The following is a 105,981-nucleotide window of genomic DNA, read 5'->3' on the forward strand; positions in this document are numbered from 1 at the left end:
TGTATTTTTCTGGACGAGGCGGTGAGCGGGGCGAAATTGGATCGTCCGGCGCTGGATCGGTTACGAGACCGAGAAGGTGAAGGCTGTTACCAGGTGGTGATCTGCCTGAGTCCAGATCGGTTGGCGAGGGTGTACATGTTGCAGGTGCTTCTGCTGGAAGAATCCCGGCAAGCCAGGATACAAATGTTGTTTGTGAACCAGCCTCCGGTAGGTGATAGCCCGCAGAGCCAACTGTTGTTCGGCATTCAAGGGTTGTTTGCCGAGTATGAACGGGCTGTGATTGCCGAACGGATGCGGCGAGGGCGTCTGCATTGCGCACGTCAGGGAGCAATGGTCAACGCAAAGACCCCATATGGGTATGATTACGTGCCCAAACAGGGAGGGAAGGCGGGCGTTGGAAATCAATGCCGAAGAAGCCAGGGTCGTGCGTCAAATTTACGCCTGGTATACCCAATCCGAGCCGATGACTATTCAAGAAATCACAGATCGCTTGAATCGAGACGGCCTCCAACAGCGTCGCAGGAAGTGCTGGCGCAGTAGCCTGATTGGAAACATCCTGCGACAAACCCAATATACCGGATTGGCTTACTACAATCGCACCGAAAAGGTGTATCATGAGGTGGGGCGATTGCGTAAAATTGGGCATGGCAAGCGTCTTTGCCCGGTGGTATGCTTCGCCCCACAGAAGAATGGATTGCCATTCCCGTCCCCAGCATTTTGGACAAGGATATCTGGCGCATGGCACAAGAACGACTGAAAACGAACCAGCGATTCTCAATGCGCAACAATCGCAACCACCGCTATCTCCTAGCGGCTTGTTGATTTGCGCCACTTGTGGCCATACACTCACCGCCCGCGCTGGGAATGGCTATTTTTCCTACAGGTGGCTATGGCGATGTTCACCGTGCCCCCGATACGCCTGAGCATACCTGCCGCATTGACGGCAACACCGTTGAAAACCCTGGTTTGGAACGCAGTGGTGGAGCTTTTGAAAAATCCCAAACTGATTTCCCAAGCGTGGGGCTGCGATGAAGCTGCCAACATCGAGCAAGGTGAGAAAGAGCGGTTGGAAAATCGCTTGCGATCGCTCGACCGTCAGCAAGAACGTCTGCTGGACTTGTACCAAGATGAGCAGATCGAAAAAGCCATCCTACCTGGTGCGCAAACAACGTCTGGATGAGGAGCAAAAAAACATTCAAACGCGCCTTCTGCAAATCGAGCAAGAGGCCAAGTCCGAACAAATCAAGCAGGAATTGATCGAAGATTTCCAGCAATATTGCCAGCGTATCCAGGAAAACCTTGCAAATCCCAGCCCGGATTTACAACAGGAAGTGATTCGGTTGTTAATTGATCACGTTGTTGTCGGAAAAAATGAAATCGTGATCAAGCACATCGTCCCGACCGATGATGATTGTCGTTTGAAACCACAACGTCTTTGCGTTAAAGCATTTTCAGGTTAGTTGCGGAATTTGGCAAGTACGTGTTACAATGGATTTGCCACCGTTACTCGCCCTACGCAGAACCAAGGTCACGCTGCGGTGACGCTGATCGCTTGGATCGGACAATGGGGTGGCATGTCACCGCAGGCGCCCTTGTTTCGCGACCACAAGGAGTCAGAGTCATGAACCTCTCTCGTTTCCATTGGTTGTCGGGCCGACCCTGGATGCGCATTGCCCTCGTTGCCATCCTGCTGGTCAGCGCCCTGGGTGTCTCCGGCATTGCACCGACGCGCTGGGTTGGTTCAACCCCGGCCGTCGCCTATGCTGAGAAAATTGATGCTGGTGTGTGGAAGGCCCTGGACACAACACCCGACGGCAAGGTGCCGGTCTTTGTCAAGCTCAGCGAACAGGCCAACCTGCAAGAGGCGGCCGCTATTGAGGACTGGACCGCACGCGGGTGGGCCGTCTACAACGCCCTGCGCGGCACGGCAAACCGCACGCAGCCCACCGTCTTGGGCCAACTCGCCGTGGCCGAAGCGGCGGGCCATGCGTCAGCGGTCAAGTCGTTCTGGATTGTCAACATGGTCTCCGTCCTCGCCGATGCGACGGCCCTCCGCACCCTGGCGGCCATGCCCGAAGTCGGCGCCATTCTCCTCAACGCAAAACTGGAAGCCCCGATCGTCATTCCTGACGAGACCGTTACCGCGCCGGACACGGTCGAGTGGGGCGTGGCCAAGATTCGCGCCCCCGACGTTTGGACGACCTACGGTGTAACCGGCGCCGGCGCGGTGGCCGCCAATGTGGACACCGGCGTGCAGTACGATCACCCGGTCCTGGTGAACCACTATCGCGGCAATCTGGGGGGTGGGGTGTTCAATCACAACTACAACTGGTATGACCCCACAGGCGTCAGCAGCACCTTCCCGGCCGACGATAATGGCCATGGCACGCACACCATGGGTACCATGATCGGCGACGATGGTGGCGTCAACCAGATCGGCGTGGCGCCTGGCGCCAAGTGGATCGCCGCCTACGGCTGCTGTCCCAGCAATGAAGCCCTGCTGGAAGCCCAGCAGTTTATGGTGGCTCCCACGGACCTGGCCGGCAATAACCCGGATCCGAGCAAGCGCCCCGACGTGCTCAACCAGTCGTGGGGCGGCCCCGGTGGCAGCGAGATTTTCGAGGACGTGATTGCCGCTCTGCGCGCGAGTGGGATTTTTCCGACATTCTCGGCCGGCAACAGTGGTTCGAGCGCAGCGGATGGTTGTGGCCGCCTGGGCTCGCCAGGCGACAACCCCTCTGCCTTCAATGTGGCCGCGACCACCACCACCGACACCATTGCCAGTTTCTCATCCCGTGGCCCCAACCCGTTCACCGGCCAGACTGGCCCCAACGTCTCTGCCCCTGGCAACGGTGTACGATCGAGTGTTCCAACGAACGCGTACGCCGTTTACAGTGGCACATCCATGGCCTCACCACACGTGGCTGGTGCGGTCGCCCTGCTGATTTCGCTCGAGCCCAAGCTGCGCGGGCGTGTGGCCGAGCTTGAGGAACTGCTGCGCAAGAGCGCGCTGCCGCTCACCAGCACACAGACCTGTGGCGGCGTGCCCGGCAGCCAGATCCCGAACAATGTCTTTGGCTGGGGCCGCATTGACGTCAAGGCGGCAGCCGACCTGGTGTACCAGGCGGGCTACCTGCAAGGCACAGTCACCTCTGGCGCGATGCCGCTGGCGGGCGCCACCGTGACCTACAGCATGATGGGTAAGACGCTGACGACCCAGACCGACAAGAACGGCTTCTACAAGGTCGTCGCCGGCGCCGGCACATGGGCGATGACGGCCAGTGCTTATGGCTACCAGCAAGGTACCGCTCCCGCGGTGGTGGTCGTGCAGAACGGCACCACCGTGCAGAACTTCAACCTGACGTCCTTGGGCAACTTCACCGTCAGCGGCAATGTCAACTACGTGATGGATGATGGTGTTGGGGGCGGCATTCCAGCCTTGATCCTGGTCAAGAACGAAGCCCTGGCGGCCCCGGTCTTTGCAGATGGCAGCGGCAACTACAGCCTGTTGGTGCCGCCCGGCACTTACACGATCGAAGCGCAGCATCCCGGCTATGTCACTGGATCACAGAGCGTGATCGTGGCCGGCAACACGACAGCCAACTTCACGTTGACGGCGCTCGCGAATTACACGTGCCTGGACAACCGCCAGCCTGGTGGTCCGCTCTATGAATGGATTGATGCGACCGATGGCACCGCGTACCCGTTGGATGATGATGCAAGCTCGGCCGCGATTACGCTGCCCTCGGCGTTCACCTACTTCGGCACGGCCTACACCACGTTCCGCATCAACTCGAACGGCTTCGTCTTCTTCGGCACGACCAACTACACCACGGCGCACATGGTTCTGCCCTTCGAGGGCCGGCCAAACACCGACGTGATGGCGTTGGGCGAAGACCTGAACCCCGCTCTCGGCACCCAAGGCACCATCTACGCCAAGGCGGTTGGCAACCTGTATGTCATCGAATACTACCAGGTGCAGCACTGGGCGAGTGGCTTCCCGGAGACCTTCGAGATTATCCTGGATCTCACCTCTGGCGCCATCACCTACCAGTACAACACCCTGAGCTGGCCCAATTTCACGACCGTGGGTCTGGAAGACTCCGCGGGGGCTGTTGGGCAGCTCTACTCGTATCGCAACTCGGCCAACCTGGCGGCCGGGCGCGCCGTGCGCTTCACCCCCGCAACCGGTACAGCCGTCAACTGGGGATGCGACCACGCGCTCTCCCTCACCATCGCTGATGACAAGGATCCGGTGAACGCAGGTGAGACGATCACCTACTACATCCACTGGAACAACATCGGCTTTGGCGCCGCGCCTGGCGCCACGCTGACCGCGACGGTGCCGCCGAACACGACGTTCCTTTCGGCCGATGGCGGCATCACGCCGGCGGGCGGCGTCCTGACCTGGAATTTGGGCGCTCTACGGCCCAAGTCCGAGGGTGGAGCCTGGTTCAAGGTGCAAGCCATCGTCGGGCCGACCGCTTCTACCACGGCCACACTGGCCGACACCAGCGGCCAGAGCCGTGCCGCGACCGATACCACCACCATTCGCCAGCCAACGGCTGTGCAGCTCGATACGTTGGCGACCGCGCCGGATGCCGTCCGCTGGGCGCCCCTGGCCGGTTTGCTGCTGTTAATGGCAGGCGCGGTGGCGCTGCGCCGTCGCACCGTTCGGTCGTAAGGTAACCCGTCCCCGAAAATAGTTGTTCTTTCGCTTGCAGAGAGACCGGGTTTTGCACAAAAACCCGGCCTCTTTGTGCCTTGCGCACGGTGCCCACCCTGGACGACTGGCAGCGCCTGCTCCTTGCCTCACCGCCACAGGACACCACCCACTAAGCCTGCGCCTGAAAGCTGCCAATGCCTACGGCGTTGGCAGCTTGTTGACGCCGTAAAACCCTATACTTCCCTATACCGATATTTCGTGCTTTCCTCGATCAGCTTGATCTCGGCCGCAGTCAGGTCGAACAGCGCGTAGACGCGGCGATTGAGGTCCGTCTCCAGCCGCACGATCTGCGCGGTCAGATGATCGTGCGCCGCGCACCGCTCAGCCAGCCATGCCTCCCACGCGTCGCGCTCCTTCAACGGGATGTCGCGGCGAAAAACCTTCTGCACCTCGCCGCGCAAACCCGGAAAGTCGAGCTGCCACCAGGCGGTGAGCTTCTGATTCAAAGGTGCGATGACCCCATCCTTGCCCAGCGTGCCCAAGTCTGTCAGAACGCGATGTCGCACCTGGCGGTGCAGAGCGTAGCGCGCCTGCGCCTGCGCCGTGATCTGCATGGCCAACTCGCCGATGGCATCGCAGTCGGTCGCGGGCGCGTCGGGGATGGGGAGACGAGAGACGAATTGGGCGGAAAGCGTGTAGCGCAACATGCCCTTTCGCTCAGGATTGGGGGCTGGGGGGCCGACCACACCCGTCGCAAGACCACGAGTCAGGACTGATTACGTTCTGATTACGCTGTGAAGAGGGAGTGATGGCGAAAAACGTAATCAGTGGGGATGACTGATTACGTTTGTTTTTGAGCCGGGCGCCGGGGTCAATTCTCGCTCCTGCGACCCGCACACCCCGCTCTCCGGCAAATTGTCATCTCGTCTCACCTGTGTTATACTTGCCCTCACGTCAAACAAGTTGAAATTTCTCGCCCCAGGCCCCGTTGTAACACTCTTGAGACACGCACAAAACCAATCAGTCAATCAGATGCCCAACTCAAGCACGGGCACCACCTCTTTGGTAACGCCATCGAGTCACGCCGCGCCTCATCTGGCCGCGCGCCGCCGCGCCCCACCCAGTATCCTGCTCACCGTCATTCTACTGGCGCTGGCAACCCTGGGCTGCTCCGCGGGCGGCGCCTTGTCACTCCTGCCACGCAGCGCGGCCACGGCCACCCCAACCGTCACCGCCTCCGCCGGCCCCACGCGTGTGCTGATTGCCACCTTTACGCCGACACCCTACGTGCCGCCCACCGTCACCCCAACCCCAACCGTGCCGACGGCGACGGTGACACCCACCGACACCGACACGCCCACCGCGACGCCGGAACCGCCCACGCCCACCCCAACCCCCGTTGCCCTGGCGCAGCCGCTGGCAGAGGACACCAACGCACGCAGCGGCCCCAGCGCCGATTACCCCATTGTAGGCAAGATCCAGCCAGGCGCCACCTATGACATCGTCGGGCGCAATGACGACCCCGACCCCAACCAACGCTGGTGGTACATCTGCTGCGTCAAGGGACGCCGCGCATGGGTCAAGGCCGATCTCGTGACCATCAACGGCGATGCCGCCGGCGCTCCAGTCAGGCAGGAAGGGCCTGCGCCCACCCCCACCTGGACCTGGACGCCCACCCTGACCCCAACCGTGACCTCGACACCGGTGCCGCTCTTCTACCGCGCCATCGGGCCGCAGTTTTACCTGACCAACAACACTTTCCTCAAAATCTGGGTCAAAGTCTTCTTCGCCAACGGCGACCCCATGCCCGGCTATCAACTAAAATTGTTCCGCCGCGAGGGCGTAGGTCAACCCATCGGCACGCCCACGCCGGTTTGGACCGCCACCTGGACGCCAACTCCAACCGGCGTCTGGACGCCCGCGCCCACCGCCACGCCCACCGGCACGCCCGATGTGTCCCAGTCGCCCTGGACGGACATCAGTTCCGCAGACCTGTCCAAAGACGCCTTCTCCTGGTCGCAACCGCCCGGCTTTGGCGACCGGCAGGCGTTCAATCTCGAATACACCCTGTTTGCGCCCGGCAACGGCACTTACATCGCCTACCTGGCCGACACCGGCGGCCATCCTGTTTCCGAGCAGATTCCGTTCACCACGGACGCGGCCAATCCTTACCGGGAGGTGTACATTGGCTTCCGCCACATCCGCTGAACACGGTACGCCGGCGCAGAATCGCCGCACCGCCAAGCACCCCGGTCGCCTTACCGCCGGACAGCGTCGCCTGGTCGGCGTCCTGACCCTGGCCCTCGTCGCGCTCTTGGGCACCATGGGCTGCTCGCTGACCAGCCTGATCCGGCTCTTTCCGCCGCTGACACCCTCGCCGACACCGATCGCCTTTCTCACCCCCGTCCTGCAGCCGACCTTCACGCCCACGGTCCTGCCGCTTACCGATACGCCGTTTCCGCCCACACCCACCATCACGCCGACGGCGACCGATACCCCCACGCCTGGCCCCACACCCACCGCCACTTCCACCGGTGAGCCAACCGCCACGGCCACGCCCGGCCCGATGATCCTGGTGCCGGTGGCTGAGCTGAACGTACGCACAGGTCCGGGCACCGACTACCCCCTGGCCGGAACCATTCGCCAGGGCGAAACTTACGACATCGTCGGTCGTTCGGCTGACTACGCCTGGTGGCGCATCTGCTGCCTGCCCGATGCCAGCCTCGCCTGGGTCACAGCCAGCCTGGTGCAGGTCAGCGGTGATGCCACCGATGTCGAAGTAGTCACAGTGGAACCACCGCCAGCGCCGACCTTTACGCCGGCGCCGCCAACCCTCACGCCGACCATCACCCCGACGGCCACCGAAGCCGTTGGCTTCGACGTCGAAGGCATCGAGGAATTCCCCAACTGGGGCAACAACTGGCTCAAGGTAGGTGCGCAAATCAAGGCCAACAACGGCGCGCCGCTCTGGGGCTACCGCCTGATGTTCGTCCTCGAGGGTCGAGGTCAATCATGGGTCAGCCCGCAGGTTTCTGACAGCAGTTGGGGCTATTCCGCGCCCAATCGGCTAACCCCCCTGCCCGACGCGCGCCTGGTCAACCTGCAGTTCGACACCAACGGCTTTGCCGAGCTGGGTGATAACGTCTGGCAGGTCTACGTGGTGGACGGCAGCGGCGCCCGTCGTGAGTCCAGCATCGTGCGTCTCTACACCAGCGCCAGTCAACCCAAGTGGTATCACATTCGCTTCAAGCGCCGTTTCTGAAGCGATTTGGCTGGCCGTACGGGAGGCTGCGGTTATGGGCCTGCCTGTGGCAGCGTACTGCTTGCGCGGCCTTGGCTCTCTTCTCCTCTCCACACAGTGGAGAGGAGAAGGGGCCGGGGGATGAGGCGAGGCCGCATTTTCATCGTTAACCGACGCGATATCTTGTTTTTCACGAGAGGAGCATACCAGTCATGCCATTACCGCGCTACCGCGTTCTCATCCCCCTGGCCTGTGCGCTGTTCTTGATCGTTGGCTGCACCGCACCCGGCGGCCAGTCGCCGCAAACGGTTTCCCCGCAGCGCACGCTGGTGCCGACCTTCACCCCGACTGCGGCCAAGCCCACGGCTACCCCCCTGCCCCCGGAACCGACAGCCGTTCCCGCGACACCTACACCCGCAGAACCGTCCACCGCCACGCCGCTGCCCGCCACACCAACACCGCTGCCCAAACCGCAGGCGGTCATCACCCTCAACAATCTCAACATTCGCAGCGGGCCGTCAACCAGCTATCCCAGCATCGCGCGCGGCGCCGCGAATCAGCGTCTGGAAATCACCGGGCGCAATGCCGACAGCAGTTGGTGGCAGATTTGCTGCGTCAACAGCAAGAACGGTTGGGTTTCCGCTCAATATGTGCGCGTCGAGGGCAGTACCGGCGCCGTCGAGGTGGTCAAAGACGTCGCGCCGCCCCCCACGTCGGCGCCGCAGCCCACCGCCCGGCCACGGCCCACCGCTCAGCCAACCACTCCACCGGCCGCGGCCACCATCTTCGTCCAGACTGGCCTGGAAATACGCGACGCGGATGACACCAACTTCGGCATCGTCACCTTCTGGGGTCGCCTGGGCAAAACCGGCGAAGCCACGCCCTACAGCGGCGGCTACAAGCTCCGGGTCAGCGCGCCCTCCGGCACGCAGGAGGTTCCGTTCGGCGCCACCTGGCAAAACGCCAACCCCGGTCAGCCCAGCGAATTCAAATACAACGCCAAACTCGAACTCCCGCGCACCGCGGGCGCATTCCGCGCCGTCGTCATAGATGGCAGCGGCAAGGAAGTCTCTGATGTGATCAGCGGCAACCTCAAAGACAGAACGCACGATGTTCTGGTCACATGGTGGAAACGCTGATTCACAGAACGGCATTGCCTACGGACGACGTTCGCCCTGCACCCCCGGGCAAACGTCGTTCGTTTTGGCGCCTGGCGAGCGAACAACTCTCACCGGCCGGTCGTGCTTTCATCCTCAGTGGTTTACTCTTGCTTGGCCTGGCCCTGCGCGTCCAGCGGCTCGATTTTCAGCCACTCTGGTGGGACGAAGGCTACAGCGTCTGGTTTGCCACCCACACGTTGGGCGACATGCTCGCCCTGACCGCACAGGACATCCACCCACCGCTCTATTACGCCCTCCTGCACGCCTGGATCGCCCTGCTCGGCCCGGCGCCGCACACGCTGCGCCTCTTTTCGGTCTACGTCAGTCTGCCGGCCATTGCCCTGATCCCCGTGGCCGCCCGGCGCCTGTTGCCCCGCCCGCGTTCGGCCACCGCGACCCCTGCCCTGGTCGCCGCGGTGCTGGTGGCGCTCAACCCGTTTCATCTCTACTACAGCCAGGAAATCCGCATGTACGGCCTGGTCAGCAGCCTGGCCCTGCTCTACTTGATCCTGGCCGCGCCCTGGCTTGGCCCAACCGCGCCGCGGCCGCGCACCCCCCGCGCATGTGTGGCCCTGACTCTGGCGACGGCCGCGCTGGCCTACACTCAGTATTACGCCATCCTGCTGCCCCTGGGCGCTTTCCTGGTCGTCCTTTTCAACCGGATCAAGCGCCGCGGGCAGAGCAGCGCGACGCCTGACCCCAGCCTGCGCAGCTTCATCGGTGCGCACCTGGCCGCCGCGTTGCTCTATCTCCCCTGGGTAATCTACGCCGCCCCCAAACTCACCACCTACGTCGCCTACAAAGTGACCCAGGACGCCGATACCCCGCTTTCACTGGCCGATTACGTTGCCCGTCATCTGACCGCATTCCTCATCGGCCATGCCGCGCCCGCCGGGCTGGATACACTCGCCCTGCTCGCCCTGCTCATCCTGCTCGCCCTGCTCATCCTGGCCGGGCTGAGCGCGCAACGTTCCCACGACAGCCCTCCGGGCCTCTCGCTGCTGGCCGTGGCACTGGCTTGCGGATTCCTGCTCAACCTGCGCTTCCCCTTCGCCCCCTTGCGCGGTGAACGTCTGCTCAGCGCGCTTGCGCCCGCCTTCTGGCTGTGGCTGGCTGCGGTCATCGCCCCAACAACCAACCCATCGCCGCCTGGCCGCAGCGCCCGCCTGCTCCGCACCGCGCTCAACCTCAGCCTGGTGTTAGTCACTGTGCTGGCGTTGATTCGCTTCTTCACCATCCCGCGCTACGCCAACGACGACTATCGCCCCCTGATCGCGGAAATGGCCGCGCGTGGCAGCGCCGCCGACATGGCCTTCTGTGTCTATCCCTGGCAAGTTGGCTATCTACGCAGCTATCTGCCCCACGGGCCGCAGGCGCTTCTCAGCCCTTCCGCAGCCTGGGACGATTCAATCAGCATTTCGCTACACGAGAGGCTCCGGCAGGGGCAACAGGTCTGGTTTCCCGCGCACCTCAGCCTGGGCGGCATCCTGGAAACGCAAATCGAGGCCAGCCTGATGCAGCAGGGTTTCCCGGTGCTGAATCGCTGGATCAGCCCAAGTACGCGCCTCACACTGTTCGTGCCGCCCGCAAGCGCAGGGCAAACCGCGCCCGGCGCACGCTTCGGCGCCTGGCTCACCCTGACCACCGCGCAGGTGAGCAGCCAGCCCGTGGCGGCCGGCGCCGGCGCGCTCCCCATCAGCCTGACTTGGCGCCTGTCCGAACATCCGCCCGCAGGCGGCGCCTGGCAGGTGCGCCTACGTTTGAGCGATCGCCAGGGTGTCACCTGGGCGCAGCGCGACAGCGCGCCGGCCAACGGTCAACGGGCCTTCGACCAATGGGAACTCGACCGACCGGCCGCAGATCGCCACGCGCTGTGGATTCCCGCGGGCACGCCGCCGGGCCGCTATGACCTGCGCGTCCAGGTGTACCAACAGCAAGAGGGTCAGGCCGACCGCCCGCTCGACATCCTGAATGCGCAAGGCCAGGCGCAGGGCGTTGAATGGCTGCTGGCCCAAGTGGAGGTTGCACGGCCACAGCCGCCTCTCGACCCGGCGCGCCTGACGATCGCGCAGCCACGCAACCGGCGATTGGGATCGGCACTGCGCTGGCTGGGCTTCGATCTGGCGGCCGGCCCCTGGCGACCGGGCGACGACCTGCCGGTCAGCCTGGCCTGGCAGGTGACCCAGGCGCCCGCGTATGACTGGCGGGCTTTTGTGCAAGTGCTGGACGCCCGCGGCGCCGTGGCGGCTGCCTGGGAAGGCCCCCCACTGCCTGATCTGCCAAGCCAGCAATGGCAAGCCGGCGACCTGCTGCGCACGCCGCTCATGGTGCGCCTGCCGGTCGCGCTGGCCGACGGTCGCTACCGACTGATCGCCGGCCTGTTCGACCCGGTCAGTGGTCTGCGTCTGATCCCGACCGGTCAACGTGACGACTACTTGACTGTAGCCACGGTGGAGATCAAGAACCGGCCCCATCAGATGCAGGCGCCGGCGCCGGCGATCGTGCAGGTGGCGCAGTTTGGCAAGCAGGCGCGCCTGCTGGGCTATGACCTGACGCCGACCGCGGCGCGGCGCGGTGATTCCGTCATCCTGACGCTATATTGGCAAGCCGGCGAGCCATGGGCGCGGCGTGCCAGTGTGTTCGTACACCTGTTGGCCGCGGACGGGCAGACGGTCACGCAGGCGGACAGCGAGCCGGGCGCAGGAAGTTTGCCGACGACCGGCTGGCTCAGCGGCGAGTATCTGACCGATCGTCATGTGCTGCGCTTGCCGGACTCGCTGCCGTCAGGCGCCTATGATGTGGAAATTGGCTTTTACTTCGATGACCACACGCGCCTGCCGCTGATGGGGCCTGATGGACTGGCGAGGGCTGAGCGGCTTGTGCTGAACACAACACTCGTGATAAAATGACAGCAAGCGCGTGCAACTTCGTGCGGCGCCGTGCGTAATGGTCATCGCGGCGCACTAGCGTGTATGAAACAAAGGAGTACGAAAATGACAGAGGAAAGCAAGACAACGGACAAGACCACGAGCGGCGGTGTGCCACCCAAGGGTGACCTTTTTGCCGAATTGAATCAGATGGGACAAAAGCTGGGCGCGGCCATGCAGACCGCCTGGGAAAGCCCGAAGCGCAAAGAACTGAGCGACGAAGTCCACGACGGGCTGATCGAGTTCGGTAAGCAGGTTGACGCAGCCGTCAAGACGGCCCGCGACAGCAAGCTGGGTGAAGAAGTACGCGAGACGGCCGAGAAGGTGGTGGATGAAGTCCGCCAGAGCAAGGTGCTCGACGAGATCCGCGACGGGATGCTGGTGGGTCTCAAGCAGATCAACGCACAGTTGGACAGGCTGATGGGGCGCATGACGTCGAAGCCGACCGACGCCCCGGCGGCCCGGGCCACGGAAACCGCAGCGGCTGAGACAGTCGAGGTGGTGGAGGCGCCGGCCACATGGCTGCAAGATGCCCTGGATGCCGAGGCGGCAGCCGGCGGCGCGCCGAAGAGCGATTGACCACCTGAGCAATCACCCATGTACAAGGAAAGCGGAACATCGAAGGATGCTCCGCTTTCGCGTTCAAGTCAATTTGCCAAATCTCCCGCAGTTCCTGTAGGTCCGGTCTCCTGGCCGGACGACGTTGGACGAGGGAAGCAAGCTCTGCCGCGGAGGCCGCTGTCACGCCGGAGACGTGACCTACGGCTTGGGCCTGTCACGCGACAGACGGCGTTGTCACGCCGGAGACGTGACCTCGCGCAGACGGCGTTGTCACGCCGGAGACGTGACCTACGGCTGCGCCCCAGCGGTCGTTGCGCCCAACCGGCAGTTGAACAAACTGTCATCAGTCTGGCGCTGCGTGTTCCTCGATTTTCATCTTCTTCTCAACCAGACGTGAGATAATTTGCCAAATGGCCCGCAGGTGTTAGACTTGCGAGCATTCGATACCCATTCGTACGTACCGAAAGGATTTCCATGACTCTGCGTTTTCCACGCCTGCTTCTGATCCTCACTATCCTGCTGATCGTTGTGCTGACCGGCGGCGCGTTGGCTCAATCCACATCGCCATCCCTGCGCCCGGCCGCGTTACCCCTGGCGCACACTGAGGCTCCACGAACACTAGACATCCTGGGGCAGATCGGCGGCCCCAGCTATGCGGTGGACGTCGTCGGCGCCTATGCCTATGTCGGCATCGGCCCGCGCCTGGTCATTCTCAACCTCAGCAACCCGGCCAACCCCACGATCGCGGGCCAGAGTGCAGTTCTACCGGACATCGTGCGCGCTGTGCAGGTGGTCAACGGCCTGGCTTATGTGGCGGACGATTACAATGGCGGCCTGCAGATCATCTCCGTCAGCAACCCAACCGCGCCGGTGATTGTCGGCTCTTACAACACGCCAGGCGCGGCCTATGGCGTGGCCGTGGTTGGGACGACGGTCTACGTGGCCGACGGCAGCGTGGCCAAGGCGCTGCGCATCATCGAGGTGAGCAATCCGGCGCAGCCCATCCTGCGCAGCAGTATCAGCCTGATCGGCGATCCACGCCAGGTTGCGGTGGCCGGTGATCTGGCCTATGTCGCGGCCGGTTACAGCGGCGGCCTGCAAATCATTGACGTTTCCAACCCACTGTCACCGACGCTGCGCAGCGTGCTCGATACGCCTGGCGCCGCGTCCAGGGTGCGCCTGGCCGGCGGCCTGGCCTACGTGGCCGACGGTGAACGCGGCCTGCAGATCGTCAACGTGGGCAACCCGGCCGCGCCAGTCATCCTCGGCAGTTACGACACCTACGGCGCGGCCACGGCGGTCAGTGTGGTGGGAACGCTGGCCTACATCGCTACCGGCCTGCCCAACGGCGGCGTGGAAATCGCCAATGTGGCGAACCCGGCCGCGGCGACGCGTCTCGGCGTCTATTATGGCAACAGCGCAGCCAATGATATGGCTCTGCTTGGCTCGATAGCCTACCTGGCGAACCAGGACGGCGGCCTGACCAGCGTCAACGTGGTCAGCGCCGCCAATCCAGCGGCCCTGGGCACGCTGCGTGCGCCCGGCGCGGCGGCGCGTGTGGCGGTATCCGGCAATCGTGCCTACATCGCCGCCAACAACGGCGGGCTGCATATCGTTGACATCAGCAACCCGGCCGCGCCCGCGCGCCTGGGCGGCCTGGACACGGTTGGCACTGCGCTCGGTGTGGCGGTCAGCGGCAGCTTGGTGTACGTGGCCGATGGCTACGCGGGCCTGCAGATCATCAACGCGGGCAATCCGGCCAACCCGCTGCTGCTCGGCACATATGATTCGATCGGTTACGCCAGCAGTGTGCAGGTGGTGGGCAACCTGGCCTATCTTGCTGATGGCTATAACGACGGCTTACTCATCATTGATGTCAGCAACCCGGCCAGCCCCGTGCGCCGTGGCAGCTACAATACCCCGGGCTACGCGGTGGACGTGGCCATCGCCGGCAGTCTGGCCTTCGTGGCTGAGGGCAGCACGGGCGTCTTGCAGATCATTGATGTCAGCAACCCGATCCTGCCCGCGCTGCGCAGTCAACTGGCCGGCTTTTTCAACGCCTACGCGGTGGCCGTGGAGGGCAGCATGGCGTATGTGGCGGAGGGAGGCAACCTGCGCATCGTAGATGTGAGTAACCCGGACAGCCCAGCCTTGCGGGGTTCATACAACACGCCCGGGTGGGCTGTCGGCGTCGCGGTGAGCAACAACCTGGCCTACGTTGCGGACGGCCGCGGGGGCGGCGTCCAGGTCATCAACGTCAGCGCGCCCAGCGCGCCGCAGTTCTACGATGGTCTCGCCATCCAGGCCGGTTATGCCACTGGCGTGGCCGTGGTGGGCGACCTGGTTTACCTGGCGGACCAGGAGGGCGGCCTGTATGTGCTGCGGCGCACGGATCCGCCGACCCCGACGCCGACGAACACGCCGACGATTACGCCGACCGCTACCCGCACGCCCACGCGCACCGTCACACCGACGCGGACGGTCACACCGACGCGGACGGTAACGCCGACTGCCACGGCCACCAGTTCACCCACGCCGAGCGCGACCCCTTCGCCGACCGCAACGGTGACGCCCACCGATTCGCCAACCGCAACGGTGACGCCCACCAGTACGCCATCTGTGCGGCTGCGCTATTTCCCCTATCTACCGTGGCGTGGGCGTTAGTCGCCAGCCTGGCCGGCACGCGCGCAACCGCATGCGCCGCTGACGTTCAACGCGGTGACCCACATGCCTGAAATGGCGTCAAAAGTAAATGAAACGTCGCACGTTCCCCCGCCAAATTATGTGATGAAGGAGAATCAATCGTATGGCAGTTCGTAGTGCACAAGCAACCTGGAATGGAACATTGAAGGAAGGCAACGGCACGATGAAGGTGGGCAGCGGCTTTTTCGAAGGGCCGTTCACCTTTGCTTCACGCTTCGAGGAAGGTAAGGGCACCAATCCCGAGGAATTGATCGGCGCGGCTCATGCGGGCTGCTATTCGATGTTCCTGTCGGCCCTGCTGACCAACGCGGGCTTCAAGCCGAACCGCATCAACACCACGGCCACAGTGTACCTGGGCGCCGGTCCGACAATCACGAAGATCGAATTGAACACCGAGGCCGATGTCCCCGGCCTGGACGAGGCCACCTTTGCGGAAAAAGCCGCCGCGGCCAAGCAGGGTTGCCCGGTGTCGAAGGCCCTGGCCAGCGTAGAGATCGAACTGACCGCCCGCTTGCTGGCGTAACCCGACCCGTTTGCAGCGGGTCGGACCCCTGACCAGGACGAGCCGGGGCTTACACAGAGACACCACGGCGCCAAGATGCTCACTCAGTCCTTTGCGGCTTTGTGTGAGAATTCATCGAAAGAGCCGGGTCGGCAGGAGTTTTTCCTGCTGGCCCGGCTCATTTTTCAGACAAATTATGACTGCATCCGGCGGCGGCTACGCCTGCTTGATGATCTCGGCTTCGATGTTGATGTTGACGTTGTCGCTGACGAGCCAACCGCCTGTCTCCAGCGCCACGTTCCAGGTCAGGCCCCACTCCTTGCGGCTGATCTTGGTGGTGGCCGTGAAGCCGGCGCTGGTAGCGCCCCAGGGACTTTTGGCGATGCCGTTGAAGTCCACATCCAGGGTGACCGGCCGCGTCAGGTCACGGATAGTCAGGTCGCCGGTGATGCGGCCGCGATCCGCGCTCAGCACTTCCATCTTGGCGCCCTTGAAGGTCAGCTTCGGAAAACCCGCCACATCCAGGAAATCGGGCGACTTGAGGTGACCGTCGCGCTGCGCATCACGGGTGTTGATGCTGGAAGCATCAATCTGCACGTCCAGGGCGGAATTCATCGGGTTCTTTTCATCGAACTCGACGACGCCGGTCACGTTTTCGAACGAACCATGCACGTTCGAGATCATCATGTGCCGCGCGGAGAAAACGACGCGCGTGTGTGAAGGGTCAATTGTCCAGGCCATAGTTCCAAGCTCCTTGTTGTCAGCTATGTTATTTAACATTGATTTACTCATGATTGAGTAATTTAATGTTAAACGATTTTGGCAACAAAAGGCGTGATTTTGATTACATTATGGGAATAATCTACGACATCGCCCCATCTTCGACGCGGGAGGGCGTCTGCTCACGCGTCGAAGCGGCAGCGGGGCGGCCGAGTTTGCGGCAGAGCGCGCCCAGGGTGCGTTGTTCGTCTGGGGTCAGGCTGCTCATTTCCTCGCAGATGGCCGCGGCGTGGAGTGGGAAAATGCGGCCAATGACTTCTTCGCCGGCCGGAGTGAGCGAAACGATGACCATGCGGCGGTCGTTGGCGTCACGCTCGCGGCGCACCAGGTCATTCTTCTCCAGGTTGTCAATCACCATCGTGATATTGCCGCTGCTCTTCAAGATCTTGCTGCCGATCGTGTTCTGGCACATCGGGCCGAGATGATGCAGCGCTTCCATGACCGCAAACTGGGTCGGCGTCAGCTCCGCGTGCGTGCCACGTGCATGTATCCGCGTCATGAAGGAGTCTGACGCGCGCTGCAGCTTGATGAACGTGTCGAGGGCCAATACCTGTCCCGGATCGCCTTCGAAATGCGTTGGCATACCATTTCACCTCAAATAATTTGATGTTGAAATAGTAGCACAAAAAATTGGCTTGTCAAGTGGCATTCTGGTGGATGAGTTCAAGTTGACGCACTGTCTCCCGAAAAGCATCCAGGATGTATTCCCACTCGAACCACGCATCGCCATCGCCCAGCTCGCCGTTGTTGAAACGGCGGTCCTACTCTATGTTCACCATTCCGATATCTGCGCCAGCAATCGGTATGGTTCCCGGCACATGCATGACTACCCTGTAGACCCCGGCCGGAAGGTCAGCCGGCAGGGTCAGGTCGAGCTGGCCGCGCACGATTTCGCCTGGCTGCCACTGTGATGAGGGATAGCCGGCGCTCGCCAACGGCCCCGCTTCGCTGACCACCTGGCTGCTGGCCGGGCCATCGAGGCTGACGGTCATCTGCTGGCCCTGCATGGGCGTAGCCACAGCTTGCCAGAAAAGATCGAGGTGCAGGATGTCGCCGCGGCGCAGCGGGGTTTCCGGCGCATGGCTGAATCCGCGCGGGTAGTGGTTGTAGCCGAGGAGGATGACATCGCCAAGCTGCCGGTCAACGACGGTTTGCATGGTGAAGGCTGCCCGCGGCCAGGGCGCATCCGGCCGGGTGACCTCGATGAGGCCCAGGTCAACAAAGTCAGCGTCTGAGGTGCGCAGGCGAACGCCGGTCGCGGCGTCGTACAGGCCGGCAATCAGGCGATAGCGACCGGGCGGCGTGCCAGGCGCAATCAACAGGCCGTGGCGGTCCTCGATCACCTCGCCGGGCTGCCAGGTGGAGGTTGGCCGGCTCTCCCCCGCGGGTTCGGCGTCACGCTGCGCCCACACCTGGTCCGCGCCGTCGAGGAGCTGCAGGAAGACCTTGTAGCGCTGCGCGGTAGCGGCCTTGACTTGCCAGCGCAGGGTGATTTCCAGCACCTCACCGGACGGCAGCGCGGGGACGCTCAGCGCCAGTCCGGCCAGATCGGCCAGGGGGGCAAAGGTCACGGCCAGCGGCTGCATGGGCGCTGTGGCCTGCGGCAGGCTGTAGATGACGAAGCGCACGTTGCCCTGCCAGGCGTCCTGCACCTTGTAGGCATTTTGATCGAGCCAGGTCTCGACGATGCGCTGCGGATCGCTTTCATCGGTGGCCCAAAAGAGGGCGTAGACGCGGCGCTTGCCAGCCAGGTCGCGTGCCAGCGTGGCGGTGGTCTCGGCGGCCAGCGGCGGGCGCTGCGCCGGCAGCGCCAGGACAGGGAGATCGCCCCGGTAGTAGTAGGAAAAAACGTCACGCTGGCCGGGCGCATCGAGCAGAATGGCGTCCTGGGGTGTCGCCAGCGCGTTGATGGTGCGCACCATGCCGCGATAATCATCGCGGGCAAAGGCAGAGTCGGTGTAATAGACGTTCAGCGCCAGGGCCGCGCCCGCGCTGACGCCAACCAGGCCCAGGGTGAGCCAGGCCAGCGCCAGCCAGGCGCTACGGGTGGGGGCGGCCCCGGTGACGCGGGGGGTGCTGCGCAGAAGAGCCAGCGGCAGGAGCAGGCCGCGGGCCAGCAACAGGGCCAGGGCGGGGCTGGCGATCAGTAAGAACTTGAGATAGGCCTCTTTGAACAGGCCGAACGCCAACATCAGGCCGAGGGGCGCCAGCAGCCAGAGGACCGGCACGACCCAGGCTGTCCAGGCGCCGGGGGGCGCGTCGGGAGCGGCGGCCATTGGCGGTGCGGCGACCGTGGGGCGCGGCGGGCGCCCCGACCGGCGCCGCGTGGCCGCAGATCCGGCTTTGCGCGCCGGCGCGGCCGCGGGTTGCACAGGCGGTTGCGCGGCGCGGGCGCGGGCATCCAAAACAACCGGCAGCAAGCCAAGCAGTAGGACGGCCAGCACCGGCCACAACCAGAGCGGGGCGATGGCGTCGGCGGTGGGGCCAAAGGCCAGCAGGCGCAGCGCGTTCAGGATCGCGCCGATGCCTTGCTGGCTGACGGCGGACGCGGGCCAGGCGCGCAGTCGTTCGATGGCAATGCCGGCCCAGGCCCAGAAGCCGAAGATGATGACCAGATGCAGGAAGAGCCAGCGCACGATGCGCAAGCGGCGAAACGGCCGCGCCCAGGTGCTGATGAGCCAGGCGCCATAGACCAGGTTGACCACGAGCAGCATGAGCGGAAACAGGTAATGGGTGTAGAGGCCCAGGATGGCCGTGACCGCGAAGATGAAGCCGGGCGTGGTGCCAATCAACGGCAGTTCGCGCCGGCCCGGCGACACTTCGATCATTTCTTGCTGTAAGAAAACGATAAAACTGGACACCAGCAGCGTTGCCCACAGGGTGAGCAGCGCGTACATGCGCGCTTCCTGGGCATAGTAAATATGAAACGGGGCTATCGCCAGCAGGAAGGCGGCCAGCAGACCGGCCACGCGGCCAAACAGGCGCCGGCCCAGGTCGTAGGTCAGACCGACTGTGGCCGCAGAGGCGAACACCGAGAGGCTGCGCAGTCCGTTCTCAGACAGGCCAAACAGCCTGACCCACAGATTGAGCAGCCAGTAGTAGAGCGGCGGGTGAATGTCGGCCGCGGCGGCCAGGCTGATGTCGCTCCAACTGCGCAGGGCCAGGCTGGCGCTGTTGCCTTCATCGGCCCACAGGCTCTGCGCATCCAGGCGCCAGAAACGCAGACCAACGGCCAGGGCCACGATGAGCCAGGGCATCCAGGGCGCCAGCCAGCGGTCGAGGCGGCGCAGCGAAAAGGGCGAAGATGAAAAAAGCGTCATGACGGTTGCGTCTCCGGCTATTCGATGATGAGGCCATCTATGGCAAAAGCGCCGGCCAGCAACACCTGGTGGGTTCCTGTCGGCACGCGGAAGGACAGCCGCGCCGGATCGGCTCTATCTGGCTGCAGGGCAATCGGCCGGCCGTCCACGCTGGCCTGCGGGTGGGCGGTCCCCCCAGGCGGCATGACCAGGGTGACGCGGCGGCCGTCCACGGTGAAGCGCAGGCTGGCGTCTGCCTCGATGCTGCGGCGGTATTGTCCAAGCACAGCGAGCTTATCGCTGATGGTTTGCCAGTTTCCTTCATACGTCAATGCCCAATGATCTTCCTGATGAAAGCCACGGCCGAGCTGCGGCGGTCGGGCGGTGTAGGTCGCCAACGCGTCATAGGCCGGCAGCGGGCGAAAATCGGGCGTGAGCAGGCGAAAGTAAGCCTCCGGTTTGCGCTCCTGTTCCCATTGGTCGCTGGCCCGCTTGAGGTACCAGACGTTGGCGACGCCCAGCCAGGGCCATTCGGCCTGCAGGCGCTGGTAGGCCAGGACGATGTTTTGCGCCTGCTCCCCCTCGCTGACCTGGCCGAAGCGCTTGTCCGGGATGTCGTCGGGCACGGCGTTCCAGTTCATCTCGCTGATCCAGATCGGCTTGGCCGCGTCGCCATTGCGTACCATCAGGTCGCGCACGAAGCGCGGGCGGCTGAAGTTGATGACGCGCGGGTGCATGCGGCGGTCCGTCGGGCCAGACCAGAGGCCGTAGCCCTGCATCGCCAGGATGTCGAAGTAGGGCGCGGCGCCGGCATCATACAGGCGCTGCAGATAGACCAAATCATTGAGGCCATAGGGCGGGGTCGGCGTCAGTTCGATGGTGGAGGCCAGCGCGCCCAAAATGATGACGACGTTGGGGTCGGCGGTACGGGCACGCGTCGCGCCCACTTTGAGCAACTCTGCGTACTCCTCCGGGTTGACCGGCCGCTCGCCCCACTCCGGGTAGATGTTCGGTTCGTTCCAGAGCTGGTAGAAGCGCACCCGGCCCTGGTAACGGCTGACGACGGTTGCTACGAAATCGCCGTAATCGGCGAAGTTGTCGGGGGGCGCGTAGGTGCCGGTCGCGTTGCCGCCGCGCCGCGTCCACGCGGGCGGGTTGCTGAGACGCACGATCAGTTCGAGATGGTATTTTTCGGCCAGGGTCACGATGTGGTCGTACTTGTCCCAGGCCGAATGATCAAATTTGTGATCCCAGAAATCGCCCTTGCCGCTGATCTCGATATCTTCCCAGGGAAATTCCTGGCGCAGCCAGTGAAAGCCCGCGTCGGCCGCCAGCTTGACGGCCAACTCGCGCTTTTCCGGCTCCACCTCCTGCTCCAGGAAGACGTTGACGCCAAACGGGTTGACGCCGGCAAATTGCACGGGCGTCAGATCGGCCGTCTGCACGGCGGGCCGCAGCAGGCCGGCGCTGACGTCGCCCAGGGCTTTGAGCTGGGGCAGGAGGTCTTTCTCCCCGCTGAGGTTGACGAGCCAGGCGCGTAACGGCTGGCGCCAGACAAAAAGCCCCGCCAGCAGCAGTGCCAGCAGGGCCAGGCCGGCGCAGAGCGCCCGGCGGCCAGTCAGGAAAGACAGGCCCGGCGCTCTGCGTTGGTGCGGTGAGTTGTTCAGTTCTGGACGAAGTCCACGTTCGCCTGCTGGCATTTACCATCCCCGGCGACGCCATCCGTCTTGACGGTGGCAATGACGGACGAGCGCCGGCCACCATCCACGGTCCAAACGGACCAGGTACCCTCGCGCGGTCCATCGAACTGAATGATGTGCGTGTAACCGCCCACCTTGCCGGCATCGGTGCCGGTCAGATATGACGCCACGGGTGGCCCGTCGGGCGCGTAGGAGAAGACCACGGTCACACCGTTCTTGCCCGCACCGCTCCTGTCCAGCACTTTGCCTTCGATGTAGGTGATACCGGAGTTGGGGAAGCAGCGTGTGTTGCCAACCCGATAGGCATAGGCCGGTGGGGCGGTTGGCTGCGGCGGCGGTATCGGGGTAGCGGTTGGCGCCGGCGCCCGCGTCGGTGCGGCCGGCGGTGGGGCAATGCCGCTCACAATGGGCACACTGCCCACGTTGCCTTCGACGCGCACCAGGTCGTTGATGATCCAGCCCTGCTTGCCGGAGACACAGCACACCTGCCACCAGGTGACGCCATCGTTCTTGCCGGTGATTTCAAGGCGGTTGCCGCGCAGGACGCGGCCAACCAGCGGGTAGCCGGTGCCAGGGCCGGTGCGCACGTTGGCCGATGGCGAGGTGACAACCGCGGCCGGCTTGGCCTCAGGGGTGTTGGTGGGCACGGCCGTGGGCGGTTCAGCAGATGTCGGCGTGGCGGTCGGTTCCGGCGTGGGCGTCTTGGTCGGCGCCAGGGCCGGGGTGGGGGTCCAGTCCGGGGTCGGCGTGAAAGTTGGCTGGGGCGTGCGCGTGGGAATGGGCGCCGGGGTGGGTGCGGCGCCGCAGCCGCTGAGCACAAAGAGAGCCAGGAGGGAGAGCCAGGCAATTTTCGACAAACGGTTCATCCAATTTACCTCATTGATGATTCTCATGTGATTTGCGGGGCGATTCTACCATCAGGCCGGAAAATCCCCAAGATGGCAGGACACGTGCAGATGCCCGATTCTACAGGGCATGAGCGACAACCTGATAGAACGATTGGCTCTGCGTTGCGGTTCCCTGGGCCATGTCTGCGAGCGCGACGCGGTGATCCAGGGCCGGTCTCAGCGCCTGCGGCGCGGGACGCGGGGCGCGGATGTGGCCGACGCCGGGCGCAGCGCCGGGCGCAGCGACGGGCGATAAGCAGGCGCCAGAATTTCGATCTCACGGCTGCGCCCCGGGTCGAAGACGCGGGCGTGAAAGCGCGTTTCCAGGGGCAGGTTGTCAATGGCAATCGTGAAAACGGTGGGATACCGGGTCACGTAGCGATAGTTGATCAGTTGAAAGAGCTTTTCGGTGGCCCAGGGAGTGACGCTGTGTGCGCCCAGGTCATCGAGCACGAGCAGATCGGCCTTCTTGATCTGTTCGAAGCGCTCATCCAGCGACACCGTGCTGGCCGGGTTGAACGCGGCGCGCAGGTAATCCAGTAAGTCGGGCACAAAAACGAACATGGGCGCGGCGCTGTAACGCTTGAGGCGCTCATACGCAATGGCCGCAGCCAGGTGAGTCTTGCCGCAGTGGTAGGTTCCGGTAAAGATCAACCAGCCTTCCTGGTTTTCGGCGAAGCGTTGAGCCACGGCCAGCGCCTCGGCCAGGCTGGCGCGCTGTTCGCCCATCAGTTCATGGTTGCGCAGATCGAAGTTGTCGAAGCGCTGATTTTCATGCAGAGCCAGGCTGTTGAGATCGAGCGAGTCGTAAGTCTTGTTGGTCTGGCGAAAATCGGGCGCCAGGATGTCTATCAACTCGCTGATTTCGGTATCAGCCAGCCGCGAATGCACGCGTTCGTCCAGGTCTTGCAGGCGCATGTTGGTGGTGATGACGGTAGGTAAACGGGCATTGTAGCGATGATTGATGATCTGGTACAGCTTTTCCTGCGCCCAGGGTGTGGTGCTGTGCGCGCCCAGGTCATCCAGGATCAGGAGCGGGGTGCTGCGCACCTCCTCGAAACGCTGATCGAAGGTGACGTCGGACTGCGGAGAGAACGCCGCGCGCAGGTAATCCAACAGGTCTGGGGCGACGACGAAGAGCACCGGTTGACCGCGCGCCAGGCGCACGTTGGCAATGGCCGCGGCCAGGTGGGTCTTACCGGTGCCATAGCTCCCGTGCAGAACCAGCCAGCCGACGGGTTTCTCGGCAAATGCGCGCGCGTGTTCGTAGGCATGGCGCAGGGTAGCCCGTTTTTCTTCGGACAACGACACGCCGTCCGGCAAGAAGCGCTCGAAGGTCAGGCGCTCCAGTTGGCCCAGGTTGCTGACCTGGCGCAGGTGTACGGCCCGTTCCCAGGCGGCGTTTTTCAGGGTGCAGATGCAGGGTTGCGCCTTGCCAAAATCAGGGTCGGAGATGGGCACATCACGCAGAACGAACCCGGTCCCGCGGCAAATTGGGCACACATCAGCGCCCGCGGCGGCGCTTTCGCCAGACTTAGCGGTCGTTGGGTGATCCTGCGCTACACGCGTCAGAATATCAGCCAGGCTTTTCACTCGTCACCTCATCACCTCTTGCGTGGTGCAGAAAGCGCCGCGCATCGGCAGTGTCTCATCCTCAGTAATCGAACGGATCGGACCGTTTTCCAAGTTTCTTGGCTTTTTTAGGGGCTTTGGCCGCAGCAGATTTGGGGCTTGGGGCCTTGCGCTCCGGCTTACGTTCCGGCATAGGCGCTTCACGGCCCTCGCTGGCCCAACGTTGCAAGATAGCCTGCACATAACGCCAGGTGCGTTTGTTACGCACGACCGCTTCACGAAACGCCGTTTCCAACCAGTCGAACGGATACTCGCGCTCCGCAAGACGCAGTTCATCGGCCAGCAAAGGCTGCAGCAGGCCAATGTTCTGTTCGTAGAGCACGAAGATGTTGGGACGTTCGGCGCGCAGGGCGCGGTCTCCCAGCAGCGGATCGTCGAACTCCGGCATGATGCCGTTGCGCACCTGATGTTGCAGGGTGCGCCCGGCCTCATCATGCACAAAATACCAGTCGGCGCGCTCGCCAGCGTGCTCAACCACCAGGTGCAGGAGGCTGCCGCGGGCCACTGCCCGTTCCAGCCCATCCAGGATAGCGGCGCTATCGGGCAGGCTGCTGCGCAAGCGTGTGTCGGTCAGCAGATCCTCCTGCGTGATGAAGCGCAGGCTGCTCGGCTTCTCGCTGGCGCGCCAGAGGCAGTGCAGCGTGACTTTGAGTTCAGCCAGGTGATCAATCAGCGGCAGCAGATCGGTGAAGGCGAACTGCGGCAGCGAGACCTGGGGCAAGTCGCCGGCCGGAAAGCCCGGAAAACCCTTCATGGCCGGCGCTCAGGCATGTTCATGGTGTAGGCCTCCGGATCCAGCGGTTCGCGCACCATTTCGAGGTCGCGGAACTGCGTCAATTCCTTGTGAAAGTAGAGCGACACCGTGCCCACTGGGCCGTTGCGATGCTTGGCCACCATGATGTCGGCTATGTTCTTGCGCTCGGTGTTCTCGTCGTACATATCCTCACGATGGACAAAGAGCACAATGTCGGCGTCCTGTTCGATGGAACCGCTCTCGCGCAGGTCGCTGAGGATCGGCTTCTTATCGGCGCGCTGCTCCACGGCGCGCGACAGTTGGGACAGGGCCAGCACCGGCACTTTCATCTCACGCGCCAATTCCTTGAGCGAGCGCGTGATGTAGGAGATTTCCTGCACGCGGTTTTCATTGCGCGTGGCCTGGCCGCGCATGAGCTGCAGGTAGTCAACGACGATGACGTCCAGCCCGTGTTCGGCGTGCAGGCGCCGGGCCTTGGTGCGCATTTCCAGCGCACTGACCGCCGGCGAGTCGTCAATGAACAGGTGGGTGTTAGCCAGGACGCCCGCGGCTTCCATCAGGATGGGCCATTCATTGTCGTGGACATCGCCCAGGCGCAGGCGCTGCTGGTCAATGCCGGTCTCTGAGGAGAGCAGACGCTGCACCAACTGTTCGGCCGACATCTCCAGGCTGAAAAGGCCACGCGCTGGCCGTAGCGCTTGGCCGCGTTGGCCGCCACGTTGAGAGCCAGGCTGGTCTTGCCGGCGCTGGGGCGCGCCGCCAGGATGATGAGATCAGACTTCTGCAGGCCGCCCAGAATTTTGTCCAGCAGCTTGAAGCCGGTCGGTACGCCGAGCACTTCGCCCCGATGGCGGGCCAGGTAGTCAATTCGATCCACCACGTCGCCCATGATCTGCTGCATGGGCACCAGGTCGTGGCGGATGCGGCGTTCAGAGACGTTGAAGACGATCTGCTCGGCCTCGTCCACCACCTCATCCACCTCGCGCGACTCGTCGTAGGCCAACTGGGCAATCTGCCCGGCCGCGGTGATGAGACGGCGCAGGACCGCTTTGCGCTCCACGATGTGCGCGTAGTGCTCGATGTGAATGGCTGTGGGGACGGCGTTGATGAGATCGGTGATGTACGCGTCCCCGCCCACCTCTTGCAGCTGATTGCGGCTGCCCAGTTCCTCGCACACGGTGACGAAGTCGGCTGGCTGGCGGCGTTCGTGCAGGTCCAGAATGGCCTGGTAGACCCAGCCATTCTTTTCGCTGTAGAAATCGTCGGCGCGCAGGAACGACGCCACCTTGATCACAGCGTCGGTGTCAATCAAGAGCGAGCCGAGGACAGCCTCTTCGGCTTCCCGGCTGGAAGGGATCAGTTTGTCCGGTGTGGTCATACCGTGATTGTCGTCCGTTAAAAGCAGACTTATCTGCGTTTTGTCTGAGACAGCAGCGGCGAGGCTATGGCCTCGCCGCGCTCAGTTTCGTTTGATGGGGTTCGTCGTTTGGACAGGCTCTTAATCGCCAAAGCTCTCCATGTCCAGACCTTCCACAAACTCGCGGAAGATGTCCAGGCCCTCTTCGTCTTTTGCGGTCTTGTCCTTCTTGCGTCGCGCCTCATCCGGTTCCGGCAGTTGCGTATCGGTCTCAGGCAAAATGGCCGCATGGTCCATCACCGCCTCGGCGATGAAGATGGGCACACGGGCGCGTACTGCCAGGGCAATCGCGTCGCTGGGGCGGGCATCTATCTCTACGATCTCGCCGGCTGCATCAACGACAATCGTGGCGAAGAAGGTTTCACTGTGCAGCTCATTGATCAGCACACGCAGCACCTGCGCCTCCAGCGTGGTAATGATGCGCATCAGCAGGTCGTGAGTCATCGGTCGGGCCACTTCGATGCCCTGCAGTTGGATCGTGATGGCGTCCGCTTCGAAAGGCCCGATCCAAATGGGCAGGTAGCGCTCGCCGTCAACTTCTTTCAAGACCACCACGCGGTGTTGTGACATCAGGCTGACCCGAACGCTATCAATCGTGACCTCGATCATGCGGTGCCTCCTCACAAGCAGTTGGACATGCAAGCTCTGACAATGCGCTACGGAGCGTGCCGGCGCCTACCACGCCAGAAAGATTATACCACAAGGCACAAGTCGTACCAAAGTGAGCAGTTGGAGATGTGCGGGCGGAATGGTATACTGCAAGCGGGCACGAATTGCGCCTGTTTCCGTAGGCGGAAAAGTGAAGTCTATTCCCGCTTGCAGTATATAATCGCCGCAGCTATTTGGGCAACAAACCGGCGCGGGTGCGACCGGCAAGGACAGGGATGAACCGGCAAAAAACAGACCCATTGCTTCAAGCGCAGATAGAAAAGATCGAAAAGATAGAAAAGATCGAAAAAATCGAAAAGACTGAGAGCGAGCAGGCCATTCCGCTCATCGTGCGGCTGGACGTCAGTCGCGGCCTGCAGCCCTCGTTGAGTCCCGGGCAAACTGTCGTTGCCGTTCGTTACCAGTATCGGCTCCTGCCGATGGTGGCACTGCTGGCCACGCCAGGACAAATCTACGCGCTGCGCGACGATCCGGCCATTGACCGCCTGTGGTACGACCTGCCTGTGCAGGTGTGCCTTGATTTTTCCGTGTCCTTGATCCAGGCGCCGCGCGTGTGGGGCATGGGCGTCACCGGGCGCGGTGTGCGCGTGGCTCTCCTCGATACCGGCATTGATGTCTCGCATCCTGACCTGCGCGGGCGCGTGGTCGGCTCGGCCGTCTTTGCCGGCGACAACCTGCTCGACCGTCAGGGACATGGCACCCATGTCGCCGGCATCATTGCTGGCAGCGGCAGCGCCAGCGCCAGGCGCTTTTCCGGTGTGGCGCCGGATGCCGCGCTCCTCGTGGCCCGCGTCCTGGACGATCGGGGCGCCGGCTGGTCGAGTGATGTGATGGCCGGCCTGGACTGGGCCGTGGTACAGGGGGCGCGTGTCGTCAATCTATCGCTGAGCAGCGAGCACTACGGCGATGGCAGCGACGCGCTGTCGCTCTTCTGCGACGCGGTCGTGCAGCAGGGTGTGGTGGTGTGTGTGGCGGCCGGCAATGACGGCCCGGCTCCACACAGCGTGGGCGCACCGGGCTGTGCGCGCCAGGTGCTCACCGTGGGCGCCAGCACCGATGCCGACGGCATCGCTGAATTCTCGGCGCATGGCCCCACAGCCGATGGGCGCATCAAGCCCGATGTACTCTTTCCCGGCACGCTGATTACCTCAACCCGCGCGCGTGGCACGCACATGGGTGCGAGTCAGGGCGACCTGTACACCGAAGCATCCGGCACCAGCATGGCCACGGCCCATGCCAGCGGCGTGGCGGCCCTGCTCCTGGAAGCCGATCCCAATGCAACTCCGGCGGAGGTCAAGGCGCATCTGCTGGCCGGCGCCAAAGATTTGGGGCGTCACGCGCAGACGCAGGGCGCGGGTCGCGGCGATGCCTATGCCGCCTACCGGGTCGGGCACACCGCCGGCGACTTCGCAGGCAGCGCCGCAAGCTCTGCACCCCGCTCGCAGACCGCGGCAGACGCGCCATTCCCGCTGACCCCGGCCGCGCCAATGCCACCTGACCCGCGACCGCGGCGCACGTTGTCGAGGGGGCTGTGGTGGGCCGGGCTGGCCCTGGCTGCCCTGACGCTGTGCCTCTGTTCGCTCTTGATCCTTTTGGGCGGGCTGGATAGCGCGCTGCGCGTCCTGGAGGCGCGGGCCGTCACACCGACGCCGGCTTTGAATGTCCTGCTGCGCCAGGATTTCACAAGCCCTGATCCGGCCTGGCCGACCAACGAGAATGAGCAGGAGCAGCGCGGTCTGGCCGAAGGGCGCTATTATCTGATCGCCCGGCAGCCGCAGAGCCTGCTGAGTCAGGCCATTCCGGGGCGTTATGACAATGTGGTGATCGAGGTGGAGGCCGGCCAAACGGATGGGCCAGCCGGAGGCGCCTACGGTTTGATCCTGCGCCAGCGTGACAGCAGCAATTTCTACTACGTGGGGCTGACCTCACAGGGGTCCTACAGTTTTGCCCGCCTGGTGAGTGGGCAGTGGCAGGAGATCATTCCGTGGACACCGGCCGAAGCCATTCTGAAGGTGGGCTATCTGAATCGTCTGCGGGTCGAGGCACGAGGCAAGCAGTTCAAAGTTACGGTCAACGGGCAAGTGCTGGCCACCGTCGAAGATGGCACGTTCGACACGGGGGCGGCGGCGCTCTTTGCCGCCAGTTTCGACCAGGGCGGCGTGCGGATTGATTTCGACAATCTCAGCGTCTGGGCCGCCGCGCCCAACTAAGGGCAGCCTCTCCTCAACCCCCGGCCCCTTCTCCTCTCCGCGCTGCGGAGAGGAGAAGGGGGGGAGAGGGCGGAACGGCGTTGGCGAAGGGGGAAGATGGCGGAACGGCGTTGGAGTTTTCACGTCGAAGCCTGGCGACTTTGCGGGCGAAACGCCCGCGCTCCCAGCCGTAGGTTTTCACGTCAACGTGATTTAGAAGGGTTCTTCGATCGCTGGCTCTTCCAGGGGCGGCGGGGGCGGCTCATCATGTCGGCGGGGTTCCAGTAGCTGCAAGCCGTTCATGTTGATCTTGGTGCGCGAGCGTTTCTCGCCTTTGTCATCAACCCACTGATCGTTACGCAACTCGCCTTCCACGTAGGCCAGGCTGCCCTTCTTCAGATATTGCTGGCAGATTTCGCCCAGGCGACCCCAGGCCTCCAGTTGAAACCACTCCGTGGCCTGTTTGCGCTCACCGTCCTGCCCCTTCCAGACACGGTCAACCGCCATCGAAAACGATACGACCTGCGCCCCGCTGGGGATGTAGCGCACTTCCGGATCACGACCCAGGCGCCCGATCAACTGCACGCGATTCAAGTTTGCCATATGAGTCCTCCCTGTTTTGTTCGACGTGACAGTGGCCAGCAGTGCTGTCAATCGCCAGCAGTGCTGTCAGCGGACAGTCCGCTTCGGAAGGCCTAACGAAAAGAGGAGGGCAAAAATCGCGCTCAGGCGCCGAACAAATCGTCCATATCCTGACTGAAGCTGGGCAGCGGGCTACGGTCGTCGCCGCGACGCTCATCGCTCGTCACGGCGCGGTAGAAAGCCTCGTCGTAGCGTCGCGTGCGCAGCACGATCGGCATGGGGACGGCGTGACCCACCATCAGAATCTGCTGCCTGGTGTCCAGGCTTTCCATCATGGCGCGCACGGCCGCGCGGTTGGCTACGCCGGTCAGGACCGCTTCGATATCACGTTCTTCGGTCAGTTTGCCGGTGACGCGCGTGCCCAGTTGCGAGAGCACCTCGCTGTCAATCCCGCTGGGGCGCTGATCCACCACCATCAAGGTGACGCGGAACTTGCGCAGTTCGCGCGCGATGGTGCCGAAGATGGTCTGGCGGGCCGCACGCGGGTTGAGGAACTTGTGCGCCTCTTCCAGGGTAATCATCAACGGTTTGGGAGCATCGGCCTCATTGCGCGATTCGACAAATTTCTCCATTTTCTGCACATACAGCTCGCGCACCCGGCGCGTCACAATGTTGGCGACCAGCATATGGTCGAGCGTGCGCGATTCGCTGCCAAAGTGCAGGATGACATGGATGCCCCGGTCGAGAAGGGCCACAATCTCATCAATGGCCTTGGTGTCGGCCTGCGGCACCACGAACGGACGGCGCTCCACCAGGTAGAGCTTGCGCTGCAGCGCGGCCAGGGCGCTGGAACTGGCGTTGGCGCCCTTCGCCCAATCTTCCATCTCCGCCGGTGTCATGCCGAGCAGGCGGGCAAGCCATGCGCCGTGAAAATCCCTTTCCAGGAGGGCAATCGTGGTCTCAGCCGTCTCGTTGAGGTCCAACTCCTCGCGCAGCAGAAGGATGTCATCGGCCTCGATCTGGTTGAGACCGATCTTGAAAATGGCATCCACCCGCCGGCCGGCGCGGCGGCCGGCCTGTTCGCTCAACGACCAGACCTGCACACGGGTGCCGAACAGGTCTTTGAGGCCCTTGACCATGACCTTGTCTTCGGAGGTGACGCCGAACGCATACTCATCGTGCATGTCAAAGATGAGGTTGACGCCCACCTTGCGCTGGACGATGCCGCACAGGAGCAGGCGCGCGAGGAACGACTTGCCCGTGCCTGACTGGCCGAAGACGCCGTTGGAGCGTTCCATCAGGCGCTCCAGGTCAAGGCTGATGGGCAAATCGGCGCCGACCAGCGGCGTGCCCATGGCGAAGAACTTGCCGCCCTCGCGGCCAAAGACCAGCTCGAAATCACCCTCGCTGGCGTGACGCAGGATGGCGAAATGCATGGGGATGGTGCGCACCGGCTCCGGCCGCGCCGTCTGGTCCACAAAGGCCAGAGGATCGGCCGACGGCTTCTTGATCATCAGCATCGGCTTGACCTGCACCACGGCGTAGGTACTGATGCCGGCCAGCGCGGCGCGGACGAAGGTGGACGCGGCGCCGGGCGGCACGCTCAGCAGGCCAGGATCGGTTACGCGCAGCTGCAAGTCGCTGATCGTGCTGAAGTAGAGATGATCCTCGCCCTCCACAATCACGAAGCTGCCAATGCTCAGCCCTTCGGTGGACACCCCGGCCTCCAGCCGCGCGGTCAGCGTCGCATTGAAGGCCCCGTCAGTGATAATCCCCAGTCGTTCGTGTTGAGTCATGGTAACCCCATTCCTCTTTCCTGCAGGAAGGCCAGCAGCCCACGGCAGCCGGCGACCACCAGCTTGTAGGTGTAATCGAAGTTGTTATCGTAATAGGGATCGGGGATATCACGAGGAAAGTTGGCCGGGGCAAACTCCATCAGCCGATGCGTCTTGCCATCCAGATCACCGCGCAGGTCCAGGCGCTGCAGATCATAAATGTTGTCCTGATCCATAGTGACAATGTAATCGGCGGCGCGCAGATCGGCCGGCGTCACCTGGCGAGCGCGGCCCTGGTGAGCAATGTCAGCCTGGCGTAGCACAGCCAGCGTGCCGCGGTGCGCCGGTTCACCCACATGCCATTGACTGGCGCCGGCAGACAGAATCTCGATCCTATCCTGCAGCCCGGCCTGCGTCACCAGGTGACGAAACACCGCTTCGGCCATCGGCGAGCGGCAGATATTACCCAGGCAGATGAAAAGAACTTGAATCATCAGACAATCCACGCGTCCAATCTTGCATCCCTTTACAAGGCTCAGGCGAGCTGAGCCACCCGATTCAGATTTATCGTGAAGCTGGTCAAATCCTGTCCGGCCAGAATTCGTCCAGCAAACACGATCTCTAATCCCAGAGGCACCCCATCTCTATCCACATCAACGAAAACGTACTTTCCAACGGTCAACGTGTCATCTACCTCACCGGCGCGCAGCCGGATATAGATCGCGTCTGCCTGCGGATCATAATCAATTTGCATTCCTCACCTCTCGTCCTCAGTCATCTGTATCCGAGGCTTTATCGTGAGAGATTGGTGTGAATCCATTCAACAAATGACTCAAATATGATCTCATCGGTCAAAACAAGATCAGCTTTGTCCCGTAAATGAAGATGTGGTACCAGTTTCCCTGCATACTGAGCACCAATTCTGCCGTACTTGAGACGGATGGCACGTGGATCAGGGCTGTTGTCGAACCCCGCTATTACCCAGTCCCCGAGCAGCACGTAGTAGCCATATTTCCGAACGCCATCGCTGAACATCTCAACTACTGAAATGCGATTGGGGCCATAATCCGCATGCAAGCGCAAGATGCTGCGCATGGGCGTGGTATCGGTGGAGTATTCGATATTCTCGAAGGTGGCGAAGGCTCGTGCAACTATGTTATTAAAATGGCTTGCAGCTTGCGCGTCCAATCTTGCATTCCTTGATGGCAGAATTCCCAGTCAGCCAGATCAATCTCCCAGGTCTTGGAAATCGTACTCTCGATCATCTTCACAAAGGCTTCATCTTGACCGACATGCTTGACAAAGGCCGGATAACGCATACCGTACTTCTCCTGATACACGGCATCTCTGCGCCTTAGGTCGGCTATTTTGGCTGTGACCTGCTCAATTGCATAACGCTGTAAGGCCAGGTTGACCGCATCTTCCAGGCTGCCAAAAGGCTTCAGGGCCTCGACGTACCTATCTCTAATCGCTACTGTCACCATGCTCGAACCTCGATTTCGGAAACAGCTAACCTTTCGTCTAAGGAATGAGAATTTTTTAACTGTCCAGTTCCGAGCAAATTCTGAGCATACAGACAGCACCAAAGTGACACTTATTTAATTCTCATTCCTAAGTCGAACGAATTGTAGCACAAGCGGCTGGGATGGTCAATGGCTTGATTCATGCGGAAACTGGCGACAAGATCAGTCGCAGTGGTAGGTGCGGGCATAGAGAGGCTTTTCTTATTCAGCATTCCGCCTTCCATTCATCCAGCCATGCCCTGACTGCGGCCGGTGTGCGCAGGTGAATCACGTGCAGATGGCGGTAGGCTGGCTGCAAGAAGAGCAGCGGATACTCACGCCGCCGGCGTTTGTAGGTGCGCAAGGCCCACAGGATGATCGAATCACGGCTGAGTTGGGCGGCCAATGTTTCGCGGTTGCCACTCCACAGTTTCTCACGGCAGAGGACGCGGCGCAGCGTGCGTCCCAGCAAGCGCCAGAGAATGATGCCGAGCGTGAAGTCCAGCCACACCACCGTGTCGGCACGCGCCCACACCAGATCGCGCACCGCGCTGTAGTTACCGTCCGCGGCCCAGGTCTCGGCTGCCACTGCCGCGGCCACCCGCGCCCGAAAGACATCCAGCGGAGCTTCCTGCCAGTTCGGCTCCCAATGCAAGGCGTCCAGCTCGATGTGCGCCACGCCCATGCGCTGCGCCAGGTCGCGCGCCAGGGTGGTCTTGCCTGAACCGGAGGTGCCTACGACGGAGATGCGCTGCATGGTGGGTGACTCCTGAGATCGGAGATCGGAGATCGGAGACCGGAGATCGGAGATCGGAGATCGGAGATCGGAGACCGGAGATCGGAGATCGGAGATCGGAGATCGGAGATCGGAGATCGGAGATCGGAGATCGGAGATCAGTAGACCTGGTGGGTGAGGACGCCGCCGTCAACGGTGAGGCTGGCGCCGGTGATCCAACGGGCCGCGGGCGAGGCGAGGAAAAGGCAGGCGTCGGCCACGTCCTCCGGCATGCCCAGACGGCCGAGCGGCGCCGCGGCCAGGTAGCGGTTGACGCCGTCCGGCCAGTCCTGTTCCAGGCCCTCGCGCCAGATCAGGCCCGGGGCCACCGCGTTGACGCGAATGCCGTGACGCCCCAGCTCCGCCGCGGCTGAACGGGTGAGCATGAAAACGCCGGCTTTGGCCGCGCTGTAGTGGCTGTGATGGGGCGCCGGGTTCTCCGCCTCGATGGAGGTGATGTTGACGATGGCGCCGCCGCTGCCCTGGGCGATCATCTGGCGGGCGACTGCCTGCGTACACAGGAAGGTGCTGCGCAGGTTGGCGGCGATGACCGCGTCCCATTCCGCGGCCGCCATCGTGAGCAGGCCGGCGAGAGGGTAAAGGCCCGCGTTGTTGATGAGCATATCCACGCGGCCAAAGTGCGCGACGGCCTGCGTCACCAGGCGAGTCACCTCGTCCGGTTGGGTCAGGTCGGCCGCCAGGGCCAGTGCCTCGCCGCCCAGGGCCTCGATGCGTTCGACTACCGCCTGGCTGCCGGCGCGGCTGGCATTGAAATGAACGATGACTTTGGCGCTGGCCTGGGAAAAACGGATCGCCAGGCCCTGTCCCAGGCCGCTGCCGCTGCCGGTGATGAGCGCCACCCGGCCGGTCAGGTCGAACAGTGCGGAAGGATGAGGAATGTCCATGCGATCTCCCTTGACTGGCCTGAAATCAGGCGGCCGTCAGTGCGGCGATGCGCGCGGCCTGCTCAGGATAATCGGCCAACAGCGCGGCGCGTGCGCCCAGTTCGAATTCATCCTGCTCATAGGCCGGGGTCATGGTGGTGCCCAGCAGCGCCAGGCGACCGCCCGGGCGCACCCGTGAACCTTGCCAGGCGCCGGCCGGCGCCACAAACTGCACGTGCTGGCCGGCCTCCAGATCATGCCCCAGGATGACCACCTGGCTGTCGCCGTCGGGATGCAGCAGCAGGAGCTCGACTGGATCGCCCAGGTAGAAATGATAGACCTCATCGGTCAGCAGGCGATGCAGGGCCGAGAAGTGGTCGTCATACAGCAGGAAGTAGATGACGCTTGCCAGCGCACGCGGCCCGCGATCGCGCGCCGGCGCGGCCTTCTGCACAGCAGCGTCTGAGGCGGTGAAGGTCCGTCGAAAGAATCCACCTTCGATGGGCAGAGGCTTCAGGTCGAGCAGTTCGATCAGTTGTTGGGCGGTCAGCATGTGGTGGGCGCTCTCACGGTTCGATGTCGTACAGCACGGTCAGGAGGCGGGCGGACTCGGCCTGCAGCAGTGTGGAGACCTCGCGCGCGGCGCGGGCCAGCCAGGGCAAGTCGTTCCCGCGCAGGGTGTACGTCTGGCGAATGTGCGCGGCCAGGAGCTGTTCGGTTGGCAGCTCGCCCTGCGCGGCCAGCAGCAATCGGAAGTAGGTCATCTGTTCGCTGAACGCGGTGAGCGTCGGCAGGTCGCAGGGCAGCACAGAGTAGTGCAGCGGCGGCGGCTGGCTGGGCAGATGACGGCGCAGCCGGCCCAGGGCGTCCCGATAGCCGACCAGGAGCGCGCTGAACTCGGTGCGCAGCGTCTTGGAGAGCTGCGGGTGCTGCTGGTAAATGGCGCTGTCGAACGTATCTTCAGTGCTGCGGCGCACGACCCGGCGCCCAGGGTCCAATCCGCCGGTGTTGCCAAAGCTGACCACGGCGTAGATGGGCTGGCCGGCTGTGGGCTGCACGTAGACCAGGCTGCCCAAGGGCGGCGGCTGGTGCAAGGTGTAGCTCTCGGCCACGAAGCTGCTGGTATTGGTGGCGATGATCTCGCCGCAACGATCCGTCATGCGCTCTCCATCGTTTTGCTGAACAGTTTCCTTTGTGTTCCTAGATGCTACGCTCGCGCTTGCTGCGGTCCTTCAGCGAGCGGGCAACATAAATCTGCTGCTGGGCCAGGGCGGCTTCCAGCAGTTGTTCGACCAATTGGCGGTCGCCCATGGCGATGACGGCCTGTTCGTGCGCCTCGACCAGGGCGGGGGGGAAGCCGCGCCCCCGGCGACACTGGTCCACCACCAGCGCATGAACCCGGTCGAGCAGGCCGGCATCGTCTGCCACCCACTGCGGGACTTCGACGCGGCCAATTTCGCCGCCCACGTTGACGTAGAAGAACAGAATCTGCTGGGCCGGGTGGGGATAGAACTTGCGCACGACCGGCTGGCGGCTCAGCCACAGGCCGGTGCGTTGACCGTCCTCCAGCATGGAATCGAGCAAGCGCCGATCTTCAAGCGGCACGATGGGGGCGCAGGCGTTCAGCCCGCTGTCGCGCAGGGTGACGCAGCGCGAGCAGACGACATGCTCGTCCGGGCACAGGCCGACGCGCAGCGCGTTGATGATCTCGTCGCTGCCCGGAAAGCTGATGTAGCTGGCAACCGGCACGCGGCGCTGGCGCAGCGTCTCCAGGGCGTCGAGATAGGGGCCTAAGAAGCGGGTGCGCACCTCCTCGCTCAGGCTGGGGCTGTCCAATCCCCAGACGATCAAGGTGCCATCGCGCAGCGCCAGCGCCTCCGGCTCGGAGATCGCCTCTGTGGCCTGCACCAGGGTTTCCATCTCAGAGACCGCCATCTTCACCGCGACCAGCGCGCCATCAATGGGCAGAGTCTGGTATTTGGGGGAGATGAAGACATCCTCGTCCTCGTAGAACAGCTTGCACTGGCTGCCCAGCTCCGCATCGGGCTGGCTGCCGTAGGTCAGAATGGCATAGCCGGAATTGATGACGTAGTAGCGCACGGGGCTGTGGCGGTCGGGGTAGATGGCCGAGCCGTCGGACGCGACCACGCAGAAGTTATCGCTGTGCGGGGGCAGGGGGTAGCGATTGGTCAGCGGCTCCAGGGGATAGCCCACCAGCCAGGCCGGGTGCGCCTGGGGATCGTCCAGCCGGCCGCGCAGATAGGCCGCGTCCCGGGTCAGGAACTGCTCACGCGCCGCGGCCAGGCGGTCGCTAGAGGCGTCCAGGCTCAGGTTTTGGGTCATCTGCTCTATTTGTGTACTCAGGCTCTCAAGGTCAAGCGGCATCGGTCTCATTCCGTGCAGAGCTGATGGGTGATGGGGAACCGTGGAAATTGTAGCGCATGGCCGCGGCTGGTGTCAAGTTAAACAGGCATGGCTTCGAAGGGATGACTTTGACAAGTTGAAGGGCTGCTGTGCCCCAGGACTGAAATGCTCCCCTGCGGCTTTGCCATCTTGATCGTTCGTTCGTATAATCCAGCAGGCGAATCTGCACAGCGCCTGGATCGAACGGGCTGCGAACGCCACTCAGAAGGAGAGACGAGGAGAGATTATGGAGCCAATTGATGTCATCGTCACAGCGGGATACTCGGAAGGGAAACCGGATTTGCTGGCCGAGTACACCGGCTCGCCGCGCAAGGCGCTGGCGCCGCTGGCGGGCAAGCCGATGGTATGGCACGTCGTACATGCCCTGCGCGCAGCCCCCTCCGTTCGCGATATCATCGTCATGGGCATTGCCCCTGAAGAAGGGGTGGACTTGGGCACGCCGGTGACGTTCGTTCGTAATCAACCGGGCTTGCTCGATAACGTCTATGCCGGTCTCGATACGGTGCTGCGTCAGCATCCCGATGCCATTATGACCCTCGTCGCATCGGGCGACATTCCCCTGCTGACGTCGGACATGGTCGAATGGTTTGTGGCGACCTGCCGGCAATCCGAACATGACGTCTATTACTCGGTTGTGCCCAAGGCGGTCATGGAAACCGCTTTTCCAACTTCTAAACGCAGTTACATTCGCTTCCGCGAGGGGCCTCACTGCGGCGGCGATCTGTTCATGGTGCGCTTGGCCGCAGCCCATCGCAGCGAGAGCCTGGTGCGCGCCGCGCTCGATCGGCGCAAGAGCGCCTGGCGGCAGGCGCTCCTGATGGGCGTCGGCACCCTGCTCAAACTGGCGGTGGGTCGCCTGAGCCTGCCCGACGCCGAACGAGTGGCAACCCGTATTTTCCAGGTCCGTGGCCGCGCGGTAGTGGCGCCCTACGCGGCCATCGGTATGGACGTGGACAAACCGTTCCAGTACGACATCGTGCGCCAGAGAATGGGCTAGAAAATGGACCGAAGACCAGGGAGACGCACAGCTCCGCCCCAGTCGGCGCCAATAGGGGGTCAGCAAGCAGTATCGTGAGCGAACAGCCGCCGCATCTTCCGCTCCCGTCCCAACAAACGGACCGCCGCACCTGGCGCAGCCGGATCGGAGCCTGGGATCGTGCGCGCAGTGCGCGCCTCGTGGTGACGCGTCACGGGGATGCGCGCTACGGCCTGGCCTGGCTGGGCGCACACCTGGGGGACGGCTACCTTTGGTTCACATTGGCCGCGCTGGGCCTGTGGCTGGGCGATGACCCTCTGCGCCGCGGTGTGCTGCTGTGGATCATCAGCATGGCGGTTGGCGGCAGCCTCACCACCTCCAGCAAGTTCATCCTGCGACGCCAGCGCCCACAGGAACAGCACGGCTTCTATTCGGTCAAATATGACCGTCACAGCTTCCCATCCGGCCACGCCACACGCATGGGCGCCGTCGCGACCTGGGGCGCCATCCTCTTTCCCGGTTACGCCTGGGTGTTCATCGGTGTGTCATTGTGGACCGCCTGGAGCCGCGTGGCCCTGAGTGTTCACTACCTGCTCGATGTCGTCATCGGTCTCACCATTGGCGTCGCGACGTCGCTACTCATCTTCGCGGTCACCGGTGGTCGCGTCTGATCGGGGTCAGGGCGCGGCCCTCCACCCTGATATGCGCCCTGGCTTACGGCCGCTGCTTGACCCCGATAAACGAGCGGTGGTAGAATGGGGATACACGGTACAGAGAATACGCCTGTTGGCGAAAACGTCACCCGTTTGCGCTACAGCGCAAGGAGACAAGACAATGTTGTTCGAACTCGATGATGAGCACAAAGCTTTACACGCGATGGTGCGCGATTTCGTAGATCGGGAAGTTGCCCCGCGCGCGCGGCATGTGGACGAGACGGGTGAATACCCATGGGACACCCTGAAAAAGATGGCGCCGCTGGGCCTCCTGGGTTTGAACATCCCGGAGGAGTATGGCGGCGCCGGCGCTGATCAAATCAGCGCGGCGATTCTGATCGAAGAATTGGGCCGGGGCTGTGGTTCCACGGCGCTCATTGTGGCCGCGCACCTGGGACTGTGCTGCGGCCCACTCAACCGCTTTGGCACCCACGCCCAAAAGCGGACCTACCTCGTCCCGCTGGCCCAGGGGCAGCACATCGGCTGCCTCGGTTTGACCGAGCCGGGCGCCGGATCGGATTTACAGGGGGGCGTGCGCACCTTTGCCGAGCTTGTGGGCAGCGAATGGGTCATCAACGGCAGCAAGATGTGGCTCACGAACGCCGGCGAGGCCACCACGGCGCTGCTGCTGGTGCGCACCGACAAGCGCGGCGGCAGTCGCAGCCTGAGTCACGTCATCGTGCCGACGAGCACGCCAGGTTTTCAACCGGGCAAACCCGAAGAGAAGATGGGGCTGCACGGCTCTCACACCTACGCGGTGGCGATTGACAACGTGCGCGTGCCGGCAGAAAACCTGCTCGGCGAGGAGGGTCGCGGCCTGCATCAAACGCTGGAGGTGCTCGACGGCGGGCGCATCGGCATCGCCGCGCTGAGCGTGGGCCTGGCGCAGGCCGCACTGGACGCCGCCCTCGCCTACGCCAAGTCGCGCGCCGCGTTCGGCACCGCCATCGCCAATCACCAGGCAGTGCAGTGGATGCTGGCCGACAGCGACACCGACATTCAGGCCGCGCGTCTGCTCGTCTTCAAGGCGGCGTGGCTCAAAGACCTGGGAAGGCCGTATACCAAAGAAGCGGCGCAGGCCAAGCTGTTTGCCACGGAAATGGCCGAGCGTGTCTGCTACCGCGCCATTCAGATTCATGGCGGCTACGGCTATTCACGAGAGTACCCGGTGGAGCGCATCTACCGGGATAACCGCCTCATGGAAATCGGCGAGGGCACCAGTGAGATTCAACGCCTGGTGATCGCGCGCCGCTTGCTGGAAGAATAGGCAGGCCTGAGCCGAAGGGAGGCGTCATGTCTCACCCGCTGGTTGAACTGGCGCGGCAAACGCTGCAGGAAACGATCGTTCATCACCGCCCTTTCAGCGCGCCGGCCGACGTGGTACAGCAGTTCCCCACACCGGCCGCCGTGTTTGTCACCCTGTGGACGGCCGACGGCGCGCTGCGCGGCTGTATTGGATCGGTTGTCCCCGTCACCGCGTCACTGGCGGCAGAAGTGGTGGCCGGCAGTGTGGCGGCGGCCACGCGCGATCCACGCTTTCGGCCGGTGACGCCAGATGAAGTACCCTCTCTGCGCATCGAAGTCTCGGTGCTGGGCGAGCCAGAGCCGGTAGATTCCTTGAGCGACCTGGACCCAGCCCGATTCGGTGTGATTGTGGTACGCCAACGCGACGGTCGCCGCGGCCTGCTGCTGCCAAACATCGAGGGCATCGAGACGCCGGCGTTGCAGGTGGCGCTGGCGCGGCGCAAAGCGACAATCGGTGCAGACGAACCGATACGCCTGTTTCGCTTCAGTACCGAAAAGTACGATTGACGCAGTGTAAGGGGCACGGTCACTATGCCGGAGATCCGTCAGAACATCGCGACGAAAGAATGGGTGATCATTGCCAGCGAGCGCGCCAAGCGCCCGGAGCAGTTCATCACCAATTCGCGCCCTGTGACCGCGGACCAACCGGTCCTCGATGCGCATTGCCCTTTTTGCCCTGGCAATGAAGAAGGGCCTGAATTCGAAGTGCTGCGCGTGCCCACCACCGGCCCGTGGCAACTGCGGGTGCTCAACAACCGTTACCCGGCCGTGGAACGGGAAGGTGACCCGCAGCGCCACTCCCAGGGCGTGGAGCGCAGCATCCACGCCGTGGGCTATCACGAGGTGGTGGTCGAATCACGGCTGCACAACACCACGTCCGCGCTGCAAAAGGATGCCGAGGTGGCCTGGACACTGCTCACCCTGCAAAAGCGTGCGCGCGAGATGGCCCACGATAGCCGCATCGAGCATGTCCTGATTTTCAAGAACCACGGGCCTGGCGCCGGCGCCTCGATTGCCCATCCCCACGCCCAGATCATCGGCCTGCCCATCGTGCCGCAAAACACCCGCGCGCGCATGGAAGAGGCGCGGCGATATTTCGATGATACCGGTCACTGCGTTCATTGTTACATTCTGGCCGAGGAGTTGAAAGCGGGCACGCGGATCATTGCCGAAAACGCCCACCATGTCGCCCTGGTACCCTATGCCGCGTCAACTCCCTTTCACGTCTGGCTGCTGCCCAAGCGCCACCGCCATTCGTTCAACAACGTGCCGCCCGAAGAGATCGAGGCGATGGCCGCGCTGCTGCGCCTGATCACCGGCAAATTGTATGTGGGATTGCGCGATCCGGACTATAATTTCATGGTGCGCTCCGCACCGGTGCATGAACCGGGTCGCGACTACACGCACTGGTATCTCACCGTCGTGCCGCGGCTGAACACCACGGCCGGTTTCGAGATCGGCTCTGGCATGCGCATCAACGCGGCCCTGCCAGAAGAATGTGCGGCCTTTTTGCGCAGTACGAACGGCTGACCGAGGGCTTTCCCGGCGCAGGTGAGGGCACAATCCTGCCTGAAAACATCTTTGCGCCCCCGCGTTGTAACTGCTCCTACGCACACCCCAGGTTCCACGCCGCGGCCACGGTCATCACATCCACCACATCAATCACGCCGTCGGGAATCACGTCGTAGCGCGCATCGTACAGCCCCGGGTCGTACCAGCGCTGTGCCACGGCCTGAATGTCGTTGACATCCACCAAGCCACTGCTGTTGAAATCATAACACAGGGTGACGGCGCCGATGATGCGCACGACGCGGCCGTTATAGGTGTCCGCCACCAGCAGATCGCCGCTGGGCAGGAGGGTCAGTCCCAGCGGGCTCCAGAAGCTGCCGGTATGTCCATCGTTCGGCTCGCTCCAACTGCGCAGCAGCGCGCCGGCCGGCGTGAGCAGCTTGATCTGGCTGTCGCCCACATCGCTGGCCGCGACCGCGTCGCCGGGCAGCCGCGCCAGCCCCTGCGGCCGGTTCAGCCCCGTGGCCCAGTGCGCCTGCCAGGTCAGGTTGACGCCGTCAGCGTGCAGCGCCTCGATGCGTCCGTTGCCGCTGTCGGCTACCAGGATCGTTTGCCCAGCCGGGCCGGCCCCGCCGATGCCGAGCAGCGCCTGCGGGCTGCTGAACTGCCCCGCGCCGCTGCCCAGGCCGCCGAATTGACTCAGCGTGTTGCCCAACCAATCCAGCACATCCACGCGGTGCGCGCTGCTCTGGCTGACCAGCAGCCTCGTCTGTTGACTGTTGCCCACGCGCGCCACACCGCTGATGAACAGCTCATCCAGGCTGGCGTCGGCCTGATCGCGGCCATCCACGCCCGCGCCCACGCTGAGCCAGGTGGGCATGCCGGCCATGGGGACGCGCTGTACATGCGAGTCCAGCAGGCGGCCATCTACCCAGAAGGTGAAGCGGCGGTAGAGCGGGTCCGGCGGCGCGGGTTGCCAGGCCAGCGCCAGGTGATGCCAGACGCCCGGCTGCCAATCGGACACGTCCGCGTACAGGGCAAAATCGTGCTGCCCCAGGCTGCCGTCCGTAAACCAGGCGTAGAGCCAGTTCCAGTCGGCCTTGGCCAGGCGCAGGCGATAGCCGTCGCCGCCGGCCTGCAACGCCTCGAACAGGGCGTGCTCCTGGTTGTCTGCGCCGGGCCAGTCGGGCCTGACCCACAGTTGCACGCTGCCCTGGTTCGGATCGAAATGGCCGGACGCCGCGTAGGCCAGTTGATCGTTGCCGTCCACCAGCACCGCGCCATCGAAACGGCCGGGCGTGAAACTGACGCCGGTGGCGGTCACCGGCAGGCTGCCGCTCAGCTTGAGGCTGTTGTCGAACGGCGCCAGGCCCAGCGTCTGCCCATCGGCCGCCGGTCGCCCGGTGATGGTGAACGGCGCACTCGCCAGCGCCACGCCTGACGGGCCGTGCAGCGGGCCGCTGACAAAGCCCTCCGACCCAAACCAGTTGACCAGTTGGCGCTGGCTGTCCAGCACCTTGATGCGGTTTTCGCCGGTCACCGCGGCCAGCAGTTGCCCGTCCGCGCTGCGCACCAGGGCGCGACTGCCGGCCAGGCCCAGGTGTACCGTGCCCTGCCTCCCCACCCAGCGGTCATCCGCCCACTGCGTGAGCAAGGCGCCGTCGTGACCATCCAGGATGGCCCGCTCGCCGCTGGTTGGGTTGACCGTGACCGCGGCCGGCAAAATGGTGCGCGGCGCGCGGAAGATGGGGCTGAAGCCGCTCTCGCGGCCCTGGCTGTCCACGGCCGTCACCGCGTAGCGAGCCGTGCGGTGCGAGGTGTCCACCAGGCTGAGGCCGCTGGTGGTGGCGATGACCGTCAGGGGGTAGAAGGTCGGTTCCTGCCCGCGGTAGATGCGGTAGGCGCTGATGTCCGCCGACGGGCTGGGCGTCCAATTCAGGCTGACGGTGGCGCCATCCACGCGGCCGTCGAGCGCCGGCGGCGCCGCAGGCGCGCCGGCCGCGGGCAGGTGCGTGTTCAATTCCCGTTCGTACGCGCCGGCGCCGGTTTGCCAGTAGGCCAGGTTGAAATCGGTCAGCGACCACCAGGCATAGAACGGCGGTTGCCCGGCCTGACTGACCTGCACCAGGAGCTGCGCACCGAAGCCGACGACGTCAATCTGACCGAAGGGATTGGGCGCCAGGGTGTGGCCGGTGGCGGTGGTGATGCCGCCGAGCGGCAGGCTGCGGTTGGGCAGGGCCACGCGGCCATCCGCGCCGGTCACGCCGCTGGCGATGGGCACGCTCTGCACGACGCCGCCGGCGGTCTGGAAGATTGCCACGGCCGCGCCGGGCAGCGGCTGACCGCGGTTGTCGAGCACAGCCAGACTGTTGCTGGCCGGCACATCGAACAGATACTCGCCAAAATAACCGCGGCGTTGGCCCTGGTTGCGGTTGAGCGCCAGCGCCGTGTGGTCGCCGTAATCGCGCCAGGGCGTGTGCGAGCCGACATCGCCGCCGCCCATCAGCCCCGGCCGCGGCCAGTCGAAGCCGAGCAGCAGCGGCCGGCCGTCGCTGTCGGTCACCTGGTTCTGGTAACTGCCCGCGACGTTCAGGTTGTACTCGTCAATGATGCCCAGTTGGTGGGTTAGCTCGTGGATCAGGCCCCAGTCAATCGCGCCGGCGAAGGTCTGCGCATAGTTCTCGGCCGAGAGCAGCGACTCATCCTCCGGCGTGTCAGGATCGTTCGGCTCCACGCGGAAGGTCCAGCGGCCGTCGAACCAGACGCTGCCGCTGACCAGGTCGCCGCCCACCTCCTCGGTGGCGGTGATGACATCAATGCGCACGCGGTCGAGGACGCCGCTGGGCGCGGCCGCATAGGTCGCGGCCGCCAGGTTGACGTTCATGCGGTCGAACTGCGCCTGAATCCAGTCGTCGAAGCTCCAGGAGCCGACCAGGTTGGTGCGGGTGGCAAAGGCCTGCACGATCAGCGGATGCACCAGCACATCCATGTAGAGCGCATCGGTGGCGTCGCTGCGCTGGTTGTTGTTGCGCGTGATTTCGCTGAAGGTAATGGCCGGATCGAGCGTCAGGGTGACGGTGAAGCGGTCGGTCTGCCAGGGCCAGGTGAGGGTGAGCGTGGTGGTGACGCCGGGCGCCAGCGGCGGCAGCGTCGCCAGGGTGATGTGCGGCCGGCCAGGCGCGGCCCCGAACGAGTTCGGGACTCCGGGAGACGCGGCGGCGGGCAGGATGGCCCAAACGGCGCTGGCGGCGGGGCTGGTGAGCGTGCCCTGGTTGGCAATGGCTGCGCTGAAGGTGACGATTTCGCCGGGCAGGGGAAAGCGGCGCAGCCCCTGCGTGCCCGCGCACAGGTCGGGTAAGCCGCTGCTGTAGTCCAGGCAGAAGCGCTGGTAGCGCGGGGTGCGCTCGATCCACTGCACGCTGAGGTCGGGCAGGTTGGGCGCGAGGCTGGGCGGTGTGCTTGATTTGGCCGCGTCCGGCGCCACCCAGTAGAACGGCGGCGGCGCGGGCGGGGCCAGCGGCCCCGTCCACGCGCCGAGCGCCAGGCGGCGGTCCTGCCAGGGCGCGGCCGGTTCTGCCAGGGCCGGCCGCACCACGGTCAGCGCGGCCAGGGCCAGCAAGAAGAGGAGGACAACAAGGCTCAACCACCAGCGAGTGTGCATACGATTTTTCTCACTGCTCACTTATCAGACACCGGATTCATTCGGTGGGCTGCTTCACGGGCAGGCTGTGTTCCAGGCCGAGGCGGCTGCCTGCACGTCTCGAACATCGTTGATGCCATTGCAGCCGCCTGCGGCCCGGCATTCGATGTCGGCGATGCGCGTGTAGACCCCGCGGTTGCTGAAGTCGTTCCAGGCCCCGGCCGTCGCGGCAATGTCGGCCGTTTCCACCACGGTGCTGCCGGCATTGCACGAGCAGTCCACGTCAGCCCAGAAGCAGGCCGGCACGGTGAAGTTGACATTCGAGATGTCGAAGAAGACGCTGTTGGCGCAGGCCACCTGCACGCGCGCCGTGCTGCTGTTGACGTTCGGCGTCGTCACAGTCTGCGCGCCGTCGTTGGCCGTAGCGGCCTCCAGCAGCACAGGGTAGGTCAGGCCGCCGTCGGTGGAGAGCCGAATGTTGACCGTGGGACAGCTCACCGGCGCGGCGGTGGTGCCGGCCACATTCCAGGTGACATTCATGGGCGTTCCGCCCAGGATGCTGATCGCAGTGTTGGGCGCAGTGACCGCGAAAGGCCCGGCCGCAGTGGTGACATTGAAGGCCAGGTTGGCGGTGTTGACGCCGCCGCCGCCCAGGCGGTTGTCGCGCACGGTCAGGCGGTAGTTGAGCGCACGCGTGACGTTGGGCAGGATCTCGCCGATGACGGTGGTGTTGTTCACCAGGTCGCTCAGCCGCGGGAAGGTGCGTGACGGGCTGACCGTCGCCAGCCAGGAGCGGAAGAAGGGCGGGTTGATGGGGTTGTTGGGCGCGCCTGCGCTGCCCAGGTCGTACTCCTCCCAGTTGAAGGTCAGAGGGTCGCCATTGGCATCGGTGGCGGAGCCGGTCAGGGTGAACGGCGTCTGTTTGGGGATGGTGAAGCCGCCGGTTCCGGCATTGACCACCGGCGCCGCGTTGCCGGTGTTGGTGACGACCGGGCAGGTGTTGCCCTGACCGGCCGTGGTGTAGGCGATGATCTCGTTGAAGTTGACGACGTGGAAGTAGTCATCGCTGTGCGGCTGCAGGTCTTGCGCGCCGCAGATGCCGGCGTAGGACATGATCGTGGAACCGCTGCCCGGCTCGTAGGCCGTGGACGCGTTGCGGTTGCCGCCGCCGCAGGCATTGGCGTTGCCGTTGAAGCTGTGGTTGCCGCCAAACTGATGTCCCATTTCGTGCGCCACGTAGTCAATGTCGAAGGGGTCGCCGACCGGACTGCTGCTGCCGGTGACGCCCTGCGCCTTCCAGCCGGCGCGGCAGGGAACGCCCAGGTAAGCCACGCCGCCGCCGCCGGTGCTGAAGACATGACCGACATCGTAATTGGCGCTGCCGATGACCGCGTCCAGGGTGGCTTGATTCTGGCCGAGCATGGCGCTGCCGTTGCTGTTGGTGTAGGGGTCTGTGGCGGGGTTGGTGTAGATGACCAGGTTGTTGTTGGCGACCAGGACCATGCGCACGGCTACTTCGCGCTCGTACACCGCGTCCACGCGGTTGACCGAGACGACGACTGCGGCCAGGCCCTGGGCGACGGCGCCGCCAAAGAACTGCGTGTACTCGCCCGTGGCGGCCACGGCCAGGCGGTAGGTGCGCAACTGCGGGCCGGCCGACGCCAGCGGTTGGGCCGCGACCAGACCGGCGATCGTGGCGCCCATGCCATCGTCCAGCGGGAGCGTTTCAATGAAGCGCTTGTCGGCCGGCGCCTGAAAATCACGCGTGTCGTAGCTGATGTAGTGCCGGGTGTCGCCGCGGCGGTAGGGATCAATGTAAACCGTCCCTGTGCTCGACAGGATGATGGCATGAAAGCCGAGGGGCGTCCAGTCCAGCCGGGTGACGGCAGTGGGATCATCCACCCCCTGGCCGGCGTAGGTCCTGATTTCAGGGAAGCGCGCGGCCAGCTCCGGCGCCATGATGGGCGATTCGACCAGGCGGAAGCGCGCCCAGGCGCCGTCGGGCAGGGGCAGGGTGAGGATGACGCTGCCCTGCCCGGCCGCTTCCGAGCCTTCGGCCGGCGCGCTTTGCAGCAGGGCCAGCAGGCCATCCGAATCGAGGGTCAGGGTGCGGTAGCGTTGGGGGACGATCAGCCGTTCGCCGCCCGCAGGCAGGTCGGCCTCGTTGGCGTCCACCCACAGATCAGCGCCGGACTGTGCGCCGGCCGCGGCAGCGAAGATCAGGCTGAGGACGAGGCCAGAGACAAGCAGGAAAATCAGGCGATGCGGTGTGCTTTGCATAAGGGTTCCTCCAGGTGACAATCCAGATGTGGGGCAGATGCATTATAGTCTTGATTGCCAAAGTCGCCAAAGGCTTTGCCCTTTCCTGCCAGGCATGATAGAATGAAGGGTGAAGGCTGAAGGCTGAAGGATGAAGGCTGAAGGCTGAATGCTGAATGAGGAAAGAGGAAGGATGAATTCAAGTCATCTGGAAATCAGTTTTAGTTGACAGAAGGAGAAACCTTTGAACCTGCAAGAGTATCAATCGAAGCGTATCTTTGCCAAGTTTGGCGTGCCGATCCCGCGCGGCGAGGTGGCAACCACCGCCACGGCCGCGCGTGACATTGCTCGGCGCCTGGGTACGCGGGTGGTCATCAAGTCACAGGTGTTGGTGGGGGGGCGCGGCAAGGCCGGCGGCATCAAGCTGGCGAACACCCCGGATGAAGCAGAAGCGGTAGCTGAACGCATCCTGGGTATGGACATCAAGGGGCTGAAGGTGCGTAAGGTGTTGGTTGATGAAGCGGCCGACATCAGGAAAGAGCTTTACTTGGGCCTGGTGATTGATCGCGCGCAGCGCCGCGTGGTCATGATGGGCTCCAGCGAAGGGGGTGTGGACATCGAAGAGGTGGCCGCGCACACGCCGGAGAAAATTACCAAGATCGCCATTGATCCCTTCCTGGGCTTGAAGGATTACCAGGCGCGCGAGATGGCGATGACCATGGGGGTCAATCGGGAGCTGGTGAGCGATTTCATCCGCATCGCGCAGGCGCTCTACACCGCGTTTGTGCAGAGCGATGCCTCGCTGGCTGAGATCAACCCGCTGGCGATTGTGGGCGAGGGCAAGCTGGTGGGCCTGGACGGCAAGATGGCGGTGGATGACAACGCCCTCTTCCGCCATCCTGATCTGGACGAGATGCGCGACGTGGATGAGGAAGACCCTTACGAAGCTGAGGCACGCCGCTTTGGCCTGAGCTACGTCAAGCTGGATGGCGAGATCGGCTGCATGGTCAACGGCGCGGGTCTGGCGATGGCCACGATGGACATCATCAAGTTCTATGGCGGTTCGCCGGCCAATTTCCTGGACGTGGGCGGCGGTGCGCAGGCCGATAAGGTTGCGGCCGCGCTGCGCATCATCCTCTCGGACAAGAACGTCAAGGCGGTGCTGTTCAACATCTTTGGCGGCATTACGCGCTGTGACGAGGTGGCCCGCGGGATTCTGACCGCCCTCAGGGAGGTTCCCACCACGGTGCCGATGGTGGCGCGCCTGGTGGGCACCAACGAAGCGGAGGGGCGCGCCATCCTGGCCGATGCGCACATGGGCACGGCCGCCACGTTGGATGAGGCCGCAGACAAGGCCGTGCGCGCCGCCCGGGGCGAGCTGAAGTTCTAAATATGGAAGACTGCATTTTCTGCCAGATCATTGCCCACGAGGCGCCGGCCGTATTCGTCTACGAGGACGACGCGGTGGCGGTGTTCATGGACATCTACCCGGCCACGCGCGGGCACTGCCTGATCGTACCGCGGCAGCACGTGCGCAATCTGTACGATGTCACACCAGAGCTGGCTGCCGCGGTGATGGCCGTGGCGGTGCGCCTGGCGCCGGCGCTGCGTGATGTCACCAACGCCGATGGCATGAACCTTTGGCAATCGAGCGAACACGTGGCCGGCCAGGTTGTTTTTCATTTTCATATGCACCTGTTGCCGCGTTACGTCGGCGATGGCTTGCACGTTCCCGGCAATCGTCGCCGGGCGTCTAATGCGGAGCTGGATGGCCTGGCGACCGATATGCGCCAGCGCCTGCATGACTGATCTGGCCTGGATTGTTGAGTCAGGGAGGACTCTGTTCGATGAGTATTTTGGTCAATAAAGAGACACGCCTGATTGTCCAGGGCGTGACCGGTCGCGAAGGAATGTTTCACACCAAACAGATGCTGGAGTACGGCACCAGGGTGGTTGGCGGCATCACGCCGGGCAAGGGCGGCGAATGGGTGTTGGGCGTGCCGGTCTTCGACACGGTGCGCGAGGCCGTCAATGCCACGGGCGCCAACGCGTCCATCATTTACGTGCCGGCGCGCTTTGCCCCCGACGCCATCCTGGAAGCCGCAGACAGCGGCATCAGCCTGATCGTCTGCATCACCGAGGGGCTGGCTACGCTCGACATGGTCAAGGTGCGGGCCTTCCTCGATCAAACCGATGTGCGCCTGATCGGCCCCAACTGCCCGGGTGTGATTACGCCGGGCGAGGCCAAGGTGGGCATCATGCCTGGGCATATCCACACGCCTGGCCCGGTCGGTCTGGTGTCGCGCAGTGGCACACTGACCTACGAAGTGGTCTACGCGCTGACCGAGCGGGGCATCGGTCAGTCTACGGCCGTGGGCATTGGCGGCGACCCGATCATCGGCACCACGTTCATTGACGTGCTGCAGATGTTTGAAGAGGACGATCAGACTGAAATGGTGGTCATGATCGGTGAAATTGGCGGCACAGACGAGGAACGCGCCGCGGAGTTCATCGCGCAGCGCATGAGCAAGCCGGTGGTGGGCTTCATTGCCGGGCAAACGGCGCCGCCCGGCAAGCGCATGGGCCATGCGGGCGCGATCATCTCCGGCGGCACCGGCACGGCCCAGGAGAAAATGGCCGCGCTGCGCCAGGCCGGTGTGCAGGTCGCACCCACGCCGGTCAAGATCGCGGAGTTGGTGGCCGAACAGCTCAGTCGCTAATCCACTTAGCCTGCCTGGAATTCAGACAGGATTGACAGGATTGACAGGATATTCGAACTCTCGTGGCGGTAGTTTTGCACACCACAGAGCAAGAATCCTGTTCATCCTGTTCATCCTGTCTAAATCGGCTTGTCTGAGTTCTTGGGGCGAATCATGTTGGGAACTATTGATTTCAGCGTCTCTTTCAGCCCTGTGGCTCAGCAGGCCATCGCCTGGCTGCAAGCGCAGCATGTTGAAGGCTGGCTGGTCGGCGGCACGGTGCGTGACCTGCTCCTGCACCGGCCTGCGCACGACCTTGATCTGGCAGTGCCCAGCGGCGGCCTGCGCCTGGCCAAGCGCCTGGCAGACGCGCTGGGCGCTGCCTTTTTCCCGCTCGACGCCGCGCGCGACGTGGGCCGCGCCGTGCTGACGGAGCCGGACGGCAGTCAGACCTTCGTGGATGTGGCGCTCTTGCGCGGCCCCAGCCTGGCAGCCGACCTGCACCTGCGCGATTTCACCCTCAACGCCCTGGCCCTCGACATCCAGAACCTCGACGCCGGCGTGATTGACGTCACCGGCGGGCTCGACGATTTGTCGCACCGTCTTCTTCGTGTAGCCAGTGGGTTATCGTTTCGGAATGATCCTTTGCGCATCCTGCGCGGTGTGCGCCAGGCGCTGGCTTTCGATCTGACCTGGGATGCGGCCAGCCTGGCGCTGGCGCGCAGCCACGTGAACGGCCTCGATCTGGTGGCTGCTGAGCGCATTCGTGATGAGTTGAATCGCTCTTTCGTGTATTCAAGGGCTGATCTGGCGGTGCGTCAGTTGGACGACATCGGTGCGCTGGCAATCGTGCTACCCGAAATCAAGGCCCTGCAAGGCGTGACCCAGGCCGGACCGCACCGGCTGGATGTTTTCGATCACTCGCTGGAGGTGCTGCGCTGGATGCAGACCATCCTGCGCTGGTCCGAGTTGGCGGATTCGCCTTTATCGCCAGAAGCGCAGATTGCCGAACTACTGTTCCCCTTCGATCGCGCCCTGGGCGCTTACCTGGCGCAGACCGTGGATCAAGGGCACAGCCGCGCCGGCCTGCTCGTGTGGTCGGCCCTGCTGCACGACATCGGCAAGCCGGCCACGCGCCAGGTGGACGCCGCCGGCGCCGTCACCTTCGACGGTCATGAGGCGCTGAGCGGTCGCCTGGCCACATCGCTGCTGCAGCGCCTGGCTTTCAGCGCAGAGGCGGTGCGCCTGGTTGCCCGCACCTGCACCGAGCACCGCCGCGCCGGCGCGCTGGCCGGTCTGATCGCCGGCCAGCCGGACCGCCGCCAGGTGTACCGCTTCTTTGCCGGCGCCCATCCGGTGGGGGTGGAAGCGGCGCTCTTTTCGCTGGCCGATCACCTCGGCGCCTGGGGCCTTGAGTTGATTCCCGAACGCTGGCAGGCGCGCCGCCGCCTGGTCGGGACCCTCCTGACCGCCTTCTTCGAGCAGCATGCCGAACAGGTGCAGCCGACGCTGCTGCTCGACGGCCGGGAGATCATGGCCGAACTAGGACTGTCACCCGGGCCCCAGGTCGGCGCGCTGCTGGCGCAATTGCGAGAGGAACAGGCGGCCGGCGTCATCAACACCGCGGCCGCGGCGTGGGAGTTCGTGCGCACCGTATGTTCTTAACCGTGATGTTGGTGGTTTGCCGGTTTTCGTCGGTTGACAAATCGCAATACCTGGTGTACATTGGTTCCGCACACTGGGAAAGAATGTCGCAAGACGGACGCTGTGCTGCTCACATCGAATGACGGAGCCGGAGAAACCGTGCAATACAATTTCGAATGGGACACGGCAAAAGCAAAAAAGAACCTGCGTGATCACAAGGTCAGCTTTGAGCGCGCCTCTCAGGTTTTTGCTGACCCTTTCATGCTCTCTATCGGAGACGAGGTGATGAATATGAAAGAGGAATACGATTTCTCAGGCGGAGTGCGCGGCAGGTTTTATCGTCCGAACGTTCATCTGAATCTCCCGGTTTATTTGGATGACGATATCGCCGAATTTGTCCAGAAATATGCGCAGCAGAAAAAGGTGGATGTGCAGACAGTCGTCAACCGAATCCTGCGCAGCAATAAGGAAATGCTTCAGGCACTTCAATAGCACGACTTCAGTACGACCTTATCATTCTGCACGCGTGATACCGACTACGTGTGCTTTGAACTACACCGGAATACCTATCGGGGGAATGTTGTCTCTATGATGCCACGCGAATTCAACCAGAAGTTGGTCGGCTAACCAGCGTGGCGCCGTCGCCTCGCCATATCGGGCTGTGGCGTCAGCCCGATTTCCTCAAACTGTGGGTCGGTCAAACCGTCTCCGAGCTTTGCTCTCGCATCACGCGCGATGGCCTGCCGCTGGTCGCGGTGCTCGTTCTGGGCGCTTCGCCCGGGCAGATGGGCGCGCTGGCGGCATCGGCCGCACTGCCTGTGCTCACCATTGGCCTGTTTGCCGGCGCCTGGGTGGATCGCCTGCGGCGGCGGCCCCTGATGATCGTCACCGACCTGGTCCGCGCCCTCATTCTGCTCAGCGTACCGTTGGCCGCGGCCTTTGGTTTCCTCGATATGAGTCTGCTCTACGCCGTCGTGCTGTTCAGCAGCATTTGCACCGTGCTTTTCGACAGCGCCTATCATGCCTACTTGCCAACGCTGGTGACGCGTGAACACCTCATCGAAGGCAACAGCCGACTGGCCTTGAGCAGCTCGCTGGCCGAAGTGCTGGGGCCGGGCCTGGCCGGCGTCCTGGTGCAGGCGCTGACCGCGCCCGTCGCCATCCTGGTGGACAGCCTTTCTTTTGTCGTATCTGCCTTTTCGCTGGCCGCCATTCGCCAGCCGGAGATCATGCCCGCGGCGCCGGCCGAACGCCAGCCCATCGGCCATGAGATCATCGAAGGGCTGGCCGCGGTCTGGCATGAACCGGCCTTGCGCGCCCTGGCCTTGAGCAGCGGCACGCGCAGCTTTTTCGGCAACTTCATCGGCGTTCTCTACGCCCTGTATGCCATCCGCGAACTGGGTTTTGGCGCGGCCGCGTTGGGTCTGACCATCGCCATGGGCGGGGTTGGCGATCTCCTGGGCGCGCTGCTGGCTCAGCCCGCGGTGCAGCGGTTTGGACTGAGACGCACGCTCATCGGCGCAACGCTCCTGGGCGGCCTCATCTCGCTCCTCGTTCCTTTGGCTCGCGGACCGCTCGGCCTAGCCATCGCCATGCTGATGACCTCGCAGCTCCTGGGTGACGGGCTGCGCTCCATCTTCAGCATCCATGAGATCAGTCTGCGCCAAGCCATCACGCCCGACCGCCTGCTGGGCCGCGTGAGCGCCAGCATGAATCTCACGGCGGGCGGCATCGGCCCATTGGGCGCGCTGGTCGGCGGGTTCCTGGGCGGCGCCCTGGGCATTCGCCCCACCCTGGCGCTTGCCGCGCTCGGCGGCGGCATTCTGAGCGCCTTCTGGCTGCTGCGCCTGCCGGCAACGGTGGATGACGAGAATCATTGACTTCACGAATTTCAGGGTCTCTTCGTGGCAAAGATCCGCCCAGCTTTCTCTGCCACGAATTTCACTAATTTTCACGAACCGAGCTTCTGTCTTCGTTTCGATTCGTGCAATTCGTGGCAAAGATCCGCCCAGCTTTCTCTGCCACGAATTACACGAATTTTCACGAATTCCAGGGCCTTTTCGTTTCAATTCGTGCAATTCGTGGCCGAAAGTCGGGCCGATGGTCTCCTTGACCCGGTTGCCGTCCGCATCATAGACGTAGCTTGCCGTGGCGCTGCCGGACATCGCAATCAGCCGGTTCTCGGCGTCATAGGTCAGCGTGGCATCTTGACTGCCGTCGAGGCGTCGGCTGGCGTTGTCATTGGCGTCGTACCACTGACTTTACGGTGCGGGCGTTGGGGTTGCCTCTCCTTGCGGCTCCCGTATGGCCTCCATCTTCGCGTCCACCCGCTCCAGCAGATGCCGGAACTGCGCCATCGTCAACCAGCGATCCTCGAAGACCAGAGTACGAACTACTGTCACCAGGGATCCATAGCGTGCTACTACACCACACAGGCGATGAGGAATGTTGTCTATCCGCCCTTCTGAACAACCAATAATGCTTTCGTCTGCCTGAAGAACGTTGCGTAATTCTTCAGGTTCCGGCCACTCATCTCGAGATTCAGCCGGGATTATCTCAACTTTCAGGACTTCATAGGCCTGTCTGCTATCCTCTTCGCTTTGATAGAGCGCTGTCGACTGCCCTATCCGGACGAAGATGGGTGTGCTTTCAGGTCCTCGATAGTCTCTATACCTGGCGATTACACTCCCTGTCAAGTCCTGCGGCACTCCAGTTGACTCGCGCCGCCACCCGAACGGCAAATCAGTCGCATCCAGAAGTCCGCGCTCGATGCGATTGATAGGCGTCTCCGTGGAAGTCGCGCCTATGGACGACCCCAATGGCCCCAAGCACGCAGTTAGGATTTGCATACCCACCAACAGCCCAAAGTATCCGAGCCATACTTGCCAACAGGAGTACCATCTTCGTTTCATCATGGCACCACCTTGATCGGCCACTGGTTGGCCCAGGCAGCCGCTCTTTGCGCGCCGCTCACCCAACCACCGTTTGGCGCATAGCCGCCTGGAATCCACATGGACCATTCCAAAGACACGTTTGTGCCAAAGTAAAACTGCCCAAGGGATCGAGCGCCGCCCTTCTTTACCAGGTACGCCTGTGAGGTCGCCAATACCCGTACGCCAGGCGCACTGAACTGTGTCCCGATGCGGCCGCCGCCGACCCCTGCCGGGTTGACGAGTCCGATCATGACCTGGTTCTGCTGCAATTGAAGATCAGCGCCACCAAATCCAATCCCCACCGTAGTTTGCCTTCCTCCAGTTGGAGTCCATTCATTGCCAGCATAAAGTCCCTCCCCCACTGTGAAGCTCAAAGCTGGTTCATCGAACACCCGAGTTACCCCATCATCGAACACGTAGACTGTTCGGTATTCACCGGCTACCGCTGCCGGTAGTGTGCCTCGCGTGGCATAAGAAGAAACATGCACATATTCCAGCCGCAGATCGGCATCACCGTGAATGCGAAATTTGAGAATCCAGCCATCATCTGGTGCATAGTCTGGAGTGGCGCGGTAAACCGGTCCCTGATATTGCGGGGCCACAGAAGCGGTGCATAAGAGCGGTGGTGCTGACGGCGGCGCCGATGGCAGCACAGGGTCGGTCCAGGTGCAGTTGACAGCCCCCTCACATTCATAATGGCTGAGGGTCGCTAAACCTGACAGAATTATTCAGGGCATAGCTGTAACGGTTCAGACTTTGCGGATTTTGAGGCTGGGGAACCAGCGTATCGGCCTGAGTGAACCTTCCCAGCGCCGGGTCGTAGTATCTGGCGTTGTAGAAATACAACCCGCCCGCCACCTCGTCCAGCACCTGGCCGGTGAAGCGGCGCTGCGTCGGCGTCGCGCCGAAGGTGTAGCGGCTCTCGCCCCACGGCTTGTAGCGAATCTCCGACAGCCGGCCGCCGGTCTCACTGACTGTCAGCGCCGTGCTGCCCAGGTGATCGGTCGTCAGCCAGCGCACCACCCCGTTGACCCGCAGTGCGATGCGCTGACCGCCCGCCTGGTAATACTTCGTGATCGTCGTGCTGCTGCCGGATGTCGTCTTCTCGTAGTAGGCGCCGACATAGACCGTCACGCTGCCGCCGAAGTCGGCCTTCACCCGGTTGCCATCCGCATCATAGGTATAGCTGGCCAACACCGTGCTTCCCTGCTTCACCTGCTGCAAGCGGTTCTCCGCATCGTAGACCAGGGTGTAGGCCACGCCGCCCACCGTGCGCCCGGTCATGTTGCCGTTGCAGTTGTAGCTGTAGACGTTGCTGCTGCCCGCCTGCTGCACCGCATGCGGCTTCGTCGCCTGCGTCCCCGCCCGACAATTCCCCGGCGACGACGCACCGTACACATAGCTCCCTATGCTAGTCGTGCTCGCCGTGGCATTCATCCTATCCTACCTTGATTGTACATCCCAAATTCAGCCACGGAAGTGGCTCAGGCCTCATTGGCACAGTGGGGTACGCTGTTGCGATAAGAAAACAAAGGACAACTGTGAAAAGCGTCCATGTCGCGTATCCCTTGAAGTAACAGATACTCATGTTCTCTCAACACGGGATACACCGCCATCAGTTGCTTAAGTACGTCTGGAGCATCTCTAAAACAGTAGAGCTGGTCATGTCGATCATCAGTGCCGCCGAAATCGTTGTACTCGATGAAATACTTGCAGAAATAGCAGATTCTCAGTCGGGTGCGTTCAGGCAGTTGTCGTCTTAACTGCTCCATCGCACCGCCCAAATCCGTGACTGCGTATCCAAATTGAGTCGATGCTGCAGTTTCGACGTATGCATCGTCCAATGAGAGTTTGAGTTGATAGACGACGGTTCCCCCTGATTCTCCGCCCGGCGTCCGATCCTCATAATAAGGATACAATCGCTCCTCAAGCATGGCGATCTGCAGGATACCATCATGGGATACAAGTACGTTGTGTGGTATCACGAGATAGCTACCATCGGGAAGCTCGTTCAAAACATCTGACAGTATGTGGAAGAATTTGACTTCATTCCACCGGAACTCGCGATTCCCAATGCAAACCATTGCATCCCACTGACTACGATCACTTAACTGTGAGTACCGATGTTCAATCTGGACAATCTCCCTCTGGAGATCACTCACAACATAGCCCAGCAATTGCCGAGCGACACGATTGTCTCGTTCTCGGTTGCGTTCCATAATCTACCCCCTATCGATTCAGTGAATTACATCATGTGGCGATAATGCTGCGATGCTGCAGAGGCAAGCAGCCAACCTGCATCTAAGGCCAGCGCATGGGCTTTGGTGTCCTAATGAACTGATTCAGACGTTGCCACAACGATGAGTTTTCATCGGTCGGTCCTCCCTGGAACACGGAGAAGTGCCCAGGCCTGCCATGTTGCGGCGTGTATTCGGGCAAACCTAGATCAGTCTGGAGTGCCTCGCTCTCATAGCTCTCGAAGGACTTGACCCAGTATTTATTGGGCCCCGCTTGTGTTTGGCCGTTCTGTAGGCAGTTCGTACAATACACGGATGCGCCATCGGGATCAATTCGTAGCTTACCGCTGCTACGGGCGAGGTCTGGCTTAACCGTCCCACAATTCAGACATATTGATCCTCCTGTCCCAATCCCCCCCACCATTGCCATCATCCCAAGAGCCGCATTCCCCCCATAACCGGACATCGCCTCAAAGATTACGCCATTGGTGGTGGCAGCGCCCAGCGCCAACCCGCCAAGGTTTGCTGCGCCCAATTCCGCTTGAGCTTGCGCATACCCGGTCGAGATGATGCCGTTGAATTCTTCAGTTGGGTTGAGTGGCTGATAGGCGCCTGCGTTCTCGCCAGGGTGCGCCAGGTAATACTGATAATACGCTTGCTTGGCGCCGATTGGATCCAGTCTTCCTTGCCGCAGTTGCATTTCAATGCTTTGGAGCGCATCTATGCCGCCACAACCATCATCTGCACTTGTTCCACATATGGCTGCGTGTCCGCTTGGATCGATGAACCCGAGAGGTTGATTCCCGACGTAGCTGTACCGGTTCAGATTCTGCGGATTTTGCGGCTGAGGAACGATCGTATCCGCGGCCAGAAATCGCCCGATGAGCGGGTCGTACCAGCGGGACTGGTAGAAATACAACGCCGTGCCGCTATCCCAACGCTGACCGGTGAAACGGTAGGTCGTCACCTGGTTGCCGGCGTTGTAACGCGCCGCACCAAAGGGATAGTAGCGCAACTCGGTTTGACGGGTGCCGCTGCTGTTCAGCGTCAGCGCGGTGGAGCCGAGATGATCCGTCAGCAGGTAGTAGAGCACACCGCCGCTGTTCTCGGCCACACGGGTCGCACCAGCGTAATAATACTTCTTGACCGTCCCGTTGTCCAGTTCGTAGTAATTGCCGACGAAGACGCGCGTGACGCCGGCGATGGTCTCCTTGACCCGGTTGCCGTCCGCGTCGTACACATAGCTGGCCGTGACACTGCCGGACATCGCAGTCAGCCGGTTTTCTGCATCGTAGGTCAGCGTGACATCTTGACTGCCATCGAGGCGCCGGGTGGCGTTGCCGTCAGCGTCATGGCACTGACTTTACGGTGCGGGCGTTGGGGTTGCGTTTCCTTGCGGCTCCCGTATCGCCTCCATCTTCGCGTCCACCCGCTCCAGCAGATGCCGGAACTGCGCCATCGTCAACCAGCGATCCTCGAAGACCAGACCGTCAAGTCTGGTTACCACCTCGTCGTAACGCGCAATAACCAGGCACACTCGATGAGGAATATTGTTGACGAGTCCCGATGAACACCCGATTCTACTCTCACTAGCGTGCAGCGTGAAATCCAACTCTACAGGGCGCGGCCACTTATCCGCAAACTCGGACGGAATACTGTCTGTTACCAGTTTCTGAAATGCCTCTCGGCTCTCGATTTCGTTAGAGTACAGATACATTTGCTGTCCCGTCCTGACGAATGGCATGGCACTACGTTGCGGCCCCTGGTAGTCTCGATACCGCGCGAGAATGGCGCCGTTGGAATTCCGAGGCGCGCCAGTGGAGCGTAGACTCCATCCAGAGGGTAGATCGGTCGCATCCACCATGCCACGCTCGATGCGATTGATAGGGGTTTCTGTGGGAGTTGTGCCCGCAAACGGACCTCGCGGCGACACACCCAGTTGCCATTTGGAAGCATGAAGAACAACCCAGCCAAGCCAAATCCACGGCGCCATCGGTAGTTCCAGGTTCGGCTCATCATGGCACTACCTTGATCGGCCACTGATTGGCCCAGGCGGCCGCTTGTCGCGCGCCGCTGACCCATGTGCCACCGATGTAGCCGCTCGGAATCCACTTTTCCCATTCCAGAGCGGCATCCTGACCGAGGTAGAGTTGTCCGAGCGCATCTGCGCCGCCTTTCTCCACCAGGTACGCCTGCGAAGTGGCAAGAACCCGCACGCCGGGCGCACTGAACCCGAGTTACCCCATCATCGAACACGTAGACTGTTCGGTATTCACCGGCTACCGCTGCCGGTAGTGTGCCTCGCGTGGCATAAGAAGAAACATGCACATATTCCAGCCGCAGATCGGCATCGCCGTGAATGCGAAATTTGAGAATCCAGCCATCATCTGGTGCATAGTCTGGAGTGGCGCGGTAAACCGGTCCCTGATATTGCGGGGCCACAGAAGCGGTGCATAAGAGCGGTGGCGTTGACGGCGGCGCCGATGGCAGCACAGGGTCAGGTCCGTTGCAGTTGACAGCCCCCTCACATTCATAATGGCCCGAGGGGTCGCTAAACCTGACAGAATTATTCAGGGCATAGCTGTAACGGTTCAGACTTTGCGGATTTTGAGGCTGGGGAACCAGCGTATCGGCCTGAGTGAACCTCCCCAGCGCCGGGTCGTAGTATCTCGCATTGTAGAAATACAACCCGCCCGCCACCTCATCCAGCACCTGCCCGGTGAAGCGGCGCTGCGTCGGCGTCGCGCCGAAGGTGTAGCGGCTCTCGCCCCACGGCTTGTAGCGAATCTCCGACATCCGGCCGCCGGTCTCACTGGCTGTCAGCGCCGTGCTGCCGAGATGATCGGTCGCCAGCCAGCGCACCACCCCGTTGACCCGCAGCGCAATGCGCTGACCGCCGGCCTGGTAATACTTCGTGATCGTCGTGCTGCTGCCGCTCGTTGTCTTCTCGTAGTAGGCGCCGACATAGACCGTCACGCTGCCGCCGAAGTCGGCCTTCACCCGGTTGCCATCCGCATCATAGGTATAGCTGGCCAACACCGTGCTTCCCTGCTTCACCTGCTGCAGCCGGTTCTCCGCATCGTAGACCAGCGTGTAGGTCACGCCGCCCACCGTGCGCCCGGTCATGTTGCCGTTGCAGTCGTAGCTGTAGACGTTGCTGCCCGCCTGCCGCACCGCATGCGGCTTCGTCGCCAGCGTCCCCGCCGTGCAGCCGCTGACCGGCGCAGCGTAGAGATAAGCGTTATCCTGATTGGTGGGCTGTACGATCTTCTTGTGATCCAGGTTGCCATTGGCAAAGTAGGTGTACTGCTCTTCGAATGGTCCATTGCCGACGCCGAGATAGGCCGCACAGTTCGTGTCGCCGGTGAACCCCGCCGTCAACCGATTCAGCCCATCGTAGCTGAAGCACTGCTTCTGGCTGGCGCCGCTCCCCAATGCACTGCTGAGCTGCTGCTTCACATTCCCCACCGCATCGTAGCTGTAGGTCAAGTCCTGCAGCGATGTCGTCGCGCCAGTTGTCCCCAGCGTCATGCGCTGCAAACGGCCCCCCTGCCATCGTCCAGGGAAAATAGGTGTACTCCGCCAGCAACACCGTCGAACTCCCCAGCACCCGCTGCGTCACCCGTCCGGCGCCATCATACGCCGTGCTCTGCACATAGTCAAGCCCGGTCGTGTACATGCGCCGCAGCAGCCCCTGCTCGTTGTAGAGGAAGTTCACCCCTTCGCCGCCAGGGTAGAACATCTGCGTCATCCGATCCGCCGAGTCATACCCCCACTGCGTCACGAACGTCCCGCCGCCTGTGCCGTTGACGTACTTGCTCTCCTGCACCAACCGCCCACGCGCATCGTAGACCCAGCTCGTGATGCCGGAGCTGTCGCTCATCCCGGTGCGCCGACCCTTGCCTTTGTTATCATTGCTGGTATCGTCGTAGGTGTAGTTCGCCAGCGGTGTTCCGAGCGCGTCCGTCAGTCGCTTCTGCGTCAGCCGATTCAAGCTGTCGTAGCCAAACCACAGCTTCGTGCCCCGCGCATCGGTCTGCGTCAGCAGGTTCCCCACCGCATCGTAGGTGTAACTCCAAATGCCCATGTCCGGGTCTGTCATGCGCGTCTTGCGCCCCAACAGATCGTAAGTCATCGCGGTCAATGCCTCATCCGGCCCTTTCATCTGCTCGAGCTGGTCGCTCACCGTGTAGGTGTAGACGGAGCGCGCATACACCGTCGCGTCCCAGTCGGGTTGCCCATTGACCGTGGCCTGGTACTGCTTCACCTTGTACAGCCGTCCCACCGCATCGGTCTCCGAAATCGTCTGCCGGTTCAGCGCATCCAGCACCGCGGTCTGCCGATTCTGGTAGAAGCTCTTGACCGTCGTGCCGTCCGGCTGCGTCACCTGCGTCACGCGGCCCAGCGCATCGTAGGTCGTTTGCGTTTTTGCCTGATTCCAGTCCGGCGTTCGATACCCACCCAGACCGCCCGTGACGGTGTAGGGCACGCTCGCCCGCAGCACTCCCAACGGCTGGTATTGCGTGTTGGCGATGATGCTCTGACCGCTGTCCGCCGCCTCTGCCTGTGTCTGCACCACCCGCCCCATGCCGTCGTAGAACGTGCGACTCTCCAGGTAGTAACTCCCGTTCTCCTTCTGCTCCTGTTTCACCCAGTACGGCGACGGCGACGGCGGCCCGACATAGTTGGTGTAACCGAAACGCAGCGTCGGGTTGGTTGCATCATCGCCGGGCTTGATGACCGCCGTCTGCCGCCCCCACTGATCGTAGCTGTAGCTGGTCGTCGCTTCGTTCACATCCGTCACGCTCGTCACCTGTCCCAACACCTTGTCCCAGGCGTAACTGGTCGTCCCTACGAGCGGCTGCGTCACCCCGGTCGGCAGCACGTACAGCATCGGCCAGGTTTGCGTAATCGTGTCGTAGGCCGTCAGCGTGGCGCGCCCCAGGGGATCGCTCACGCTGGTCTGGTTGCCATACGTATCATAGACATAACTCGTGTCGGCCCAACTGCCCCCGCAGCTCGTCTGCCCCACCCGCACCTTCGTCACGTCGCCCTTGCTCGGCTTCTTGCTGTACGCGGATTGGTAGTCATAGAAATAGCGCGTCTCCCCTTTGCACGCGCCCGTTTCATTTTTCAACAGCACCTGCGCCGGCCGATTCACGATGTACACGCCGCCACTCGTGTTGGCCGGGAAGTAGACCGTTTCCTGCGAACGGTACAGTGTTCCCACCGTGTCGCTGTAGGTGCGCATCGCCGTCACGTTGCCGTACTGCGCATTGTTTTGGCTGGTCGTCAGGTACTCGTACGTCGTTTTCTGACTGCTCGTCCCCAGCGTGTTGGTCGTGTCGGTCTGGTAAACCCAGTTCACCCCCTTGACCACCGCCGTGGCCCATGTCGTTGCGCTGCGCGCCAGCTCCCCGCTCCCCACCTGGCTCTTGCTGATGCTCAGACTCAGCTTGCCCTTGCGCGGATCGAGCGCATTGCCGTTGCGCTGATGATAGCTGTTCTCCATCACCCGGTACAGCGTCCCCGCTCCATCCTGCACCTGGCTGCGCACAAAGTTGTAGCCGCCAAACTCGAAGTCGGGACAATCCGGCGCCGTGCCAGGGGGGCTGCCATTCGGGCCTGTCCACGCCCACGGGTTCTGATGGTCGTACACCGTGCGCTGCACGCCGCCCATCCCGTCGCTCACCTCCATCTGGCTCACCCGGTAGCGGTTGGTATTCCTCCCGCATCCTTCCATCCAGATATAAGGCACATTCGCGTAGCTGTAGGTGACGCTCCCGCCCTGCCCGTTGTTGACCGTCTCCAGCAGCGTGTGGTTCTTCCACGTGTCCTGCGTCCCCGCCACGCCAACCCGATAGCCAAACGTCCACGCCGGCAGCGCACCACCATTCTTGCCCTTCTCCGTGATGCTCGTCAAGCGCATGATCCCTTTATTGTCGTTTTGATCGAACCAGTCGTAGTCCTGCACCAGCACATAACTGCGCACCGTAGCAAAGGCGCTCGTGCTGCTGCGCACCAGAACTGTGATGGTCTCCAAACGATACGAACTGAAAAACACTTCGACATAAGGCGAATCCCAACCCTCTATGTGGACATCATCACGAGATTGATACCCCAACTCGATGCGCACACTGGCCAGACTCTGGCCGCTGGCCACATATTCGATTCGAGTCGGCCGGATCGCACGCACGTAGCTCTGCAAACTGCCGTCGCACATCGCGGTGTCTTCTTCCGCCACGTATGTGACCATGACACGATTACCATGTGTGTCCCGCACCTCGGTGAGATGCGCTTCCCTCATTTGCTGATCGCAAGAGCCGCTATTGCGGATATACGCTGTGCCATTACCCCAATTATCCGCGCCAAACGTATAACGCGTTCCATCTGGCGCCCACACCAGCCAACGGTTGGTAGTCGAAGTCGGCTCGATGCGCAGGAAGCTCTGCGGTTCCGTTTGCCAGCCATTCGTGGCATCATACTTCAGCTCGAAGCCTCCGCCTGCATAACCCAAATAGAGCTTATCGCTCTTTAGGTCCCGAGTGATCTGTCCCAGGCCGTTCAACGACCATCCCCAACCCACGAAACTGGCCTGGTGGGTGAACGTTATGGCTCTTTCGGCATCCCCATTCACGACTTGCGTCGCCGTCGGCGTGGGGCCAGGCAGCGTCACCGTGTACGTCGAGGGCCCCTGGCGGATGCTGTTCACCCCCTCGCTCGCATAGCCCAGGCTCAGATTCAAGCCCAGCCCGCCCGGCCCCGGCGGCAGCGCCAGCGGATAGCCCAGGCTGCTGTTGCCGCTCCATTCGTCGGTCACGAACCCATGCACCGTCGGCAGATGCTGCGCACCATAGCTGAGCAGCGATGCCGGTGCGCCCAGGCCAAATAGACCGGGACCGTCCAGCCGGGCCATCAACTGCCGACCGACCACGTCCATCTCGCTGTCGAGCGCCTGCCACGTCTCGGCCGCATCGTCCCACCGGTACAGGCGGATCGTCTCTGTCAGCGCCACGCCCGGCGCGAAGCGGTAGGTCAGGCTCACCAGGCTTTCGAACGCTGTCACGGCCGCGCCCTGCTCATCCTGCGCCGCCAGGCCGAAATGCATCGCCAGCCAGGCCGGCGTTTCCTCCACCTGCGGCTGCGGCAGATAGCGCAGCAGCGTTCGCTGGCTCACCGCGCCCGGCCGCGCATCCACCTGCACGCGTCCATCCGCACTGAGCAGCACCCCGCCCTCGCCCGGCGTCAACCACACATCATCCGGCCCAGGCGTCGCCGTTGGCGTCGGCGTCCAGGTGGCCGTCGGCGTCGGCGTACACTCCTCATCCTGGCAGGGCGGCGTTTCAGCCGTAGGCGTCGCCGTCGGTGTGGCCGTTGGCAGCTCTGCCGTCGCCGTTGGCGTTGGCGTACACTCCTCATCGTCCTGGCAGGACGGCGTCGGCGTCCAGGTGGCCGTCGGCGTGGCGGTCGGCGGTTCGGCCGTGGGCGTCGGCGCACAGTCCTCACCCAGGCAGGGCGCCGCGGTGATCGTGATCGCCGCACTGGCCTGCACCGCCGCGCCCACCTCCTCGCTCACGATGGCCGCGGTGTTCGTGATGACCTGCCCGTTGACCGCGCCCAGCGCCTGCGCCTGGAACGTGCCGGTCAGCGTGGCGCCCGCAGCCAGTTGACCGATGACCCATTCCAGCCGGCGTTCGGCCTCCAGGTAGCTGAATTCCCCCTCCCCGGCCGGCCAGTAGGTCAGTTCCAGCGGCAACGTATCGCTCACCACCAGCCCGCTCAGGTCGCGATCGGCCAGGGTGTTGGTGATGACGACCGTGTAAGTGACAACGCCCGCCGGCTCCACCTGCGGCGGCGTCGCGGCCAGCGTCAACTGCACCGGCGCAGGCGCGGGCGTCGCATCGGGATCGGAAATGAGATCGAAATTGGGATCAGGGGACATGAGTTTAGCAGCGGCATTTATCTGGGGGGGGGCAGCAGCCGCCGTGGAAAAGAGCAGACTGCACACCACCAGCAGATGAACCAACGACGACAGGCGCGGCGCGAGCCGGCCGAGAGCAGAATGTCGGGAGGAGAGAGGAGAGAAAGTAGAAGATAGAAAAGAGAAAGTAGAAGATAGAAAAGAGAAAGTAGAAGATAGAAAAGAGAAAATAGAAGAGCGGCGTAACATAACCACAGACTCCTTTCGTGCAGCAATCGAAACGGATGGGGTCAGGGACATTTTCCTGACTGCTGTAAGGAGGTCGCGGGCGGGAGAGAGAACTCTCGCCAGGGGCTTCCGGCGGCGGAAGACGACTCGGAAGGCGGGGGGCAGGCTTGTGGCTGGTCACAGCATAGCACGACCGCGGCGCTCTGTCAAGAGGCAAAATTTGGGCTTGGGGCATTTCAGTCCTGGGCCCCAGCCCACGCAGGTGGGTTTCGCAGTCGTTGCAGCGACTTGCAGTCGCCGGGTCTGCCCCTGATCTGCCGTTTCTTTTTAGCCCTGGGCCACAGCCCACGCAGGTGGGCTTCGCAGTCGTTGCAGCGACTTGCAGTCGCCGGGCCTGCGGTGCTATAATGCGCCCGTGTTTGCGGAGCGGAGTTTTGTTCGATCCCAAAGTTGGCAGCTTGCCGCCTCGAGATGCCATGATTTGCGCCGTGAGTCAACCACGCTCCACCGTACAGGGCGCGCGTTGACCCACCAGGACTAACACCTATCAGGACTTCATCTATGGATGGCCAGGCTTGCCCCCTGCTGGGATCGCTCAGCGAGCAAGGCGTTTATCTCAATTACCCTAACTTCGAGAACCGCTGTTACGCCACCGGGCGCAGCGAATCGGTGCCCCTGGCGCAGCAGCAGTTTTTTTGCCTGGGCGGACAGTTTGCCACCTGCCCGCGTCATGTCGCCGCGACGCGTGGCCGGCCGGCCGCGGTCGCACCGTATCCACGCGCGGCAGCACCACTCCCACCCTCGTGGGATGAACCGGCCTCTCTATTGCCATCGCTGGACACAGACTCAACGCCCGTGCGCCAGCGCGCGGGCGGCTGGATGCCATACCTGCTCGGCGCGGGCGGCGCGTTCCTGGCCCTGGTCGGGTGCCTGCTGGTCGTCGGTGGCTTCCTGGCCTGGCGCTCCTGGAGCAATCGCCTGCGCACGGATCAGCCCACGCCGGTTGTCGCCGGCCCGGTCACGATTCGCCCCGCCACCTTCACCCCCACCCCGGCGCCGCCCACCGTTGACCCGAACGTTGCGGCCGCCTTTGCCACGGTGACCGCGGTCGCTCGCCTGACCGTCGAAGCCGGCACCCTACAGCCGCCGCCCTTTGGCTTGACGCCGCGCCCCACGCCCACCCGCCGGTCAACTCCCGCCGATGGCACGGTTCTCCCGGGCACGCTGGAAACAGAAACCCCCACGCCCACGCCGCTGCCTGACCTGGGCGCCACGGCCACCCCAACCGGCTTGCTCCCGCCCACCCCCACCCTGGCGCCCACCGAGCCGCTCGTGCCCATCATCAACTTCTCGGGCCGCGCACGATTTTGTTGGGGCAATGCTCCACCCTGCGCTGGAACACGGCCGGCATCGAGGCGGTTTACCTGGACGTAGACGGCACAGAAACAGGCGTCACCGGCGTGGGGTCACGTCAGGTGTGTCCCGTGCAGGACACCGATTATTTCCTGCGTGTGGTTTTGCATGACCTGACCGACCAAATCTGGGTGGCCAATGTGCAGGTACGCGGCACGCCCACGCCGTCGGTCACGCCCACCGCCACCGCGACCCCGTTCTACACACCCACGCCGACGCCCACCAATCTGCCCACCGCGACCCCGACGGTGACGCCTCAGTACGGCCTGCGCATCAACGGCGGCAACAGCCAGGTGACGCTGGTGGCCGATGGAGTCGAACACCAGGTGGCAGCACTGGGCGTCGAAAACACGGGCAACACGACCGACCAGGTCGCCATCAGCCTGAGCGCCAGCCTGCCCGACGGTTGGCGCCTGCTCTTGTGCCTGTCTGGCGGCGAGGGCGATCGCTGTTTCACCGACAATGCCACCGAAATCACCCTGGCGGCTGGCGGCGCGCAGACTGTGCTGGTGCGCATGCAGGCGCCCGGCGGCACTGCCAGCGGCGCCTCCACCGTCGTCACCCTGGAGGCGGTGTCGCGTCACAATGGCGCGGTGCGCGCCAGCGTCCAGTTGACCGTGGTCGTACCCTAGAGCCTGCCAGGAGCCAACGGCCATGGAACTACAGATTGCCGCCGCCAAAACCGGAAAGTACGCCAGCCGTGAGAGCGGCGACACCCTGGAGATGACCGAGCGACCGCACGGCGGGGTATCCCTGGTCCTGGCCGACGGGCAGCGCAGCGGGCGCAGCGCCAAGATCATCAGCAACCTGGTGGTGCGCAAGACCATTGCCCTGTTGGCCGAAGGCGCGCGCGATGGCGTGGCCGCCCGTGCCGCGCACGACTATTTGCGCACCCATCGTCGCGGCCAGGTGTCTGCCGAGTTGCACATCGTCTCGATTGACCTGGCGACGAATACGATCGTGGTTTCGCGCAACAGTCAGTGCCCGGCCCTGGTGGTGCGCGGCGCGGAAATCACCCTGCTCGATCAGCCCAGCCAGGTGATTGGCATCTATCCCAACACCAAGCCGGTGATTGCCGAGCTGCCTGTCGAGCCAGGCCTGACCCTGGTGGTTTTCACCGATGGCATCTGGTCCGCGGGCCACCGGCATGGACAGCCACTCGATTTGCTGGGCGTGCTGCGCTTGCACTTGCAGGACGCGCCATCGCCGACCACGGCCCAGGGCCTGGCGGATGCCATTCTGACTGAAAGCATCCGCCTGGATCAGGGGCGCCCGGACGACGACATGAGCGTCCTGGTGATTCAGATTGTGCCCTACACCCGCGCTGATGACGCCCGCCGTCTGTTCGTTAGTTTTCCCTTGCCGCAAGGCTGATGAGGTGACTCTGCGATGACCGGCGCCACTGCCTTGACCCCTGCGCCGACCCGGATCAAACTGGTGGGCGTGTGCGCGTCCGGCAAAAGCACGTTACTGCACATCCTGCGCGCCGCCGGCTTCGACGTTCTGCCCTGCGCACAGGAGCATTCGTATGTGCCGGACCTCTGGCGGCGCTTGCATCCACCAGACCTGCTGATTTTTCTCGACGCCCAGCCGGCCACGGTCGCGCACCGGCGCCAGACCGAGGAGCCGGTCGAGGCCTGGTTGGCCGAAGAGCGCGTGCGCCTGGCCCATGCGCGTGCCCATTGTGATTTCTACCTGCCAACCGATGACCTGACGCCGGCCGAGGTTGCGGCGGCGGTTCTCTCGTTTCTGGCCGGCGCTGGCGCCCGGCGCCTGGACGATGAGTGAGGCCAGATCGGTCTCACACGCGCTGGCCCGAACCTTCACCGCCGGGCAGATCAGGTTCGCAGACCGGCGCCCAAGCGACGCGCGGCCCCCAAAAGGCGCTCTCAGAATCTAATCGGCCGGATGTTTTGACAGGACATGGGGCGTCGACTATAATCGCCCTGTTTGCCAGGCAGCCAGGCTGCAATCGAACCGTGAGGAGATGTTGAGTTCATGCGAGATCGTACGACCGGGTTCCTTATCACCACTATCATCTTAGCTGCGATCGGGGTTTACCTTGCCCTGCCGATACAGCACCCCAAGTGGCTTACTGATTTACTCTTCTGGCAACCGGCCAGCACGCGTGATTTGCAGATCAAGGAAGGTCTTGATTTGCGCGGCGGCCTGCAAGTCCTGCTCGAAGCCGATGTTCCGGCCGGCGAAGCGGTTGACAGCGATGCGATTCAGACGGCCAAGCAAATTGTCGAAAATCGCGTCAACGGCCTCGGCGTGTCTGAGCCGCTCATCCAGGTGCAGGGCGACCGCCGCATTGTCGTGGAATTGCCTGGTATCAGCAATCCCGACCAGGCCATCGAAACGCTCAAGGGCACCGGTTTGCTCGAATTCATCGAGACGGGCGAGGAGTTCTTGACTCCGGGCACCAGGGTCAGTACCACGATCGGTTCACTGGATGATACCGGCACAGTCACCGGTACGAACCCCATCACCAACACGGCCGGTGTGACGGCCACGGGCGCAGTCACGCCCACGACGATCTACAGGACGATCATGACCGGCGCTGACCTGAAGACGGCCGGCATCGGCTTCGACCAGACCACCAACGCCCCGCTCATCACCTTCGACCTGACCGACGAGGGCGCCAAGAAGTTCGCCGATTACACCAGCGCCAACATCGGCAAAATTCTGTCCATTGTCCTGGACAAAACCGTGCTCTCCTCGCCGCGCATCCAATCCGCCATCACCGGCGGCACCGGCCAGATCACGGGCAGTTTCACGGTCGAAGAAGCCCGCAACCTGTCGGTGCAGATGCGCTACGGCGCGCTGCCCGTTCCGCTGCGTGTGGCCGAGAGCCGCCGTGGGGCCGACCCTGGGTCAGGACTCGGTGCGTAAGAGCATCAACGCCGGCGTCATCGGCCTGTTGGTGGTCATTGTCTTCATGCTCCTGTACTACCGTCTGCCCGGTGTGCTGGCCGACTTCGCGCTGATCATCTACGCCCTGCTTGTTTTTGCCCTGTTCAAGTTGATCCCGGTCACGCTCACGTTGCCGGGCATTGCGGGGTTTGTGCTCAGCGTCGGCATGGCGGTGGACGCCAACATCCTGATCTTCGAGCGCATGAAAGAGGAGTTGCGTGGCGGCCGCGCCTTGCGCTCCGCCATTGACATCGGCTTTGCCCGCGCCTGGCCGTCCATTCGGGACTCGAACGCTTCGACGCTCATCACGTGTGTGATCCTGTTCTGGTTTGGATCCAACTTCGGCGCCAGTATCGTCAAAGGCTTCGCTCTGACGTTGGCCATCGGTGTGCTGGTCAGTCTCTTCACGGCGATCACTGTGACCCGTACGTTCCTGCACCTGGTCATGAACAACATGGACCTATCCCGCAACCGCTGGTGGTTTGGAGTCTGAGAGGAAGAATTATGCTGAATATCGTTGGAAAACGTTACTGGTATTTCGGTTTGTCGTTGCTCATCATCATACCAGGTCTGATCTCGCTGATCCTGTTTGGCCTGCGCCTGTCCATTGACTTTACCGGCGGCGCGCTGTGGCAACTGCACTTCACGCAGCCCACCGTCGCCATCCAACCGGCCGATGTCAAAGGCATCTTCAGCGCGGCCGGGTTCGATGAGGCCGTGGTGCAGACATCCAAGACTACCACCGCGGATGACACGATCATCGTCCGCACCAAGCCGATTGACGCCGCACAGAAGGCGATTTTGCAAACCAGCCTGACCGCGCGCTACGGCGAATTCATCGAACAGCGATTCGACAACGTCGGTCCGGCCGTGGGCGCAGAAGTGACGCGCAACGCCGGCATCGCGGTGGCTCTGGCCGCCATCGCCATCCTGATCTACGTCTCGATTGCGTTTCGCAAGGTGCCCAACCCCATTCGCTACGGCACCTGCGCCATCATCGCCCTCGTCCACGACGCACTGGTTGTGCTTGGCCTGATGTCGCTGGCCGGCCACTTCCTGGGTTGGGAGGTTGATTCGCTCTTCCTGACCGCGCTACTCACCGTCATCGGCTTCTCGGTCCATGATACCATCGTGGTGTTCGACCGCATCCGTGAGAACATCGGCCGCTACCGCAGCCAGGATTTCGAAACCATCGTCAATCGCAGCATCATCGAAACCCTCGATCGTTCCATCAACACGCAGTTGACGGTGCTCTTCACGCTGACGGCCCTGGCGCTCCTGGGCGGCGTTACCGTGCGCATCTTCGTCATCACCCTGCTGATTGGCATCCTGAGCGGCACCTACTCCTCCATTTTCAACGCCAGCCCGCTGCTGGTGGCGTGGGAAAACGGCGAGTTTGGTGACTTCGTGCGGCGTCTGACCGGCAATCGCGCGGCCAAAACCGCCTGAAGCCCACAGGCGCCTGAAGTTCGTGTACTCTCGTAACGGAGCGAAGGGCGACCTTCGCTCCGTTTGCTTTGGACAAGGATCGTTTCGATGATCGCTTTGATTGATTACGGCGTGGGCAATCTGCGCAGCGTGGCCAAAGCCCTGGAGCATATCGGCGCGCCGGTGCAGATCGTTCAGCAGCCGCACGATCTCGCCGGCGCCGAGGGCATCATCTTGCCCGGCGTCGGCGCGTTTGGCGACGCGGCCGCCACCTTCCGCCAGGCCGGCTTCGAGCAGCCGCTGCTGGCCGCGGTCCGCGCAGGTACCCCCTTGCTCGGCATCTGTGTCGGTTTGCAACTGCTGTTCGACACCAGCGAGGAGATGGGCCGCCATCGCGGTCTGGGCATCTTCCCTGGCATCGTCACCCGCTTCGCCGATGGCATGACCGTGACGCACAACGGTGCGCGCCACCTGCTCAAGGTGCCGCAGATCGGCTGGAATCAGATCCATCACGATCACACCCATCCCCTGCTGGCCGGTGTGCCCAGCGGCAGTTACGCCTACTTTGTTCATTCCTACTACTGCGCGCCCGCCGACCCCCGGCTTGTCGTCGCCACCACCGACTATGGCCTTGACTTTGCCTCTATCTGCGGCGGCCGCTTTGGTCAGGGCGAGGTGTGGGGAGTGCAGTTCCACCCGGAAAAGAGTCAGGCCATCGGGCTGCGCATCCTGCACAATTTTGTGGATTGGGCACAGGCATCTGGCCGCCGCCGAATGAATTCGGGGCGAAGGGGCGTTTCGCCGCAAGGTCGGCCTGCGCCGACCGGCCCTGCGCCCACGCAGGCGCGATTTCAATCGCTCGGCTGGGCGTGCGGCGGCGCGCAGTCATGAACACCATGCCCACGACCGCCGAATTCGTCATCTTCCCGGCCATTGACCTGCGCCGGGGGCGCTGCGTGCGCCTGCGCCAGGGCGACCCGGCCGCGGAAACGGTCTTTGGCGATGACCCGGCCGCGCTGGCCCGCCATTGGGTTGACCAGGGCGCAACCTGGCTGCATGTGGTCAACCTGGACGGCGCGCTGCAGACCGGCGCGGCGTCGCCTGCGCCGCCGACGCCGAGCCCTGCCGCTCAATCTGCAGCGCCTGGCCGAGATTCGCGCCGCGGTGGCCGCTCCGATTCAGTTTGGCGGCGGCCTGCGCTCCCTGGCCGACATCGAACTCGCGCTCGATCTGGGCGCGACGCGGGTGGTGCTGGGCACCGCGGCCGTGCAAAACCCGGTCCTGGTACGCGACGCCCTGTGCCGCTTCGGCGCGGCAACCATCGTCATCGGCATCGATGCTCGCGAGGGTCTGGTTGCCACCCACGGCTGGCTGCAGACCAGCAATGTCCCTGTGTTGGCGTTGGCGCAGGCCATGCGCACCGCCGGCGTCACCCACATCATCTTCACCGACATTGCACGCGACGGCATGTTGAGCGGCGCGGCCGCGGAGGCCTCCGCGGCCCTGGCCCGTGCCAGCGGCCTGCAGGTCATCGCCAGCGGCGGCGTGCGCGATCTCGACGACATCCGCCGCCTGTTGGCGTTGAGCGGCGCCGGCGTCGCGGGGGTGATCGTCGGCCAGGCCCTGTACACCGGACGCCTGGCGCTGCCCGACGCGCTCCACCTCGCCCGCGGCTCGGGCTTTCAGCCTGACGGGAGTCTGTCCGTATGTTAGCCAAGCGCATCATCCCCTGCCTGGATGTCAAAGATGGGCGCGTGGTCAAAGGTATCAACTTCCTCAACCTGCGCGACGCGGGCGATCCGGTGGCGCAGGCGCAGGTCTATGATACCGAAGGGGCCGATGAGTTGGTCTTCCTGGACATTACCGCCACCCATGAGGGCCGTGAAATCACCCGGCAGGTGGTGCGCGCGGTGGCTGACACCGTCTTCATCCCGTTGACCGTGGGCGGCGGTCTGCGCAGCGTGGACGACCTGCGCGCGATGCTCCTGGCCGGCGCGGACAAGACCGCCATCAACTCGGCCGCGGTGCGCAACCCCGGCCTGATTACCGACGGCGCGCGGCGCTTTGGCAGCCAGTGCATCGTGGTGGCCATTGATGCGCGCCTGGCGCCTGAGGCGCGGCCGGATGCTGGCGAACCCCACTGGGAGGTGGTGGTCAACGGCGGCCGTGTGCCCACCGGGCTGGACCTGGGAACCTGGGCGCGAGAGGTCGAGCGCCGCGGCGCGGGCGAGATCCTGCTCACTTCGATGGACGCCGACGGCACCCAGGCCGGTTTCGATCTGCGCATGCTGCAAGCCGTGACCGCGACCGTTTCCATTCCGGTCATCGCCTCCGGCGGCGCGGGCAGCCTGGCCCATTTTTACGATGCCCTAACCGTTGGCGGCGCTGAGGCTGCGCTGGCTGCGTCGCTCTTTCATTATAATACGCTGACGATCGGTCAGGTCAAGGCGTATCTGCGCCAGCGCGGCGTGGCGGTGCGCTGAGCGATGAGAGACACCACGCTGACCGCTCTCGATCCGGAACCGCTGAGCCTGGACGCGCTGCTGGCCCAGACGCCGGGCGCACTGCTGGCGGTGGTGGTGCAGGACGCACTGACCGGCGCTGTGCTGATGGTGGCCTACGCCAATGCCGAGGCCATCCGCCTGACCCTGGCGACGGGCGAGGCCTGGTTTTGGAGCCGCAGCCGCCAGGAACTGTGGCGCAAGGGTGCAACCTCCGGTAACACCATGCGCGTGGTGGAGATCCTGGCGGATTGCGACGCCGACGCCCTGCTCTACCGCGTCGAACCGGCCGGCCCCGCCTGCCACACCGGCGCGCACACCTGCTTTTTTCGCAGACTTGAGGTGACTTCATGGGTCAGGTAATTGAAGATTTGTTCGCGGTGATCGAGGCGCGTAAGGCGAATCCGCCGGCTGGCTCTTACACGGCGCAGTTGTTCGCCAAAGGCGAAAATGAGATGCTCAAGAAGATGGGCGAGGAGATGGTGGAGGTGATTGTGGCCGCCAAAGGCGAGACTACCGAGCGGGTGATCTACGAATTGGCCGATGTGGTCTATCACACACTGGTTTTTCTGGCGGCCCGCGGCCTGTCCTGGGGGGACATCGAGGCGGAGCTGGCGCGGCGTTTTGGCAACCCCAAACCGCAGGCGAGCGATTGAAATCGCACCATAGCCCTGAATTCATGCGGGGGCGGCTGAGATTACATAAAGTGAGGAGTGACATGGACACGTTTCATCAAATAGCTGAGGCTTTGACGTTCGATGACATTCTGCTCGTGCCCGGCTATTCCGAGGTGCTGCCGGCCGATGTGGATGTGGGCGTGACCCTGCACCCCCGCCTGCGCCTGCGCGTGCCGGTGGTCTCCGCGGCCATGGACACCGTCACCGAAGCGCCGTTGGCCATTGCCCTGGCGCGGCAGGGCGGTCTGGGCGTCATTCACCGTAACCTGACGCCAGAGCAGCAGGCCGAAGAGGTGGATCGGGTCAAGCGCTCGGAATCAGGCATGATCGTCAACCCGATCACGCTGACGCCGGATCGGCCGCTGGCTGACGCGGCCGCGCTGATGGCACACTATCACATCAGCGGCGTGCCTATCGTGGCCGGTGACGGCGGCGGGCGCCTGCTGGGCGTTCTCAGCAACCGCGACATTCGTTTTGCCACCGACTTTGCCCGGCCCATCAGTGATTACATGACCAGCGAGAACCTGGTCACCGCGCCGATTGGCACCACCCTGGAGGAGGCCAAAGTCATCCTGCACCGCCACCGCATCGAAAAACTGCCACTGGTGGACGAACAGTTTCGCCTGAAGGGACTGATCACCTACAAGGACATCCTCAAACGTGAGGATTTCCCGCACGCGGCCACCGATACCCAGGGGCGCCTGCTGGTGGCCGCGGCGATTGGGGTCGGCGACGCGGCGCTGCTGCGGGCCGAGCGCCTGTTGGCCGCGGGCGCCGATGCCCTCGCCATTGACACCGCGCACGGCCATTCCGCGGCGTGCTCGACACCGTGCGCACCATCAAGCAGCGCTGGCCGCAGGCGATCATTCTGGCCGGCAATGTCGTCACAGCCGCCGGCACCCTGGCTCTGATCGAGGCCGGCGCGGATGTGGTCAAGGTGGGCGTGGGCGCGGGTTCCATCTGCACGACGCGCATCGTGGCCGGCGCGGGTATGCCCCAGATCAGCGCGATCAGCGAATGCGCCACCGCCGCCGCGCCGCACGGCATCCCGGTGATTGCCGATGGCGGCATCCGCTACAGCGGCGACATGGTCAAAGCCCTGGCCGTCGGCGCGACCGCGGTCATGCTGGGTGGGCTGCTGGCCGGGCTGGAGGAATCGCCCGGCGAAACGATCACCTGGGAAGGGCGTCGCTTCAAGGAATATCGCGGCATGGGGTCCGTGGGCGCGCTCAAGGGTCGCAGCGCCGATCGTTATCAGTCCGGCCAACGCAGCGGCGACGCCTCGCCCGACATCGGCGGCAAGCTGGTGCCGGAGGGCATCGAGGGGCAGGTGCCGTACAAGGGTCGCCTGTCCGACTACCTGTTCCAGTTGATCGGCGGCCTGCGCAGCGGCATGGGCTATGCCGGCGCGGCCAACCTGGACGAACTGCGCGCCAAGGCCCGCTTCGTGCGCATCACCAACGCCGGCTACATCGAAAGCCATCCCCACAGCATCATGATCACCAAAGAAGCGCCGAATTACCAGGCCCAGGCGCGTTGAAAAGCCTGTGAGATGAGCACCATGTCAACACCTTTGCCGCTCTTGCGCTTCGAAGTCACCACCCGGCCGCCCTTTACCGATGGCCGTGAGGCAAAGCTGCGCCGCGCCATCGCCGGGCTGGGCATCGGCGGGGTGACTGCGCTGCACATCTCGGATCTCTATTTCGTGCAGGGTGATCTGCCCGCGGCCGCGGCGCAGCGCCTGGCGCAGCAGCTCCTGCACGACCCGGTCACCGAAGAGGTGCGCCTGGCGCCGGTCGCGGCCGACGAACCGCCCGCCGGTCAGCACACCATCGAAGTGGCGCTGCATCCGGGCGTGACCGACAGCGTGGCCGACAGCCTGCTGGACGCGGCGCGGCTGTTGGGCATCGGCGGGCTGACCCACGCGGCCAGCGGTCAGCGGGTGGTGTTGGAAGGCAGCCTGACGGCCGGCGACGCGCAGCGCATCGCGCAGGATCTGTTGGCGAATGCCACCATTCAGTTCTACACGATCAACCGGCCGCTGACGCCCATCTTCGCCAGCGCCAGCGCGGATGACACCGTGGAGATCATTCCCCTGGCCGCGGCCGACGCGCCGGCCCTGCTGGAGATCAGCCGCGCGCGCCGCCTGGCCCTCGATCTGGCTGAGATGCAGGCCATTCAGGCTTACTACCGCCAGGCGCAGCGCGAGCCAACCGATGTCGAGCTGGAGATGCTGGCGCAGACCTGGTCCGAGCACTGCGTTCACAAGACCTTCAAGGCCACGATTGACTTCAGCGATGCCAGCCAGCCCGGCGCGGCGCCGCTCCGCATCCACGGCCTGCTCAAAACCTACATCAAGGCCGCGACCGACGAGCTGGCAAAGCCGTGGGTGGTGTCGGCCTTTGTGGACAACGCCGGCATCGTGCGCTTTACCGACGATTTCGACCTGGCCTTCAAGGTGGAGACGCACAACCACCCCTCCGCGCTGGAGCCGTTCGGCGGCGCCAACACCGGCGTGGGCGGGGTCATCCGGGATGTGATGGGCGTCTCCGCGCGGCCGATTGCCAACACCGATGTGCTCTGCTTCGGCCCGCCCGATCTGCCCGTAGACGCGCTGCCGGCCGGCGTGCTGCATCCGCGACGCATCGCCGCGGGCGTGGTGCATGGCATCGAGGACTACGGCAACAAGATGGGCATCCCCACCGTCAACGGCGCCATCCTGTACGATCCGGCCTACACCGCCAACCCGCTCGTCTACTGCGGCTGCCTGGGCATCCTGCCGACCGGCGTCCATGCCACCCTACGCGATCCACAGCCCGGCGACCTGGTCGTTGTACTGGGCGGTCGCACCGGCCGCGATGGCCTGCGCGGCGCCACTTTTTCCTCGATGGAAATGTCGCACGAGACCGGTCATGTCGCGGGCGCGGCCGTGCAGATCGGCCATCCCATCCATGAAAAACAGGTGCTCGATCTGCTCCTGGTCGCGCGCGACGAGCGCCTCTATCACGCCATCACCGACTGCGGCGCGGGCGGGCTATCGTCCGCGGTGGGCGAAATGGCGGCCGAGCTGGGCGCGGATGTGGAATTAGCGCAGGCGCCGCTCAAGTACAGCGGCCTGCGGCCCTGGGAAATCTGGCTGAGCGAGGCCCAGGAGCGCATGGTCATCGCCGTGGCTGAACCGCACTGGCCGCGGCTGCAAGAACTGAGCCGCCTCTACGGCGTCGAAGCCACTGCCCTGGGCCGTTTCCGCGACGACGGCCAGCTCATCGTGCGTTACCAGGGCCGCGTCGTCGCCAGCCTGGACGGGCAGTTCCTGCACCACGGCATTCCGCTGCGCCATTTGCAGGCCATCTGGACCCCGCCGCAGACGGCCGCGCTCGTCACCCCCGCGCAGCCGCCCGACCTGGCCGCTTGGATTTTGCGCCTGCTGCGCCAGCCCACCGTCGCCAGCAAGGAGCAGGTCATCCGGCGCTACGATCATGAGGTGCAGGGCGGCGCCGTGGTCAAACCGCTGGTGGGCGCGTGCCAGGATGGCCCCGGCGACGCGGCCGTCCTGCTGCCGCTCGACACCCTGCTCGGACGCGACGCGCCGCCGCAGCCCACGCCCGGCGTCGCGCTCGCCAACGGCATCAATCCGGCCTACGGGCTGCTCGATCCCTACCGCATGGCCTGGGCCGCGGTGGACGAGGCGTTCCGCAACCTGGTCGCGGTTGGCGCAGACCCGGACCGCGTCGCCATCCTGGACAACTTCTGCTGGGGCAATCCGTCCCTGCCCGACCGCCTGGGCAGCCTGGTGCGCTGCGCGCAGGGCTGCCACGATGCCGCCCTGGCCTATGGTGCGCCCTTCATCTCCGGCAAGGACAGCCTGAACAACGAATACCTGGGCGCGGACGGGCAAAAGCACGCCATTCCGGGCACGCTGCTGGTCTCCGCCCTGGGCCTGGCGCCCGATGTCACGCGCACCGTCACCATGGATCTCAAAGAGCCGGGCAATCTGCTCTACGTGGTTGGCGCGACCGCAGACGAGCTGGGCGGCAGCCTCTATTACCAACTCCTGGCTGCGGATCAGGGCGCGGCGCATCCCCTGGCCGGCACTGTGCCCGCGCCCATCACCGACCCGCGGCCGCGGCTGGCCGGGCTGCACGCGGCCATTCGTGCTGGCCTGGTGCGCGCCTGTCATGACTGCTCCGAGGGCGGGCTGGCCGTGGCGCTGGCCGAAATGGCCCTGGCTGGCCGACTGGGCGCCGTGGCGGACCTGGCCCGCGTGCCGGTTCTGCCGGATGCGCCCTCGCCAACCTGCCTGCAGACACGCTCCTCTTTGCGGAATCGCTCGGCCGCTTCATCGTCGAGGTGACGCCCGCCGCGGCCGACGCCTTCCGCGCGGCCCTGGCCGGCCACGCGCCGTTTGCCTGCATCGGCGAGATCACGGCCGCGCCGCAGTTGATCTGGCGCCGTGAGATGCAAACCGTCGCCGTGCTTGAACTGGCCGCGCTGCTGCGCGCCTGGAAACCGGAGGAAGACTAAGTGCGCACCTTTGCCGCCGCTTTGGCCCTGACGCTGACCCTGGTTCTGCTGGTTGCCCTACTGACGGCCTGCCAGGCGCTGCCCTTTTTCGCCACGCCAACGCCCACCCTGACGCCGACGCCGACGCAGACCCCAACGCCGGCGCCAACCGCCACCCCCACGCCGCCGGTCTATCTGTCGCTGGTGACGGCCTCCGCGCTGCCGCCCACCAGCACAACCGGCGCGATCCTGTTTAGCACGCAAGCGCAGACCGGCGCCACCCTTCTGTGGCAGATCTCCAGCCGCGGCCTGCTCACAGTCACCGATCGGCTGTTGGACACGGCGTGGGATTGCAGCGAAAATCGCCCAGGCGCTCCGCACTGCGCCTTTGCCGACCAGGAGGGCCAAATTTACACCACGACACTGGCCGGCTCCCCCGCACCGCTGCTGATTGCGCCCTCCCTGCCGGTGACTCGCCTCGACCTGGCGCCGAACGGCCTGCGCCTGAGCCTGGTGCTGACCGATGACCTGGACATCCTCGATCTGGCCGAACCGGCCGCCGCGGGCGGGGTCAGCGGGTTGGGCGAGCTGGCCGAGCTGCAGTGGGCGCCGGACAGTCAGCACCTGGCGGTCATCACCCGCAGCGCAACGAGTGCCAACCTGTACGTACTCGACCTGGGCGGTGATGACGCACCGAGCCAAATTGCGGCCGGAGACTGGCTGGGGCTGGTGGCTTGGGCGCCGGACAGTAAGCGCCTGGCCTTCGCGCAGCGCGGCCTCGATCATCCCAACGGCGGTTCCCAGCGCCAGGACCTGTTCGTCAGCGATGCGGCCGGCGCGGAAGTGCTCAACCGCACCGAATACTTCGAAGATCGCCAGCGCCCCGCGCCCGATCACGCGTTTGGCGTGCGTTGGCTCACCTGGCTGGCCGACAGCAGCACCATCGCCTTCACCTGGACCGGCTGGCCGGTTGACCCGCAACAGGTGGAGGTCAGCGTCGTGGCCGCGGCCAAGGACGGCGGCGCGCCCACGGCCCAGTTGGCCGCGGCCGGCGCGTTGCTCGCCGATGGTACGCGGCTCGCCTATTCGCCTGATGGCGCCCAGGTGGCCGCGCTGCTGCGCACCGCTGACGGCCGGCGTTCCGTGTGGGGAAGGCCGTTGGCCTCGGACACCTGGGTGGCGCTGACGCCCGCTGAGCATACGCCGCTGGACCTCTGTTGGACCAGCGACAGCCTGGCCCTGGTTTACACCACCGACGAAGGCAGCCTCTACTGGCTCGACAGCCGCGGCGGCCTACCCGTGCGCCTGGTAGCCGTCGCCGCGCCGCAGCGCATCACCCGCTTGCAGTGTCCGTGAGGAAGGCGCCGCCGCCCCGTAACCCCGAATTCATTCGGAGCGATAAGGCGATCCGCTTCACGCTCCCGCCCCTTGCCTTGATTTTCGAACAGGTGTATACTGCGTTTCAGAAAATCTGCCGCAGATGAAATGCAGAAAGGAGATCATCCGATGGAAACAACAGTCCAAATTCGCCAGCGCGGCACGCTGACCCTGCCGGTCGAAATCCGGGAAAAGTACGGCATCCAGGCCGGCGACATCTTCCGCCTGGTTGATATCGAGGGTACGATGGTCTTTACGCCGATGGTGGCGATGGTGCCTGAGTTGGCGCGTGAGATTGAGCGGCTGCGCCTGGAAGCGGGCCTGAGCCTCGATCAGCTTCTGGTGAGCCTGCGCCAGCAGCGCGAACGTTACTACGAGGAACATTATGCCGCCGCTGAGCCTGGCTAAGCCCCGCGTCTTCGTAGACGCGGACGTACTCTTCGCCGGTTCGGCCGCGACCGGAGACCGGAGACCGGAGACCGGAAGAACTCCCTTCTTCCACGAAACCCGATCTCTGATCTCTGATCTCTGATCCCTGATCTCTGTTCTTAGACCGGAGACCGGAGATTGGAGACCGGAGATTGGAGACCGGAGATTGGAGACCGGAGACCGGAGACCGGAAGAACTCCCTTCTTCCACGAAACCCGATCTCTGATCTCTGATCCCTGATCTCTGTTCTTAGACCGAAAACCGCAGACCGGAAACTCCAACTCTCACAACTCCCTTCTTCCACACACCTGATCTCTGATCTCTGATCTCTGATCTCTGATCTCCATACATAAAGAAGGTGCTATGACCATGAAGCCACGCGTATTGATCCTACACGCGCCTGGCACGAATCGCGACCGTGAGGCGGCGCTGGCGTGTGATCGGGCTGGCGGGCAGGCGCAGATCGTGCATATCAACGAACTGAGCGCGGCGCCGGCGCGGCTGCACGATTTTCAGATGCTGGTGCTGCCCGGCGGGTTTTCCTTTGGCGACGACCTGGGCGCGGGCAAGCTGTGGGCGCTGGAACTGCGTTACCGGCTGGGCGACGCGTTGGCGCAATTCCACGCCGCGCGCCGGCCCATCCTGGGCATCTGCAACGGCTTCCAGGCGCTGGTCAAGACCGGTTTCTTGCCGGGACCGCTGACTGAGGACGCACCCACGGCCAACGCGACCGGTTCGCCATCCGACCTGGTGCAGACCGCCACGTTGACCCGCAACGCGGCCGGCCATTTCGAGTGCCGTTGGGTCACGCTGCAACCGCAGCCCGACAGCGTCTGCGTCTTCACACGTGGGCTGGACGAGCTGATCGCCTGCCCGGTCGCGCACGGCGAAGGGCGCTTCGAGTTGGCCGCGGCCGCTGACCTGCCGCGTTTGCGGGCGGCCGGGCAGATCGCGTTGACCTACGTAGACGCGGAGGGCGCGCCCGCGGCCGGCGCGTATCCTCTCAACCCCAACGGCTCGCTGGCGGACATCGCCGGCATTTGCGACCGCACCGGAACCATCTTCGGCCTCATGCCGCACCCGGAGGATCACCTCAGTCCGGTGCAACACCCTGCCGCGTCCCGCGGCCTTCACGGCCGGCTCGGCCTGGCGCTGTTCGCCAACGGGATTCGTTACGCGGGGGGGTAGAAGGTAGGGGCAGAGTCCGGGGTTTGACACCCTGCGTTGTTTGGTTTATGATTCACATCATGAATAACTTTCATTCAATCGCTGCCGATCCTCCGGTCTACTATGATCGTTGGCTGACACCGCAACTGCGCTCGGCGTGCGAAGCGTTTCCGATTGTGGTGTTGACCGGCGCGCGTCAGGTGGGCAAGAGCACCCTTCTGCGGCGGGCGGAGCCGTTCAGCAGTTGGCGCTATCACACCATGGATGACTTCGACACGTTGCGCCAGGTGCAAGAGAACCCTGCCAGCCTGTGGGCCGGGGTCAGCGAGGTCATCCTGGACGAGGTGCAGAAAGCACCCGAGTTGCTGCCGGCCATCAAGCGGGCTGTTGATGAGCAGCCCGGCCGTTACCGTTTCGTCTTGTCCGGGTCGGCCAATTTGCTCTTGATGGGTAAGGTGAGCGAGAGCCTGGCCGGTCGCGCCGTTTACTTCGTGCTCGATCCGCTGACGCTTGGTGAACGGCATGGACAACCGCCCCCGTCACTCCTGACTGATGTCTTGGCGGGCCGCTGGCCGCAGGATGGGTTGCTGCCCGCAGCGCCGGCTGATCCTCTTCCTCTGCTCCAACGGGGCTTCATGCCTGCCTTGCTGGCGCTCAAGACGCCGGAAGACTGCGTGAGATGGTGGGATGGCTATGTCGCCACGTACCTGGAGCGCGATCTCCGGCAGATGTCGCAGGTCGAATCGCTGGTAGACTTTCGCCGCGTCATGGCGCTGTTGGCATTGCGCACAGGGCAATTGCTCAATCAATCGGACGTGGCGCGCGATGCGGGCCTCTCGCAGTCAACGATCCATCGCTATTTGAATCTACTGGAAGCCACGCACCTGTTCGAGCGCGTACCGGCCTACCTGGGAAGTCACACCACGCGCCTCTTGAAAGCGCCGCGTGCCTTCTGGGCCGATGTTGGGCTTGCAGTCTTCCTGGCCGGCTACTACACCGCCGCTGACCTGGCCGGCGCGCGTGAAGTGGGCGCCTTTTTCGAGACGCTGATCTATCAGCATCTGCGCGTCAGCAGCGGGTTGTTGGCACCCCGCGCGCGGCTGCACTTCTGGCGCACGCAGACGGGTGATGAAGTAGACTTCGTGCTAGAGCACGGTCGGCGCGTCGTGGGCATCGAGGTCAAGATGACCAATTCCCCTGGTTACCGGCACAGCGCCGGCTTGGTCAAGTTCCTGGCAGAGTATCCCCAGGCGGTTGGCGGCATCCTGGTGCATGGCGGCCAGACCATCCGGCGCCTGGACGAAAAGATCGTCGCGGTGCCCTGGCCGCTGCTGACCGGGTGATCAGGATTCAGCATTGACAATCGGGTGGAAGGCTGAATAGTGCAAAGTGCAGAGGTCGAAGTCCTGAATGTGGGGCGTCACCGCACTTGGTGAAACAACGCATGCGTGCAATCACTTCACTCTCAATCGCCGATCTCGCAGTCTTCGATGCGCCGTTTGGAGGATAGCCGTCTCGATTGGAGACAACCCCAGGCCGTTCTGGAGGATCAGCGGATCGGTGACCTGCAATAGTTCATCCACGTCCATCCGGCGACGCACCATCGCATCCACTTCCGCAAGCTCCTGCGCCTCCATGCGTCCCAACGGAATCAGCAGCCGCTCGATCTCGCTGGGGACCATCTCCAGCACACCGCCGCCGTAGTGCCGCCCTTCAAGCTCGGCGGAGAGAAACGTCAGGGAGTTCATAAAGGAAAAGGTCAGGTCGCGGCCACGTGACCTGTATTCAGGCCGCATGCGGATGCGGTAGGCGGTGTCGGTCGAGTAGGCGCCGAACTCGTTCAACACCAGACGCGGATACTTGTGGCTGCGCTTGAGCATGGCGACCTCGGAAACCCAGACATACGGCACGACGTACCAGGGCTCTCGGATCCGGCACTTGAAGCGCGTGTGTAAGCTTCGAGTTTCGCCCAGTCGGATGTATTCGGCCATCTTCGCCGGCAGTTCAGCGAAGGGTTTCTTGGGGAAGCGGAGCAGGTAGACGGCCTTACCTGCTTGCGCGTTGGCGGCGTGATCCTGTGCGGTATAGGTGATGCCGCCGATCAGGTTGCTTTTCGCCAACATCGGGAACGCGATGGCCTGTAGCTCGTAGTAGTTGACCGTTTGCTGGTCAACCACGAAGAAATCGTTCGCGCCCGTCACGATGCCGATGTCCACATCGGCGATTTGGGCAAACCGTTCGACCGAGGGATGCCGGTTCAGGCGGGCGACGAGATGGCGTTCCTCGGGCGCCAACACGGCCAGCATCCAGTTGCCATCTAGCCCCTGCGTCGAAGTGGTGACGGACGTGCGATGGTTGAGGGCGAGATCTATGTGCAGCAAATCATCCGCGCTGTCTATCTCGATAATCTGGAGCGCGGTGCTCTCTTCGCACAATTCGACTGGAAACAGACTCAACTGCGGCTCGCGGACAAACTGCACCGCGGGCGCATGACGGCGCTTCACGGCCAGAAGCAGGATGATACCCTGCAAGGCGCCTGCAAAGACCATTTCCCGCAGGTTGATGACAGTGATTTGCTCCATCTCACGTTCGAGCAAGCGCCGCAACCCGTCGGCGTGAGCAATGTGCAGCAGTTCCGCGGGAATCACCATCGCCAGCCGTCCGCCGGGACTCAGGTGCTCGACGCTGGCGATCACGAAGGGCACCCACGCATTGGTGCGCTTCGTGAACGGGATTCCTGCCCGACGGAAGGTCAGTTCTGCCCAGTTGCGTTGGTCCTCGTCGAAGTATTGGTAGCGGATGTAGGGGGGATTGCCGATCACCGCGTCCCATTGCCGGCCTGACCCCGCCCGTTCCAGCCAGCGAAAGAAATCCTCGTTGGCGATCTTGACCTCGGCGCCCGCCGCGCGCAACCCATCGGCGCGGTGGTCAGCTTTCCCCGCTTCTTCGGGGACGATTTCGACCGCATCCACCACGATGCCCGGCCACAAATTCGCTTCCGTGATAGAGGCGCTGAGAGTCGAGAAAAAAACGCCGTCCCCACAGCTTGGCTCCAGCACGCGCCGCGCGCCACCAGCCAACGCCCACCGACTGAGAAACGCGGCGATCGGTTCCGGCGTGTAGTAGCCGCCGCGGAGCTTTTGCGCACTCTCCAGAGCCTTGAAGTTCATATGGGTAACTCGATGCGGTCAACGACCTCTGTGATGCCGTAGAGGGTCGAGATCGCGAGCGTCCATCTCACGCTTGAGCGCGTTCATCTGCCGCTCCCTTGTGGTTCAGCAAGGCCAGGATGAAATAGAGGCTGTAAGGCGAGCGCCCGGCATCGCCACGAAAAGCCGCGATGGCACACTCCCCGGCCGTGCCGCCGGAGGCCAGGAGCACGTTGCTGTCATCGTAGACGTGTTCGGGGTTGGAACGCATTATATCCGCGCCTGGGCGATGGGTCAACTGAAAGACGAGCGTCACCCCAGGCCGGTTGCGTTCATGCGCAAGCTGTGGTATGCTAACCGCAACACGCCGACCTGGCGTGCCACCGCCTGCCAACCCACAGGGAGGCCCTGACCTTGACCCGTCGTCAAGCCAATCCGCACACGCAAGCAAGCAACGACAGTCCGCTTCACACCGGCCAGGGTGTGGGGTGGATTGTGGTTGCTTTTTTTTCTATCCACGAGGTCATCCAATGAAAGCAGTCATCAACGGGCGTGGCGACCGTAATAGATCCTGGCTGGTGATCAAACGTGGACTGGCCCTTGTCAGGCGGTTGCTGCGCGGGCCGGCCAGTAAAGAATCATTGCTAATGGCAATCAACAGCGAGGTTGGGCCAGATGCTTATAGTGAGGAGTCAAGTGCAGCCGAGCGTGCGTTCAAACGCGACCGTGAAACACTGCATGAAGAGCTTGGCGTAATCATCACGTTCGACCGACGCGCAGGCGTCTACTGGCTGGAGAGCCCGGGCAACCACGCGTGGCTCGATCTACCTGATGAACACCTAGCGGCGATGGCCACCATCTATCAAACGTTCAAACAAAACGGGCCCGATGCCGAACGTGTGCGGGCGTTCCTCGACACGCTTGCCACCTTGCTCCCGGCGGAACGGATATCGCGTATTGAGCGCCAACGCGACGTCATCAGCGTGGAACTGCGTGAGTTGGACGAGCGCCCAATCCCGACGCGGGTAATGACAGAGGTCAGGCGCGCCATTGCGCAGCGGCAGCAGTTGAGCTTCAACTATCGAGCAGCCGTCAGTGGCCACAAGATCTTTCTGTACCACGAAGTCGAACCGTACGATCTGGTTTTTCGCGTCGGGCATTGGTACCTTGAGTGTTTTGATTTGTTCACACGCGATGTCGAGTCTGGCGAACAACGGCAAGATGAGCATCGTTATCTTCGGCTACAGGGAATTGTAGATGATGACCGTTTGCAGGTATTACCACAGAGGCTGCCTCCCGGTCGCCGTCCGCGCAAGCTATTTTCCTTGCGTTACCGGCTGGCGCGCGAAGCGGCCCATCATGGCGTGAGCCGGCACTTTCCCGACATGCAGATTCAACGTCAGGAAGACGGTTCAGTCATCGTCGAAGCGAAGACACCCGACCCTTGGATGGCCGTGCGCACGCTGTTGGGATATGGAGAAAACTGCGTCGTACTCGGAGGCGAGGAGGCGCTGCGGGAGATGCACCGTCGCGTGGCGGGCATGGCCAAGCATTATGACCTACTGCCAGTAGAAGTTCGATGAGCGAGCGGCGGCGCCAAAACTCGTCGCTCTCGCAAGAGGATGAGACATTGCTTGTGGGCTGATGGATGAGTATACTAACAACCAAGCGAGTCGCAGCGAGCAACAGCAAACTCGACGACCTTCACCAAAACGCTAACGACCGAGGAGAACAATATGGCACCAACCGAGAACGGCTTGCCGACAGATGATCGAACAACGAGCCAGGCGGTAGTTCCCCGAGCAGCGGCAAACGATCGCCCGGTGTATGCCCTCGTCATCAAGTTGGCGGCCGTGGAGGCAACCGTGTTGCCCCTGGCCCATGGAGACTGGTTGAATGCTGCATTTTACGCAGCCATCGAAGCCGCACAGCCGGAATTGGCGGCACAACTGCATGCGTCTGGTGGACGGAAACCGTTTACGCTTTCCCTGATTCAGGACTTGCCTCAAGCGAACGGACGGACCGATGTGCGCCTGTCTGTCGGGCGGCGCTGCTGGTTCCGCCTGACTATGGTGAACAGCGATCTACTGGACGCATTCATCCAGCGCTTACTGACTGTGGTGAATGTCGAGCTGCGCGTTGGTCCGACGCGTTTTGTCATCGAAGAAGTGTTGGGAACGCCAGGCAGCCATGACTGGGCAGGTTACACGACTACCGAAGCGTTGCGCCACCATGTGCGACCGCGTGAGGGCGTGCGTATCCAGTTTCTCAGCCCGATGGCCTTCAGTCGCGTCCATCGTGCTGACAACGGGCGTCACATCTTCAGCGTGATTCCGGAACCAAAGTTGGTGTGGAGCAGCCTGCGCAGCGTCTGGAGACAGGTGACAGGCGAAGAAATCGCAGATGACTTCGAGCCCTGGGTAGAACGCAACGTCGTCATTTCACAAGTGCATCATTGGAAGACGGTCATGATGCCGTTTCACCGAGGGCCGGTCGCCGGTGGTTTGGGCGACATCACCTACCTCTGTCTGATGCCCGAGCATCCCTGGTTAGCCACCTGGTGCTGGTTGGCCGATTTCGCCTTCTACAGCGGCGTTGGCTACAAGACGACGCAGGGGATGGGGCAGTGTCGGGTGGTGGCGGAGGGATAGGTGGTATCAGGTTCGCGGCGCGACAATCAGCGCGCAAGTCAAGTGCATTTTTTAGGAGGTAACCATTGACCGATTTCGACTTACAGCACATTTCTCTCTTGATGGGCAAGACGACAGCGTCAGTTTTTTCCGAATATCTCGATCAGGTTGGCAATCGGGCGTTGCTCGGCTACCGCCGACATTTGCAGTGGGGAGGCAAACAGGGCGAGAGCCTGTACACCCATGTGCTGAACGGCGTCCAGGTGTTGGAAACCCTACGCCCCCTGCTGGGATTGTCAGACACGGAGGCGCGTGTCCTGTACACGGCGTTTACCGTCCATGACCTCAACAAGGTCCTGCAAACCCAGGAGGGATTTGGCAAGCTAGCGACTGCAGAAAACGTGGCACAAGAGGTTCGCCGACTGGGGCTTGACGAATTTTTCCCGGCTTGGGAACACCACATCGAGGACATCACCAGCCTGATCCGCGGCCATTCCGGGCACCATCACAGCGGCGGCGAGCGCCTGATCGTCAGGCGAGAACTGGTCTATGGCCTGGGTCTGGCACGTGTCAACGCTCTTCTACACCTGATGCGGGCCGCAGATGTAGTGGATCTCTCGCACACGCTTGAGGAGCGAACGCACAAGCAGGCGTTCCTGGGTCACGTTAACGCCTATCTGGCCGACACTGGTCAGGCGCGCCAGCTGCAGTGGTTCACCCATCGCCTCACCGAACAGCGCGGCATCCTGACCAACGTGATCCACAACGCCATTGTTGAGGACTTAGCTGGCCAATACCACCTCACGCCGCTGCTCTACTACCCGGATGGTGTGGCTTATCTCGTGGAGAAGGGTCAGATGGTGACGGTCGACGCGGACGACCTGGCTCGCGTCGGCGCCGGAGTAGCCGGGGTCATCGCCGGGCTGACGACCGGCAAGTTCGATGAGTTCATTCAATCCACCGGACAAGGCATCAAGGTAGATGGCAAATGTCTGGAGTTGGGCGTGCCTTTCCGAAGCATCTGGCGGGAAATCAACAACCAGGTGCAGCGGCGTAAGTTCAATCCTGTTGATGTGGACGCCAAGGCGCGCGACTGGGCGCAGCGTGGTTTCGTCAAAGCCAGCAATGTCTATCCGGCCCAGGCCGAACGGGTGCGGGCAGCGCTGGCCGGCGCAGCGCCCTTGGTTAGCACGGACTCCAACCGCCTGCGGCTGGCCGAGCTGGTTCGCTCCTACTATATCTTTCTCAACAAGCACTTCGCGAAGTCTATCCCCGATGGCTGGGCACACATCTACCACTTGCTGGACCTATCGGAAGAGCGGTGGTCCTACTATGCCTATTTCGATGCTCTGTGGGCGCGGGCCTACGTGTTGGCGGCCGATCTTGCTCTGACCGAGGAGGAGGCGTATCGCCGCATCGAACGCGATGGCGAAGCCGTGACCGGAACCGGCGGCCAGGGGGGAGACGTCAGGGTGCAACTATTCACGGATTACCTGCGACTCTATGCTCTCTTCGAGAATGGCGAAAGGCCGGCCGACTTCGGCGACCACTTGGCGCACTACGTAGCCAACGAGCATCACCAGTGCGTCTTCTGCAGCGGCCCGTTCCCCACGGACAAGTGGATGTCGGCTGATGTGCGTTCCGACATTACCGTGCAGACCTTCTCCAACCGCCTGCGGGGCGGCCCCGGCGAGCCGAAGAAGTACATCTGCGGCGTCTGTCAGCATCAGTTCCTGTTGGAGAAGTTGACCTACCCGGAAGTGCGGGGCGAGAAGACCATGTACCTGCACCTCTATCCCTACTCCTTCCTAACCCGGCCCTTTATCCAGGGCCTCAACGCCACGATACGCCGCATCGTCAGCGAGGACACGGCGGTGCAGGCCCTAAACATGAACGTCACGCAGGCGATGAGCGACTATCTTGCCAACCGCACGGTGACGCCAACGTTCCGGGCGCGCACCGAGAAGGACAAGCCACAGCCCTACGGTGTCTACCTGCCGCGCTACGCTGAGACCACCGGCAATCTGCTGATCTTCCCCATCAACCCGGCTGGCGCCAACGATACCGAACGTTTTCTGTTTGCCCTGTGGAACGCACTGCTCTTGCAGCGCCACTTCGGCGTCAAGGTGCTGCTAAGCAACATGTCGGTGGCGCCGCTGGGCAAGGAGGAGATGCCCGATCTGTACGTGGATAACATCCCACTGGGCTGCAGCGGCCTGCTGCGGCGCAACGACTACGCCCAGTTCCTGGGCGAGACGGACCGCACCGGTCCGCTGGAGGAACTGTGGCAGGATGTCGGTCATCTGTTCGCTCTGCGCGGGCTGACCTTTAGCGACGGGACAGATCATATCGCGGCCCTGGTGCGGGCGCTGCTAGGGAACCCTTTGACGATCTACTACGAGACGGAAAAGCTGCTCGAAAGGCGGGTGCGCAGCCAGTCCAAGGGGCCGGGCGGCTTGCTCACATCGCTGGCCCAGCAGGCGCATCCCCATGTTCGATCTCTTGCTCTCAGCCGAGGAGGACCTTTCATGACACAACTCAATTTCCAACTTCAGCGCTTGGCCACGATCGCCTGGCAAAATGGCTTGCGCGGCCGGTCGCTTGAGAAGAGCAGCCTGTTGTTCCCACTGGACGATGTGCTGCAGAAGCTCAGCTACGCCGGCGGCGCCGCCGACACCGAAACCCTCAAGGCCGCCGCCGTCCAGGACATCTTCGACCACCTCACCCGCATTGCGGACGACCGCTACAAACCCGGCCGCAAAAAGTGGGAGGCCATCAAGCAGTTCGTAAACGGCTGGTTTGGCGATGTGTTGGGCGGCGTCTACGGAGGCAACCATCGTAAGCTGCTCAACGACGACAAGCTGCTGCGCTCGGCGTTCCACTTCTACGTGCGCGAGCAGATCGTTGCCAAGATCCCAACCGGCCAGGACGAGCTGACCGTTGACGAAACGACGCCGGAAGACGGCGCTCCCGACGCATAAATCTAACAATTGATTCGACAAATCCATAGGAGTGTTACCATGTCCATCATCAACCAGTATGCCAATCATTTTTTGCCCACCTACAGCAACTACCCGCAGGGGCGCTACATCAGTCTGCTAGTGTTGCGCCGCGTCGAGTCCGAAGCCATTTTCCGCACCGAGGGTAGCGGCGAACCACTGAACAAAGAATTCGTCCACGCCGGCCTGGCCGGGGACGAGGTGATCCAGCGTGTGGTGATCAGCAAGCGCAAGCAGACAGCCGTGGAGCGCCGCACCGGCCGCGAACTGCTGCGCAGCCATGAGCTGCTCTTCGCCAAGGACGACAAGAGCGGCGTCTGTTCGTTGAACCGCAACAACCCCTGCGAGAAGTGTATGGACTGCATGATCTATGGCTATGCGGCCGGCGGCGGCGGCGCAGAAATCGCGCGTGGTCACCGACGACGCCTTCAGTCTGCACGCGGCCAGCAGCGGGGTGGACACCAAGCAGTTCAATGCCCTGTTCGACAACGGCACTATGCGCGACCCGGAGACCGGCAAGCCTTCCCACAGCATTGGCACCGATGAGTATGTCAAGCCCGAGTCTATCTTCTTGGACATCGAGACACTGCGCGACCTGACCGCCGACGAGTTCCGCTACGTGCTGGGCAACCTATTGCGCTCCAGCCGCTACGGCGCCATCTCCTCGCGCATCGGTAAGGTGAAGAACGTGTTGGTCGGGGTGATCTTCAGTGACACGGAAATCTTCAGTAACCTGGAACTGACCCAGGCGGTCTACGATCGCTCGCGCAACGGGGGCAGCGAGCCGGACTTCCCGCCCGCCCTGAACGCGGTGACTGGTGCCGTACGAGCCGCCTCGACCGACCTGATCAAGCGCGTGGTAGGCCGGGTGACCGTGCTTTCGGCCGAGGAGGTCGTCAGCCTGGTGGACGAGATCACGGCGCTGTACGGAGATGAGAACGCGGTCAAGGCCACGCTGGAGCGGACGAGCAAACTGTACGGCCCGCGCAGCTAGGAGGCGGCCATGCATATCTATCGCTGCGAGCTGACACTGCTGGAGGCCACCTTCTTCAGCAGCCGTGAGGTGAGCGCCATATATCAGACCGAACCGCTGCTGGGCAACATCGCCCTGGCCTATGCCTGCGGCTTCTGTCAAGCGTCTTACTTCAATGACAGCGTAATCCACTACCGGGCGCATCTGACTGCGCTGAACGAACAGGGGCTGTACGTCACGCCGGGCACCATCACTGGCCAGCCGCGCTTCACGTTGAGCCAGTTCAACGCGCAGGCCGACGCCTACTGGTACGCCTTCGCTAACAACGTTATCGTCACCCGACCCGACGGTGCCTGGACCGAGAAAAGCGGCCAGGCCTGGTACGTTCTCTGGCCGGATGGCCGGCGGCAAAAGGTGGGGCTGGAGAACCGGCCGCAGCATGGCCGCATCCGTCTGCTGGCCATCGGCAACCGCGCTGCAGCTTACGTACTCAGCGGCCAGCCGCAGAGCATTCCTGCTACGTGCGCCTGGGCAAGTTCATGAGCAAAGCGCGGGTGGATGTGGCCGAGGTCAGCTATCAAGAGGAGGAGCGCACCAACCAGGTCGTGCCCTTCCTGCTCAGCCCGGCTGACCTGCCGGCGGGGATGCGACTGCGCGCCTTCGACCTGGTCAGCGTGCCGCCCACGCCGCTGGTGCGCAACGCACTGTTGAGCGGGCGGTTCTATCGGCTGGCGGATGGGGTGATGCTGCCGGTGGGGATGCAATTCGCGGTCGAGCGGCTGCCGTGATACAATCAGAGTCGTCTCCTGCCGCATAAAGCGACACAAGAAACAGAGATTGCCGTTATTGTGCTGCCGGCGTACGCGCCTCTGCGCTCCAAGCGTCCGTTCGCGCGCAGGCAAACCCGGAAGAAGGTCAACATGCTGCAAGCGCAAGGATGTGGAAAACCAGGAACTCATGTGACGACTGCGGAGAACACCCAATGACCGAACCACTGAACATCACCATTCGCACCCTGACCCCCCTGTGGACCGGCGGCGTGGACGGCGCCATGGACCGCATCCACGAGACCGGCATCCTCGGCAGCCTGCGCTGGTGGTACGAGGCGATTGTGCGCGGGTTGGGGGAGTGCGCGCGATCCAACCTCAGAAAGGACGGCAGAGCGCTGTCAATTCGACACTAAGGCCTATGAGAAAACGAAGAATGTTGAAGATGGCTTGGCCGGTGTGTGCCCTGTTTGTCGCTTGTTTGGGTGTACTGGTTGGCAACGGCGCTTTCGGTTGGTAATCGATAGTCATGACCTAACTGAAACCTGGTCAGGTGGACAAATCAATGTCAAGCCGCCTGACCGTAATCGGGGGTGGTATCTGAACGCCGGGCAAATGGGAACATTCCATCTCAAAATTACCGCTGATGAAGGTACCCAGGCACAGGTATTGGCCCTCATCCAATTTGCCGCCCGGTGTGGAAGCTTGGGGGCACGGCCGCAACTTGGCTATGGTTTGTTTGAGATCGTTGACGTAAAAAACCAACCCCAATCAACCTACGAGTGGGATGTCACTGGCAACGGTTCGAGCACTCACGCCCTGCCTGATTTGCGCACATTCACCTTTTTTACCCTGAATTTTGAGCCGCAGCGCGATGATTGGTGGCGCGACGTTCCCGGTATCGGTTCACTCGCCCGTGATAGTCGCTATCGGAATGCCGTAGACGGGCTATTGCGTCACCACATCATGCCCACAACTCCGGCGCTGAGAAATGTGCTACGTTATGGTCAGCAATGGTCATCTGGCGCGTTACCGCACCAGTTTTTTGGGACACTGCGGGGTGACGAGCGCAGCCGCAGCAAAATTGCGTTGAGCTGGGCTTATCAATTGCCTGACTCACCAAGCTGGCAGATACGCGGTTGGGCTTATCCTCCACAAGTAGGGCAGGCTCAGCAGCAAGAAGTACAGCAGCGCCTGCAAACTGTTTTGGGAAAACCGGAGATGTGGCTACGGGCATTGAATGTTCGTTATCGCGCGGCAGAGGTTTTATATGCCCCTGCAGCTACATTTTTTCAGCCCGTAACCAGCGCACAGGTGCAACAATTCGTTCGCGAGCCATCACTCGCCGAGGTGCAGAGATGATAGAGCAACTAGAGATTCGCAATTTTCGAGGCATTGGCACAGGCAAACTGGAGCGCTTACGCCAGTTCAATCTGTTTGTGGGGCCGAACAATGCGGGTAAGTCGGCAGTGTTGGAGACTATCTATTTGGCTGCGACCGCCAACCGCCCTGGCAGTCTGGTGGTGTCCGCTGACGGTCGCTCCGAAAGCTACCCCATCACTTTACCGGCCAAAGATATGCTCAACCAGCGTCCATCCGGCCACCTGGCCCAAAGGCATAAACTTGGGAACGGCGTCAACGGAAGCAACCGTTTCAACCAGGAAATTGTGCAAGTGACTGTCGCCGATGAGCAGTTGCCCATCCGCACCTTTGATTTGGCTGCCGATACTAACCCGTTGGCTGAGAGCGAGGCCCAGCACATCAATCTGTTTCGCCTGTCAACCAACACGGAGCAGGCCATGCGCTTGACCGAACTGGCCGGCCAGCTAACAGGCCATCCCGCAGAAACGTGGACAGCAGATCAACAACTTGTTATTTGCTGGCAGCGCGAACTGACCTATTTTTACAAGGGGAGCGCCAGTTGGTGGGTGACAGGCGAGCTTCCCCCAGCCAATCACGTGCTTTATTACGATATGCTCAGCGTACAGGAACATATCCCGGCAGCGTTTTACGAAGAAATGTTGGCGACTGTACCCGGTTGGACACAAAAAATAGCCCAACGCTTCGGCCGTATTTTTGATTTATCCACCCCCTTTACTGTGCAATTCTTGCCGATCAAGCAGGAAGTGCAGGCCATTCAAGGCTGGATTGCGCCCGAAGAGAGTACGGCCGTGCCCATCGACGCCTGGGGCGATGGGGCCCGCGCCGCCTTCAAACTCCTCACGCCGCTGATTGCCCTTGCGCATCTCGCCACACCCACTGCGCCGGGTCTGTTACTCTGGGAAGAACCGGAAATGTTCCAGAACCCGCAAACACTCGGCAAACTGCTGCGCGCAGTAGCCGACATTGTGCGCGGAAAACCGATCCAGATCTTTATGGTCTCCCACAGTTTGGAAGTGATTGCGCACCTGACCCAGATGTTACAGGAAGAAGCCTTATCACCTGATGAGACCATTGCCTTCTTGCTCAACTTGCAGCAAGGCCAGCTGCAATCCACCTGGTTTGAATCCGCCAATTTGCTCGCCTGGCTGGAAACTGGCCTGGACCCGCGGGTATGGGGTGAGTTTGTGCCGCCTGTGCAGTTCCGTTTGTCAGCGGAGGCAGAAGAATGAGCGTTTACCTCTTTTGTGAAGGCCAAACGGAAAAGAACATTGTTGAGAAATTCGCTGACTTAGCCAATCCCAAAAGCAAAGGTCAGGGCAAAGCGCAAGTCAACAATCAAATGGCAGGAAACGCTTGAGCCGTTTCTCAATCAACCCAAACCGATTCGAGTTCTTGTCATGCGTGATGTGGACGAAGGGGAGACGCCTGAGAGCATTGTCCAAAGCGTTACCGGAGCCGTGCAAGAAATGTTGAACCGACGGCATTTTCCCGTAACGGTGCAACTTCAGCCCCATACTACATACCCGAATGTTCATTGGTTGGCGTTGGCCAATCCCGACCTGCATCTTGCGCTGCACCTGTCCACCTTCAAGTGGCAAGAAGGCTTTACTAATGCCACCATAGATGATTATGTGTTGGTGCTCGCCTTGCGGGAAACAACCGCCGCTGCTCTCTTGCGCAAAAAACAGTGGCAGACCAGCCCGGAACAGATCATCCGCAAAGTAACCGATCGTATTCCTGCGCTCTTGCAAGAAAATGGCATTCCGGTACGCGAGGCCAAAGATTATGTGCGTTTGTACGCAGCCGTGATCCAGGAACACACGTCGCCAGCCACATTTGCCAGCAAAGTGGTTGCCAACGCCGCGGATGGAGACAAACAAGATATTTTTGCCCCTCTGCTGGCCGCGTTGAATTTCTTGGGGGCAGAAAAGAAATGACCAACTATGATTATTGGGCTGCCCATTCCTTTTTCGATTCATCCCAACGCTCTGAAAAAGCAGTCATCGACTATTTACTCAAAGCGACCGAGAGTCCCTACCCGCATGACATTTCCGATCTCTCCGCCCGCGTCGCCCTCTCGGCCCTGAGCCTGCTGGGCGATAAAGAGTATGCCCGCACGGGTACACGCCGGGAACCCGGAGGATTGAGCGAGCTATACAAACGACAGGTGTTTCAAGACTATTTGCACGAGCGATTGCAGCATTATCGCGACCAGATTGAGACATTACCCGATTTGTCTTTGCTGCCGGCAGGCAGTTTCAGTATCTCCTTGCGTTTCACCCTCACCAGCCCCTACCTCAGCAAAGATGACACGGCACTGCATCTGCTGGACAACCCGGTGAAAAAGGAGTGGGTCTTCAAGCTGCCCTACGTGGCTTCGACGCAGTGGAAGGGGGCGCTGCGTGCGGCCGTGCGCCAGCGAAACGATTGGGGTAATGGCGAACCTGCTTTGCTGCAACTGTTTGGCGCAGCCAACGACAACGACGATTCAGGCGAACAGGGCCGTCTCTACTTCTATCCCACCTTCTTCGACCGGCTCAGTCTGGAAGTGATCAACCCCCACGACCGGACCACGGGGGCCGGTTCCCAACCCATCCTGATGGAATGCGTCCCGGCTGGGACAACCGGCGCCTTCACCCTGCTCTACACACCACTGGACCGCATCGGCCAGGATGAAGCCGAAACCCGCCGCCAGGTCTTCGCCGAACTGCAATTGGTGGCCGCGGGGTTGGAAGCGATGTTGACCGTTTACGGCTTCGGCGCCAAAACCAGCAGCGGCTTTGGTCTGGCGGAACTGAATGGCGAAGGCCAGCTTGTGATCCACTATCCCGACGCTGCAACAACCCAGAAGCCCAGACCGCAAGCGCCCGCATATCCAGAGTCTGTGCAACGATTCCTGGCGGGTTATCCAGCGGAATATCTGGACATGAAGCCTAACCAGCTTAAGGATGCCGGCGTGCCAAACTCAGTGAGGCAGCAAACAAAAGAGGCCAAGGCACTCTACCAGGAATACCAGGGCAATCTGGCGTCATATCAGGCGGAACTGGCTGACTGGGAGGCTGCGACTGCGACCCCGCCTGCACCAATGACGACGCGGTCGTTCAGAAATTTCGCCGAACTCACTGCGACGATTGCCAGCCTGCCCTGGCCAAAGGAGCAAATCCGATGAGCCAACTAGACCAACTCGCCCAACACCGCGAGGCCATTCTACTGGCAGAAGCTATTGGATGGCTGCATGACTATCGCAAATCTTCTGAAGAACAACTACAGGATAAATCGGCTAATAGGCCAAGAAATGCTCATGGATTACCCCGCAATCAATTAGGCAATCATTTTCCTATACTCACGTCAACGACTCTATCAGCACAGTCTATTGGCGAATCGTTAATCACTTTGCTCAACGATTGGGAAGGAAAATACGCAGATAGTAGTGCATCTTTCTTAATGCAATACCTATCCCGCTGCCACAATACGGCCCATTTTGACAAGCAGGAACCTGATGATGGCAGCAAACAAAACTATCCGGGAACGCAAATCAGTACCGCCTTTGGCTTTTGAAAGGGCCGTTGGAACTTCTCTGACAAGCAACTTGTGGGGCTTGCCTTGGGGGAGTTTAGCCGGCTACACGACAACTTATCGCCAACAACTGTTGGCTAACGTGGACAATCTATTCACGATCGTAGGCGCCGATACCCGCCGCCCAATAAATGAAATTAACCTGTGGGACTGGGGTTTGCTGGTAGGCGCATTGTATAAAAGCAGCGTCGCCGCTGTTTTGCTTGGACACCAACCGGCCAATCGAGACTTGCGTTGGCAATTGCTTGGCATCCGCACCGATGCCCTGGCTTATCTGACCAACGTTTCCCGCCTGCCAGATCTCGCTGCGCGGCAAAACACGCTCCAAGTCGCCATCAACGATGTGCAAATCCTTCTCGAAGAAACATATCCTTTGGCAACCGAAGTGTACCGGGACGAGAACGGTTCTCTTTATGTTGTGCCAGACGTGCCTAACTTGCTTGCTTTGCAAGGTGGCGGCGGTCAACCATTGCTGACTCATATCGAGCATCAGTTTGCTACCGACGGAGAAATTGTTCCGCAGGTGACGCTCGATCCCACTGCCTGGTGGGGACAAGACCCTGATCGACAGGGCAACGATCAAATTCCACCGGCTGGGGCTATCTTGTCAGCGCCGATGACATTGCAAAGTGATGCCAGCATCATCAGTGAGACTTGGCGAAGCGAAACACAGCAAGTCTGCCCCATCTGCGGGCTGCGTCCCTGCGTCAACAAACAATTGGATTATTGCCAGATCTGTGGTGATCGGCGCAAGGGTCGGGTGGTTGAATGGCTACAAGACCAAAGCAAAACGATCTGGCTGGATGAAGTAGCGGACAGCAACGGCCGCATTGCCCTCATCATCGGCACATTTGACCTGACCCATTGGCTGGATGGAATTCTGGTGCAAACGATGCTGGTACAAGGACCTACTGCCGGCATTCCGGCTGTGACCAAGACGCCGTCCTTTGCCCGCCTGCGCCGCGTCTGGCGCACCACCCAAACCTTCTGGCAACACAATCAGGATCACATCAACCGAACTCTTTCCGACAATCGCCGGCGCCTGCTGATCCGCTTGGCGGATACGTCCGGCTTGACCACGAACCAAACTTACGAGTTGGATCTACGCGGCCAGACACGTATGCGCGTTCTTTGGGATGGGTCCCATCTGATCAGTATTGACAACCTTTCCTACACGGCCATTCAACTCGGTGTCAAAGGGGAGAACCGCAAGACGCCCGAGGATGCCGCCCTTGCCGTAGGAACCTGGTTGGAAACCAATAAGGAAGAGAACTTCCAACTCATCTCTGACGACGAGAAGAACAAACAACTCGGCATCAAAATCGCCGACGTTGATTATCAGGACGCGGCCTACGCTGCCACCATCCCCATCCTGGCCCAACCCCGCACCTTTATGACTCTCGTCCCCGCTGACAAAGCGTTAGCCGTGGTCGAAACCATCCACACCAAATACGAACGAGAGATGGGCAAGGTGCGCAACCGCCTGCCCCTGCATTTGGGCATCGTCTACTTCCAGCGCCGCACCCCGCTGCGGAGCGCGCTGGATGCAGGACGGCGCATGTTGAAGTACAAGTCAGGAATGATGGACGATGAAGTGTGGACAGTGAAGCGCGATGCCCAGACAGGGCCGCTGCCTGACGAAAAAGCAGATCTGGCTCAAGGCACACAGCACTTCAACCAAACGGTCACAGTGGAACTGGAGCAGAACGGACGTTCCCTCACCTGGTACGTCCCTGCCGTCATGGGCGATGGCGTCACCCCCGACAACTGGTATCCCTACGTCTTCATCCAGAGTGGTTTCAGCAACCCCCAGCAACGGCTGCGCACTTTCAAAGGATTGCGCCCAACCGGAGACAACAAGACCAAGGAATGTTGGCTCATCCACGCCGGCGAACTCAAAGAGGGCGATCAGGTCTACTTCACCCCGGCCACCCTCGATTTCCAGTGGTTGGAGAGCGCCGCCCAACGCTTCGAGATTGCCTATGATGAAGACGGCAAACGGCGCGACAGCTTCACCCTCCCGTATCGGCTCGACCAGCTCGACGAGATCAATGCCGCCTGGGGCATGCTGCACAAGCTCAGCAAGAGCCAGCTCTACGCCCTGCGCGATGCCGTCGAAGAAAAACGGGCGGCCTGGTTCAGTGATTCGCCCGCCCAATCCCTCACAGATGAGACCTTCCAACGTTTCTGTCGCGACGTGGTTTTGACCACAAAATGGCCCACGAGCCTGCTCACGGCAAAGACCAAAGAGGGCAAGAAGAGGCTCCCCAAAGACAAGGCCGATCAACTCACCGCCTGGGCGATCAACGGCTTGCTCACCGACACCATCGAACTCCACGTCAGCATCATGAAAGAAGACCTACAAACGGAGGAACAACCCAATGAGTAACTATCAGCCAGAACGTTACCTGCTGATGACCCTGGACCCGCTGCACGTAGGCGCCGGCGGCAACCGCCTGGGCCGCGTCGACCTGAGCATCGTGCGCGAGCCAGGCACGAAGTTGCCAAAGATACCCGGCACAGCTCTGCACGGCGCCATCCGCCAATACGCGGCCACCCGCTATGAAAAGATCTCCTGTGCGGGCAGCGGACAGGGCAAGAGTGTACACTGCAAAGACCCCCAATGCCCCATCTGCTATACCTTTGGTTATCTCAAGGGTCAGGATGGCGGGCAAAGCGGCCACGTCAGCATCGGCGACGGCCGCCTGCTGCTATTCCCCGTCTACTCCCTGGCCGGGCCGGTCTGGGTCACCTGCCCCAGCGTTCTGGCCGAGTTCGGAATCACCGCCAGCGTGGCCGATAACAAAGTCAAGGGAACTGCGGGCAAGGAACACCTCAACCTGGGCTGGCTGATGCTGGAAAAAGAGGACGGCACGTTTGATTTGCCAGCTAAAGTTCCAGACAGCATCAAGCCAAGCGCAGTCCTCGTTTCGGACAAGCTTTTCAGCCAGATCGTCAATAGCAATCTGGAGGTGCGTACATCCGTCAGCATCGACCCTGAAACCGGCGCGGCTGCGGACAAGGCTCTCTTCACCTACGAAGCCATCCCCCGGGCTGCCATCCTCTGGCTGGATGTGGTGGAGGATGACTTCAGCGGCGCATTTCCCGCAAGTCATGAAAAGGCGAAAGAACTAAGCCACACGCGTCCACTGGATGTCGTCACCGCAGGGTTGAAACTGGCCGAAATGCTCGGCATCGGCGGCATGGGCACCCGGGGCTTTGGTCGGGTGCGCACAGAAGCCCACTGGGAGGTATAGAAATGACTGCACTCAACCTCGACCAACTGGCGGCTCAATGCGCCCAGAAAATCGTCGCCGATGGCAAAGCCGACATTGAAAACCTGGTCACCAAAACACTGGGCGTCTTACAAGAGCAGGGGGTTTACGCCTGTATGCTCTTTCTGTCTTCCCGCAGCGGCAACGAGAAAGGCCTGGCGGAAAAGACTCGCCCTCACCTCTATAACCTGCTCAAAGAACTGCCTGCCTTCGCCAACAGCCAGGTCACCGACGCCAACGCCCTCCAGTTCTTCAGCGACACCGTCTGCGACGACCTGGACACCCTGCTGCTGGTAAAAGATCTCTACGAGCAAACCCTGATCTACGCCCGCTACGGGGCAAAGGCGGCAGGCAAATGAGCTGGGCAAAGTACGACCTCGTCTTTCGCCTGCAAGGCCCCCTGCACATCGGCTGGCGCAAGGTGAGCAACTTGCAGCAGACCCGGGGCTATGTGCCGGGCAAAAACCTGTGGGCGGCCCTCACCGCCCGCCTCACCCGGGAAGCAGGGGACGGGGCAAAGGGCAAAGCGTATCAAGACAATGGGAAAGCGCTACAAACCCATTTTCGCTTTACCTATCTCTATCCCGCTGTGCCCAAGGATTCCAATAGAGTCGTGGAAAGCCAGGCTGACGTGGCCGTTCACTACCCCTGGGAAGACGACTTCGACTACCTCTTCCTGGACAGCTACACCAGTACGGCTCTGAACTATCCCAGCCAATCGGCCGAGGATGGCCTGCTCCACGAGACCGAGTTTATCGCCCCCCACACGCGGAACGGCCATCCCGTGTACCTCAGCGGCTCTTTGTATGTGAAGCATGTGCAAACTGCACTGCCCCCTGTTTTGGAAAACTGGCCAAGCGCCCTCCACAAACTCCAATTTGGCGGCGAACGGGGCTACGGCTGGGGACGGGTGCAGATGGTAAACGGTTTGCCCCTACAGCCTATCGCTGAGGTCGACCAACCGATGGGGGAGACGATAACAGTGAATGAAAGAGGGCAAGAAAGATCCTGTATCACCGCCCATCTGCTCGCCAACAACGCAACCGGCGTCAGCGGTCCCGTGGAACCCCTCATCGGCTGGGAGCGCAACAATGGCGATGACAGGGACAAGAACTGGCGGCTTTCATCAGTCAGTATATGCTATGCGCCAGGCAGCGTCGCCCGGGCTGACTTGCCGTTCAAGATTGGTGCCAACGGCATCTGGGAGGCTGCAGCGCCGTGACCACGCTTCACCTCCTCCCCCACGCCGAAAAACTGGCTCGGGACAACCCGCTGGGGCTGGCGCGCTGGCCGCTCTATCACCAGATGCGCACGCTGGAGGCGCTGCGCGAGCACGACCTGGTGATGAACACCTACAACACCGGCACGGGCAAGACGCGGTGCGCCGCCAGCCGATCATCCTGGTGGTCAACCCCGATATCTTCTACTACGCGCTCTACTTCCGCTATGGCGCACACGACCGGCGCAACGTCTTCGAGCGCTTCCTGACGGCCTTCGATTACATCGTGGTGGATGAGTTCCACTACTACGACGCCAAGCAGCTAGCCAACTTCCTCTTTGCCTTTGCCCTGTTCGACCAGTTCGGCTACTTTGCAGCCCGTGAGCGCAAGGTCTGTCTGCTCTCAGCCACGCCGGCCCAGACCGTGGTAACCTACCTGAACCGCATCTTCGACCAACGCTGGACGCGCATCGGGCCGGACAACGAGCCGCCTGAGACCGCAAAGCTTGAGACCATGCCTGCTCTAACGGCGTTGACGCTTGAGATTGTAGCCGGTGAACTGCGGGAATGGGTGGCGTCGGGCGCGGCACAGGTCGGAGATTGGCTGCGTCAGGGACAGGATGGCGCCATCATCAGCAGTTCACTGGCTGCCATCAATGACGTGTATGCCCGACTGCGGCGCACGGTGGACAACGCCGACATGGGACGCATCACCGGGCCGGAGCCGGACGCGGAACGGACGCGTGCGACCGCGCGCCGTCTGATCCTGGCCACGCCCACGGTGGACATCGGCTACAACTTCGTCAAACTGGACAAGCAACGCCAGCACATTGACTTCTTGGTCTGCGACGCGCGCTACGGCGACGAGTTGTTGCAGCGCATCGGCCGGGCCGGTCGGGTGCTGGGCCAGTCGGAGACGACCGTGCCTGCCCAAGCCGTGGCCGTGCTGCTGCCCGAGGCGGCGGCCGCGCTGGCGGCCCATGACGGTGAGACGCTCACTCGCAGCGAGTTCGCCGCCGTCGTTGGCGCCTGCGACCAGCTCCCGCCCAAACACAGCCTCACCGGCTACATCCGCTGCCATGCCATCACCGAGTGTTTCTGGCCCATCTATCAGGTCGGCAAGATGCTGCCGCCCGATTTGCAAAACGAAGTGGACGATCTCTACGAGCGGGTGCGTGCGGTCTTTGCACCCGGCAGCCGGCGTACGGCCGGCGGCCTCAAGGGCTTCTTCAGCAAGCTGGAGAAGCGAGAAGTCTGGCTATACGCCACCCGCAGCGGATCGCTCCCTCACGACCGCGACACTGCCCATCACGTAGCCGACTGGTTGGCGTGGCTGGAGCCTGAGACAGGACGCTACGACCCGGCGGCCTTGCAGCCACACCTGAATGAACTGCTGGCCGACCGGTCGCAACAGCAAGGGCTGCGGGCCTTTGTGCAGAGTCAGGTGGAGATCACCCGCGCGCTCTTTGCCTTTCGCGATTCCTTTCAGGGGCCAACCGCTGTGCTCTATGACCCGGCGCATTTGTTCTCCAGCCAGACGGTCAACAGCTACGACCTGTTTCACCTGCTGCGCAATTACAAGCTCTCGGCGTCCCTGAGCCGCGAGCAGTTTCTGCGGCTGACCGGCAAGACCGATGGCTCGACTGAGCTTGTCGAAGTCCTGACCGGCGACTTCTATGTGCGGCTGCTGGAGCCGCGCAGCCCACGGCTGGTCTTGGACCTGGTGGTCGAGACCGAGGAAGAGCACAAAGACTTCGAGCGCCGCTGGTGCGGCGCGCCGGTGGCGCGGCAGGGCGTTCGCTTGCAGGCGCGCGAGCCGGGCGGCGACCTGCTGGCCGGCGCGCTGGAGCGGTCGGTGGTGGAGGCGCTGACCGAGCGCTTCCTGCCGATGCTGATCGTACCGCCTGACAGCGTGGGCGCCATGATCGGCCGGCTGCGTGATACAAACCTGTGGTCGCAGCGGCTGACCGTGCGCTTTCCCGATGGCACGGCCGATGAGGGCTATCGGGCCTTGCTGGGCGTGGCCGCTTTCCACGCGCACGCGGAGCTGCAAGGATATTTCATGTTCAAGGAGCGGTTGAAACCGGACGCGATTATCTTGTGATGGATCGGCAGGATCTGCGATACGTGTGAATGAACTTCGCGCTCATGCCACGAAGAGCGCTCGATTCACCCGACAAGGAACGTGAACGATGGAGCTACCTGATTATCTACCCATTAGCTTTCTGAACCAACTCGAATACTGCGAGCGGCGCTTCTGGTACATGTTCGTGGAAGGCGAGATGGAACAGAACGCGTACGTGCTTGAGGGCACGCTGCAGCATGAGCGGGCACACACTGCCGGCCATGAAACGGCCGACGACCGCACTATCCAGCGCCGCGTCTATATCTACAGCGATCGTCTGAAACTGGCCTGCTTCACCGACCTGCTCGAAGAGCGTGATGGTGTGCTGGTGCCGGTCGAGTACAAACACGGCAAGTTGGGCAAATGGCTCAATGATCACGTGCAATTGTGCGCCCAGGCGTTGTGCCTGGAGGAACGCACCGGACGCTCTATTCCAGCTGGCGAAATTTTCTATTTTGGCGGTCGCCACCGCCTACGGGTCGAGTTGACGCCCGAGCTACGTGCTCGCACGGAGGCCGCGGTCTGGCGGGCTTTTGCACTGCTGGCCGCCGGCGTTCGACCGCCCCCCACGTCGGTCAAGGCTCGCTGCCACGACTGCAGCCTGCAGCCGATCTGCCTGCCCGATGAAGTGGCCATGTTGCAGAGTGTGCCGCGAGCGGGATCCCGCGGCGCAGCGAAATCAGCAGACAAACCAGGGGATTCCGGCCGTGACCAGAAACGAGGTGAGAGATGACAACACTCTATTTGATCGAGCCTCATTCGACCGTGCGCCTGGATGGCGATACATTGATTGTGTCAATCCCGGAAGACAAAGCGCGCCAGGTGGAGAAACGCCAGGTGCGAGTTCCCTTGATGAAGGTGGACCAGGTGATTGTGCAGGGAGATGCCACCCTGACCACGCCGGCCGTGCTGGCGTTGTTGGAACAACATGCCGACATCTGCTATTGCACCTACTACGGTCAGTTTCGTGGGCATTTGACGCCAGAATTGAGCAAGAATGGAATTCTGCGCATCCAACAACACCAGGCGCGCCAGCGCTATCGCCAGCGCATTACCCTGGCGTCCCGATTTGTGACAGGGAAGCTGGCTAACCAGCGTACCCTGCTCCTCCGTTCCAATCGCAAGCTTGAAAACGACGACGTGGCGCAGGCCGCCGCGACCATTCAGGTCCTTTTGCAGCAGGCCGAAGAGATTACCGCCCTGACCGACACAGAGCCAGATCCGTCACAGCCGCAGACCGGGACACCGCTTGGGCGTCTGTTCGGATTGGAGGGCGCGGCGGGCGCGGCCTATTTTGGGGTCTTTGGTCACTTGTTGCACAGCGGGCTGGGAACCGATTGGCAAGGCAGGCTCAAGCGGCCGCCGCCCGATCCAATCAACGCGCTCCTCAGCTACGGCTACGTGCTCCTGGCGTCCAAAGTTGCTTCGGCCATCAGCATCGTAGGTTTAGACCCGTATGTGGGTTATTTGCACTCAACGCAGTATGGCAAACAAGCCTTGGCATTAGACTTAATGGAAGAGTTCAGGCCGGTCATCGTGGATTCCGTGGTTTTGACGCTGGTCAATAATCGCATCTTGCAGCCAGAGCATTTCGAGAGTGAGCTCGGTTCCGCACGCTTGACTGATGCCGGGCGCCGACGATTCCTTGAACAGTTCGAGACACGGCTCAATACCGAAATTGCCCATCCGGTCTTCAAGTATAAGGCAACCTACTATCGTTGCCTGGAACTACAGACGCGCCTGCTGGCGAAGACGGTTTCGGGGGAGTTGACCGACTATGTTCCGTTTGTGGTGCGATAGTGACGATCGGGTGACGGAGGGATAATGTCCAAAGGTGTTAGACGTGATCAGACCTGCTATATCGTGGCTTACGACATACCGAACGATCGGCGTCGCACGCGCGTGCATAAAGTATTGAGTGGGTTTGGACGTTGGACCCAATACAGCCTGTTCGAGTGTCACCTGACCGCACAGCAGGTTGTCTTGTTGCACAGCAAACTCAACAAGCACCTGGATGCAAAACAGGATAGTGTGCGGTTTTATCCACTCTGTGAGGCTTGTGTGGCGAAAGTTGAGACGGTTGGCGGCCAACCGCCGGCCGATGACCTGCTGTTCCTGCCGTGACGATTTGCGAGAGCGCGAGCAGTCCCTTTCTTCTGGCGTCGCGCTCGCTGCGTAACGGGGTGAAGACGGGTGCATTTACGGCTCACTGTTGTGTCTGCAACGCCGATCGGGCGCAGGCGCTCGCAGTGGGTTGCATACGACCTAAAATTGGCCTTGAAAGTGCATTGAGAACAGGTGCGTGATTGACATTTTGTGCTTGAAATGGCATAATACCTGGGCAAAGTGGGGCGTTGCGAGCGCCGATGCGTGAACCGGCC

90 protein-coding genes and 7 pseudogenes are annotated in these 105,981 nt (G+C 62.6%); 63 read left to right on the plus strand and 34 right to left on the minus strand.

Translation table 11 applies throughout. The features are described 5' to 3' along the window. The 5 genes from IPM84_18645 to IPM84_18665 form a co-directional block, all read left to right on the plus strand. A partial coding sequence (locus IPM84_18645) for a recombinase family protein (protein ID MBK9094747.1) occupies positions 1 to 540 on the plus strand: 540 nt, incomplete at its 5' end. Beyond that, positions 425 to 757: a recombinase family protein gene (locus IPM84_18650; GenBank protein ID MBK9094748.1), complete on the plus strand. Its 333-nt coding sequence runs from the start codon at positions 425 to 427 to the stop codon at positions 755 to 757. The genes IPM84_18645 and IPM84_18650, both read left to right, overlap by 116 nt. 132 nt (positions 758 to 889) lie before the next feature. Next, complete coding sequence (locus IPM84_18655) at positions 890 to 1,180, plus strand: hypothetical protein (GenBank protein ID MBK9094749.1); 291 nt, start codon at positions 890 to 892, stop codon at positions 1,178 to 1,180. After that, complete coding sequence (locus IPM84_18660; GenBank protein MBK9094750.1) at positions 1,158 to 1,460, plus strand: hypothetical protein; 303 nt, start codon at positions 1,158 to 1,160, stop codon at positions 1,458 to 1,460. Before IPM84_18655 ends, IPM84_18660 begins: the two co-directional genes overlap by 23 nt. Positions 1,461 to 1,621: 161 nt before the next feature. Continuing rightward, on the plus strand, positions 1,622 to 4,684 hold the full coding sequence (locus tag IPM84_18665; GenBank protein MBK9094751.1) for a S8 family serine peptidase: 3,063 nt from the start codon (positions 1,622 to 1,624) through the stop codon (positions 4,682 to 4,684). A gap of 215 nt (positions 4,685 to 4,899) precedes the next feature. Here the strand turns inward: IPM84_18665 and IPM84_18670 are convergent, their stop codons facing one another. After that, positions 4,900 to 5,373: a hypothetical protein gene (locus IPM84_18670; protein ID MBK9094752.1), complete on the minus strand. Its 474-nt coding sequence runs from the start codon at positions 5,371 to 5,373 to the stop codon at positions 4,900 to 4,902. A 325-nt stretch (positions 5,374 to 5,698) separates the two neighbouring features. On the opposite strand from IPM84_18670, the gene IPM84_18675 reads away from it, so the two are divergent. The 7 genes from IPM84_18675 (at position 5,699) to IPM84_18705 (ending at position 15,781) form a co-directional block, all read left to right on the plus strand. Beyond that, positions 5,699 to 6,874, plus strand: coding sequence for an SH3 domain-containing protein (locus IPM84_18675; GenBank protein MBK9094753.1), 1,176 nt, complete (start codon positions 5,699 to 5,701; stop codon positions 6,872 to 6,874). Continuing rightward, positions 6,852 to 7,928, plus strand: a complete 1,077-nt coding sequence (locus IPM84_18680) for an SH3 domain-containing protein (GenBank protein MBK9094754.1) — start codon at positions 6,852 to 6,854, stop codon at positions 7,926 to 7,928. The genes IPM84_18675 and IPM84_18680 overlap by 23 nt, the downstream gene beginning before the upstream one ends. A 191-nt stretch (positions 7,929 to 8,119) precedes the next feature. Next, the gene (locus IPM84_18685) at positions 8,120 to 9,046 is read left to right on the plus strand and encodes an SH3 domain-containing protein (GenBank protein ID MBK9094755.1); all 927 of its coding nucleotides are present in this window, start codon (positions 8,120 to 8,122) and stop codon (positions 9,044 to 9,046) included. Beyond that, positions 9,031 to 11,976 (plus strand): hypothetical protein, encoded by a 2,946-nt coding sequence (locus IPM84_18690; GenBank protein MBK9094756.1) that lies wholly within the window; start codon positions 9,031 to 9,033, stop codon positions 11,974 to 11,976. The genes IPM84_18685 and IPM84_18690 overlap by 16 nt, the downstream gene beginning before the upstream one ends. An 84-nt stretch (positions 11,977 to 12,060) precedes the next feature. Further along, a complete protein-coding gene (locus IPM84_18695) occupies positions 12,061 to 12,573 on the plus strand; it encodes a hypothetical protein (GenBank protein MBK9094757.1) in 513 nt (170 codons plus the stop codon). Positions 12,574 to 13,029: 456 nt separating this feature from the next. Next, positions 13,030 to 15,219 (plus strand): hypothetical protein, encoded by a 2,190-nt coding sequence (locus IPM84_18700; GenBank protein MBK9094758.1) that lies wholly within the window; start codon positions 13,030 to 13,032, stop codon positions 15,217 to 15,219. Positions 15,220 to 15,361: 142 nt separating this feature from the next. Further along, positions 15,362 to 15,781, plus strand: a complete 420-nt coding sequence (locus IPM84_18705) for an OsmC family peroxiredoxin (GenBank protein MBK9094759.1) — start codon at positions 15,362 to 15,364, stop codon at positions 15,779 to 15,781. Between the two features lie 195 nt (positions 15,782 to 15,976). On the opposite strand, the gene IPM84_18710 is transcribed toward IPM84_18705, so the two are convergent. The 9 genes and pseudogenes from IPM84_18710 to IPM84_18750 form a co-directional block, all read right to left on the minus strand. Beyond that, positions 15,977 to 16,501 (minus strand): YceI family protein, encoded by a 525-nt coding sequence (locus IPM84_18710; protein MBK9094760.1) that lies wholly within the window; start codon positions 16,499 to 16,501, stop codon positions 15,977 to 15,979. A gap of 121 nt (positions 16,502 to 16,622) precedes the next feature. Then, positions 16,623 to 17,123, minus strand: coding sequence for a MarR family transcriptional regulator (locus IPM84_18715; GenBank protein MBK9094761.1), 501 nt, complete (start codon positions 17,121 to 17,123; stop codon positions 16,623 to 16,625). A 178-nt stretch (positions 17,124 to 17,301) separates the two neighbouring features. Continuing rightward, positions 17,302 to 19,860, minus strand: coding sequence for a glycosyltransferase family 39 protein (locus IPM84_18720; protein ID MBK9094762.1), 2,559 nt, complete (start codon positions 19,858 to 19,860; stop codon positions 17,302 to 17,304). A gap of 17 nt (positions 19,861 to 19,877) precedes the next feature. Then, positions 19,878 to 21,539, minus strand: coding sequence for a cellulase family glycosylhydrolase (locus IPM84_18725; protein MBK9094763.1), 1,662 nt, complete (start codon positions 21,537 to 21,539; stop codon positions 19,878 to 19,880). Beyond that, positions 21,503 to 22,405 carry an SH3 domain-containing protein gene (locus tag IPM84_18730; GenBank protein ID MBK9094764.1) on the minus strand — a complete coding sequence of 301 codons (903 nt, stop codon included), beginning with the start codon at positions 22,403 to 22,405 and terminating at the stop codon, positions 21,503 to 21,505. The genes IPM84_18725 and IPM84_18730 overlap by 37 nt, the downstream gene beginning before the upstream one ends. A gap of 198 nt (positions 22,406 to 22,603) precedes the next feature. Continuing rightward, positions 22,604 to 24,019, minus strand: coding sequence for an ATP-binding protein (locus tag IPM84_18735; GenBank protein ID MBK9094765.1), 1,416 nt, complete (start codon positions 24,017 to 24,019; stop codon positions 22,604 to 22,606). Positions 24,020 to 24,080: 61 nt separating this feature from the next. Then, positions 24,081 to 24,812 (minus strand): DnaD domain protein, encoded by a 732-nt coding sequence (locus tag IPM84_18740; GenBank protein ID MBK9094766.1) that lies wholly within the window; start codon positions 24,810 to 24,812, stop codon positions 24,081 to 24,083. Continuing rightward, positions 24,809 to 26,190, minus strand: a pseudogene (dnaB, locus tag IPM84_18745) (replicative DNA helicase). The gene IPM84_18740 and the pseudogene dnaB overlap by 4 nt, the downstream one beginning before the upstream one ends. A 120-nt stretch (positions 26,191 to 26,310) precedes the next feature. Then, positions 26,311 to 26,838, minus strand: a complete 528-nt coding sequence (locus IPM84_18750) for a bifunctional nuclease family protein (protein MBK9094767.1) — start codon at positions 26,836 to 26,838, stop codon at positions 26,311 to 26,313. Between the two features lie 275 nt (positions 26,839 to 27,113). Here IPM84_18750 and IPM84_18755 point away from each other — a divergent pair, with 275 nt between their 5' ends. Then, the gene (locus IPM84_18755) at positions 27,114 to 29,108 is read left to right on the plus strand and encodes a S8 family peptidase (protein MBK9094768.1); all 1,995 of its coding nucleotides are present in this window, start codon (positions 27,114 to 27,116) and stop codon (positions 29,106 to 29,108) included. Positions 29,109 to 29,300: 192 nt separating this feature from the next. Here IPM84_18755 and ssb read toward each other — a convergent pair whose 3' ends face one another. From ssb to IPM84_18810, 11 genes are all read right to left on the minus strand, one after another. Further along, positions 29,301 to 29,690, minus strand: coding sequence for a single-stranded DNA-binding protein (gene ssb / locus IPM84_18760; GenBank protein MBK9094769.1), 390 nt, complete (start codon positions 29,688 to 29,690; stop codon positions 29,301 to 29,303). 122 nt (positions 29,691 to 29,812) lie between these two features. Beyond that, positions 29,813 to 31,465 (minus strand): ATP-binding protein, encoded by a 1,653-nt coding sequence (locus IPM84_18765; protein ID MBK9094770.1) that lies wholly within the window; start codon positions 31,463 to 31,465, stop codon positions 29,813 to 29,815. After that, positions 31,462 to 31,938, minus strand: a complete 477-nt coding sequence (locus tag IPM84_18770) for a low molecular weight phosphotyrosine protein phosphatase (protein MBK9094771.1) — start codon at positions 31,936 to 31,938, stop codon at positions 31,462 to 31,464. Before IPM84_18770 ends, IPM84_18765 begins: the two co-directional genes overlap by 4 nt. Before the next feature lie 41 nt (positions 31,939 to 31,979). Next, entirely contained in the window at positions 31,980 to 32,198 is a 219-nt protein-coding gene (locus IPM84_18775; protein ID MBK9094772.1) for a DUF2283 domain-containing protein, read from the minus strand. A gap of 38 nt (positions 32,199 to 32,236) precedes the next feature. After that, complete coding sequence (locus tag IPM84_18780) at positions 32,237 to 32,632, minus strand: hypothetical protein (protein MBK9094773.1); 396 nt, start codon at positions 32,630 to 32,632, stop codon at positions 32,237 to 32,239. Further along, positions 32,596 to 32,928, minus strand: a complete 333-nt coding sequence (locus IPM84_18785) for a hypothetical protein (GenBank protein ID MBK9094774.1) — start codon at positions 32,926 to 32,928, stop codon at positions 32,596 to 32,598. The genes IPM84_18780 and IPM84_18785 overlap by 37 nt, the downstream gene beginning before the upstream one ends. Before the next feature lie 244 nt (positions 32,929 to 33,172). Next, positions 33,173 to 33,703, minus strand: a complete 531-nt coding sequence (locus IPM84_18790) for an adenylate kinase (protein MBK9094775.1) — start codon at positions 33,701 to 33,703, stop codon at positions 33,173 to 33,175. 137 nt (positions 33,704 to 33,840) lie between these two features. Next, positions 33,841 to 34,602, minus strand: coding sequence for a glucose 1-dehydrogenase (locus tag IPM84_18795; GenBank protein ID MBK9094776.1), 762 nt, complete (start codon positions 34,600 to 34,602; stop codon positions 33,841 to 33,843). Between the two features lie 49 nt (positions 34,603 to 34,651). Then, positions 34,652 to 35,158 carry a cupin domain-containing protein gene (locus tag IPM84_18800; protein MBK9094777.1) on the minus strand — a complete coding sequence of 169 codons (507 nt, stop codon included), beginning with the start codon at positions 35,156 to 35,158 and terminating at the stop codon, positions 34,652 to 34,654. Between the two features lie 13 nt (positions 35,159 to 35,171). Next, complete coding sequence (locus IPM84_18805; protein MBK9094778.1) at positions 35,172 to 35,765, minus strand: hypothetical protein; 594 nt, start codon at positions 35,763 to 35,765, stop codon at positions 35,172 to 35,174. 40 nt (positions 35,766 to 35,805) lie between these two features. Next, complete coding sequence (locus IPM84_18810) at positions 35,806 to 36,990, minus strand: DNA double-strand break repair nuclease NurA (protein MBK9094779.1); 1,185 nt, start codon at positions 36,988 to 36,990, stop codon at positions 35,806 to 35,808. Between the two features lie 265 nt (positions 36,991 to 37,255). Between IPM84_18810 and IPM84_18815 the strand changes: the two genes are divergently transcribed. From IPM84_18815 to galT, 5 genes are all read left to right on the plus strand, one after another. Next, the gene (locus IPM84_18815) at positions 37,256 to 38,026 is read left to right on the plus strand and encodes a nucleotidyltransferase family protein (GenBank protein ID MBK9094780.1); all 771 of its coding nucleotides are present in this window, start codon (positions 37,256 to 37,258) and stop codon (positions 38,024 to 38,026) included. Between the two features lie 74 nt (positions 38,027 to 38,100). Next, positions 38,101 to 38,676 (plus strand): phosphatase PAP2 family protein, encoded by a 576-nt coding sequence (locus IPM84_18820; GenBank protein MBK9094781.1) that lies wholly within the window; start codon positions 38,101 to 38,103, stop codon positions 38,674 to 38,676. Between the two features lie 163 nt (positions 38,677 to 38,839). Next, on the plus strand, positions 38,840 to 39,985 hold the full coding sequence (locus IPM84_18825; protein MBK9094782.1) for an acyl-CoA dehydrogenase family protein: 1,146 nt from the start codon (positions 38,840 to 38,842) through the stop codon (positions 39,983 to 39,985). Positions 39,986 to 40,011: 26 nt separating this feature from the next. Beyond that, the gene (amrA, locus tag IPM84_18830) at positions 40,012 to 40,530 is read left to right on the plus strand and encodes an AmmeMemoRadiSam system protein A (GenBank protein ID MBK9094783.1); all 519 of its coding nucleotides are present in this window, start codon (positions 40,012 to 40,014) and stop codon (positions 40,528 to 40,530) included. 24 nt (positions 40,531 to 40,554) lie between these two features. Beyond that, positions 40,555 to 41,553: a galactose-1-phosphate uridylyltransferase gene (galT, locus tag IPM84_18835; GenBank protein ID MBK9094784.1), complete on the plus strand. Its 999-nt coding sequence runs from the start codon at positions 40,555 to 40,557 to the stop codon at positions 41,551 to 41,553. A 76-nt stretch (positions 41,554 to 41,629) separates the two neighbouring features. On the opposite strand, the gene IPM84_18840 is transcribed toward galT, so the two are convergent. Together IPM84_18840 and IPM84_18845 are read right to left on the minus strand one after the other, a co-directional pair. Further along, a complete protein-coding gene (locus IPM84_18840) occupies positions 41,630 to 45,193 on the minus strand; it encodes a hypothetical protein (protein ID MBK9094785.1) in 3,564 nt (1,187 codons plus the stop codon). A gap of 54 nt (positions 45,194 to 45,247) precedes the next feature. Continuing rightward, positions 45,248 to 47,452 carry a hypothetical protein gene (locus tag IPM84_18845; GenBank protein MBK9094786.1) on the minus strand — a complete coding sequence of 735 codons (2,205 nt, stop codon included), beginning with the start codon at positions 47,450 to 47,452 and terminating at the stop codon, positions 45,248 to 45,250. 223 nt (positions 47,453 to 47,675) lie between these two features. Here IPM84_18845 and sucC point away from each other — a divergent pair, with 223 nt between their 5' ends. From sucC to IPM84_18875, 6 genes are all read left to right on the plus strand, one after another. Then, entirely contained in the window at positions 47,676 to 48,821 is a 1,146-nt protein-coding gene (gene sucC, locus IPM84_18850; protein ID MBK9094787.1) for an ADP-forming succinate--CoA ligase subunit beta, read from the plus strand. A gap of 2 nt (positions 48,822 to 48,823) precedes the next feature. Continuing rightward, positions 48,824 to 49,240 (plus strand): HIT family protein, encoded by a 417-nt coding sequence (locus IPM84_18855; protein MBK9094788.1) that lies wholly within the window; start codon positions 48,824 to 48,826, stop codon positions 49,238 to 49,240. A gap of 38 nt (positions 49,241 to 49,278) precedes the next feature. Then, positions 49,279 to 50,151, plus strand: coding sequence for a succinate--CoA ligase subunit alpha (gene sucD, locus IPM84_18860; protein ID MBK9094789.1), 873 nt, complete (start codon positions 49,279 to 49,281; stop codon positions 50,149 to 50,151). A gap of 153 nt (positions 50,152 to 50,304) precedes the next feature. Next, positions 50,305 to 51,795, plus strand: coding sequence for an HD domain-containing protein (locus tag IPM84_18865; GenBank protein MBK9094790.1), 1,491 nt, complete (start codon positions 50,305 to 50,307; stop codon positions 51,793 to 51,795). Positions 51,796 to 51,933: 138 nt separating this feature from the next. Then, positions 51,934 to 52,266, plus strand: a complete 333-nt coding sequence (locus IPM84_18870) for a BrnT family toxin (protein ID MBK9094791.1) — start codon at positions 51,934 to 51,936, stop codon at positions 52,264 to 52,266. A 140-nt stretch (positions 52,267 to 52,406) separates the two neighbouring features. Continuing rightward, positions 52,407 to 53,654 carry an MFS transporter gene (locus IPM84_18875; protein ID MBK9094792.1) on the plus strand — a complete coding sequence of 416 codons (1,248 nt, stop codon included), beginning with the start codon at positions 52,407 to 52,409 and terminating at the stop codon, positions 53,652 to 53,654. Between the two features lie 381 nt (positions 53,655 to 54,035). Here IPM84_18875 and IPM84_18880 read toward each other — a convergent pair whose 3' ends face one another. The 9 genes and pseudogenes from IPM84_18880 to IPM84_18920 form a co-directional block, all read right to left on the minus strand. Further along, positions 54,036 to 54,176: a hypothetical protein gene (locus IPM84_18880; protein ID MBK9094793.1), complete on the minus strand. Its 141-nt coding sequence runs from the start codon at positions 54,174 to 54,176 to the stop codon at positions 54,036 to 54,038. 509 nt (positions 54,177 to 54,685) lie between these two features. Further along, a complete protein-coding gene (locus IPM84_18885) occupies positions 54,686 to 55,309 on the minus strand; it encodes a hypothetical protein (GenBank protein MBK9094794.1) in 624 nt (207 codons plus the stop codon). 88 nt (positions 55,310 to 55,397) lie between these two features. After that, a complete protein-coding gene (locus tag IPM84_18890; GenBank protein ID MBK9094795.1) occupies positions 55,398 to 56,144 on the minus strand; it encodes an RHS repeat-associated core domain-containing protein in 747 nt (248 codons plus the stop codon). 47 nt (positions 56,145 to 56,191) lie between these two features. Beyond that, on the minus strand, positions 56,192 to 56,926 hold the full coding sequence (locus tag IPM84_18895) for a hypothetical protein (GenBank protein ID MBK9094796.1): 735 nt from the start codon (positions 56,924 to 56,926) through the stop codon (positions 56,192 to 56,194). A gap of 82 nt (positions 56,927 to 57,008) precedes the next feature. Next, positions 57,009 to 58,211 (minus strand): RHS repeat-associated core domain-containing protein, encoded by a 1,203-nt coding sequence (locus IPM84_18900; protein MBK9094797.1) that lies wholly within the window; start codon positions 58,209 to 58,211, stop codon positions 57,009 to 57,011. A 96-nt stretch (positions 58,212 to 58,307) separates the two neighbouring features. After that, a complete protein-coding gene (locus IPM84_18905; protein ID MBK9094798.1) occupies positions 58,308 to 58,451 on the minus strand; it encodes a hypothetical protein in 144 nt (47 codons plus the stop codon). Between the two features lie 155 nt (positions 58,452 to 58,606). Then, positions 58,607 to 60,403 (minus strand): RHS repeat-associated core domain-containing protein, encoded by a 1,797-nt coding sequence (locus IPM84_18910; protein ID MBK9094799.1) that lies wholly within the window; start codon positions 60,401 to 60,403, stop codon positions 58,607 to 58,609. Positions 60,404 to 61,679: 1,276 nt separating this feature from the next. Further along, positions 61,680 to 64,052, minus strand: a pseudogene (locus IPM84_18915) (RHS repeat protein). A 474-nt stretch (positions 64,053 to 64,526) separates the two neighbouring features. Next, positions 64,527 to 65,165, minus strand: a pseudogene (locus IPM84_18920) (DUF11 domain-containing protein). 489 nt (positions 65,166 to 65,654) lie between these two features. On the opposite strand from IPM84_18920, the gene IPM84_18925 reads away from it, so the two are divergent. The 18 genes and pseudogenes from IPM84_18925 to IPM84_19010 all read left to right on the plus strand — a co-directional run bounded on the left by IPM84_18925 (position 65,655) and on the right by IPM84_19010 (position 82,847). Then, positions 65,655 to 66,527 carry a hypothetical protein gene (locus IPM84_18925; GenBank protein MBK9094800.1) on the plus strand — a complete coding sequence of 291 codons (873 nt, stop codon included), beginning with the start codon at positions 65,655 to 65,657 and terminating at the stop codon, positions 66,525 to 66,527. Continuing rightward, on the plus strand, positions 66,464 to 67,138 hold the full coding sequence (locus IPM84_18930; GenBank protein ID MBK9094801.1) for a hypothetical protein: 675 nt from the start codon (positions 66,464 to 66,466) through the stop codon (positions 67,136 to 67,138). Before IPM84_18925 ends, IPM84_18930 begins: the two co-directional genes overlap by 64 nt. A gap of 22 nt (positions 67,139 to 67,160) precedes the next feature. Continuing rightward, positions 67,161 to 67,880, plus strand: coding sequence for a serine/threonine-protein phosphatase (locus IPM84_18935; protein MBK9094802.1), 720 nt, complete (start codon positions 67,161 to 67,163; stop codon positions 67,878 to 67,880). Between the two features lie 15 nt (positions 67,881 to 67,895). Next, on the plus strand, positions 67,896 to 68,294 hold the full coding sequence (locus IPM84_18940; GenBank protein MBK9094803.1) for a hypothetical protein: 399 nt from the start codon (positions 67,896 to 67,898) through the stop codon (positions 68,292 to 68,294). 210 nt (positions 68,295 to 68,504) lie between these two features. Then, positions 68,505 to 69,915, plus strand: a pseudogene (gene secD, locus IPM84_18945) (protein translocase subunit SecD). An 11-nt stretch (positions 69,916 to 69,926) separates the two neighbouring features. Beyond that, complete coding sequence (gene secF / locus IPM84_18950) at positions 69,927 to 70,871, plus strand: protein translocase subunit SecF (GenBank protein ID MBK9094804.1); 945 nt, start codon at positions 69,927 to 69,929, stop codon at positions 70,869 to 70,871. Positions 70,872 to 70,958: 87 nt separating this feature from the next. Then, complete coding sequence (gene hisH, locus IPM84_18955) at positions 70,959 to 71,741, plus strand: imidazole glycerol phosphate synthase subunit HisH (protein MBK9094805.1); 783 nt, start codon at positions 70,959 to 70,961, stop codon at positions 71,739 to 71,741. 5 nt (positions 71,742 to 71,746) lie between these two features. After that, positions 71,747 to 72,563, plus strand: a pseudogene (gene hisA / locus IPM84_18960) (1-(5-phosphoribosyl)-5-[(5-phosphoribosylamino)methylideneamino]imidazole-4-carboxamide isomerase). Then, entirely contained in the window at positions 72,557 to 73,333 is a 777-nt protein-coding gene (hisF, locus tag IPM84_18965) for an imidazole glycerol phosphate synthase subunit HisF (GenBank protein ID MBK9094806.1), read from the plus strand. Before hisA ends, hisF begins: the two are co-directional and overlap by 7 nt. 3 nt (positions 73,334 to 73,336) lie before the next feature. Then, positions 73,337 to 73,714, plus strand: a complete 378-nt coding sequence (hisI, locus tag IPM84_18970) for a phosphoribosyl-AMP cyclohydrolase (GenBank protein MBK9094807.1) — start codon at positions 73,337 to 73,339, stop codon at positions 73,712 to 73,714. Then, entirely contained in the window at positions 73,702 to 74,007 is a 306-nt protein-coding gene (gene hisE, locus IPM84_18975) for a phosphoribosyl-ATP diphosphatase (GenBank protein MBK9094808.1), read from the plus strand. The genes hisI and hisE overlap by 13 nt, the downstream gene beginning before the upstream one ends. A gap of 62 nt (positions 74,008 to 74,069) precedes the next feature. Continuing rightward, a pseudogene (guaB, locus tag IPM84_18980) lies at positions 74,070 to 75,568 on the plus strand (IMP dehydrogenase). 21 nt (positions 75,569 to 75,589) lie between these two features. Beyond that, the gene (purL, locus tag IPM84_18985) at positions 75,590 to 78,382 is read left to right on the plus strand and encodes a phosphoribosylformylglycinamidine synthase subunit PurL (protein MBK9094809.1); all 2,793 of its coding nucleotides are present in this window, start codon (positions 75,590 to 75,592) and stop codon (positions 78,380 to 78,382) included. Next, the gene (locus IPM84_18990) at positions 78,379 to 78,552 is read left to right on the plus strand and encodes a hypothetical protein (GenBank protein ID MBK9094810.1); all 174 of its coding nucleotides are present in this window, start codon (positions 78,379 to 78,381) and stop codon (positions 78,550 to 78,552) included. The genes purL and IPM84_18990 overlap by 4 nt, the downstream gene beginning before the upstream one ends. Then, complete coding sequence (locus IPM84_18995; protein ID MBK9094811.1) at positions 78,553 to 79,887, plus strand: hypothetical protein; 1,335 nt, start codon at positions 78,553 to 78,555, stop codon at positions 79,885 to 79,887. It begins immediately after the preceding gene. 150 nt (positions 79,888 to 80,037) lie between these two features. After that, positions 80,038 to 80,316: an AbrB/MazE/SpoVT family DNA-binding domain-containing protein gene (locus tag IPM84_19000; GenBank protein ID MBK9094812.1), complete on the plus strand. Its 279-nt coding sequence runs from the start codon at positions 80,038 to 80,040 to the stop codon at positions 80,314 to 80,316. 390 nt (positions 80,317 to 80,706) lie between these two features. Further along, entirely contained in the window at positions 80,707 to 81,525 is an 819-nt protein-coding gene (gene purQ / locus IPM84_19005) for a phosphoribosylformylglycinamidine synthase I (GenBank protein MBK9094813.1), read from the plus strand. Between the two features lie 59 nt (positions 81,526 to 81,584). Then, a complete protein-coding gene (locus IPM84_19010; protein ID MBK9094814.1) occupies positions 81,585 to 82,847 on the plus strand; it encodes an ATP-binding protein in 1,263 nt (420 codons plus the stop codon). A 111-nt stretch (positions 82,848 to 82,958) separates the two neighbouring features. Here IPM84_19010 and IPM84_19015 read toward each other — a convergent pair whose 3' ends face one another. Then, positions 82,959 to 84,674 carry an N-6 DNA methylase gene (locus IPM84_19015; protein MBK9094815.1) on the minus strand — a complete coding sequence of 572 codons (1,716 nt, stop codon included), beginning with the start codon at positions 84,672 to 84,674 and terminating at the stop codon, positions 82,959 to 82,961. A 67-nt stretch (positions 84,675 to 84,741) separates the two neighbouring features. Then, complete coding sequence (locus tag IPM84_19020) at positions 84,742 to 84,924, minus strand: hypothetical protein (protein MBK9094816.1); 183 nt, start codon at positions 84,922 to 84,924, stop codon at positions 84,742 to 84,744. Positions 84,925 to 85,183: 259 nt separating this feature from the next. Between IPM84_19020 and IPM84_19025 the strand changes: the two genes are divergently transcribed. The 21 genes and pseudogenes from IPM84_19025 (at position 85,184) to cas2 (ending at position 105,724) form a co-directional block, all read left to right on the plus strand. Further along, entirely contained in the window at positions 85,184 to 86,236 is a 1,053-nt protein-coding gene (locus IPM84_19025) for a WYL domain-containing protein (GenBank protein MBK9094817.1), read from the plus strand. A gap of 153 nt (positions 86,237 to 86,389) precedes the next feature. Further along, positions 86,390 to 87,304 (plus strand): CRISPR-associated endoribonuclease Cas6, encoded by a 915-nt coding sequence (gene cas6 / locus IPM84_19030; protein MBK9094818.1) that lies wholly within the window; start codon positions 86,390 to 86,392, stop codon positions 87,302 to 87,304. A gap of 65 nt (positions 87,305 to 87,369) precedes the next feature. Further along, entirely contained in the window at positions 87,370 to 90,264 is a 2,895-nt protein-coding gene (gene cas10d, locus IPM84_19035; GenBank protein ID MBK9094819.1) for a type I-D CRISPR-associated protein Cas10d/Csc3, read from the plus strand. A gap of 39 nt (positions 90,265 to 90,303) precedes the next feature. Beyond that, positions 90,304 to 91,276 (plus strand): annotated as a pseudogene (cas7d, locus tag IPM84_19040) (type I-D CRISPR-associated protein Cas7/Csc2). Positions 91,277 to 91,285: 9 nt separating this feature from the next. Continuing rightward, on the plus strand, positions 91,286 to 91,798 hold the full coding sequence (cas5d, locus tag IPM84_19045) for a type I-D CRISPR-associated protein Cas5/Csc1 (protein MBK9094820.1): 513 nt from the start codon (positions 91,286 to 91,288) through the stop codon (positions 91,796 to 91,798). Further along, complete coding sequence (locus IPM84_19050) at positions 91,795 to 92,043, plus strand: hypothetical protein (GenBank protein MBK9094821.1); 249 nt, start codon at positions 91,795 to 91,797, stop codon at positions 92,041 to 92,043. Before cas5d ends, IPM84_19050 begins: the two co-directional genes overlap by 4 nt. 194 nt (positions 92,044 to 92,237) lie before the next feature. Continuing rightward, on the plus strand, positions 92,238 to 92,438 hold the full coding sequence (cmr1, locus tag IPM84_19055) for a type III-B CRISPR module RAMP protein Cmr1 (protein MBK9094822.1): 201 nt from the start codon (positions 92,238 to 92,240) through the stop codon (positions 92,436 to 92,438). Between the two features lie 97 nt (positions 92,439 to 92,535). After that, positions 92,536 to 93,384, plus strand: coding sequence for a hypothetical protein (locus IPM84_19060; protein MBK9094823.1), 849 nt, complete (start codon positions 92,536 to 92,538; stop codon positions 93,382 to 93,384). Beyond that, positions 93,381 to 94,634 (plus strand): AAA family ATPase, encoded by a 1,254-nt coding sequence (locus IPM84_19065; GenBank protein ID MBK9094824.1) that lies wholly within the window; start codon positions 93,381 to 93,383, stop codon positions 94,632 to 94,634. Before IPM84_19060 ends, IPM84_19065 begins: the two co-directional genes overlap by 4 nt. 168 nt (positions 94,635 to 94,802) lie before the next feature. Then, positions 94,803 to 95,342, plus strand: a complete 540-nt coding sequence (locus IPM84_19070; protein MBK9094825.1) for a hypothetical protein — start codon at positions 94,803 to 94,805, stop codon at positions 95,340 to 95,342. Further along, positions 95,339 to 96,574 (plus strand): hypothetical protein, encoded by a 1,236-nt coding sequence (locus IPM84_19075; protein ID MBK9094826.1) that lies wholly within the window; start codon positions 95,339 to 95,341, stop codon positions 96,572 to 96,574. Before IPM84_19070 ends, IPM84_19075 begins: the two co-directional genes overlap by 4 nt. Continuing rightward, positions 96,571 to 96,963: a hypothetical protein gene (locus tag IPM84_19080; GenBank protein MBK9094827.1), complete on the plus strand. Its 393-nt coding sequence runs from the start codon at positions 96,571 to 96,573 to the stop codon at positions 96,961 to 96,963. Before IPM84_19075 ends, IPM84_19080 begins: the two co-directional genes overlap by 4 nt. Then, a complete protein-coding gene (locus IPM84_19085) occupies positions 96,905 to 99,370 on the plus strand; it encodes a CRISPR-associated protein Csx11 (GenBank protein ID MBK9094828.1) in 2,466 nt (821 codons plus the stop codon). Before IPM84_19080 ends, IPM84_19085 begins: the two co-directional genes overlap by 59 nt. Continuing rightward, the gene (cmr4, locus tag IPM84_19090) at positions 99,363 to 100,238 is read left to right on the plus strand and encodes a type III-B CRISPR module RAMP protein Cmr4 (GenBank protein MBK9094829.1); all 876 of its coding nucleotides are present in this window, start codon (positions 99,363 to 99,365) and stop codon (positions 100,236 to 100,238) included. The genes IPM84_19085 and cmr4 overlap by 8 nt, the downstream gene beginning before the upstream one ends. Before the next feature lie 2 nt (positions 100,239 to 100,240). Next, a complete protein-coding gene (locus tag IPM84_19095; protein MBK9094830.1) occupies positions 100,241 to 100,615 on the plus strand; it encodes a hypothetical protein in 375 nt (124 codons plus the stop codon). Further along, entirely contained in the window at positions 100,612 to 101,478 is an 867-nt protein-coding gene (locus IPM84_19100) for a CRISPR-associated protein (protein MBK9094831.1), read from the plus strand. Before IPM84_19095 ends, IPM84_19100 begins: the two co-directional genes overlap by 4 nt. Next, a complete protein-coding gene (locus tag IPM84_19105; GenBank protein ID MBK9094832.1) occupies positions 101,475 to 101,744 on the plus strand; it encodes a hypothetical protein in 270 nt (89 codons plus the stop codon). Before IPM84_19100 ends, IPM84_19105 begins: the two co-directional genes overlap by 4 nt. Then, entirely contained in the window at positions 101,636 to 103,579 is a 1,944-nt protein-coding gene (gene cas3 / locus IPM84_19110; protein ID MBK9094833.1) for a type I-D CRISPR-associated helicase Cas3', read from the plus strand. The genes IPM84_19105 and cas3 overlap by 109 nt, the downstream gene beginning before the upstream one ends. A gap of 88 nt (positions 103,580 to 103,667) precedes the next feature. Then, positions 103,668 to 104,333, plus strand: coding sequence for a CRISPR-associated protein Cas4 (gene cas4, locus IPM84_19115; protein MBK9094834.1), 666 nt, complete (start codon positions 103,668 to 103,670; stop codon positions 104,331 to 104,333). Beyond that, complete coding sequence (gene cas1d, locus IPM84_19120) at positions 104,330 to 105,400, plus strand: type I-D CRISPR-associated endonuclease Cas1 (protein ID MBK9094835.1); 1,071 nt, start codon at positions 104,330 to 104,332, stop codon at positions 105,398 to 105,400. The genes cas4 and cas1d overlap by 4 nt, the downstream gene beginning before the upstream one ends. Positions 105,401 to 105,424: 24 nt before the next feature. Then, a complete protein-coding gene (cas2, locus tag IPM84_19125) occupies positions 105,425 to 105,724 on the plus strand; it encodes a CRISPR-associated endonuclease Cas2 (protein ID MBK9094836.1) in 300 nt (99 codons plus the stop codon). Positions 105,725 to 105,981 lie beyond the last annotated feature (257 nt).

It is taken from the genome of Candidatus Amarolinea dominans, from assembly GCA_016719785.1.
GTDB classification, from domain to species: domain Bacteria; phylum Chloroflexota; class Anaerolineae; order SSC4; family Amarolineaceae; genus Amarolinea; species Amarolinea dominans.

Excerpts from the sequence above, each read along its gene's own strand:
- IPM84_18655 (MBK9094749.1), top strand. The coding sequence starts at position 890 with ATGGCGATGTTCACCGTGCCCCCGATACGCCTGAGCATACCTGCCGCA.
- IPM84_18665 (MBK9094751.1), top strand. The coding sequence starts at position 1,622 with ATGAACCTCTCTCGTTTCCATTGGTTGTCGGGCCGACCCTGGATGCGC.
- IPM84_18670 (MBK9094752.1), bottom strand. The coding sequence starts at position 5,373 with ATGTTGCGCTACACGCTTTCCGCCCAATTCGTCTCTCGTCTCCCCATC.
- IPM84_18675 (MBK9094753.1), top strand. The coding sequence starts at position 5,699 with ATGCCCAACTCAAGCACGGGCACCACCTCTTTGGTAACGCCATCGAGT.
- IPM84_18685 (MBK9094755.1), top strand. The coding sequence starts at position 8,120 with ATGCCATTACCGCGCTACCGCGTTCTCATCCCCCTGGCCTGTGCGCTG.
- IPM84_18690 (MBK9094756.1), top strand. The coding sequence starts at position 9,031 with ATGGTGGAAACGCTGATTCACAGAACGGCATTGCCTACGGACGACGTT.
- IPM84_18695 (MBK9094757.1), top strand. The coding sequence starts at position 12,061 with ATGACAGAGGAAAGCAAGACAACGGACAAGACCACGAGCGGCGGTGTG.
- IPM84_18700 (MBK9094758.1), top strand. The coding sequence starts at position 13,030 with ATGACTCTGCGTTTTCCACGCCTGCTTCTGATCCTCACTATCCTGCTG.
- IPM84_18705 (MBK9094759.1), top strand. The coding sequence starts at position 15,362 with ATGGCAGTTCGTAGTGCACAAGCAACCTGGAATGGAACATTGAAGGAA.
- IPM84_18710 (MBK9094760.1), bottom strand. The coding sequence starts at position 16,501 with ATGGCCTGGACAATTGACCCTTCACACACGCGCGTCGTTTTCTCCGCG.
- IPM84_18715 (MBK9094761.1), bottom strand. The coding sequence starts at position 17,123 with ATGCCAACGCATTTCGAAGGCGATCCGGGACAGGTATTGGCCCTCGAC.
- IPM84_18720 (MBK9094762.1), bottom strand. The coding sequence starts at position 19,860 with ATGACGCTTTTTTCATCTTCGCCCTTTTCGCTGCGCCGCCTCGACCGC.
- IPM84_18725 (MBK9094763.1), bottom strand. The coding sequence starts at position 21,539 with ATGCCAGCAGGCGAACGTGGACTTCGTCCAGAACTGAACAACTCACCG.
- IPM84_18730 (MBK9094764.1), bottom strand. The coding sequence starts at position 22,405 with ATGAACCGTTTGTCGAAAATTGCCTGGCTCTCCCTCCTGGCTCTCTTT.
- IPM84_18740 (MBK9094766.1), bottom strand. The coding sequence starts at position 24,812 with ATGAAGGGTTTTCCGGGCTTTCCGGCCGGCGACTTGCCCCAGGTCTCG.
- IPM84_18750 (MBK9094767.1), bottom strand. The coding sequence starts at position 26,838 with ATGATCGAGGTCACGATTGATAGCGTTCGGGTCAGCCTGATGTCACAA.
- IPM84_18755 (MBK9094768.1), top strand. The coding sequence starts at position 27,114 with ATGAACCGGCAAAAAACAGACCCATTGCTTCAAGCGCAGATAGAAAAG.
- ssb (MBK9094769.1), bottom strand. The coding sequence starts at position 29,690 with ATGGCAAACTTGAATCGCGTGCAGTTGATCGGGCGCCTGGGTCGTGAT.
- IPM84_18765 (MBK9094770.1), bottom strand. The coding sequence starts at position 31,465 with ATGACTCAACACGAACGACTGGGGATTATCACTGACGGGGCCTTCAAT.
- IPM84_18770 (MBK9094771.1), bottom strand. The coding sequence starts at position 31,938 with ATGATTCAAGTTCTTTTCATCTGCCTGGGTAATATCTGCCGCTCGCCG.
- IPM84_18775 (MBK9094772.1), bottom strand. The coding sequence starts at position 32,198 with ATGCAAATTGATTATGATCCGCAGGCAGACGCGATCTATATCCGGCTG.
- IPM84_18785 (MBK9094774.1), bottom strand. The coding sequence starts at position 32,928 with ATGGTGACAGTAGCGATTAGAGATAGGTACGTCGAGGCCCTGAAGCCT.
- IPM84_18790 (MBK9094775.1), bottom strand. The coding sequence starts at position 33,703 with ATGCAGCGCATCTCCGTCGTAGGCACCTCCGGTTCAGGCAAGACCACC.
- IPM84_18800 (MBK9094777.1), bottom strand. The coding sequence starts at position 35,158 with ATGCTGACCGCCCAACAACTGATCGAACTGCTCGACCTGAAGCCTCTG.
- IPM84_18805 (MBK9094778.1), bottom strand. The coding sequence starts at position 35,765 with ATGACGGATCGTTGCGGCGAGATCATCGCCACCAATACCAGCAGCTTC.
- IPM84_18810 (MBK9094779.1), bottom strand. The coding sequence starts at position 36,990 with ATGCCGCTTGACCTTGAGAGCCTGAGTACACAAATAGAGCAGATGACC.
- IPM84_18815 (MBK9094780.1), top strand. The coding sequence starts at position 37,256 with ATGGAGCCAATTGATGTCATCGTCACAGCGGGATACTCGGAAGGGAAA.
- IPM84_18825 (MBK9094782.1), top strand. The coding sequence starts at position 38,840 with ATGTTGTTCGAACTCGATGATGAGCACAAAGCTTTACACGCGATGGTG.
- amrA (MBK9094783.1), top strand. The coding sequence starts at position 40,012 with ATGTCTCACCCGCTGGTTGAACTGGCGCGGCAAACGCTGCAGGAAACG.
- galT (MBK9094784.1), top strand. The coding sequence starts at position 40,555 with ATGCCGGAGATCCGTCAGAACATCGCGACGAAAGAATGGGTGATCATT.
- IPM84_18840 (MBK9094785.1), bottom strand. The coding sequence starts at position 45,193 with ATGCACACTCGCTGGTGGTTGAGCCTTGTTGTCCTCCTCTTCTTGCTG.
- IPM84_18845 (MBK9094786.1), bottom strand. The coding sequence starts at position 47,452 with ATGCAAAGCACACCGCATCGCCTGATTTTCCTGCTTGTCTCTGGCCTC.
- IPM84_18855 (MBK9094788.1), top strand. The coding sequence starts at position 48,824 with ATGGAAGACTGCATTTTCTGCCAGATCATTGCCCACGAGGCGCCGGCC.
- sucD (MBK9094789.1), top strand. The coding sequence starts at position 49,279 with ATGAGTATTTTGGTCAATAAAGAGACACGCCTGATTGTCCAGGGCGTG.
- IPM84_18865 (MBK9094790.1), top strand. The coding sequence starts at position 50,305 with ATGTTGGGAACTATTGATTTCAGCGTCTCTTTCAGCCCTGTGGCTCAG.
- IPM84_18890 (MBK9094795.1), bottom strand. The coding sequence starts at position 56,144 with ATGAATGCCACGGCGAGCACGACTAGCATAGGGAGCTATGTGTACGGT.
- IPM84_18895 (MBK9094796.1), bottom strand. The coding sequence starts at position 56,926 with ATGGAACGCAACCGAGAACGAGACAATCGTGTCGCTCGGCAATTGCTG.
- IPM84_18900 (MBK9094797.1), bottom strand. The coding sequence starts at position 58,211 with ATGTCCGGCAGTGTCACGGCCAGCTATGTGTACGACGCGGACGGCAAC.
- IPM84_18925 (MBK9094800.1), top strand. The coding sequence starts at position 65,655 with ATGGATGGCCAGGCTTGCCCCCTGCTGGGATCGCTCAGCGAGCAAGGC.
- IPM84_18935 (MBK9094802.1), top strand. The coding sequence starts at position 67,161 with ATGGAACTACAGATTGCCGCCGCCAAAACCGGAAAGTACGCCAGCCGT.
- IPM84_18940 (MBK9094803.1), top strand. The coding sequence starts at position 67,896 with ATGACCGGCGCCACTGCCTTGACCCCTGCGCCGACCCGGATCAAACTG.
- secF (MBK9094804.1), top strand. The coding sequence starts at position 69,927 with ATGCTGAATATCGTTGGAAAACGTTACTGGTATTTCGGTTTGTCGTTG.
- hisH (MBK9094805.1), top strand. The coding sequence starts at position 70,959 with ATGATCGCTTTGATTGATTACGGCGTGGGCAATCTGCGCAGCGTGGCC.
- hisF (MBK9094806.1), top strand. The coding sequence starts at position 72,557 with ATGTTAGCCAAGCGCATCATCCCCTGCCTGGATGTCAAAGATGGGCGC.
- hisI (MBK9094807.1), top strand. The coding sequence starts at position 73,337 with ATGAGAGACACCACGCTGACCGCTCTCGATCCGGAACCGCTGAGCCTG.
- hisE (MBK9094808.1), top strand. The coding sequence starts at position 73,702 with ATGGGTCAGGTAATTGAAGATTTGTTCGCGGTGATCGAGGCGCGTAAG.
- purL (MBK9094809.1), top strand. The coding sequence starts at position 75,590 with ATGTCAACACCTTTGCCGCTCTTGCGCTTCGAAGTCACCACCCGGCCG.
- IPM84_19000 (MBK9094812.1), top strand. The coding sequence starts at position 80,038 with ATGGAAACAACAGTCCAAATTCGCCAGCGCGGCACGCTGACCCTGCCG.
- purQ (MBK9094813.1), top strand. The coding sequence starts at position 80,707 with ATGAAGCCACGCGTATTGATCCTACACGCGCCTGGCACGAATCGCGAC.
- IPM84_19010 (MBK9094814.1), top strand. The coding sequence starts at position 81,585 with ATGAATAACTTTCATTCAATCGCTGCCGATCCTCCGGTCTACTATGAT.
- IPM84_19015 (MBK9094815.1), bottom strand. The coding sequence starts at position 84,674 with ATGAACTTCAAGGCTCTGGAGAGTGCGCAAAAGCTCCGCGGCGGCTAC.
- IPM84_19020 (MBK9094816.1), bottom strand. The coding sequence starts at position 84,924 with ATGCGTTCCAACCCCGAACACGTCTACGATGACAGCAACGTGCTCCTG.
- IPM84_19025 (MBK9094817.1), top strand. The coding sequence starts at position 85,184 with ATGAAAGCAGTCATCAACGGGCGTGGCGACCGTAATAGATCCTGGCTG.
- cas6 (MBK9094818.1), top strand. The coding sequence starts at position 86,390 with ATGGCACCAACCGAGAACGGCTTGCCGACAGATGATCGAACAACGAGC.
- cas5d (MBK9094820.1), top strand. The coding sequence starts at position 91,286 with ATGCATATCTATCGCTGCGAGCTGACACTGCTGGAGGCCACCTTCTTC.
- IPM84_19050 (MBK9094821.1), top strand. The coding sequence starts at position 91,795 with ATGAGCAAAGCGCGGGTGGATGTGGCCGAGGTCAGCTATCAAGAGGAG.
- cmr1 (MBK9094822.1), top strand. The coding sequence starts at position 92,238 with ATGACCGAACCACTGAACATCACCATTCGCACCCTGACCCCCCTGTGG.
- IPM84_19065 (MBK9094824.1), top strand. The coding sequence starts at position 93,381 with ATGATAGAGCAACTAGAGATTCGCAATTTTCGAGGCATTGGCACAGGC.
- IPM84_19070 (MBK9094825.1), top strand. The coding sequence starts at position 94,803 with ATGCGTGATGTGGACGAAGGGGAGACGCCTGAGAGCATTGTCCAAAGC.
- IPM84_19075 (MBK9094826.1), top strand. The coding sequence starts at position 95,339 with ATGACCAACTATGATTATTGGGCTGCCCATTCCTTTTTCGATTCATCC.
- IPM84_19080 (MBK9094827.1), top strand. The coding sequence starts at position 96,571 with ATGAGCCAACTAGACCAACTCGCCCAACACCGCGAGGCCATTCTACTG.
- IPM84_19085 (MBK9094828.1), top strand. The coding sequence starts at position 96,905 with ATGATGGCAGCAAACAAAACTATCCGGGAACGCAAATCAGTACCGCCT.
- cmr4 (MBK9094829.1), top strand. The coding sequence starts at position 99,363 with ATGAGTAACTATCAGCCAGAACGTTACCTGCTGATGACCCTGGACCCG.
- IPM84_19095 (MBK9094830.1), top strand. The coding sequence starts at position 100,241 with ATGACTGCACTCAACCTCGACCAACTGGCGGCTCAATGCGCCCAGAAA.
- IPM84_19100 (MBK9094831.1), top strand. The coding sequence starts at position 100,612 with ATGAGCTGGGCAAAGTACGACCTCGTCTTTCGCCTGCAAGGCCCCCTG.
- cas4 (MBK9094834.1), top strand. The coding sequence starts at position 103,668 with ATGGAGCTACCTGATTATCTACCCATTAGCTTTCTGAACCAACTCGAA.
- cas1d (MBK9094835.1), top strand. The coding sequence starts at position 104,330 with ATGACAACACTCTATTTGATCGAGCCTCATTCGACCGTGCGCCTGGAT.
- cas2 (MBK9094836.1), top strand. The coding sequence starts at position 105,425 with ATGTCCAAAGGTGTTAGACGTGATCAGACCTGCTATATCGTGGCTTAC.